The sequence below is a fragment of the Streptomyces sp. NPDC104226 genome, from assembly GCF_055584085.1.
The window spans coordinates 848,991-964,333 of sequence record NZ_JBVJMS010000002.1; the positions used below are offsets into that span (position 1 = coordinate 848,991).

97 protein-coding genes and 1 pseudogene (2 of these 98 cut by a window edge) are annotated in these 115,343 nt (G+C 72.3%); 62 read left to right on the forward strand and 36 right to left on the reverse strand.

What is annotated here, in order from left to right:
• The 4 genes in view from ACZ60J_RS09145 to ACZ60J_RS09160 are tightly spaced (at most 2 nt apart) and all read right to left on the reverse strand, a layout consistent with a single transcriptional unit that may run on beyond the window.
• Window positions 1-767 carry the 5' portion of an ABC transporter permease gene (locus ACZ60J_RS09145; protein WP_469680016.1) on the reverse strand. Its footprint begins 433 nt before the window's first position, so the window shows 767 of its 1,200 coding nt (coding positions 1-767); the start codon lies at window positions 765-767; its stop codon lies off the left edge, out of view.
• On the reverse strand, window positions 764-1,501 hold the full coding sequence (locus ACZ60J_RS09150; RefSeq protein WP_469680018.1) for an ABC transporter ATP-binding protein: 738 nt from the start codon (window positions 1,499-1,501) through the stop codon (window positions 764-766). The genes ACZ60J_RS09145 and ACZ60J_RS09150 overlap by 4 nt, the downstream gene beginning before the upstream one ends.
• Entirely contained in the window at window positions 1,498-2,640 is a 1,143-nt protein-coding gene (locus tag ACZ60J_RS09155) for a peptidoglycan-binding protein (protein ID WP_469680020.1), read from the reverse strand. The genes ACZ60J_RS09150 and ACZ60J_RS09155 overlap by 4 nt, the downstream gene beginning before the upstream one ends.
• 2 nt (window positions 2,641-2,642) lie before the next feature.
• Window positions 2,643-3,170 (reverse strand): hypothetical protein, encoded by a 528-nt coding sequence (locus ACZ60J_RS09160; RefSeq protein WP_469680022.1) that lies wholly within the window; start codon window positions 3,168-3,170, stop codon window positions 2,643-2,645.
• Window positions 3,171-3,340: 170 nt separating this feature from the next.
• Here ACZ60J_RS09160 and ACZ60J_RS09165 point away from each other — a divergent pair, with 170 nt between their 5' ends.
• Window positions 3,341-3,997, forward strand: a complete 657-nt coding sequence (locus ACZ60J_RS09165; RefSeq protein ID WP_469680024.1) for a response regulator transcription factor — start codon at window positions 3,341-3,343, stop codon at window positions 3,995-3,997.
• An 85-nt stretch (window positions 3,998-4,082) separates the two neighbouring features.
• Here ACZ60J_RS09165 and ACZ60J_RS09170 read toward each other — a convergent pair whose 3' ends face one another.
• Window positions 4,083-4,661, reverse strand: a complete 579-nt coding sequence (locus ACZ60J_RS09170) for a TetR/AcrR family transcriptional regulator (RefSeq protein ID WP_469680026.1) — start codon at window positions 4,659-4,661, stop codon at window positions 4,083-4,085.
• Between the two features lie 229 nt (window positions 4,662-4,890).
• Between ACZ60J_RS09170 and ACZ60J_RS09175 the strand changes: the two genes are divergently transcribed.
• Genes ACZ60J_RS09175 through ACZ60J_RS09185 form a run of 3 tightly spaced genes read left to right on the forward strand, consistent with a single transcriptional unit; the run spans window position 4,891 to window position 7,057 of the window.
• On the forward strand, window positions 4,891-5,988 hold the full coding sequence (locus ACZ60J_RS09175; RefSeq protein ID WP_469680028.1) for a 7TM domain-containing protein: 1,098 nt from the start codon (window positions 4,891-4,893) through the stop codon (window positions 5,986-5,988).
• Window positions 5,985-6,848: a sugar-transfer associated ATP-grasp domain-containing protein gene (locus tag ACZ60J_RS09180; RefSeq protein WP_469680030.1), complete on the forward strand. Its 864-nt coding sequence runs from the start codon at window positions 5,985-5,987 to the stop codon at window positions 6,846-6,848. Before ACZ60J_RS09175 ends, ACZ60J_RS09180 begins: the two co-directional genes overlap by 4 nt.
• Window positions 6,848-7,057, forward strand: coding sequence for a hypothetical protein (locus ACZ60J_RS09185; protein WP_469680032.1), 210 nt, complete (start codon window positions 6,848-6,850; stop codon window positions 7,055-7,057). The genes ACZ60J_RS09180 and ACZ60J_RS09185 overlap by 1 nt, the downstream gene beginning before the upstream one ends.
• Window positions 7,058-7,074: 17 nt before the next feature.
• On the opposite strand, the gene ACZ60J_RS09190 is transcribed toward ACZ60J_RS09185, so the two are convergent.
• The 4 genes from ACZ60J_RS09190 to ACZ60J_RS09205 form a co-directional block, all read right to left on the reverse strand.
• Complete coding sequence (locus tag ACZ60J_RS09190) at window positions 7,075-7,740, reverse strand: response regulator (RefSeq protein WP_469680034.1); 666 nt, start codon at window positions 7,738-7,740, stop codon at window positions 7,075-7,077.
• Window positions 7,737-9,209, reverse strand: a complete 1,473-nt coding sequence (locus tag ACZ60J_RS09195) for a sensor histidine kinase (RefSeq protein WP_469680036.1) — start codon at window positions 9,207-9,209, stop codon at window positions 7,737-7,739. The genes ACZ60J_RS09190 and ACZ60J_RS09195 overlap by 4 nt, the downstream gene beginning before the upstream one ends.
• Before the next feature lie 77 nt (window positions 9,210-9,286).
• Window positions 9,287-10,447 carry an agmatine deiminase family protein gene (locus ACZ60J_RS09200; RefSeq protein WP_469680038.1) on the reverse strand — a complete coding sequence of 387 codons (1,161 nt, stop codon included), beginning with the start codon at window positions 10,445-10,447 and terminating at the stop codon, window positions 9,287-9,289.
• A gap of 115 nt (window positions 10,448-10,562) precedes the next feature.
• Window positions 10,563-12,131, reverse strand: coding sequence for a protein kinase domain-containing protein (locus ACZ60J_RS09205; protein ID WP_469680040.1), 1,569 nt, complete (start codon window positions 12,129-12,131; stop codon window positions 10,563-10,565).
• 138 nt (window positions 12,132-12,269) lie between these two features.
• On the opposite strand from ACZ60J_RS09205, the gene ACZ60J_RS09210 reads away from it, so the two are divergent.
• The 3 genes from ACZ60J_RS09210 to ACZ60J_RS09220 all read left to right on the forward strand — a co-directional run bounded on the left by ACZ60J_RS09210 (window position 12,270) and on the right by ACZ60J_RS09220 (window position 16,197).
• The gene (locus ACZ60J_RS09210) at window positions 12,270-12,851 is read left to right on the forward strand and encodes a TetR/AcrR family transcriptional regulator (RefSeq protein ID WP_469680042.1); all 582 of its coding nucleotides are present in this window, start codon (window positions 12,270-12,272) and stop codon (window positions 12,849-12,851) included.
• 129 nt (window positions 12,852-12,980) lie between these two features.
• Window positions 12,981-14,156, forward strand: coding sequence for an agmatine deiminase family protein (locus tag ACZ60J_RS09215; RefSeq protein ID WP_469680044.1), 1,176 nt, complete (start codon window positions 12,981-12,983; stop codon window positions 14,154-14,156).
• Window positions 14,157-14,670: 514 nt separating this feature from the next.
• Window positions 14,671-16,197: a peptide MFS transporter gene (locus ACZ60J_RS09220; RefSeq protein WP_469680046.1), complete on the forward strand. Its 1,527-nt coding sequence runs from the start codon at window positions 14,671-14,673 to the stop codon at window positions 16,195-16,197.
• A 32-nt stretch (window positions 16,198-16,229) separates the two neighbouring features.
• On the opposite strand, the gene ACZ60J_RS09225 is transcribed toward ACZ60J_RS09220, so the two are convergent.
• From ACZ60J_RS09225 to ACZ60J_RS09240, 4 genes are all read right to left on the reverse strand, one after another.
• Entirely contained in the window at window positions 16,230-17,441 is a 1,212-nt protein-coding gene (locus ACZ60J_RS09225) for a PucR-like N-terminal domain-containing protein (RefSeq protein ID WP_469680048.1), read from the reverse strand.
• 215 nt (window positions 17,442-17,656) lie between these two features.
• Window positions 17,657-18,604, reverse strand: coding sequence for a hypothetical protein (locus ACZ60J_RS09230; RefSeq protein ID WP_469680050.1), 948 nt, complete (start codon window positions 18,602-18,604; stop codon window positions 17,657-17,659).
• Window positions 18,605-18,694: 90 nt separating this feature from the next.
• Window positions 18,695-20,341: a DUF6801 domain-containing protein gene (locus tag ACZ60J_RS09235; protein ID WP_469680052.1), complete on the reverse strand. Its 1,647-nt coding sequence runs from the start codon at window positions 20,339-20,341 to the stop codon at window positions 18,695-18,697.
• 172 nt (window positions 20,342-20,513) lie between these two features.
• Window positions 20,514-21,149 (reverse strand): hypothetical protein, encoded by a 636-nt coding sequence (locus ACZ60J_RS09240; RefSeq protein ID WP_469680054.1) that lies wholly within the window; start codon window positions 21,147-21,149, stop codon window positions 20,514-20,516.
• A 642-nt stretch (window positions 21,150-21,791) separates the two neighbouring features.
• Between ACZ60J_RS09240 and ACZ60J_RS09245 the strand changes: the two genes are divergently transcribed.
• The 20 genes from ACZ60J_RS09245 (at window position 21,792) to ACZ60J_RS09340 (ending at window position 40,052) form a co-directional block, all read left to right on the forward strand.
• Window positions 21,792-22,799 (forward strand): ABC transporter ATP-binding protein, encoded by a 1,008-nt coding sequence (locus ACZ60J_RS09245; RefSeq protein WP_469680056.1) that lies wholly within the window; start codon window positions 21,792-21,794, stop codon window positions 22,797-22,799.
• Window positions 22,796-23,560, forward strand: a complete 765-nt coding sequence (locus ACZ60J_RS09250) for an MlaE family ABC transporter permease (protein WP_469680058.1) — start codon at window positions 22,796-22,798, stop codon at window positions 23,558-23,560. The genes ACZ60J_RS09245 and ACZ60J_RS09250 overlap by 4 nt, the downstream gene beginning before the upstream one ends.
• A 5-nt stretch (window positions 23,561-23,565) precedes the next feature.
• Window positions 23,566-24,372, forward strand: coding sequence for an MlaE family ABC transporter permease (locus tag ACZ60J_RS09255; RefSeq protein WP_469680060.1), 807 nt, complete (start codon window positions 23,566-23,568; stop codon window positions 24,370-24,372).
• Window position 24,373: 1 nt separating this feature from the next.
• Window positions 24,374-25,627, forward strand: a complete 1,254-nt coding sequence (locus ACZ60J_RS09260; protein WP_469680061.1) for an MCE family protein — start codon at window positions 24,374-24,376, stop codon at window positions 25,625-25,627.
• Complete coding sequence (locus tag ACZ60J_RS09265; RefSeq protein ID WP_469680063.1) at window positions 25,624-26,679, forward strand: MCE family protein; 1,056 nt, start codon at window positions 25,624-25,626, stop codon at window positions 26,677-26,679. The genes ACZ60J_RS09260 and ACZ60J_RS09265 overlap by 4 nt, the downstream gene beginning before the upstream one ends.
• Window positions 26,676-27,728, forward strand: a complete 1,053-nt coding sequence (locus tag ACZ60J_RS09270; protein WP_469680065.1) for an MCE family protein — start codon at window positions 26,676-26,678, stop codon at window positions 27,726-27,728. Before ACZ60J_RS09265 ends, ACZ60J_RS09270 begins: the two co-directional genes overlap by 4 nt.
• Window positions 27,725-28,759, forward strand: a complete 1,035-nt coding sequence (locus ACZ60J_RS09275) for an MCE family protein (protein WP_469680066.1) — start codon at window positions 27,725-27,727, stop codon at window positions 28,757-28,759. Before ACZ60J_RS09270 ends, ACZ60J_RS09275 begins: the two co-directional genes overlap by 4 nt.
• The gene (locus ACZ60J_RS09280) at window positions 28,756-29,940 is read left to right on the forward strand and encodes an MCE family protein (RefSeq protein WP_469680068.1); all 1,185 of its coding nucleotides are present in this window, start codon (window positions 28,756-28,758) and stop codon (window positions 29,938-29,940) included. The genes ACZ60J_RS09275 and ACZ60J_RS09280 overlap by 4 nt, the downstream gene beginning before the upstream one ends.
• Window positions 29,937-31,229, forward strand: a complete 1,293-nt coding sequence (locus tag ACZ60J_RS09285) for an MCE family protein (RefSeq protein WP_469680070.1) — start codon at window positions 29,937-29,939, stop codon at window positions 31,227-31,229. The genes ACZ60J_RS09280 and ACZ60J_RS09285 overlap by 4 nt, the downstream gene beginning before the upstream one ends.
• Window positions 31,226-31,768 carry a hypothetical protein gene (locus tag ACZ60J_RS09290; RefSeq protein ID WP_469680072.1) on the forward strand — a complete coding sequence of 181 codons (543 nt, stop codon included), beginning with the start codon at window positions 31,226-31,228 and terminating at the stop codon, window positions 31,766-31,768. Before ACZ60J_RS09285 ends, ACZ60J_RS09290 begins: the two co-directional genes overlap by 4 nt.
• Complete coding sequence (locus ACZ60J_RS09295; protein ID WP_469680074.1) at window positions 31,765-32,499, forward strand: hypothetical protein; 735 nt, start codon at window positions 31,765-31,767, stop codon at window positions 32,497-32,499. The genes ACZ60J_RS09290 and ACZ60J_RS09295 overlap by 4 nt, the downstream gene beginning before the upstream one ends.
• Window positions 32,500-32,526: 27 nt before the next feature.
• Window positions 32,527-33,069 (forward strand): hypothetical protein, encoded by a 543-nt coding sequence (locus ACZ60J_RS09300; RefSeq protein ID WP_469680076.1) that lies wholly within the window; start codon window positions 32,527-32,529, stop codon window positions 33,067-33,069.
• A 66-nt stretch (window positions 33,070-33,135) separates the two neighbouring features.
• Entirely contained in the window at window positions 33,136-33,894 is a 759-nt protein-coding gene (locus ACZ60J_RS09305) for a hypothetical protein (RefSeq protein ID WP_469680078.1), read from the forward strand.
• 130 nt (window positions 33,895-34,024) lie between these two features.
• A complete protein-coding gene (locus ACZ60J_RS09310; RefSeq protein ID WP_469680080.1) occupies window positions 34,025-34,699 on the forward strand; it encodes a hypothetical protein in 675 nt (224 codons plus the stop codon).
• A gap of 461 nt (window positions 34,700-35,160) precedes the next feature.
• Window positions 35,161-35,598 carry a DsbA family protein gene (locus ACZ60J_RS09315; RefSeq protein WP_469680082.1) on the forward strand — a complete coding sequence of 146 codons (438 nt, stop codon included), beginning with the start codon at window positions 35,161-35,163 and terminating at the stop codon, window positions 35,596-35,598.
• 89 nt (window positions 35,599-35,687) lie between these two features.
• Window positions 35,688-36,530 carry an alpha/beta fold hydrolase gene (locus tag ACZ60J_RS09320; RefSeq protein ID WP_469680084.1) on the forward strand — a complete coding sequence of 281 codons (843 nt, stop codon included), beginning with the start codon at window positions 35,688-35,690 and terminating at the stop codon, window positions 36,528-36,530.
• A gap of 312 nt (window positions 36,531-36,842) precedes the next feature.
• A complete protein-coding gene (locus ACZ60J_RS09325) occupies window positions 36,843-37,196 on the forward strand; it encodes a hypothetical protein (protein ID WP_469680086.1) in 354 nt (117 codons plus the stop codon).
• Between the two features lie 144 nt (window positions 37,197-37,340).
• On the forward strand, window positions 37,341-38,504 hold the full coding sequence (locus tag ACZ60J_RS09330; protein WP_469680088.1) for a PLP-dependent cysteine synthase family protein: 1,164 nt from the start codon (window positions 37,341-37,343) through the stop codon (window positions 38,502-38,504).
• On the forward strand, window positions 38,501-39,775 hold the full coding sequence (locus tag ACZ60J_RS09335) for an MFS transporter (RefSeq protein ID WP_469680090.1): 1,275 nt from the start codon (window positions 38,501-38,503) through the stop codon (window positions 39,773-39,775). The genes ACZ60J_RS09330 and ACZ60J_RS09335 overlap by 4 nt, the downstream gene beginning before the upstream one ends.
• A gap of 37 nt (window positions 39,776-39,812) precedes the next feature.
• Window positions 39,813-40,052, forward strand: coding sequence for a hypothetical protein (locus tag ACZ60J_RS09340; RefSeq protein WP_469680092.1), 240 nt, complete (start codon window positions 39,813-39,815; stop codon window positions 40,050-40,052).
• 85 nt (window positions 40,053-40,137) lie between these two features.
• On the opposite strand, the gene ACZ60J_RS09345 is transcribed toward ACZ60J_RS09340, so the two are convergent.
• Window positions 40,138-40,962 carry a CbtA family protein gene (locus ACZ60J_RS09345; protein ID WP_469680094.1) on the reverse strand — a complete coding sequence of 275 codons (825 nt, stop codon included), beginning with the start codon at window positions 40,960-40,962 and terminating at the stop codon, window positions 40,138-40,140.
• Between the two features lie 14 nt (window positions 40,963-40,976).
• Window positions 40,977-41,204, reverse strand: coding sequence for a CbtB domain-containing protein (locus tag ACZ60J_RS09350; RefSeq protein ID WP_469680095.1), 228 nt, complete (start codon window positions 41,202-41,204; stop codon window positions 40,977-40,979).
• A 431-nt stretch (window positions 41,205-41,635) separates the two neighbouring features.
• On the opposite strand from ACZ60J_RS09350, the gene ACZ60J_RS09355 reads away from it, so the two are divergent.
• The 3 genes from ACZ60J_RS09355 to ACZ60J_RS09365 all read left to right on the forward strand — a co-directional run bounded on the left by ACZ60J_RS09355 (window position 41,636) and on the right by ACZ60J_RS09365 (window position 44,439).
• Window positions 41,636-42,580: a 5'-nucleotidase gene (locus tag ACZ60J_RS09355; RefSeq protein WP_469680097.1), complete on the forward strand. Its 945-nt coding sequence runs from the start codon at window positions 41,636-41,638 to the stop codon at window positions 42,578-42,580.
• Window positions 42,581-42,841: 261 nt separating this feature from the next.
• A complete protein-coding gene (locus ACZ60J_RS09360) occupies window positions 42,842-44,140 on the forward strand; it encodes an ArsB/NhaD family transporter (protein WP_469680099.1) in 1,299 nt (432 codons plus the stop codon).
• A 23-nt stretch (window positions 44,141-44,163) separates the two neighbouring features.
• Window positions 44,164-44,439: a DUF3040 domain-containing protein gene (locus tag ACZ60J_RS09365; protein WP_469680101.1), complete on the forward strand. Its 276-nt coding sequence runs from the start codon at window positions 44,164-44,166 to the stop codon at window positions 44,437-44,439.
• Window positions 44,440-44,649: 210 nt separating this feature from the next.
• On the opposite strand, the gene ACZ60J_RS09370 is transcribed toward ACZ60J_RS09365, so the two are convergent.
• Both ACZ60J_RS09370 and ACZ60J_RS09375 read right to left on the reverse strand, forming a co-directional pair.
• On the reverse strand, window positions 44,650-45,903 hold the full coding sequence (locus tag ACZ60J_RS09370) for a cation:proton antiporter (protein WP_469680103.1): 1,254 nt from the start codon (window positions 45,901-45,903) through the stop codon (window positions 44,650-44,652).
• Between the two features lie 5 nt (window positions 45,904-45,908).
• Complete coding sequence (locus ACZ60J_RS09375; RefSeq protein WP_469680105.1) at window positions 45,909-46,379, reverse strand: cation:proton antiporter regulatory subunit; 471 nt, start codon at window positions 46,377-46,379, stop codon at window positions 45,909-45,911.
• 310 nt (window positions 46,380-46,689) lie between these two features.
• Between ACZ60J_RS09375 and ACZ60J_RS09380 the strand changes: the two genes are divergently transcribed.
• The 5 genes from ACZ60J_RS09380 to ACZ60J_RS09400 all read left to right on the forward strand — a co-directional run bounded on the left by ACZ60J_RS09380 (window position 46,690) and on the right by ACZ60J_RS09400 (window position 50,702).
• Complete coding sequence (locus tag ACZ60J_RS09380) at window positions 46,690-47,643, forward strand: sensor histidine kinase (RefSeq protein WP_469680107.1); 954 nt, start codon at window positions 46,690-46,692, stop codon at window positions 47,641-47,643.
• Window positions 47,640-48,305: a response regulator gene (locus ACZ60J_RS09385; RefSeq protein ID WP_469680109.1), complete on the forward strand. Its 666-nt coding sequence runs from the start codon at window positions 47,640-47,642 to the stop codon at window positions 48,303-48,305. Before ACZ60J_RS09380 ends, ACZ60J_RS09385 begins: the two co-directional genes overlap by 4 nt.
• 116 nt (window positions 48,306-48,421) lie before the next feature.
• Window positions 48,422-48,679: a hypothetical protein gene (locus tag ACZ60J_RS09390; RefSeq protein WP_469680111.1), complete on the forward strand. Its 258-nt coding sequence runs from the start codon at window positions 48,422-48,424 to the stop codon at window positions 48,677-48,679.
• A gap of 26 nt (window positions 48,680-48,705) precedes the next feature.
• Window positions 48,706-48,891, forward strand: coding sequence for a hypothetical protein (locus ACZ60J_RS09395; RefSeq protein ID WP_469680113.1), 186 nt, complete (start codon window positions 48,706-48,708; stop codon window positions 48,889-48,891).
• A gap of 26 nt (window positions 48,892-48,917) precedes the next feature.
• Complete coding sequence (locus ACZ60J_RS09400) at window positions 48,918-50,702, forward strand: NAD-binding protein (RefSeq protein WP_469680274.1); 1,785 nt, start codon at window positions 48,918-48,920, stop codon at window positions 50,700-50,702.
• Window positions 50,703-50,713: 11 nt separating this feature from the next.
• Here the strand turns inward: ACZ60J_RS09400 and ACZ60J_RS09405 are convergent, their stop codons facing one another.
• Window positions 50,714-51,046: a nuclear transport factor 2-like protein gene (locus tag ACZ60J_RS09405; RefSeq protein ID WP_469680115.1), complete on the reverse strand. Its 333-nt coding sequence runs from the start codon at window positions 51,044-51,046 to the stop codon at window positions 50,714-50,716.
• Window positions 51,047-51,340: 294 nt separating this feature from the next.
• On the opposite strand from ACZ60J_RS09405, the gene ACZ60J_RS09410 reads away from it, so the two are divergent.
• Window positions 51,341-54,535, forward strand: coding sequence for an AfsR/SARP family transcriptional regulator (locus ACZ60J_RS09410; RefSeq protein WP_469680116.1), 3,195 nt, complete (start codon window positions 51,341-51,343; stop codon window positions 54,533-54,535).
• Between the two features lie 219 nt (window positions 54,536-54,754).
• On the opposite strand, the gene ACZ60J_RS09415 is transcribed toward ACZ60J_RS09410, so the two are convergent.
• Window positions 54,755-54,937, reverse strand: coding sequence for a hypothetical protein (locus ACZ60J_RS09415; protein ID WP_469680118.1), 183 nt, complete (start codon window positions 54,935-54,937; stop codon window positions 54,755-54,757).
• Window positions 54,938-55,224: 287 nt separating this feature from the next.
• On the opposite strand from ACZ60J_RS09415, the gene ACZ60J_RS09420 reads away from it, so the two are divergent.
• The 16 genes from ACZ60J_RS09420 to ACZ60J_RS09495 all read left to right on the forward strand — a co-directional run bounded on the left by ACZ60J_RS09420 (window position 55,225) and on the right by ACZ60J_RS09495 (window position 87,262).
• Window positions 55,225-56,643, forward strand: a complete 1,419-nt coding sequence (locus ACZ60J_RS09420; RefSeq protein ID WP_469680119.1) for a helix-turn-helix domain-containing protein — start codon at window positions 55,225-55,227, stop codon at window positions 56,641-56,643.
• A gap of 148 nt (window positions 56,644-56,791) precedes the next feature.
• Window positions 56,792-63,193 carry an amino acid adenylation domain-containing protein gene (locus ACZ60J_RS09425; RefSeq protein ID WP_469680121.1) on the forward strand — a complete coding sequence of 2,134 codons (6,402 nt, stop codon included), beginning with the start codon at window positions 56,792-56,794 and terminating at the stop codon, window positions 63,191-63,193.
• Window positions 63,190-64,023 carry a thioesterase II family protein gene (locus ACZ60J_RS09430; RefSeq protein ID WP_469680122.1) on the forward strand — a complete coding sequence of 278 codons (834 nt, stop codon included), beginning with the start codon at window positions 63,190-63,192 and terminating at the stop codon, window positions 64,021-64,023. Before ACZ60J_RS09425 ends, ACZ60J_RS09430 begins: the two co-directional genes overlap by 4 nt.
• A gap of 50 nt (window positions 64,024-64,073) precedes the next feature.
• Entirely contained in the window at window positions 64,074-65,114 is a 1,041-nt protein-coding gene (locus tag ACZ60J_RS09435; RefSeq protein ID WP_469680124.1) for a TauD/TfdA family dioxygenase, read from the forward strand.
• Between the two features lie 5 nt (window positions 65,115-65,119).
• Window positions 65,120-67,015, forward strand: coding sequence for a non-ribosomal peptide synthetase (locus ACZ60J_RS09440; protein WP_469680125.1), 1,896 nt, complete (start codon window positions 65,120-65,122; stop codon window positions 67,013-67,015).
• Window positions 67,016-67,027: 12 nt separating this feature from the next.
• The gene (locus ACZ60J_RS09445; RefSeq protein WP_469680127.1) at window positions 67,028-72,448 is read left to right on the forward strand and encodes a condensation domain-containing protein; all 5,421 of its coding nucleotides are present in this window, start codon (window positions 67,028-67,030) and stop codon (window positions 72,446-72,448) included.
• Window positions 72,449-72,844: 396 nt separating this feature from the next.
• On the forward strand, window positions 72,845-80,002 hold the full coding sequence (locus tag ACZ60J_RS09450; protein WP_469680129.1) for an amino acid adenylation domain-containing protein: 7,158 nt from the start codon (window positions 72,845-72,847) through the stop codon (window positions 80,000-80,002).
• Entirely contained in the window at window positions 79,999-80,205 is a 207-nt protein-coding gene (locus tag ACZ60J_RS09455) for an MbtH family protein (protein WP_469680131.1), read from the forward strand. Before ACZ60J_RS09450 ends, ACZ60J_RS09455 begins: the two co-directional genes overlap by 4 nt.
• A 155-nt stretch (window positions 80,206-80,360) precedes the next feature.
• Window positions 80,361-80,786: a cobalamin B12-binding domain-containing protein gene (locus ACZ60J_RS09460; protein WP_469680133.1), complete on the forward strand. Its 426-nt coding sequence runs from the start codon at window positions 80,361-80,363 to the stop codon at window positions 80,784-80,786.
• Window positions 80,783-82,222: a methylaspartate mutase gene (locus ACZ60J_RS09465; protein ID WP_469680135.1), complete on the forward strand. Its 1,440-nt coding sequence runs from the start codon at window positions 80,783-80,785 to the stop codon at window positions 82,220-82,222. Before ACZ60J_RS09460 ends, ACZ60J_RS09465 begins: the two co-directional genes overlap by 4 nt.
• A gap of 35 nt (window positions 82,223-82,257) precedes the next feature.
• Window positions 82,258-82,380 carry a hypothetical protein gene (locus tag ACZ60J_RS09470; protein WP_469680137.1) on the forward strand — a complete coding sequence of 41 codons (123 nt, stop codon included), beginning with the start codon at window positions 82,258-82,260 and terminating at the stop codon, window positions 82,378-82,380.
• Window positions 82,377-83,360: an asparagine synthetase A gene (locus ACZ60J_RS09475; RefSeq protein WP_469680139.1), complete on the forward strand. Its 984-nt coding sequence runs from the start codon at window positions 82,377-82,379 to the stop codon at window positions 83,358-83,360. Before ACZ60J_RS09470 ends, ACZ60J_RS09475 begins: the two co-directional genes overlap by 4 nt.
• A complete protein-coding gene (locus ACZ60J_RS09480) occupies window positions 83,357-84,718 on the forward strand; it encodes a glutamate synthase-related protein (protein WP_469680141.1) in 1,362 nt (453 codons plus the stop codon). Before ACZ60J_RS09475 ends, ACZ60J_RS09480 begins: the two co-directional genes overlap by 4 nt.
• Window positions 84,719-84,885: 167 nt before the next feature.
• A complete protein-coding gene (locus ACZ60J_RS09485) occupies window positions 84,886-85,206 on the forward strand; it encodes a hypothetical protein (protein ID WP_469680143.1) in 321 nt (106 codons plus the stop codon).
• A 65-nt stretch (window positions 85,207-85,271) separates the two neighbouring features.
• On the forward strand, window positions 85,272-86,540 hold the full coding sequence (locus ACZ60J_RS09490; RefSeq protein ID WP_469680145.1) for an MFS transporter: 1,269 nt from the start codon (window positions 85,272-85,274) through the stop codon (window positions 86,538-86,540).
• A gap of 11 nt (window positions 86,541-86,551) precedes the next feature.
• Window positions 86,552-87,262, forward strand: coding sequence for a 4'-phosphopantetheinyl transferase family protein (locus ACZ60J_RS09495; protein ID WP_469680147.1), 711 nt, complete (start codon window positions 86,552-86,554; stop codon window positions 87,260-87,262).
• 135 nt (window positions 87,263-87,397) lie between these two features.
• Here the strand turns inward: ACZ60J_RS09495 and ACZ60J_RS09500 are convergent, their stop codons facing one another.
• The gene (locus ACZ60J_RS09500; RefSeq protein ID WP_469680149.1) at window positions 87,398-88,228 is read right to left on the reverse strand and encodes a DUF1206 domain-containing protein; all 831 of its coding nucleotides are present in this window, start codon (window positions 88,226-88,228) and stop codon (window positions 87,398-87,400) included.
• A 115-nt stretch (window positions 88,229-88,343) separates the two neighbouring features.
• Between ACZ60J_RS09500 and ACZ60J_RS09505 the strand changes: the two genes are divergently transcribed.
• Entirely contained in the window at window positions 88,344-89,453 is a 1,110-nt protein-coding gene (locus tag ACZ60J_RS09505; protein WP_469680150.1) for an AI-2E family transporter, read from the forward strand.
• Between the two features lie 107 nt (window positions 89,454-89,560).
• On the opposite strand, the gene ACZ60J_RS09510 is transcribed toward ACZ60J_RS09505, so the two are convergent.
• Window positions 89,561-89,911, reverse strand: a complete 351-nt coding sequence (locus ACZ60J_RS09510) for a PRC-barrel domain-containing protein (RefSeq protein ID WP_469680151.1) — start codon at window positions 89,909-89,911, stop codon at window positions 89,561-89,563.
• A 481-nt stretch (window positions 89,912-90,392) separates the two neighbouring features.
• Between ACZ60J_RS09510 and ACZ60J_RS09515 the strand changes: the two genes are divergently transcribed.
• On the forward strand, window positions 90,393-91,382 hold the full coding sequence (locus tag ACZ60J_RS09515; protein ID WP_469680153.1) for a PI-PLC domain-containing protein: 990 nt from the start codon (window positions 90,393-90,395) through the stop codon (window positions 91,380-91,382).
• A 135-nt stretch (window positions 91,383-91,517) separates the two neighbouring features.
• Entirely contained in the window at window positions 91,518-92,348 is an 831-nt protein-coding gene (locus ACZ60J_RS09520; RefSeq protein WP_469680155.1) for a peptidoglycan recognition protein family protein, read from the forward strand.
• A 667-nt stretch (window positions 92,349-93,015) separates the two neighbouring features.
• Here the strand turns inward: ACZ60J_RS09520 and ACZ60J_RS09525 are convergent.
• The 4 genes and pseudogenes from ACZ60J_RS09525 to ACZ60J_RS09540 form a co-directional block, all read right to left on the reverse strand.
• Window positions 93,016-94,218 (reverse strand): beta-propeller fold lactonase family protein, encoded by a 1,203-nt coding sequence (locus ACZ60J_RS09525; protein ID WP_469680157.1) that lies wholly within the window; start codon window positions 94,216-94,218, stop codon window positions 93,016-93,018.
• 174 nt (window positions 94,219-94,392) lie between these two features.
• Window positions 94,393-94,579: pseudogene (locus ACZ60J_RS09530) on the reverse strand (amino acid transporter); the annotation flags it as partial.
• 36 nt (window positions 94,580-94,615) lie between these two features.
• The gene (locus tag ACZ60J_RS09535) at window positions 94,616-95,302 is read right to left on the reverse strand and encodes a response regulator (RefSeq protein ID WP_469680159.1); all 687 of its coding nucleotides are present in this window, start codon (window positions 95,300-95,302) and stop codon (window positions 94,616-94,618) included.
• 263 nt (window positions 95,303-95,565) lie between these two features.
• Entirely contained in the window at window positions 95,566-97,443 is a 1,878-nt protein-coding gene (locus ACZ60J_RS09540; RefSeq protein ID WP_469680161.1) for an APC family permease, read from the reverse strand.
• Window positions 97,444-97,725: 282 nt separating this feature from the next.
• Between ACZ60J_RS09540 and ACZ60J_RS09545 the strand changes: the two genes are divergently transcribed.
• From ACZ60J_RS09545 to ACZ60J_RS09575, 7 genes are all read left to right on the forward strand, one after another.
• A complete protein-coding gene (locus ACZ60J_RS09545) occupies window positions 97,726-98,484 on the forward strand; it encodes a DUF4118 domain-containing protein (protein ID WP_469680163.1) in 759 nt (252 codons plus the stop codon).
• Between the two features lie 238 nt (window positions 98,485-98,722).
• Complete coding sequence (kdpF, locus tag ACZ60J_RS09550) at window positions 98,723-98,812, forward strand: K(+)-transporting ATPase subunit F (RefSeq protein ID WP_469680164.1); 90 nt, start codon at window positions 98,723-98,725, stop codon at window positions 98,810-98,812.
• A 6-nt stretch (window positions 98,813-98,818) separates the two neighbouring features.
• On the forward strand, window positions 98,819-100,483 hold the full coding sequence (gene kdpA / locus ACZ60J_RS09555; RefSeq protein WP_469680166.1) for a potassium-transporting ATPase subunit KdpA: 1,665 nt from the start codon (window positions 98,819-98,821) through the stop codon (window positions 100,481-100,483).
• Window positions 100,480-102,585, forward strand: coding sequence for a potassium-transporting ATPase subunit KdpB (kdpB, locus tag ACZ60J_RS09560; protein ID WP_469680168.1), 2,106 nt, complete (start codon window positions 100,480-100,482; stop codon window positions 102,583-102,585). Before kdpA ends, kdpB begins: the two co-directional genes overlap by 4 nt.
• Window positions 102,586-102,589: 4 nt before the next feature.
• The gene (locus ACZ60J_RS09565) at window positions 102,590-103,306 is read left to right on the forward strand and encodes a potassium-transporting ATPase subunit C (RefSeq protein WP_469680170.1); all 717 of its coding nucleotides are present in this window, start codon (window positions 102,590-102,592) and stop codon (window positions 103,304-103,306) included.
• A 121-nt stretch (window positions 103,307-103,427) separates the two neighbouring features.
• Window positions 103,428-104,111, forward strand: coding sequence for a response regulator (locus ACZ60J_RS09570; protein WP_469680171.1), 684 nt, complete (start codon window positions 103,428-103,430; stop codon window positions 104,109-104,111).
• A gap of 10 nt (window positions 104,112-104,121) precedes the next feature.
• Entirely contained in the window at window positions 104,122-106,665 is a 2,544-nt protein-coding gene (locus ACZ60J_RS09575) for an ATP-binding protein (protein ID WP_469680172.1), read from the forward strand.
• Between the two features lie 96 nt (window positions 106,666-106,761).
• On the opposite strand, the gene tsaD is transcribed toward ACZ60J_RS09575, so the two are convergent.
• From tsaD to ACZ60J_RS09630, 11 genes are all read right to left on the reverse strand, one after another.
• A complete protein-coding gene (tsaD, locus tag ACZ60J_RS09580; protein ID WP_469680276.1) occupies window positions 106,762-107,820 on the reverse strand; it encodes a tRNA (adenosine(37)-N6)-threonylcarbamoyltransferase complex transferase subunit TsaD in 1,059 nt (352 codons plus the stop codon).
• Between the two features lie 212 nt (window positions 107,821-108,032).
• Window positions 108,033-108,518 (reverse strand): peptidylprolyl isomerase, encoded by a 486-nt coding sequence (locus ACZ60J_RS09585; RefSeq protein ID WP_469680174.1) that lies wholly within the window; start codon window positions 108,516-108,518, stop codon window positions 108,033-108,035.
• Window positions 108,519-108,818: 300 nt separating this feature from the next.
• Complete coding sequence (locus tag ACZ60J_RS09590; protein WP_469680176.1) at window positions 108,819-109,139, reverse strand: hypothetical protein; 321 nt, start codon at window positions 109,137-109,139, stop codon at window positions 108,819-108,821.
• A gap of 40 nt (window positions 109,140-109,179) precedes the next feature.
• On the reverse strand, window positions 109,180-109,923 hold the full coding sequence (locus ACZ60J_RS09595) for a metallophosphoesterase family protein (RefSeq protein ID WP_469680178.1): 744 nt from the start codon (window positions 109,921-109,923) through the stop codon (window positions 109,180-109,182).
• The gene (locus tag ACZ60J_RS09600; protein WP_469680180.1) at window positions 109,920-110,180 is read right to left on the reverse strand and encodes a hypothetical protein; all 261 of its coding nucleotides are present in this window, start codon (window positions 110,178-110,180) and stop codon (window positions 109,920-109,922) included. The genes ACZ60J_RS09595 and ACZ60J_RS09600 overlap by 4 nt, the downstream gene beginning before the upstream one ends.
• Window positions 110,128-110,769 carry a hypothetical protein gene (locus ACZ60J_RS09605; RefSeq protein ID WP_469680182.1) on the reverse strand — a complete coding sequence of 214 codons (642 nt, stop codon included), beginning with the start codon at window positions 110,767-110,769 and terminating at the stop codon, window positions 110,128-110,130. Before ACZ60J_RS09605 ends, ACZ60J_RS09600 begins: the two co-directional genes overlap by 53 nt.
• On the reverse strand, window positions 110,766-111,812 hold the full coding sequence (locus ACZ60J_RS09610; protein WP_469680183.1) for an NAD-dependent epimerase/dehydratase family protein: 1,047 nt from the start codon (window positions 111,810-111,812) through the stop codon (window positions 110,766-110,768). The genes ACZ60J_RS09605 and ACZ60J_RS09610 overlap by 4 nt, the downstream gene beginning before the upstream one ends.
• Before the next feature lie 256 nt (window positions 111,813-112,068).
• Window positions 112,069-113,439: an NAD(P)/FAD-dependent oxidoreductase gene (locus ACZ60J_RS09615; protein WP_469680185.1), complete on the reverse strand. Its 1,371-nt coding sequence runs from the start codon at window positions 113,437-113,439 to the stop codon at window positions 112,069-112,071.
• A gap of 196 nt (window positions 113,440-113,635) precedes the next feature.
• Window positions 113,636-114,052: an SsgA family sporulation/cell division regulator gene (locus tag ACZ60J_RS09620; RefSeq protein ID WP_469680187.1), complete on the reverse strand. Its 417-nt coding sequence runs from the start codon at window positions 114,050-114,052 to the stop codon at window positions 113,636-113,638.
• An 87-nt stretch (window positions 114,053-114,139) separates the two neighbouring features.
• Window positions 114,140-114,589 (reverse strand): SRPBCC family protein, encoded by a 450-nt coding sequence (locus ACZ60J_RS09625; protein ID WP_469680189.1) that lies wholly within the window; start codon window positions 114,587-114,589, stop codon window positions 114,140-114,142.
• 88 nt (window positions 114,590-114,677) lie between these two features.
• On the reverse strand, window positions 114,678-115,343 hold the 3' portion of the coding sequence (locus ACZ60J_RS09630) for a cation diffusion facilitator family transporter (protein ID WP_469680191.1). The gene runs 369 nt beyond the window's last position; only the last 666 of its 1,035 coding nucleotides appear in the window; its start codon lies beyond the right edge, outside the window; the stop codon is at window positions 114,678-114,680.

The window sequence follows — 115,343 nt, forward strand, 5'->3', positions numbered from 1 at the left end:
ACGGCGACCTGGCTCGGGTTGCCCGGGTTCGCGGTGGCGCCGGCGACGGCCTGGACGTCGGGGACGCGTTCGGGGTGGGAGCGCAGGTAGACGGTGACGGCGGTGCCGTCCGCGCCGAGGCGGGCCGTGGCCTGGGGCCAGCCGACCAGGGCTGCCGTGGCGAGTTCGGGGGCCAGCTCGTTCGGTGCGAGGACTCCCGCGACGGCGTACCACTGTCCGCCGAGCCAGACCCGCTCGCCCGGCGCGGTCACGCCGAGGCGCTGCGCGGCCTGGTCTCCGAGCACGGTCACGGGGAGGTTCTCGCTCGCCCCGTCCAGCCACTTACCGCTCCGCAGGGTGGCGTGCAGGACGTCCATCAGGTTCAGCCGGGCGGCCAGCACGGTGATGCTGCCCGTCTGTTCCTTCGGCACCAGGTCGTTGCGGTAGACCTCGGCCTCGGTGGCGCCGGTCGCGGTGACCTGCTGTACCGGGGCGACGTCGGCCAGCATCTTCTCGGCGGTGGGCGGCAGCGGTACGGGCTGCTGGTCGCTGCCCTTGCCCGGGGCGACGGTGATCAGGTTGGAGCCGAGCTGGTCCAGGCGGGCCAGCAGGTGCGCCTGGTTGGAGGAGGAGATCCCGGTCACGGCGATGACGGCGGCGATGCCCAGGGAGATGCCGAGGGCGGACAGGGCGGTGCGCATCTTGCGCGTGCGCGGTCCGATCAATCCCAGGCGCAGCAGGTCCGCCGGACGCAGCCGGGTCCGGCGCAGGGGGGACGGGGACGTCATCGGTCGGCTCCTGCGGGGTGCGGGCGGCGGCGTTCGTCGAAGTCGATGCGGCCGTCGTGCATGCCGATGCGCCGGGGGAAGGAAGCGGCGAGCTCGCGGTCGTGGGTGATGACGACGAGGGTGGTGCCGTTGTCGTTGAGGGCGCGCAGGAGATCGACGACGGCCGCGCCGGAGGCGCTGTCCAGCGCCCCGGTGGGCTCGTCCGCGAGCAGGAGCGCGGGCCGTCCCACGAGGGCGCGGGCGATGGCGACGCGCTGTTTCTCCCCGCCGGAGAGCTGGTCGGGGTGGTGATCGAGGCGGTGCCCGAGGCCGACCTCGCGCAGGGCTTCGACGGCCGCTTCGCGCCGTCGTGCGTCGCGGGTGCCGTTGTAGAGGATGCCCGTGGCGACGTTCTCGACGGTGGTGAGTCCGGGGAGGAGGAAGAACTGCTGGAACACGAAGCCGATCCGCTGCGCGCGCAGGGCGGCCAGTTCGTGGTCGGTGAGGCCGGACAGGTCGCGGCCTTCGAACCGCAGCTGCCCGGCGGTGGGCCGGTCGAGGGAGCCGAGGAGGGCGAGGAGGGTGGACTTGCCGGAGCCCGAGGGGCCGACGACGGCGAGGAGTTCACCGGCTTCGACGGTGAGGTCGATGCCGTGCAGGATGCGCAGCGGGGGTGATCCCGGAACCGGATACTCCTTGACGATGCCGGTCAGCTCCAGCACGGGTACCTGGCCCTGCTGTGGAGGCGTGGTCACTTGGGGATCACCACCTGGTCGCCGCTGTCCACGTCACCGGTGATCTGCGCCTTGGCATCGGCGACCAGTCCCAGCTGGACCCTGACCAGCCGGCTGGTCGCGCCGTCGACGACCTTGACGCCGTAGCCGCCGCCGTCCAGGGCGAGCAGCGCGGTGACCGGGACGACGAGGGCGTCGGCGGCTGTCTCCCCGACCACGTTGACGGTCACCGAGGAGGGTCCGGCCGCCTGGGCCTTGTCCTGGCCGTCCAGGACGATGGTGACGGAGGTCTTCTGCTGTCCGCCCCCACCGCCGCCCGCCCCGCCCTCGGCTCCGCCGGCGTCGCCGCCGCGGATCAGGGAGCGGATGCGCCCCTCGACGGTGCCCCCGCCGGAGAGCTTGACCACCACCTTGCCGTTGGGCTTGAACTGGGACAGCTGGTTCTCGGCCGGCTGTACGACCGCGACGAGGTCGGTGCCGCTCACGGTCATCACGGACCCCGCCCCGAGGGCGGAGCCGAGCTGTGCTCCGAGCTTCTGCACCTGCACCGCCGCCAGCGGCAGCATGACGACGCCGCCGGGCGGGAGCGTTCCCGTCTCCTTGACTCCCAGGGCCTTCTGCCACCGCTTGACGGCGGCGGCGGTGCCCTCGGTGAACTTCTCGTCGACGGCCAGGCCGAGGCCGCCCGCGTGGCCGAGCTTGATCAGGTTGCTCTTGAGCTGCTTGACATCGGGGCCGTCGGCCACGCCTGGGCCCAGCTCGCGCCACATCGGCCGGTCCCCCGTCATGAGGACGACCGGGCGCCCGTCGACCTCGTAGAGCTTGCCGCCCGCCTTGACGACGGAGCCGACGGCGGGCAGAGCGGTGATCGTTCCCTGGCCGGAGCCGACGACGGGCGTCGGCGCGTCGTGGCTGAGGGCCCCGGCGACCTGGATGCTGCTGGACAGCAGTCCCTTCTCCACCACCACGGTCCCGTGGTCGGCGGACGGCTGCTCTGCGGCGGAGCCCTCGTCCTCCCACGGGCGGGTCGCGCCCCACGCGGCGGTCCCCGCGAGCGCGGCTATGAGGACGAGCGGGACGACGGTCCGGCGGCGCTTCCTGCGCCCGGCGCCGCGCGCATCGGGAACGACCGGGGCGGCGGACTCGGCGCTCTCGGACATGCTCACTCGCCGATCCGGTAACCGGGCATGGGCAGCTTGCTGCACGCGGGCTGGACGGCGTCCCACTTGGCCGCGTCGAACGACGTCGCGGTGAACACGAGGATGCCGTCCTTCGGGTCGGGGTCGGGCATGTCCGGGTAGCCGTTCTTCCGGCCGCACGCGACGAAGGCACGTGCCATGTCGACGAACTTCTGGTTGTCCTTCGCCTTGGCCTGGTGGATGCCGGGAACCTTCTCGTCGCAGACCTTGGCCGCGGCCTCGTATCCGGCGACGTCGGCGTCGCCGCCGGTGCCGGAGGCGGGGATGGAGATGTTGCCGTCCTTCTCCTGCTGGACCTCGTTGCGGCCCTGCCCGTGCATGCAGGTCACCCAGGCCCGCCGGACCTCGTTGTCGTCCTGCGGCTTGCTCCTGCCCGATCCGTCGCCGCCGGCGACCTTGGGCGCGGCGTCCTGTGAGGAACAACCGCTCAGCACCAGTGCCGCGCTCACGGCGGCGGCCGCCATGAGGACCCGCCCGGTTCGACTGCGCATGATCGTGCTCCCGCTCTCTGTCGAGGATGTCTCCCGGAAGTTCTACGGGGCGTCCGGTGAGCCGTCGGTGAGCTGCGCCTAACCGCTGGCTCACCCCGCCCGGGGGATCCTTGACCAGCGGGTTCACACACAGGACGGCGCACGGCGCAGGCGAGTGGAGGAGGGACGACATGCGAGTGCTCATCGTCGAGGACGAGGTGGAGCTGGCCGGGATGCTGGCCGAAGGCCTGCGGGGGGAGGGCATGGTCTGCGATGTCGCGCACGACGGTGCCCGCGCGTTGGAGATGACCGCCGCCACCACGTACGACGTACTGGTCCTGGACCGGGATCTGCCCCATCTGAGCGGGGACTCCGTCTGCCGGGCCCTGAACACGGCCGGTTACCCGGCCAGGATCCTGATGCTCACCGCCGCCGGAGGCCTCTCCGACCTCCTCGACGGCCTCGGCCAGGGCGCCGACGACTACATGGCCAAACCCTTCTCCTACCTGGAACTGGTCGCCCGGCTGCGGGCTCTCGGCCGACGCGCCTCCCACGGCAGCGCCGCCACCGTGCTGAGCCGGCACGGGATCAGCCTGGACACCGTCCGCAGGGTCGCCGAACGCGACGGGCGCCCGCTCAAGCTGACGCCCAGGGAACTCGGCGTACTGGAGCTGCTGTTGCGGGCGGACGGTGCACCCGTCGACACCGACGAGCTGCGGGACAGACTGTGGGACGCGGCACTGGACCCCGCCACCACCGCCGTACGGGTCACCGTGCACGCCCTGCGCCGCAAGCTCGGCGAACCACCGCTCATCCACCACGATCCCGGCTTCGGCTACCGACTGTGAACCACGGCCCCCAGGCTCCGGCAACGGGCAGGGGAAGAACGGCGGGGTGGCGCAGTCGCGTGCGTAAAGGCGGCGGGACGCGTACTCAGCGCCCCAGGCATTCGAGCTCGGCATCGATGGCGCCGGTCAGCAGGGTCCGGGCGTGGGGCAGCTGGAGCGTGCCGCTGAGCCAGCGCATGCTCAGGCCCTCCAGGAGAGCGGTGAGCCGTTCCGCGGCCGCCGCGAGCGCGACGGCCGGGGCCATCGGCCGGACCTGGCCCAGCAGGGCCGCTACCTCCTGGATCCAGACCAGGGTGGCTCGCGCCAAGTCTTCGCGCAGGACCTCGTCGAAGACGGCGCTGGCCCGCAGCTCTCCCCAGGCACTGCTGTTCTCCCTGACCTCGGGTGTGTCCTGGAGTTCCAGCAGCAGCGTCCGGTCCAGTTCCTCTCGCGGGGTGAGGGGTTCGGCGTCCGCGTCGCGGTAGGTCGTGTAGCGCTCGGCACGGTCGTTGATGAACTCCAGCGTCTGGCGCAGGATTCCGGTCCGGTCCTTGAAGTGGTAGTAGATCAGAGCGGTGGACACGCCCGCCTCGGCGGCCAACTCCTCCACGCGCAGGCCGCGTACACCGCGCCGGGCGATCACCCGGGCGGCGGCTTCGAGGATCTGAGTGCTGCGAGACGCCATGGTCAGCACCCTACCGGGCCCTTTCCCGCCGTCGTGAGGGGGAGGTCGCGCATCCCTGTGCACAGGCAACTTTCGTTGCCCCTCCGTGGCCGATCGGTACTACTGGACTCCCGGTCCGCTGATCAAGGCTGTCCCCATGCATGACCTCTTGAAGAGTGAAACGAGTTCGGACAGCGGACGGCGGGCGACCGGCGGCCATCGGGGTGGGCGCGGGAGGGCGCCGGTCTTCGTGAAGGTGCTCGCGGCCGTAGCCTGTCTGGGCGTCCTCCTGCTCGGCGTGCTCGGCTCCCCGGACCGGTCCCTTGGGCGGTCGCCCGAGGTCATCGGTGAGCGGGAGATGGTGCGGATCAGCGGGCCGAACGGCAAGACGGCCGAGGTGCTCGCACTGATCGACACGGGTGCGTCGGCGTCCTCGTTGGACACGGCCCTGGCGAAGGACCTCGGGTTCGATCTGGCCGCGGCGCCGAGGATCACCGTCGGTTCGGCGCTCGGCCGGGAGAAGCGCCCCGTCGTCGACACCACGGTGCGTCTGGCCGGCCGGTCGTTCGTCGCCAAGGTCAGCGTCAACAACCGCTCCAAGCGCGAAACCCCCGTACTGCTCGGACGCCAGGAGGTGCAGGGGCTTCAGGTGGCCGTGGGGAAGCGGCTCCTCACCCAGCCCGAGTCCACCGCCGCGCCCTCCGCCCTGAGGATCCTGTTCGCCAAGGCGCCGGCGATCGACCCCGTGTCGATGATGGCCCTGCTGCCGCTGGCCGCCCTGCTGATCGTGGTGCTACGGGTCGTCGTCGGGCTGAACACGCTGGGCACGTTCAGCCCGGTACTCCTGGCCCTGGCGTACGCGCAAGCCGGCCTGCCCCTGGGGGTTCCGCTCACGCTGGTGATGTTCGTACTCGGCTTCACGCTGCAGCCCGTGCTGCGCCGCCTGCACCTGCCGCGCGTCGCGCGCCTCGGCGTTCTGATCGCGGTGGTCACCTCGGGCCTGATCGCCGCCCAGCTCGGCCTGGGCGGTTTCGGGCTCTCCGACTCCTGGGGCATGTCCCTGCCGGTCGTCGTCACGGCGATCATCACCGAACGCCTGTGGGACGCATGGGACCTCGACGGCATCCGGGCCGCCGTCGTGGGAGCCGCCCTGACCATGGGCACGGCCGTCCTGGTGGCGCTGCTCCTGCTCACGCCGTACGTACGCCACCTCGCCGAGGCGGTGCCCCTGCAGCTCGCGCTCGCGTGCGGGGTGTGGACGGCGATCGCCGGAACGTACCGCGGGCTGCGGCTGAGCGAGCTCTCGCGGTTCGCGCCCGCGGCGAAGGCGCAGGGGGCCGCGTCGTGATCCGGCTCCGCGGCTGGGACCCCGTCATGGGCATGAACCTGCGCAACGCCCGGATCTCCCGGCAGAACCCCTCGGCCGCCATCCGGCTCGTCAACGACAAGTACGCCACGAAGGAAGCCCTGACCTCGGTCGGCGCCCCGACCTCCCCCACCCTGGCCCTGCTGCGCTCCCGCCGGGAGATCGCGACCCTGCGCTGGGACGCACTGCCCGACTGCTGGGCGCTCAAGCCGAACCAGAGCCTCGGCGGCAACGGCATCCTGCTGGCCTTCGGCCGGCGCCGAGGGCACTGGACCTCCTCCTCCGGCAAGCGGATCGCCCGAGCCCTGGTCGCCGACCAGCTGCGCCGCATCCTGGACGGCGAGTTCTCCCCCCGCCCGAGCGACTGGGCCATGTTCGAACCGCTGATCCGGGCGCACCCGGCTCTGGCACGGCTCTCCCACCAAGGGCTGCCGGACATCCGGGTGATCTGCGACGGGGACCGGCCGCGGCTCGCCATGCTGCGTCTGCCCACCCGGTTCAGCGGCGGGCGGGCCAACCTGCACCAGCGGGCCATCGGCGCCGCCGTCGATCTGCCCACCGGCCGGATCACCCATGCCCTCGTCGGGAAGGAGCCGACCGAGAGGCACCCCGACACCGGTGAACTCCTCATCGGAGCGACCGTCCCGCACTGGCCCGAGGTGCTCGACGCGGCCCGCCGGTGCGCGGCCGCGACGGGGCTCCGCTACCTGGGCGCGGACATCGTCGTCGACGCCGACCGCGGTCCGCTGATCCTCGAGGTCAACGCCCGGCCGGGTCTCCAGATCCAGAACGTCACCGGTCACGGCCTGATGGCCGCGGTCACCCACCCGAGGAGGCCCTGATGCGCTGGACCGCGCTGGTGTCCAAGACCGTCATCGCCGGGGCGGCCGGGGCCTTCCTGGCGGTCGGCGTCGCCGGAGCGCAGCCTCCACGGCAGGCGACCGACATCGATCCCGCCCGGGAAGCACCCGTGGGCAGGCAGAGCGCGACGCCGGCGCCCGGGCAGGGCACCGCCACCCCTCCCCCTTCCCCGGGTTCCCCGGGGAACTGACCCGGGGCCCTTCCGTCTCAGGTCGCCTCCGGAGGGGTGCGCACCCGGGCGTCGCGGGCCAGGAGGGCCGCCTGGACCCGGTTGGTACAGCTGAGCTTGGTCAGCATCCGGCTCACGTACGCCTTGACCGTCCCTTCTCCCAGGTGCAGCCTCTTGCCGATCTCCGCGTTGGAGGCCCCGGTGCCCACCATCGCCAGCACCTCGCGTTCGCGCAGGGTGAGGGCGGCGATGCGGTCGAGGCGCGGGTCGGCCGTCACCTCGTCGCTGCTGAGGTACCGGTCGATGAGGTGCTGCGTGACCTGGGGGGACACGACCGGTGAGCCGGACGCGATCGTGCGGACGGCCTGGATGAGCTCCTGCGGGGTGCTGTCCTTCAGCAGGAATCCTGCCGCTCCCGCCCTCAGCGCACGGGCCACGTAGGCGTGTTCACCGAAGGTGGTGAGCATGGCCACGCGTACCGAGGGGGCCCGCTCGGCGATCCGTTCCGCCGCGCAGAGTCCGTCGGTGCCCGGCATCTGGATGTCCAGCATCGCCACGTCGACCTGGTGGAGGACGGCGAGGTGCGCCGCCTCGCGCCCGTCCGATGCCTCGGCCACCACGTCGATGTCCTCGGCGTGCTTGAGGACGAGCCTGATGCCGGCGCGGACGAGTTCCTGGTCGTCGGCCAGCAGAACACGGATCACAGCGAAAACCTCACAGTCCGGGATGTTTCTCGGTCGCGGTCGCGGACCCGTGGCCCGACGGGATCACCCTGCCGAGCGGTCGCTTCGGCCGGGACGACGACCTCGCCGGGCACCGGCGGCTCGTCCTCCCCCGGGTAGGGAACGAAGGCGAGGGTGACGAACTGCAAGGCCACCGCGCTCAGCACGCCGAGCACGGTGGCCGCTGCCGTCGCCACCCGGTTCCGCCGGGTTCGTGGCGCTGCCAGGGCCTCGTGTCCGGCCGGGACGGACGTACCCGCCACCACGGGGCCGGAGCACAGGGGGATGTGCGCGACCACGGTGTGACCGCCGTCGTCAGTGGGTCCGGCGCGCAGCGTGCCGCCGAGCAGGCGAACCCGCTCGTGGAGACCGACGAGTCCGAGGTCGGTGCCCGGAAGCCGTGGCGAACGGCCCGCCGTCTCGGGCCCGTTGCGCACTTCGATCCGAACGCGCCGGGCGTCCCCCCGCACGGATACCGTCACGTACGCCCCGGCTGCGTGCTTGTGCACATTGGTCAGTGCCTCGCGGATCACCCTGTCCACCGCGCGCCGGGCGGTGGGGCTCGCACCGGTCAGCTCCTCGCCGGTCCAGTCCAGGGCCACGGCGATGCCGGCCGCGCGGGACTGGGCGACCAGGACGGTGACATCGGAGCGGGTTCCCGTGTCCGGGGTCAACTCCTGCGAGGCGTCCTCCCCGGCCGGCTCCCCGGCTCGCAGCACGCCCAGTACGCCGCGCAGCTCCTCCATCGCCTGCCGACCCGTACGGTGCACCAGCAGCGCACTGCGATGGACCTCCGGATCGCCCTTCTCGGTGGCCATCGCGAGCCCGCCGGAATGCAGGGCGATGAGGCTCAGTCGGTGACCGAGCAGATCGTGCATCTCCCCCGCGATCCGGGCACGCTCGCGCGACCTGGCCTGCTCCTCCGCCGAGCGATGTGCGTGCTCGAGGAAGGCATTGCGCTCCCGGAGGGCCCGGACCAGCCGCTCGCGCTGGCCCGCCAGCGCGCCGGCCAGACCGGGCAGGGCACCGCAGACGATGCCCGTGACGAGCACGACCATGAGCTCGTACCCGAGCACGGGCGGCGGTTCCCCGGCCGTGTTCGCCAGGGTGATCGCGAGAGGGACCGCGGCACACAGGGCCAGCAGGAGGACACGGCTCCGCAGCCGGGCCCACCGCAGACCCGCCGCGTGCGCAACGGCCGCCAAGACCCCGCCCGTCAGCGGCTCCACCGCCACGAGCACGGCAGCGGCCGCCAGCGCGACCGAGGGGAACTGACGCCGGATCAGCACCGCCACCATCGCGCAACCGGCCACGAGGACCTGGCCGGCCGGTCCGTGCGGCACGCCGCCGGTGCTCCAGCCGCCGGACCACTCCGAGAGTGCCGACACGGCCAGCCCTATGACGGCGATCAGAACGAGATCACTGACCGCCTGGAACAGACCGTGCCGCATGCCCTTGCCTCCCCTCGTGCCTTGCCCTGCCCTGCCTTGCCTTGCCCTGTCGTGGCGCGTCGTCCGGTGTCCCCGGGTCAGGCCGCCGGCGGAACGGCCGGCTGCGACTGGGTGGCGCAGTGGATGCCACCGCCGCCACTGGCGATGTTGTCGATCCTGACCTGGGCGACGGTCCGGCCGGGGTACGCGGCCCGCAGGATGCCGTAGGCCGCGTCGTCGGCGTAGCTGTCGCCGAACTGGGGCACGAGGACCGCGCCGTTCACGGTGTAGTAGTTCGTGTAGCTGGACAGGAAGTCGGTGCCCCTCCCCCGGATGTAGCGCCGGTCGGGTCCGGGGAGCTCGGTGATGGTGAGCCGGCGCCCCTGGGCGTCGGTGGCGCTCTCCAGCACCTTCTTGGTCTCGTTGTAGACCGCGACCCACTTGCTGTCGGTACGGGGGCCGGGCTGGTCGAGGATGACCTGCCCGGGCGAGACGAACCTCGCCAGGCAGTCGATGTGGCAGTCGGTGATGTCCTGTCCGGCCAGGCCCGGGACCCAGATGACCTTGTCCGCGCCGAGGGACGACTTGAGCGCCTGCTCCACCTGGTCCTGGGTCATGCCGGGGTTGCGGTTGCCGTTCACCAGCGAGCTGACCGTGGCGAGCAGGGTGCCCTGGCCGTCCGTCTCCAGCGATCCGCCCTCGCCCACGAAGGGAGCCCGGATCCGGTCGACTCCGTACTGGGTGAGGAGGGTTGCTGCGGCGGCGGCGTCGTTGGAGAAGGGCTGGTAGTACGAAGTACCGGTCTTTCCCCAGCCGTTGAAGTTGGTGTCCACTCCGGCCACGGCGCCGGGGGCGACCACGAAGGTGGGGCCGAAGTCCCGGATCCACAGGTCGTCGTTGTCGATCTCGACGACCTCGATGCTGTGGTACGCCCCGCCTCCGCAGGCGTACCGGGCAGCGGCGGCCTGCTCGGGCCGGGCCAGCATCACGACCGGCTCGTACCGGGAGATCACGTCGGCCACCCGTGCGATGTCGTTGCGGACCCCCGCGAGCTGGGTGGACCAGACCGACGAGAGCGCGGGCCAGGACATGAAGGTCCGCACGTGGCGGTCGGTCTCCGCGGGCATCCGCAGCGTCTCGCCCGAAGGGCTGGTGGCGGCACGGGCCACCGTGGGCAGTACCGAGCCGAGGGCCGCGAGCGGCAGAGCTGCCGCGCCGAGCTGGAGCAGCCGGCGTCGGGACGTGGCAGACGTGTTCATGGGACTCCCTAGGTGCGGGAACGGAGAGGGGGATTCCGCACATGCTCGCCCGGACTGAATATTCAGTCAATGGCTCCGACGCAAAAAATGCCCCTCCCCTCGCCGGAACGACCGGCTACCGGTTCCGGCGATGGAGATCGATGGTCACCGTGACGGGCCCGCCATCGGGCTGCGCCGCGATCAGTCGGACGATGGCGATGTCCTGCCCGTCGGAGCTTCGGACGCAGAAGGGGCGCTCGTCGGCCAGGTCGGCGAAGGCGAGCGCCGTGACCGGCTGCGTGTCGATGCCGCGAACGCAGTCCTCGGGGCCGAGTTCGTCCCCGGCGGCGATGAAGGCGTCGCCGTCCTCGGGGAGGACGAAACCCTTCTGGTCGCGTGCCAGGTACCAGGCGGCGGTATCCGCGGGGACGACCTTCCCCGCCTTCAGGTCGAACTCGTACGTGGCATCGGGCGAGGTCAGCTCGACGCTCTTGCCGCCGGGCACGTAGGCGGCCGCGGGGGACGGAGCGGCGGAGGTGCCGGGAGCCTCGGCCGAGTCCTCCGCCGAGCCCTCCCCCGGCGGGACGGAGTCGAGGTAGAAGAAGGCGGCGCCGGCCAGCACCAGGGCGGCGACCGCGGCCAGAGCGGCGAGGGCCGGGCGGCGCTTCCTGCCCGCGCGGGCACGGTGCGCGGAGGTGGCGAGGCGGGTCTCGGTCCTCGGGTGCAGAACGGGAACGGGAACGGGAACGGCCGGGGCCGCGAGGGTGGGCTGCACGTGGACCGGCGCCGCCTGCCCGGCGTGTCCCGCGAGCTCGCTGCCGACGGTCCGCGGCAGCCAGCCCTCGGAGAACTCCGGACGGGGCCCCACCAGGGGGTGGGCGTGAACGGCGGCGATCAGGTCCACCGTCGCGGGGCGGTCCTCCGGCCGCTTGGCAAGGCACCACGACACCAGATCCCGCAGCTCGTGCGGGACCCGGGCGAGGTCGGGCTGCTCGTGCACCACCCGGTACAGCGCGGACGACTCCGGCCCCGGCCCGAAGGGGGCTTCGCCGCCCGCCACGTACGCGACGAGCGCGCCGAGGGCGAAGACGTCGGTGGCCGGTGACACCGGCAGGCCCAGCGCCTGCTCGGGAGCCATGAAGGCGGCGGTGCCGACCCGCAGGCCCATGCCGGTCAGCGCGACGGCGTCGGCCGCACGGGCGATGCCGAAGTCGATCACGCGGGGGCCGTCTTCGGCGATCAGCACGTTGGCGGGCTTGAGGTCGCGGTGGACGACGCCGGCTCCGTGGATCGCCTGCAGGGCCTCGGCGATGCCGGCCACGAGGAGCAGGACCGTGCGCACCGGGAGCGGACCGTGCCGCTGGACCACCTGGTGCAGGGAGGGGCCGGGAACGTAGGCGGTGGCGAGCCACGGGGTCGGAGCGTCGACACCGGAGGCGACCACCTGCGCGGTGAACAGGCCGTGGATGCGCTCGGCACTGGCCACCTCCTGGGCGAAGCGTTGGCGGAACTCGGGGTCGCCCGCGAACTCCTCCCGTACCGCCTTCAGCGCGATGGGGCGGCCACCGGGGGTGTGGGCCAGGTACACCACGCCCATGCCTCCGGAGCCCAGCCGCGCGTGCAGGCGGTAGCCGCCTATCTCCCCCGGGTCGTCGGCCGACAAGGCCTGGTGAGCGGGCTGCGCACCAGGAAGCTGAGCGGACATGCGGTGGCTCTTTCGGCGAAACGGACGAACCTGACCCGCGCATCGTGCCTCTAACTAAACATTCAGTCAATATGAGACACTGATGGACGCAGACTTCCAGGAGGGGATCACGTGGCGACGGACCGTCGAGGGGCAATCATGAAGGGCGCCGCGCGGGTCATAGCCCGTCGGGGGGTCCGCGGGCTGCGCGTGGAGGAGCTGGCAGCCGAGGCCGGGGTGTCCACCGCGCTGATCTACTACCACTTCAAGGACCGGGCCGGCGTCCTGCGCCACACCCTGGAGTTCATCAGCGACCGGGCCGAGCGGTACACGTCCGAAGCGGACGGCGACGCCGGACCGTACGACGCCCGGCAGGAGCTGGAGCAGTCCCTGCTGCTGGAGTTCCAGGATCTCGCCGAAGTCCGCGAGAACAGCACGGTGTGGGGCGAGCTGCGGGCCAGCGCGATCTTCGACCCCGCGCTCCGCGAGGACCTGGCCAGAGCCAGCCTGAGCTGGACCCACGACGTCGCGAGCCTCCTGGGAGGGATCCGGCCGACAGCGCCCGCGCCCGCCCTCGCGACGTCCGCCGAGCGGCTGACCGCCCTCCTGGAGGGGCTCAGCATGCGCTGGCTGAGCGGCGCCCTGCCCCTGGCTCACGCGCGCGAGCTGATGCGGGACGCGGTCTCCGTGGAGGTCGAGCGGCTGGGCCGCGCGACCGAGCGGCAGACGCACGGCGCGTAGGGCTCGGACAGGGCTCGGACAGGAACCCGGCAGGTGACGCACGATCGCGAAATTGACTAACTTTTCAGTCAGTGTCAGGGTGACGACACGAAGGGCCTCCCCCTCCCCCGCCCTACGATCGGAGCCCCCATGTCCGGACCCTCCCCCTCCCGCCGCACCGCTCTACGTGCGCTCGCCGGAGTCGGCGTACTCGCCCTCGGCGCTTCGGCCTGCGCACTCGACGACCCCGGCCAACCGGATGCTTCCCCCAGTACCTCCCCCACCACCGGCCAGGCCGGCGGCGCCAAGGCCGAGGGCCTGCGACTGGGGGCCGAGTGGGAGAGCCACGCCCGCACCTTCATGTCCTGGCCCGCGCTGGAGTCGGTCTGGGCGGAGGACCTTCCCCGCGTGCGGGAGGACATCGCACGCGTGGCACGGGCCGTCGCGGAGTACGAACCCGTCGTCCTCATGGCCCGGCCCGATCAGCAGGACGCCGCTCAGGCGGCGTGCGGCTCGAAGGTGGAGGTCATCCCGCTGGCCGTCGACGACCTGTGGGCCCGCGACTCCGTCCCCGTGTTCGTCGAGCAGTCCGGCAAGGTCCTCGGAGTCGACTTCAACTTCAACGGCTGGGGCAACAAGCAGGAGCACCGCAACGACGCCCAGATCGGGCGCACCCTGCTCCAGAAGTACGAGATCCCCCGCACTCAGGCCCCCTTGGTCGCCGAAGGCGGCTCCTTCGAAACCGACGGCGAAGGGACCCTGCTGATCACCGAAAGCTCGATCGTCAACGACAACCGCAACCGCGGGAAGACCCGCGACCAGATCGAAGCCGAACTGGTGAAGCTCCTCGGCGTCGAGAAGGTGATCTGGCTCAAGGGCGTACGCGGCGAGGACATCACCGACGCCCACGTCGACAGCCTCGTACGGTTCACCGCGCCCGGAGTGATCCTCCTGGACCGGGCGTTCCCCGGAACCCCCGCCGACTCCTGGTCCCGCTCCTCCGACCAGGCCAAGTCCGTCCTCGGCAAGGCGACCGACGCACGAGGCCGCAGCTTCGAGGTCATCGACCTCCCCCAGCCCAACCCCGACCGGATCACCGGCTACAGCAACGACTTCCTGTCCACCTACGCCAACTTCTACATCGCCAACGACGCCGTGATCATGCCCCAGTTCGGCGACAAGCAAGCCGACGACCGCGCACGCGGAATCCTCCAGGAGCACTTCCCCAAGCGGGACATCGTGCCCGTCAAGATCGACACCATCGCCACCGGAGGGGGCGGCATCCACTGCGCCACCCACGACCAGCCCGGCAAACCGGCCGCCTGAAGGGTGCTGCAGGCCTGCATGCGCCGCCGTTCCCGAGCGGCGAGAGGCCGGCCGAGCCCGGCTCGGCTCCTCGTCGACCCGGCAGCCGGTGCTGCCGCCGCGCGAAGGCCTTCGACCGTAAGGGACACGTCCGCGCAGCGGTCTGCCTGTCCACGTTCCGAGACACTTCGGGAGGGTCCGTCCGGTGGTCTCGTCCTTCCGGCCCGTGGCCGGGCCGACCTGCGCGGACCGCTGCACACCGGCGTGCTCGCACCGCGCCCGGTGCGGGGCGTCCGGCCGATCGGCCGATCCGGCCTCGCAGCGGACCGTCCTTCGGGACGAGGCGTGGTCCCGGGAGCACCCGCCGGTGGGCCCGCCGCATCCGGGACCGACAGCCCTGCTCCGTACCGAACGGGCACGTACAGGATGAAGAGATCCAGTCGTCACACACCGGCCCGCACGCGGCCGACCGGGACGGATCCCGCTCCGCGAACGCCCCGCCGTGTGTGACCCCGAGCTTGTGAGGTCCCCTCCCATGGCGCCCACCGCGGTCCGTCCGGCCGGCACCCTTCCGCCCGCCCCGAAGCCGAAGACCTTCTTCGGCCACCCCCGTGGTCTGGCCACGCTCTTCCTCACGGAGATGTGGGAGCGGTTCAGCTTCTACGGCATGCGGGCCCTGCTGCCCCTGTACCTGATCGCGGGCGGACCGGCCGCGGCGGGCGGCACCCAAGGCGGAGGCCTCGCCCTCGACGCGCCCACGGCGCTCGCGATCACCTCGCTCTATCTCGCCATGGTCTACCTGCCCTGTGTGGTGGGCGGCTGGCTCGGCGACCGGGTCTGGGGCCCGCGCCGCACCGTCACGATCGCGGCCTGCACGATGATCGCCGGCCACGTGCTCCTCGCCCTGCCCGGCACCCCGAACTTCTTCGCCGGGCTCGTCCTCGTCGCCCTCGGCTCGGGCCTGCTCAAGGCCAACATCTCCACGATGGTCGGCCACCTCTACGAAGGCCCCGAGGACCCGCGCCGCGACGGTGGCTTCACCGTCTTCTACATGGGCATCAACCTCGGCGGCATGCTCGCACCCCTGGCCATCGGCACCGTCGGCCAGCAGGTCTCCTGGCACCTGGGCTTCGCCCTGGCCGCCATCGGCATGGCCGTGGGCCTGGGCCTGTTCCTCCTCGGCACCCGTCACCTCGCCGAGCGGTCCTCCCTGGTCCCCGAGCCCCTCGCCCCGGGCGAACTGACCCGGGCCGTACGCCGCTTCCTGCTCGGCGGCGCCGTGCTGGCCGCCTGCTACGCCGCCCTGGGTGTGTCCGGACACCTCACGCTGACCTGGGGACTGGTCCCCCTGGCCGTGGCCGGACTCACCATCCCCTTCATCGTCCTGTTCCGCATCCGCCGTGACCCGGAACTCGACCGGGGGGAACGCTCCCGGGTCGGCGCGTACCTGCGCCTCTTCACCGCCGCCGTGGTCTTCTGGATGATCTACGACCAGGGTGCGTCCACCATGGCCATCTTCGGCGCGAGCCACACGACCGGCAGCCTCCTCGGTTTCTCCTTCCCCAGCTCCTGGCTCCAGTCCGCGAACAGCATGTGGGTCCTTCTCATGGCCCCCGTCTTCGCCGCGATCTGGCCCCTCCTGGCCCGGCGCCGCAGGGAACCGAGCATGGTCACGAAGTTCGCCATCGGCCTCGCCCTGATCGGAGTCTCGTTCTTCGTCTTCTCGATCCCCATGGCGTCGGCCGACGGCGGCACCAAGGTCAGCCCCCTGTGGCTGATCGCCATCTACCTCGTCCAGTGCCTCGGTGAGCTCTGCCTCTCCCCCGTCGGCCTCTCGATGACCTCCCGGATCGCCCCCGCCAAGTACGCCAGCCTCCTCATGGGCGTGTGGTTCCTCGCCGTCACCGCCGGCGACTGCGCCGCCTCCCTGCTCGTCCAGGCCGGCGCCCACCTCGACACCACCCCGGTCGTCCTCACCGAAGCGGTCCTGGCGGTGCTGGTCGCGCTCCTCGTGTACACCGGCCGCGGCCGCATCCTCACCCTGATGGGCCACGCCCGCTGACACACCGCCGCGTCACGCGGCGGCGTGCCGGGTCATTCCGCGTAGTCGTTGCCCTGGAGGTGGAGCGAGCGCAGGGCCGCCTCCAGGGTGAAGCGGTGGTCCGGGTCCGTGATCCGGTCTCCCATGCGGGAGTCCAGGTTGCGTAAGCGGTAACGGACGGTCTGCGCGTGGACGCCCAGTACCTCGCCGACCTGATCGGCGGGGGCACGCGTGGAGATGTGCACGCGGAGCGTCTCGACCAGGCGCCCGCGCCGGGAGCCGGTGAGCCCGCTGAGCGGGGCCAGTTCGCGGGCGGCGATGTGGGTGACGAGGGCCGGATCGGACAGGAGCCACAACGTTGTCAGATGGTCCTCGCAGTGCACGACCGGCCGGTTGGGCACGATCCCGTCGTCGATGAGCTGCAGCACCCGCCTGGCCCAGCGGATGGAATCGGCGGCCTGGGGTGGCGGCACGGTCAGGCCGATGACAGCCGAGACTCCCTCCAGGGCGGTTTCGAGCATCGCCGTGCGCTCCGGGGTGAGCGGGCCGGGGATCAGCAGGTGCGGCTGCGGGATGCCGAGGTCGGCGAGGACGTCCCGGTCGAGGCAGGTCCGTACGTGGTCGGGGATCGGAGCCCGTAAGGCCACCAGGGTGCACTGGTCGGGGAGTTCCCACGCGGCCTGCTCGCACAGTTCGGCGATGCTCGCCTGCGGCAGGGGTGAGCCGACGAGGATGAGGTGGAGCAGCTGCCTGCGTAACGCCGACACCTCGGAGGCGGCACGCGCCCGCACCTCGGCGTACCCCTCGCGGGCGAGCGCCTCCAGTTCGTCGACGTACGCGAACAGCGCGTCGGCGAAGGCGAGGATCAGCGAGGGAGACAGCTTGTACCGGCGTCCGAGGGTCTTGGCCCGGCGCAGCGCGATGCGTGCGCCGAGCCGGTAGGCGCCGTGGAGGGTGTCGAGGTCGCGGCCCTCGTAGGCCTCCACCCGGCCGAACTTGCGCAGGAGTTCGTCGCGCAGGACCGAGCTCGCGCCGGGGTCGGCGACGCGGTCCACGAACGTGCCCAGCGCCTGTTCCACGCCCTGGCGGATGGCGTCCGCGTTGGGGCCGTTGAGGAGCCGGGTGTACACCGGATAGGCGCGCTGCACTTCGGCCCTGATCTCCTTGATGAGGCCCGGGACCTCGGGCCTCATCAAGGCTGCGAACTCTCTGGGGAGCGGGTCGAGCGGTTCACCGATGTCCGGTGTCTGTGCGATTGAGGGCATGACCGGTCCCTTGCTCTCCTGCGCGCCCGACGGCGAGCGGCGTGGCAGCCCCCGGAGCGAGCCCGAGGGCGTGGGCGCGGCCCGTCAGGTCCGTACCTGTTTGTGGTGCTGACGCTAAATCAGATTGCTTGTGCTGTACACCACATGAGCACGAGTGTCGGAGGAGGAAGCGGCGCAGCCGGTGAGATCGGCCGGGAATCGGCCCTCGCTGGCGATTACTTGACTGCGGAGTGCCAGTTGAGGGAGAGCTGCTTGCCCGCGTCGGGGGCCACGATCCCCGGGGCGAAGAGACCGCCGAGGTAGGTCTGGGTGTTGTTGAGGCTGAGGCTGTTCTTGCCGGCCGCCGACGGCAGGCCGGTCTTGAGGTTGACCGCCGCGTCGATCAGGCCGAAGATCCCCAGCCCGCAGCCGCTCGCCCCGGGGACCGCGAAGGACGTGTCGTACTGGGTGGAGCCGAGGAGGTTGAGGCGGCTCATCTCGCCTTCCTCGTTCGCGCTGCCGTCACCGTTGAAGCGATCCACGCCGAATTCGGGGTAGTTGAGGTTCTTCGGCTTCAGGACGATCGGGTTGGCCTTGGTGCCGATGTAGCAGTTGCTGCCCAGGAACGGGTTCTCCAGGTGGATGCGGACGGGGATGCTCACGATCGGCTGGTCGGTGACGACGCCAGCGATCTGGTCGAAGTTCGAGGGGGTGCCCACCGACTCCAGGGTGGCGGTGATCTTGTTGAGCTTGCCGTCCGTGAGCTGCTGGCAAATCGACGTGATGCCCGGGACGTTGCTCGGACACATCAGCCCGAGGAGCCCGCCCGGCACCGTCGCGGAGTCGGCGATGATCGCCCCGGAGGCGGGCGCGACGACGGTGCTGGTGCCGTCGGCGTTCTGCACGACCCCCATCTGGAGGTTGCTGTTGCCGGTGACGACCGTCGTGTTGCCGAGTTTGATGGACCCGCTGGTGGAGTAGGAGACGACGCACTGGGGCGCCTTGTCCAGACCGTCCGCTCCGAGCATCGTCGGCGCGTCGACGGGGCAGCGGGTGAACGGAACCCATCCGCCGTTGAGCACCGGCGTGCCGGCGGCCGTCGCCGTGGCGAGGGAGGCGAAAGCGCCGAACGCGGTCAGCGCCGAGAGGGTGGCGAGCCGGGTTCGTGTGGAGGCGAGGGGCATGGAGGTGCCTTTCGGTGACGGGGGACGGTCGGGTCGGCTTTGGTGCGGGGTGCGGGGTGCGGGTGCGGGGTGCGGGGTCGGCGGTACGGATCAGCGCTCGGGCGAGGGGACCACGTACGGCTGGCGGTCCTCGGTGCACTGGCCCTCGGTCGGTACCTCGACCGCCACCGCGCACGTCTGGCCCTGGTTCTGCTTGAGGTAGTTGCCCGAGCCGGAGATGGAGGCGGTCAGCAGCCGGTCCAGGTCCTCGCCACCCGTGCCGCAGCCGGTGAAGGCGGGGATGGTCACCTCGCCGGTGAGCGGTCCGCCGGAGGTCAGGACGTAACCGGTGGCGTCCGTGCCGTTGATGAGCTGGCCCTTCCCCAGCATCACCAGGTGCGGCCCCGGGTACGAGGCCGGATCGGGCTCGGGGGAACTGAGCGGGGTCTGCGTGCGGCACGACGGACCGACGTCCAGACGGGTGCCGTTGACCTCCACGTCCAGGACGCGCAGGACCAGCGGGGCGCGCACGTACGTCTCCGCGATGTTGTCGGGGAAGACGAGCAGGACGTCGGACGCGACGGTCATGGGCCCCGCCTGCTCCAGGATCATCGTCGCCGTCGTCGGGGCGAACCCGAAGGTCAGAAAGGTCGACTTGAACGGCGGGGTCTGCTTGCGGCCCTGGTAGTCGAGACGAGCGGCGGACTTCTGGAGCAGGTGAATGCTCCCGTCGGGCGGGAACGAGATGTCCGGGTCGCCCTGCTCGATCTGCACGCACGACACCGGGATCAGGGAGGCGCCGCCGAGCTTGCGGACGTTCGAGTAGCCCGTGATGTACGCGGTGAGCGACTTGTCGGTGGGGTTCTTGTTGATGCAGGGCGGCGCCGGCGGCCGGGCGGCCGAGGAGCCGGAGCGGGACGCGCCGATCCTCGGCGCCTTGCCCGTGCCCTTGTCCTGGTCCCCGGCCGGACTCCCCGGCCGGGTCGAGCCCGTCGGGGCGCCGGGTCCTGCCGGGGACGTGGAGCCCGTGGGGGACGAGGACGCGGAACCCGTGGGAGGAGCGGGGGCCGTGGGCCGCCCGGACGCCGGGGCCGACTTGGAGGGCGAAGGGGACGGGGTGGAGGTGGCCGGGCCGACCGGCACGGTGGCCAGCAGGCCGTGGCCGGCCGCGTCCTTCGCGAGGGTGCACTCGATGGACAGGGACGGCGGTACGGCCGGCGTCCCGTCGGCCGTACCGAGGGCGAGGTCGACTCCGAGGTCCGTGGCCGTCAGGGTGAGGTCGCCGTCGGCGGCGGCCGTCACGGTCGGGACGTCACCGGTGGTGGTGAGGGTCAACGGGCCCTTGGCGGGAAGGGCGGCAGGCCGCGCGGCACCGGTGCCGCGCCAGAGGGCCTCGGCCCGCGCCCCGCGCTGGGCGACGTCGAGGGAGAGCCTGGTCTCGGGCACCACCGTGGCGGCCTTCAGGGCCGCCAGGTCGGCGACGGCCGCGGCCGGGAGCTCGACCGCCGTGGTGACCGCGGTGGGCCGGATCGCCTCACCGGTGGTGGCCCGGCCGGGGAAGGTGGCCTTGACCCGTACCGCGACGCGCTGCTCTCCCGAGGGCAGCGTGCAGTCGTAGGGCAGTGTCGCGGTGACCTCCCGCGACCCCACCGCGGCGGCAGCCGAGGAGATCAGGGGGGCGAGCGCCACGAAGGCGGCGATCGCCGCGCCGCGTGCGCGCACGCGCGGCGTCCGCAGGGCGGGACGGTGGCCTCTCATCACTTGCTCCGCTCGGAGATCGTCCGGGGCACGCCGGTCGGCGGGGCCGGTCGGGGTGCCTGGTCGCAGTGCTGGTCCGCAGTGCCGGGTCGGTGTGGGTGGGGCAACGCCCGGCCGGTCCTGCCGGCCGGGCGTACTCACCCCGTGGGAGTGCCGAAGCACTCCCACGTGCCTACGGGTTGGTTCCGACGATGGTGGGGATGATCGCGGTCCCGGTCTTCTTGACCAGGTAGGCGCCGGTGAAGATCGGCTTGGCGCCGACCGGTACGGCGCTGCCGCAGTTGGTGGAGGAGACGACGTTGAGCTGACCGGAGGTGCTGGCCACCGCGAGCTTGCCCGTCGAGTTGGTGTACGTGCCGGACGCCTTGCCCGTCACGCGGAAGACGCAGGCACCGACGGTGACCTTGGCGTCGACGTTGCCGATGTAGCCCTTGGTGACGCCGGTCGCGGCGGTGTAGTCCTGTGCCACCACGGTCCAGGGGGTGGTGGCGACGGTCGTGACGTTGCCCAGAACGCTGGTGCAGGGCGAGCCGCTGGCACCGAAGTTGATGGCGTTGATCGAGGCGACGGTGGCCGGGTTGCCGGTGGCGCTGGCCATCGTGCCGGACGCGCCGGAGGTCGTACACGTCATGGCGATGCCGTTGACGCTGAGGACGATGTTCCCGCTGTTCGTCGCCGTGAAGGCCGCGGGGGACGGGTTGACGGTCCAGGTGGTGGACGGGACGGCCGACGCCGGACCCGCGGTCAGGGCGAGCGCGGCGGCAGCGGCGCCGGTGACGACGGCGAGGTTTCTGAGGGTGCTCTTCATGGCTGTGGGACTCCTTGGGGATTGACCGGCAGAGGTGGGCCGCAGCTGTGCGGTGGGGGAGACAGAAACGGCCTGCGGCTCGGTGTTCCTCGGCCGCGACGTTGACGTTACTTGCGGGAAACTTAGCTGAACAATGGCGTAGTTCATGATTCTTTGAAGAGCCCGCATTAACTGTTCACGAGGTGAGCGGTCCTCCGTGACGCATTAGCCGCCGGGTGCGCAAAATCGATAATTCCGGTCGAGCGGACGCCGCTGCGGCCTCCCTTTCCCGCCACGCCGGACGCATACATCCCGACCGGAAGTACGGAATGCTCTCCGTCGTGACAAACGGCGGCGCGCATGTGTGACCCGCATGACAAAGAGAACGGGACTCGGGCGATCTCGCGAAAAACTCGGAACCCGCTTATTGCCGCCGGATGTTACTCGACCGTAGCGTTCCGGGTGCGACCCGCGATCTCACGTCGGAGGCCCCTGAACACGGGACTTCTGTCGGGGGAGACAAGTCGCGCACCCGAATGTGTTCGCGCGGTGACAAGTTCCGATGCGCCGCGCCGAATCGGTGTCACACCTATTGTCCGGTGATCGCGAACGACCTAACGTGCGGCCCGCGGCGCACCGTGACACACGACTGCTGGAGGTGAAGTGGGAATCGAAGTGGCCGTCGAAGGCCTGACCATGTCCTTCGGCAAGCAGAACATCTGGCAGGACGTGACCCTGACGCTGCCCGCAGGGGAAGTGAGCGTCATGCTCGGCCCCTCCGGAACCGGTAAGACCGTCTTCCTCAAATCACTCATCGGCCTGCTGAAGCCGGAACGGGGACGCGTCCTCGTGGCCGGCGTCGATATGGTCAACAGCCCCGAGCGGGACATTTACGAGGCACGCAAACTCTTCGGCCTCATGTTCCAGGACGGCGCCCTCTTCGGGTCCATGTCCCTCTTCGACAACATCGCCTTCCCGCTGCGCGAGCACACGCGGAAGAAGGAGTCGGAGATCCGCCGGATCGTCATGGAGCGCATCGACGTCGTCGGGCTCGTCGGCTCGGAGGGCAAGCTCCCCGGCGAGATCAGCGGCGGCATGCGCAAGCGGGCGGGACTGGCCCGCGCCCTCGTGCTCGACCCGCAGATCGTGCTGTGCGACGAGCCGGACTCGGGTCTCGACCCCGTCCGCACCGCCAACCTCTCGCAGCTGCTGATCGACCTCAACGCGCAGATCGACGCGACGATGCTCATCGTCACCCACAACCTCGACATCGCCGCGACCGTCCCCGACAACATGGGCATGCTGTTCCGGCGCAACCTGGTCACCTTCGGCCCGCGCGAACTGCTGCTCACCAGCGACGAGCCGGTCGTGGCCCAGTTCCTCGCGGGGCGCCGCGAGGGCCCCATCGGGATGTCGGAGGAGAAGGACGCGGCCACCCTCGCCGCCGAGGCTTCCGTGCCCGTCGTACCGGTCGGGCCCCGGGTCATCGTCCCGCAACTGGAGCCCTCGCCCGGACTCCCGCCGCGCCAGGCCGCCATCAGGCGCCGCGAGCGGGTCCTCGCCATGCTCGACACGCTGCCGTTCGCCGCCCGCGCCGCCATCGAGGACACCTACGCGCGCGGGGCGCAGCCGCCCACCCTGCGGCTTCCGGCCACCGGGAGCGGCTCGTGATCACGGGGGCGCTGCGGCAGACCGGCCGGCTCTTCGCCCTCGCGGCCGAGGTGGGCCGTTCCATCTTCCGACGTCCCTTCCAGTTCCGGGAGTTCGTCGAGCAGTTCTGGTTCATCGCCAGTATCACGATCCTGCCCGCCGCGCTCGTCTCCATCCCCTTCGGCGCGGTGATCGCCCTCCAGGTCGGCTCGCTCACCCAGCAGTTGGGTGCCCAGTCGTTCACGGGAGGCGCCAGCGTCCTCGCCGTCATCCAGCAGGCGAGCCCGCTCATCGTCGCCCTGCTCATCTCCGGCGCCGGCGGCTCCGCCATCTGCGCCGACCTCGGCTCCCGCAAGATCCGCGAGGAGCTCGACGCGATGGAGGTCATGGGCGTCTCCCCGGTCCAACGCCTGGTCGTGCCGAGGGTGCTGGCGACGATGGGCGTGGCCGTGCTCCTCAACGGCCTGGTCTCCGTCGTCGGTACGCTCGGCGGCTACTTCTTCAACGTGATCCTCCAGGGCGGCACCCCGGGCGCCTACCTGTCGAGCTTCTCCGCACTGGCCCAGCTGCCCGACCTGTACATCAGTGAACTCAAGGCCCTGATCTTCGGGTTCATCGCGGGCATCGTCGCCGCCTACCGCGGCCTCAACCCGCGCGGCGGCCCCAAAGGGGTCGGCGACGCCGTCAACCAGTCCGTCGTCATCACCTTCATGCTGCTGTTCTTCGTGAACATGGTGCTGACGGCCATCTACCTGCAGATCGTCCCGCCGAAGGGAGGCTGAGGCCAATGGCCTCCCCGTTCGTCTGGCTCGACCGGTCCGGCGACCAGTTCCTGTTCTACGTCAAGGCGCTGGCCTGGATCCCGCGCACCCTGCGCCGCTACCTCAAAGAGGTGCAACGGCTCCTCGCCGAGGTGGCCTTCGGCTCCGGCGGGCTCGGTGTCATCGGCGGCACCATCGGCGTGATGATCGCGATGACCCTGTTCACCGGCACCGTCGTCGGACTCCAGGGGTACGCGGCCCTCGACCAGATCGGCACCGCCGCGTTCACCGGCTTCGTCTCCGCGTACTTCAACACCCGCGAGATCGCGCCCCTGGTCGCCGGGCTCGCGCTCTCCGCGACCGTCGGCGCGGGCTTCACCGCCCAGCTCGGCGCGATGCGGATCAACGAGGAGGTCGACGCCCTCGAAGGCATGGGCATCCGCTCCATCCCGTACCTCGTCACCACCCGCATCATCGCGGGCGTCGCGGCGATCATCCCGCTCTACGCGATCGGCCTCCTCTCCTCGTACCTCGCCTCCCGGTACGTGACCGTCCTGTTCAACGGCCAGTCCAGGGGAACGTACGACCACTACTTCAACCTGTTCCTCTCCCCCACGGACGTCGTGCTGTCGGTCCTCAAGGTGCTGATCTTCAGCGTCATGGTGATCCTCGCCCACTGCTACTACGGGTTCCGCGCCTCCGGCGGCCCCGCCGGGGTGGGCGTCGCCGTCGGCCGGTCCGTGCGCAACGCGATCGTGCTCATCAGCGTCACCGACTTCTTCCTGTCGCTGGCCCTGTGGGGCGCGACCACGACCGTGAAGGTGGCGGGGTGACATGAGCAGCTCACGCACGGGGACCCTGGGCCACCGGTCCGCCGGCCTCGCCTTCCTCCTCGTCCCGGCCCTCCTGGTCTGGCTGGCGATCGCCGTCTACGACAAGGAGTTCACCGACAGCGCCCCGATCACCATCGAGACGAGCAGCGTCGGCAACGAGATGCACCCGGGTGCCGAGGTGAAGCTGCGCGGCGTCGTCATCGGCGAGGTCCGCTCCATAGCCGCCACCGCGACGGGAGCCCGGCTCACCCTCGCGATGGATCCCGACACCCTCCACGCGGTCCCCGCCGACGTGCGTGCCCAGATGCTGCCGACGACCCTCTTCGGCGAACGGTTCGTGGCGCTCGTACCGCCCGCGGCGCCCTCCTCCGAACCGATCGGGGCCGGAGCCGTCATCCCCGAGGACCGCTCCAGCAGCGCCGTGGAACTCCAGCAGGTGCTGGACAACGTGCTGCCCATGCTCACCGCCGTCCAGCCGCAGAAGCTCTCCGCCACCCTGTCCGCCGTGTCCCGGGCGCTCGAAGGACGTGGCGGAAAGCTCGGCGACACCCTCGCCCAACTGGACGACCACCTGGCCAAGTTCAACCCCGAGCTGCCCGCGCTCAACCGGGACCTCCACCAACTCGTCAAGGTGAGCAACGTGTACGCGGACGCGGCCCCGGACATCGTCACGGCCCTCACCGACTTCACCACCACCAGCGGCACGCTCGCCGAGAAGGAGACCGAACTGGCCGCCACCTTCGGGGCCACCACCCGCACCGCCCAGGACGTCACCACCTTCCTGCGCCAGAACAAGGACAACATCATCCGGCTCGCCGACACGAGCAGGCCCACCCTGGAGCTGCTCTCCGAGTACTCCTCGTCGTTCCCGTGCACCCTGCGCACCCTCGCCGAATTCGTTCCGGCCATGGACAAGGCGCTCGGCAAGGGCACCGACCGGCCCGGGCTGCACGTCAACGTGGTCACCGTGCCCTCGCGCGGAGCCTACGCACCCGGCCGCGACGCCCCCGCGTACACCGCGGGCGGCGGCCCGCACTGCTATCCCGTTCCCTACCTCGGCGTCCCGGCGGCGCCCGCCGCACGGGCCGCGGCTGCGGCCGACCAGAACCTGGGGCCCGCCAACTCGGCCCAGGAGAACGACCTCCTGAACGAACTCCTCGCACCCTCCGCCGGCAAGCCGCCCGGCGAGCTGCCCGACTGGAGCGGCCTGCTGGCCGGACCCGCGTACCGCGGAGCGGAGGTGGTCCTCAAGTGAAGGACGACCTCGCCCACACCCGGCGGCGCCCGCTGACCGGACCGCTGGTCAAGTCCCTGGTCTTCGTCCTGGTCACGGCCCTGGCCACGACCGTGCTCGCGCTCAGCATCGCCAACACCGGGGTGGACTCGGGTACGCGCTCGTACAAAGCGCTGTTCACCGACGTCACCGGGCTCGTCGACGGGGACAGCGTCCGGATCTCGGGCGTGAAGGTCGGAGAGGTGACGGACGTCCGCGTCGTCGACCGGCGCACCGCCCAGGTCACCTTCCGCATCCGCGACGACCGCACGCTCCCCGCCTCGGCGACCGCCGCGGTGAAGTACCTCAACATGGTCGGGCAGCGCTACGTCTCCCTCGACCGGGGCAGCGGCGACGTGGGCTCCGCCCTGCCGCCCGACTCCACCATCCCGCTGGACCGCACGACGCCCGCGCTCGACATGACCCTCCTGTTCAACGGGTTCAAGCCGCTCTTCGAGGGCCTGTCGCCGAGTGACGTCAACGACCTCGCTGGCTCGCTCGTCCAGGTCCTCCAGGGCGAGGGCGGCACCGTCGACAGCCTCCTGCGGCACATCGGCTCGCTCACCCGGACCGTCGCGGCCAAGGACCAGGTGATCGGCCAGGTGGTCACGAACCTCAACACGGTCCTGGACACGCTCAACACCCGCGAGGCCGCCTTCAACGATCTGGTGGTCACGCTCCAGAAGCTCGTCACGGGCTTCAACGACGACCGCAAGCCGCTCGGCGAGGCCGTCCAGGCGATGGGCGACCTCACGACCGTGACGGCGGGACTCCTCCAGGAGGGCCGGGCCCCGCTCAAGCAGAGCATCGGCGAACTGGGCCGCCTCTCGAACACCCTCGGCGACCACACGCCGCAGATCGAGGACTTCCTCACCAGGACACCGGCCAAGATGGCCGCCCTGGCCCGGCTGTCCTCGTACGGGTCCTGGTTCAACCTCTACCTCTGCGAGGCCCGCGTGAGCGGCGTGAGCACCTCCGACGGCTCCAAGCCGCCGACCGGCATCATCGTGACCGAACCGAGGTGCCGCGGATGAGCCGCCCGCCCAGGTTCACCCCCGTCAAGGACCGCAATCCCGTCGCGGTGGCCGTCGTCGGCCTCGTCGTGCTCGCCATGATGGCCGTCCTCGCCTACAACGTGGACCGCCTGCCGTTCTCCGGCGGGGGCCCGACCTACAGCGCCGACTTCACCGAGGCCGCCGGACTCACCACCGGCGACGAGGTGCGCATCGCGGGAGTCAAGGTCGGCTCGGTCACCGGGGTCGCCCTCGACGGGCCCAAGGTGAAGGTGACCTTCGGGGTCGGCGACGCCTGGGTCGGCGACCGCTCCACCGCCGCCATCGCGATCAAGACCCTGCTCGGCGAGAAGTACCTGGCCCTCGACCCGCTGGGCGCGGGACGCCAAGACCCCGGCCAGCGCATCCCGTTGGCGCGCACCACGTCCCCGTACGACGTCACCCAGGCGTTCCAGGACCTGAGCGGCACCGTCGACGCCATCGACACGAAGAAGCTCGCCGAGAGCTTCCAGACGATCTCGGAGACCTTCAAGAACTCGCCACCCGGCGTGCGCAGCGCGGCCACCGGCCTGTCCGAGCTGTCCAAGTCCGTCTCCAGCCGTGATGCCCAGCTGTCCCAACTGCTCCAGGGGAGCCGTACGTTCACCAAGACCCTGGAGGGCAGGAAGTCCAGCTTCGAGACCCTCATCGAGGACGGCGGTTCGCTGCTCGGCGAGTTGAAGGACCGGCGCGACGCCATCCGGGCCCTGCTGGTGGGCAGCCGCGAGCTGGGCAAGCAGCTCAGCGGCATCGTCACCGACAACGACCGCCAGCTCGGCCCCACCCTCACGGCCCTCAGCCGTGTCACCGCGGTCCTGGAGAAGAACAGCGGTCAGCTCGACAAGACCCTCGCCCTGGTGGGCCCGTACTACCGGCTCGTCGGCAACACCCTGGGCAACGGTCACTGGTTCGACAGCTACCTGTGCGGAGTCGTACCCCGCAACTACCTGCCCGAGGCGTCACAGCCGAAGACCGGATGCCTGCCTCCGCAGCAGACGCCGGCGGCATCGAAGGGAGGCGGTGCCCGATGACGGAACCCAGAAGGATCGCGAGGCCCCTCGTCATCGGGGTCGCCATGGCGGTGCTCGCGGCCTGCGGCCTCGTCACCGTACGCGCCCTCGACTCCGACGGCACCCGGGTCACGGCCTATTTCGACCGCGCCGTCGGCATCTACGCCGGCTCGGACCTGCGGATCCTCGGGGTGCGGGTCGGAGAGGTCGAATCCGTGGAGCCCCAGGGGACCCGGGTACGGGTCCGGCTCCGCGTCGACGACGGCGTGCGCGTCGCGGCCGACGCACGGGCCGTCATCGTCGCCCCCAGCATCGTCGCGGACCGGTACGTCCAGCTCACCCCGGCCTACGCCTCCGGCCCCGCCCTCGCCGACGGAGCCCAGCTCGCCGCGGACCGCAACCGGACCCCCGTCGAGATCGACCAGCTGTACGCCTCGATCACCGACCTCGCCAAGGCCCTCGGCCCCGACGGGGCCAATGCGGGCGGAGCCCTGTCCGGTCTGATCGAAACCGGCGCCAAGAACCTGGAGGGCAACGGTGACGCGATCGGCACGTCCATCCGGGAGTTCGGCAAGGCGGCCAAGACCCTCGACGGCAGCAGCGACGACCTGTTCGCCACGCTCGGCCAGCTCCAGACGTTCACGACCATGCTCAAGGACAAGGACGGCGACGTCCGCACCGCGCAGGAACGCCTCGACGACGTGGTGACCTTCTTCGCCGACAACAAGGACGACCTCGCAGGCGCCCTCACCGAACTCGGCAAGGCCCTCGCCCAGGTCAAGACCTTCATCCAGAACAACCGGGGCGAACTGAAACAGAACGTCGACCGGCTCGTCCCCCTCACCCAGGCCCTCGTCGACCAGCGGGCCTCCCTCGCCGAAGCCCTCGACGTGGCCCCGCTCGCGGCCTCCAACGTGGTGGGCGCGTACAACAAGGACACCCGCACCATCGACGGCCGGGCCAACCTCAACGAGATCAGCATGGGCGGCCCCCTGCTCCCGCTGCCCGTGACGGGCGGCTCCTCGGCGGGCAACGGGAAGGGGGACCGGTGAAGCGCCGCGGACCCCTCACCGGCAGGGCCACCGGGGCCGGCCTCGCCGCGTTCGTCGCCCTGGGCGCGGCCGTGGTCCTCACCGTGACCCTGCTCCCCTCGGAACTGCCCCGCTTCGACGGCATCGAGGACCTGCCGCTGCCCGGCGGGGCGGACCTCGGCTCCCACCCGTACACGGTCACCGCCGAGCTCGCCGACGTCCTCAGCCTCGTCCCGCAGTCCGCCGTCAAGGTCAACGACGTCGCCGTCGGCCGCGTCACCGGGATCCGGCTCGGGAGCGGCGACTGGACGGCGCGCGTCACCATGAAGATCAACGGAGACGTCCGGCTGCCCGCCGACGCGGGCGCCCGGCTCCAGCAGTCCAGCCTGCTCGGCGAGAAGTTCATCGAGATCACCGCCCCCGCCAAGGACGCGGGAGGCGCGCGCCTCGCCGACGGCAGTACGATCCCGCTCGCCCGCACCAGCCGCAACACCGAGGTCGAGGAGGTCTTCGGCGCCCTGTCCCTGCTGCTCAACGGCGGCGGGGTCAACCAGCTGAAGACCATCACCAAGGAGCTGAACTCCGCGCTGGGCGGACGCGAGCCCGAGGTCCGCTCCATGCTGGAGCGGGTCAACACCCTGGTGAGCGAACTCGACGCGCACCGCGACGACATCACCCAGGCCCTCGACGGGGTCAACCGGCTCTCCGCCACGCTGGCCGGGCGCAAGGAGGACGTCGGGAAGGTCCTCACCGGCCTCTCCCCCGGCCTCAAGACCCTGGAGAACCAGCGGGGTTCGCTCCTGACGATGCTGCGCGCCCTGGACACGCTGTCCGGCGTCGCCGTCTCCACCATCAACGCCGGCAAGGACGACATGGTCGCCGACCTCAAGGCCCTGGCACCGACCCTGAAGGCACTCGCCGACGCCGGCGCGGACCTGCCCGACTCGCTCCAGGCGCTGCTGACGTACCCCTTCACCGACGAGGTGATGCGGGGCATCAAGGGCGACTACCTGAACACCTACCTGCACATCGCCGCCGAGCCGGGCACGCAGGTCATCCCGCCGCTCGTCCCGCAATCCACGCCCAGTCCGACGCCCACCCCGCCCGCCGAGCCGGGCAGTGCCGCCCGCGGATCCACGAGCCCTACCTCACCGCTGCCGCTGCCGCCCGTCGGAGCACGGAACGGGGGGAAGACCCGGTGATCACCCTCGCCGTACGGCTGAAGAACCTCGCGTTCCTCGTCATCTCCGTCCTCGTCCTCGGTGTCCTCGGCATCCGCTACGCCGATCTCGGCCGCTACGTCGGCGTCGCCGACTACTACACCGTCAACGTCCACCTCGCGCGGACCGGCGGCCTGTTCCCGCACTCGGACGTCACCTACCGGGGTGTCTCCGTAGGACGCGTCGGCGCCATCGACCTCACCGCGGACGGAGTCGTGGCCCGGCTGCACATCAAGAAGTCGGCCGCCCGCGTCCCGGCCGACGCCAAGGCAGTCGTCGCGGGCCTGTCCGCCGTCGGAGAGCAGTACATCGACCTGCGGCCCCGCGGCGACCGGGGCCCGTACCTCAGGGAGGGGGCCCGCATCGACCAGGCGGACACCGAGGTCCCCGCACCCGTCACCGACCTCCTGGCCGGCATGAACGATCTCACCACGTCGGTGCCGCTCGACTCGCTGCGCACGGTCGTCGACGAGCTGGGCAAGGCGTTCGAGGGTCACGGCGAGGACCTCCAGACCCTGCTCGACAGCGGCAGCGCGTTCGTCCAGGCCGCCGACCGCTCCCTGCCCGCGACCACCCGTCTCATCACCGACGGCGAGACCGTCCTGCGCACCCAGGCCGACGAAGCCCGGGCCATCAGGGACTTCGCCACCGGCGCACGGGAACTCGCCGTCACCCTCAAGGGCTCCGACAGCGACGTCCGCCGCCTGCTCGCCGTCACGCCGGACGCGGCCACCCAGATCAGCGGCCTCCTGCGCGACCTCGACCCCAGCCTCGGCGTGGTCCTCGCCAACCTGCTCACCACCTCGGAGATCGCCGTCACCCGGCAGCGCGGACTGGAGGAACTGCTCGTGAAGTTCCCCATGGCCGTCTCCGCGGGCGCCACCACCGTCGACGGAGGACGGATGAACCTCGGCATGGCCGTCACCTTCTTCAAGCCCCTTCCCTGCACCTCCGGTTACGGCGGCACGCGCTACCGCAACGGCCTGGACCTCGGCACCGCGCCCGCCCTCAACACCGGCGCCTCCTGTACGAGTCCGCCCTCGTCCGGGCAGAACGTGCGCGGCTCCGCGAACGCCCCCAAGGGCGGCCCCGTCCCCGACCCGGCCCGACCCGGCTCCCTGCCCTCGGGAAGCCTGCCCCCGGGAAGCACCGGCCCCGCCACCGCACCGGCCGCGCAGCCCCTGCCCGGCGCACTCGCCCTGCCGGGCCAGGCCGGTGGCCCGACCGACCTGGCCGGGCTGCTCGGCCTCGGCGCCGGGAGCGGCCGATGAGCCGGGCACGCGTCCTCGCGGGCGCGGCCCTGACCGTGGCGCTCGCCTTCTGCGGGACCGGCGCCTGGACCTACGCACAGGCCCGCACCGACGACGCCCTCGCCTTCGGCCGCCAGCGGGACGCCGTCCTCGCCCAGGGCCGCGACCACCTCACGGTGCTCAACACGCTGGACGCGTCCACGCGCGAGCACGCGGAGGCCGGCATCGAGGCGTGGCGCGACGCCTCCACCGGGCCGCTGCGCACCGAACTGGGCGCCACCCGGGCCGTGACGGGCGCCTCGGCCCGTGCCACCGTCACCGAGGCGGCGGTGACCGCGCTGGACGCCCGGGCGGGTACGGCGAAGCTGATCGCGACGGTCCGCGTCGACGTCACGCCCCAGGGCACCTCGAAGGCGACGAGCGACCGCAAGCGCCTCGAAGCCGTCCTGGAGCGCACGGGCGGTGACACCTGGAAGGTCAAGGCACTGAGCGCCGTACCGGTCGCGGGCGCGGGCGCCGCCCCTTCCGCAACGCCCGGCGCGGGAAGCGAGGCGCGGTGACCCTGCTGGGGCGGAACACGAGCAACGCGGCCGCGGAGATCGAGCCGCCGGCCGCGGCCGGCACGACGGGCGGACCCGAGGCAGGACCGGAGGCCGGACCTGAGGCCGGACCCGGGGGCGGACCGGCCGTGGCCGATCTGGGCGACGCTGCGGGACCCTCCGATGGCGAAGGCGAACCGGACGCCCCGGGCGTCCGCGTCCGCGTCCGCGTCCGCGCCCTCTCCCGCCTCGCCGGCCGGTGGCGTACCCAGGCCGTCGCGGCGGCGGTCGTCCTGCTCCTCCTGGGCGGGAGCGCCTTCTTCTACGGTGCGCACCGACTGCGCGCCACCCCGTCCGCCCAGAACCGCGCCCTCACCGACACCGCGGCCACGGAGCGGGTGAGCGGCGAGGTCGGTGACGGCCTTGCCAGGATCTTCTCGTACACCCCGGTCGGCGCCGACGCCACCGAGCGATCGGCTCGGACGGTGCTCGGGGGGAAGGCGGCGCGGCAGTACGGCGACCTGTTCGCCCAGCTCCGCACCAACCTGGAGACGCAGAAGATCACCCTGAACACGCGGGCCGTCCGTACCGGGGTGATCGAACTCGACGGGGACACCGCGCGCCTCCTGGTCCTCCTCGACCAGACCTCACGGCGGGACGAGGGCGCCACGACCTCGGCCGCGGCGCAGCTGACCGTCACTGCCCGGTTCCAGGAGGACCGCTGGCAGATCGTCGACCTCAAGACCCGCTGAGCGATGAGCGGGAGACGGGAACACCCCATGACACTCGCGGTCCGGGCCCTCGCGGGCACCCGGCAGATCCTGGCGTTCGCCCTCGCGCTCACCCTGGCCGCGGGCGGCTTCGCCGCGTGGGCGGCCCAGGACTGGTACGGGGCGAGCCACGACGAGTCCGCCGCGTACGCCGTGCAGCGCGACCGGGCGCTCGCGGCGGCGGAGCAGGCCGTGCAGAACCTCAACACCCTCGACCACGCCAAGGTGGATCAGGGTCTGGATCTGTGGGAGTCGTCCACGACCGGGGACCTGCACGAGCAACTCGCGGCAGGAAGAACCGAGTTCGCCCAGCAGGTCAAGGCGGCGAAGACGGTGACCACGGCCCGGGTGCTGTCCGGCGCCGTCACCGAGCTGGACGACCGGGCGGGGCGGGCCAAGGTACTGGTCGCCCTGCGGATCACGGTGAAGGCCGCCGACGACAAGAGCAGCGAGAAGGACAGCCGCATGCTCGGTGAACTGACCCGCACCGGAAGCCAGTGGAAGCTCAGCGCGCTGGGCCAGGCACCCGTGGGCGGCACGTCGACCGGCTGACCGGCAGCCGTACCGCGAGAGCCAGCCGCATCCGAGAGCCGCACGCACCCGAGAAGGACAGGCACGATGTCGACGACCCGCCACCTCATCAACCGCCAGCGCCGCCGCCAGGCCGTCGGCAACCAGAGCGGCCCCACCACGCGCCCGGCCGACGAGACCGTCGTACAGGAGTTCCCGGCCGAGGAGACCGAGGAAGCCGCGGAGACCGGGGAAGCCCGGGAGGTCGAGGAGACCAGGGAAGACCGGGAGGCCGAGGAGACCGGGGAAGCCGGCCGGACGGACAAGGAGGGACGCAAGCACCTCGTCCCCCTCCTCGTCCTCTGCGCCCTCACCGTCCTCCTCGGTTCCGGCGCCGGATACGCCCAGAGCCGGGCCGCGGCGCTGCGGAACGACCCGGTACGGGCGAACACCGCGCTCACCGACCTCGCCCGTACCAGCGAGATCAAGGGCCAGACCGCCAAGGCCGTGGCCTCCCTCTTCTCCTACGACCACGCGCGGCCCGCCGCCTTCGAGAGCGCGTCGAAGACCCTGCTCACCGGCAAGGCCGTCACCGAGCACCGGGCGCTCTTCGGCGAGGTCCTCGCCCAGGCGGAGAAGCAGAAGACGGTGATCACGACGACGGTCACCGACAGCGCCGTCGAGCGGATCGACGGCGACCGGGCGCGCGTCCTGGTCTACGCCGACCAGAGCAGCGTCAGCACGGCGGGAGGCGAGAAGCAGGGCTCCGACGACCAGGGCGTCTACGCGGGAGCGATGTTCGCCGTCGACCTGGTGGACCGCGACGGGAAGTGGCTCGTGGAGGGAATCGACACCTTCGGCCGCTGACGCCCGCCGACGGCGGATCAGAAGGGTCCTGGTGCGGGGCCGCTCGAGGCGCCGGGATACGCTGCCTGGTGCCCCGGGCCCTGTGCGGCCCGTAGGGCGCCCGTACCGAACCTCTGAAAGTGCACCGGCCATGTCCGCCACCGCTTCGTCCCGGCCGTCTTCGCCGACGCACGGAGTGCTGCGCGGGGTGCCGGCCGGGGTGCTCGCCGCACTGTGCGTACTGCTGCCGCTGGCGGGTCACCTGCTGTCGCAGGGGCACACGCCCCGCTGGGCGGTGCTGCTGGGGATGGCCGCGGTCGCGGTACCCGCCGCGGTGTTCCTGACGCGGCGCCGGCTCTCGGACACCCAGCTCATAGCAGCCCTCGTCGGCGCCCAGTTCTCCTATCACGCGGCGTACGCGCTGCCGGGTGCCTGCGCGGCGACCGGATCGGGCGGCGGCCCGACCGCCTTGGTCGAACACGCTTCGGCGGCCGGCATCCCGCCCGAGGTCTTGCTCTCCGGGCACGTCATCATGCTGGTCGTCGCGGCGCAGTTGTTCGGGCTGACCGAGATGCTCCTGTGGCGCGGCAGGCCGGTGCTGGAGGTCTTGGGCCTGCTGCTGCTGTTCGTCTGGCCCCGGCTGAGCGCCGGTACCGGGCCGGAGGCGGATCTTCGCGCGCTGGAGAGCGAGGCCATGCCGCCGTCCGCTCTGGTGGCCCGGGCGAACGCGGGCCGGGCACCGCCGCGGTCCCGGCGCGCCCCGCTGTGGCGCGCCCCTCTCGCGATGACCGGGCCGACGCCCGGCGGAGTTCTCTGCCTGCCCTGACGACAGGGTGAGGGGGGCGGCCGCTGACGTCGGCATCCCTGCCCCGGCTGGTCCGGGGAGCACAGAGAGACCCCGCACACCCATGCGTTCCTTCCCCCTGCGTGCCGCCCGAGTGGCGGCCCGCCTCCTGGTCGTACCCCTGAGCTGCGCCTTCCCGTGGGCGGCGGCTCCCGCCGCCTGCGCGCACACCGATCTGACCTCCAGCACGCTGGCCGAAACAGAGGCAGAGGGATCATGACGAAGACCAAGAAGAACGTGATCGTGCTGGCCGCCATCCTGGCCGCGTTCACCGCCGCGTTCGGCACCTTCCTGCTCATGCGGCCGGAGAACGCCTCCCCGCCCCCAACGCCCCTGCCCGCAGCGGGCGAAGCGCAGGCCGTCCGCCCGGACAGCCACCGGCTCAGCAGTCCGCAGCAGAGTCGGCTGACCGTCGTGGAGTTCCTCGACTTCGAGTGCGAGGCGTGCGGTGCAGTACATCCGACGGTGGAGAAACTCCGCCAGGAGAGTACGGCGACCGCGTCACGTTCGTCGCCCGCTACTTCCCCATGCCCGGCCACCGCAACAGCCGCACCGCCGCGGTGGCCGTCGAGGCCGCGGCCCGTCAAGGACGGTTCGAGGACATGTACCGCAAGATGTTCACCACACAGAAGGAGTGGGGGGAGTTGCAGAACTCCCAGGCCGAAACCTTCCGTTCCTACGCCGAGCAGCTCGGCCTCGACCTGGCCCGCTACGACGCGGCGGTCAAGGACCCGGCCACCGAGGACCGGGTACGGGCGGACCAGCGCGACGGCATGGGACTGAACGTCCAGGGCACGCCCACGTTCTTGATCGACGGTCAGCGCATCCGGACTCCGCGTACGTACGAGGAGTTCAAGGCCCTCATCGACGAGCAACTGTGACCGCCGCGGGACGCGGCCGTCGGCCTTCCGCCCTTGGCTCCCGTGGTGATGATGGAGAGCACGTTCGGGCGATCACGGGGAGGCAGTCGATGGACTCGGTGCTGGTGGGTGGTGGCGTACGGATCGCGTACGAGCGGACCGGTGACGGACCGGCGGTCGTCCTGGCAGGCGGTACGGGGATGCCGCCGGTCGCCTGGGAGTTGTGCGGGGTGCGTGACGCGCTGGTCCGGGCCGGGTACGAGGTGGTCACCTACGCGGCGCGCGGGGTCGCGCCCTCGGACGCGCCGCCCGCCCCGTACTCGATGGAGGACCTGGCGGGAGACCTGGCGGGCCTGCTCGACGCCCTCGGTGTCCGGCAGGCCGCGGTGGTGGGGTACTCCCTGGGCAGCTTCACCGCCGAACTGCTCGCCCGTACCCGGCCCGACCTCGTGCGCTCCCTGGTGCTGATGGCCGGCGCGGGGCCGACGACCGGGGTGGTCGAAGCCGTGCTCGCCGCCGAGAGCGAACTGATCGCGGCGACCGGCGGCCTGCCCCCGGCCTTCATGCGCCTGCAGACCCTCCTCAGCTCCCTCCCGGCCCCGGTCCTGCGCGACGACGAGGAGCAGGTGCGCTCCTGGATCGAACTGCTCGGCGCGCAGGAGGGCGTGTGGACGTCCCCCGAGGGAGCGGCCGGCCAGTCCGCGGCGTCCGACGCCTGGCTCCGCGACCCGGACCGCATGGCGGCCCTGGCGGAGGTCCGCGTACCCGTGCTGGTCCTGGCCTTCGAACACGACCTGTACTTCCCTCCGCGCACCGGCCGCGCGGCGGTCGAGGCCCTCCCCCACGGAGAGTTGGCCGTCCTCCCGGGTGCGGCGCACGGCGGGCTCCTCACACATCCGGCCGAGACGACCGCAGCCGTCCTCGCCTTCCTCGCCCCGCTCGGCAAGGAGTAGGGAGTAAGGAGTAAGGAGTCAAGGAGTCCTGAAGGAACTGCCTTCGCCGGCCGCCGACACGCCGGACGGCAGTCCGGAGGGTTGGATTCACTCCAACCGGTGAAACCCCTTCTCCGTCGGCCACCGCTGTTCACGGCTGTCCTGGCGGCCCGCCAGCCGTGGCTCCCGGGGGGTCGAGGGCCGCCGACCGGCCGGACATGCACACCGCCACCGAGCTCGACCGACAAGCACCCTTCCCGTGCGCACGGTAGCGTCCTGATCACTGTGCGAAATCTGCTGTGGTCTCGTGACCGCCGCCGAACCGGTGGCTGGGTGGCCGTCCTCGTGACGGCGGCCCTGGTCGCGCTGTTCTTCAGCGTGTGCGACAGCGGAGGCCATCACCGGGCGCCCGTTCCCGCCGCCGCGGCCTCGGCCGTGACCACCGCTTCGGTTCTGGACTCCGCCGGCGCCTGTCCTGACGGCGACCGGCCCTGCGTGCACGCCGACGAGCACACCGCGGTCCAGCTGCAGGAGCGCCGGGCTTCCGACGAGACGCCCGTCCTCCAGCCTGCACGGGTTCAGCCCGTCGCCTCCGGTCCGGACCGGGCTGCGGCCGACCGTTCGGCTTCCCCCCTCATGGAGTCCGGCCGCCACGTCTTGTGCAAGGCCTGCGTCAGCCGGACCTGAGCGGGCCCGGACGTCCCCGCGGCTGCCGTAGCGCCGCGTACGGGGACGTCTCCGCGCCCCTCCACCCCCGCACGGCCCGACGCCCGTACGCCTTCACCTGGCCCCCGCCGGCCGCGCCGCCGTGCCGCACGAAGGACGACTCCCATGACCGAACTGTCCCTGTCCGCATCCACGCCCCTGTCCACCTCCGCCTCCCTGTCCGCATCCGTGGCGACGGCCTCGTCCTCGGCGTCCGCGCCCCGCAGCGTGCTCCAGGCCGTCGGCAACACGCCCGTGCTCTTCATCGACGAGCCCTTCGCGTCCGCCCCGCGCGGCTTCTGGGCCAAGCTCGAAGGCTTCAACCCCGGCGGCATCAAGGACCGCGCCGCCCTCCACATGGTCGGCAAGGCCCGCGAGCGCGGCACGCTCCGACCCGGAGCCCCCGTCATCGAGTCCACCTCCGGCACCCTCGGCCTCGGCCTCGCCCTGGCCGGCGTTCTCCACGGGCACCCCGTGCACCTGGTCACCGACCCCGGTATGGAGCCGATCATGGAGCGGATGCTCGCCGCGCACGGCGCCCGGCTGCACGTCGTCGGACGACCCCACCCGGTGGGCGGCTGGCAGGAGGCCCGTCGGCTCAAGGTCGCCGAACTCCTCACCGAGTACCCGGGCTCCTGGTGCCCCGACCAGTACAACAACCCCGACAACGTGGCCGCGTACCGCCCTCTCGCCGACGAACTCACCGGCCAGCTGGGGCAGATCGACATCCTCGTGTGCGCCGTCGGCACCGGCGGCCACTCCGCCGGCATCGCCCGCGCCCTGCGCGACTCCCACCCCGCCCTGCGCCTCGTCGGCGTCGACACGATCGGCTCGACCATCTTCGGCCAGCCCGCCCGACCCCGCCTCATGCGCGGGCTCGGCTCCTCCATCTACCCCCGCAACGTGGACTACCCCGCCTTCTCCGAGGTCCACTGGGTCGCCCCTGCCGAAGCCGTCTGGGCCGCCCGCCGGCTCGCGGAGCGGCAGTTCGCCACCGGCGGCTGGAGCGTCGGCGCCGTCGCCCTCGTCGCCGGCTGGCTCGCCCGCACCCAGCCCGAGGGCACCCGCATCGCGGCCGTCTTCCCCGACGGGCCCCATCGCTACTTCGACACCGTCTTCAACGACGACTACTGCCGCGCCAACCAACTCCTGGGCACCACACCGCCCGACGGGCCCGACACCACCGACTCGCCCCTGAACGGCGAGATCACCACGTGGACCCGCTGCCCCCACGTCATCGACCCGATGCCCGCCCTCCTCGACGGGCCTTCCACCGGAGCGACCCGATGACGCGGACCTGGAAGCAGTACCGGTCCTTCGACGGCACCGTGCAGTTGCTGCTCGTGAACCAGCTGACCATCAACCTCGGCTTCTACATGCTCATGCCCTACCTCGCCGCCCACCTCTCCGGCAGTCTGGCACTGGCCACCTGGGCGATCGGCCTGGTTCTGGGCGTACGCAACCTCTCCCAGCAGGGCATGTTCCTCCTCGGGGGCATGCTCGCCGACCGCCTCGGCTTCAAGCCCCTCATCGTCGCCGGATGCACCCTGCGCACCGTGGGCTTCGCCGCCCTGGCCTTCGCCGACACCCTCCCGGCCCTGGTCGCCGCATCGGCCGCCACCGGGCTGGCCGGCGCCCTCTTCAACCCCGCGGTCCGCGCCTACCTGGCCGAGGAAGCGGGCGAACGCCGGGTCGACGCCTTCGCGCTCTTCAACGTCTTCTACCAGGGCGGAATCCTCCTCGGCCCCCTCGTCGGCCTCGCACTCACCGCTGTGTCCTTCCCGCTGACCTGTGCGGTCGCCTCGGCCGTCTTCGCCGGGCTGACCCTCCTGCAACTGCGCCGCCTGCCGCGGAACGCGGCCGCGGAGCGTGCGGAGCGGCCCGCCGTGCGCGAGCAGGCCGGAGCCGTCCTGCGCAACCGGCCGTTCTGGCTCTTCGCCACCGCCATGAGCGGCTCGTACGTCCTGTCCTTCCAGATCTACCTGGCCCTGCCCCTCGAAGTGGAACGGGTCGCGGGCAGGACCACCTTCGGCACGGTGGCGACCAGCGCCCTGTTCGTCGTCTCCGGCGCCGTCGCCCTGCTCGGACAGCTGCGCATCACCGCCTGGTGCAAGCGCACCTGGAGCCCGCAGCGGTGCCTCACCGCGGGAACGGCCCTCATGGGCGCGGCCTTCCTCCCGCCCCTGCTGACCTCGATGAGTTCGTCGAACGGCCCGAGTTGGGCCGCGGCCGCCGCGATCCTGCCTCTCCTCGCGTGCGCGGCTCTCCTCTCCGTCGCCACCGCGGTCCTCTACCCCTTCGAGATGGACACCATCGTCGCCCTCGCCGGCAACCGCTGGGTGGCCACCCACTACGGCCTCTACAACACCGTCTGCGGAATCGGGATCACCCTCGGGAACCTGGCCACCGGCGCCCTCCTCGACATGGCCCGCACCACCGGACACCCGGCCCTCCCCTGGATCACCCTGGCGCTGGTCGGCGCCGTATGCGCGGCGGCCCTCGTACGGCTCACGCGCACCGGCATGCTGTCCAGGCCGGACCCGACTCCGGCACTGGTATAGCCCCCGGCCGACTGCGGGCGGACCATCAGGAAGAGCAATGGCTCATTTGTCGGTCCGCACGACGAGGCTCTGCCACTCGGTGGTGCGTCGGGGGCCTCCTGCCGTGCACGCGGAGGTCTCGGCCTCCCCCGCTCCCGCCCCATCCCCGAGCGCCGCCTCTACGGAGGACGAAAACACGGGCAGCAACACCGGAGCGGTCATCGGCGTGGTCTCGGCCGTCGTGGTGATCGGCGCCGGCGCCTTCTGGTGGCTGCGCCGCAACCGCAGCCGGGCCTGACCCGACGGCTGAGGCGCTACGGACAGAGCCCTGCCGCCCCGGATGTCCGGGGCGGCAGGGCTCTGTACGTGATGCGGTGTGCCGGTCAGCCGATGGCCGAGGCCGGCTGGGGCGCGGCGGCCGTCGTGCCCGCGGGGTCGGTGCGGTGGGCCAGGAGCCGCTGGGCGAGTACGCCGAAGGCGACGGCGAACACGGTCCACAACACCAGCTGTACGGCGATGGACGCGACCCGGAAGTCCCACAGCAGGACGGCGGGGAACTCCGGCTTGACGGCATCGGTGTTGTCCGGAAGGACCAGGAAGGCCAGCCCGATGGCGACGACGAACCCCGCCCCGCCGCTCAGGGTGGCGTTCCAGTTGCCCAGACGCGGCGCCAGCCGCCGGCCCAGGATGATCGCGCCGACGCCGAGCAGCACGCTCAGCAGGATCATCAGGAAGAACAGCGTGGTGCGCTGCCCGATGGTGTCCGGGTTGCCGACCGCCGGCGGGGTGGCCGGGTACTTCAGGAACGGCACCAGGTAGACGAGCGTGAACGCGCCCGCCGCCGTGAGCGCCGCCGTGCCCCGGGGGCCGAAGCGGCCGGCACGGCCGAGAGCGAAGGAGAACGCGAGGGCGGCGATGCCGCCGAGCGCGACCCCGTAGACCAGGACCCCGGTGGCGAGGCCGAGGGTGGACTGGACGGGCCGGCTGACCAGCTCTTCCTCCTCCTCGGCGGGAGCCGCGGCGGCGTCGTGACCGGCGTGACCGGACACCGGGGCGGCTTCCTTGGCGGCCGCGGCCTCCTCGACGGCGATGGAACCCCGTACCGAGGGCTCACCGGCCACGTAGGCGACGGCGAAGGCGAACAGTCCGGCGATCAGGCCCGCGAGCATGCCGCGGACCAGGAGACCTCTGACAGTGGAGGCGTACATGGTGCGTGCGCCTTTCAGTGGCAGGGGAAACCGAGCAGGTGACGACCGTCGTGCACCCACTCGTGCACGCCGGCGCCGGAGAACACGGAGGTGGCTCCCTGCTCCGCGCCGACGAAGTACAGGGCCACGAGCATCAGCAGCCCGACGAAGACCGCCCAGGGCAGGACCTCTCGCACGGGCAGCGGAGCCGACGGCGAAATGGCAGAAGTGGGTACGGCAGCGGAAGCGACGGCCTCGGCCATGGTGGAACCTCCTCGGGGAACACGCGTCCCATACGGTGGTGCAGGACGACGGTCCTCGGGTCTGACTCGCCGCGGCACGCCCCCTGGAGGGGATGTCACCGCAGCACACAGTGGCGCGACCATGCCGGATTCACACCGGACTTCCGTCTCGCCGTCGTCGCTATGTCTTTATGTCGCGTTGACGCTACCGCGTGGCAGGCACTCCGCCAAGACCGTGAGTCCCTGATCACAGGTGGTGCCCGAGGCGCAAGACGCTGCGGCACTTGAGCCGAACCCCGTTCGGCGAGGGTGGTTTCGAAGGGTGCAGCGTGCCCAGGCGGTGGCAGACGGTCTCGAAGCCGAGCCTCACTCGCGCGGCCGCCCCCGGTTTCGGCATATGTGAAGGGGTGATAACCCCTTGGACGACGGCGCACGCACCAGCTGGGGGCGAGATGGAGTACGACCTGTCCGACCGTCTCGTCGTAGGTATCGCCTCCAGCGCGCTGTTCGACCTCACCGACGGCGACGCGGTGTTCCGGGAGCAGGGTGAAGACGCCTACCGGGCCCACCAAAGGGCCCACGTGGACGACGTCCTGGACAAAGGGGTGGCCTTCCCCTTCATCCAGCGCCTGCTGTCGCTGAACGGCCTCGCGGATCCGGTCGATCCGCTGGTCGAGGTCATCATCCTGTCACGCAACGACCCGGACACCGGGCTCCGCGTCATGCGCTCCATTGCCGCGCACGGCCTGCACATCAGCCGGGCCGTCTTCCAACAGGGCCGGTCGGCACACCGGTTCATGCCCGCGCTGAACATGTCCTTGTTCCTGTCCGCCAACGGTTCCGACGTCCGCGCAGCGGTGGCCGACGGACTGCCGGCCGGGCACGTGCTCAGGACGGAACGAGTCGACGACGACGCCGACCAGGAACTCCGCATCGCCTTCGACTTCGATGGCGTCCTGGCGGGCGACGCCTCCGAGCGGATCTTCCAGAGCGTGGGCATCGACGGGTTCCGCGCGCACGAGGTCCGCAACGCGGCCACGGCCCACGACCCCGGCCCCTTGCGGGACTTCCTCGCCGGCATCAACCGCATCCAGCGCCTCGAGGAAGAAGCGCACCTCACGGATCCCGCCTACCGGCCCCGCCTCAGAGTGGCCCTGGTCACCGCCCGGGACGCCCCCACACACGAACGCGCGATGAGGAGCCTCGATCAGTGGGGGCTGCGCGTCAACGACGCGTTCTTCCTCGGTGGCGTCGACAAGGCCTCCGTCATGCGCGCGCTCGATCCGCACATCTTCTTCGACGACCAGGTCGCCCACCTCAACGGCACGGCACCGACCACCCCGAGCGTCCACGTACCGTTCGGGGTCGTCAATGCACCTCCCGCCCCGCCTGGATGACGCGGGGCGCGGGCGCACAGGCCCCGCCGTCGTAGCCGGGGCATGTTCCGAACCGGCTGCCCCGCCTCTGCCGAAGATGGGTGCTGACCCCGATGCGCCGGGCTGTGGCGCCAGGTGATGGTGGGGATCCGGAGCGCCTTCTGTTCGGGGTGGCCCTCGTGGGGCGCGGGTGCTCGCGGCAGCACCCGTGAACGGAGCCGAGCCGATGACGACCCCGATCCCCTCCCCACGTGAGCCCCGCATCGGGTGGGCGGGCTCACCGTGAACGTCACCGCGTGGCTGGCCGTGGCGGTGTTCGCGGCCGTCTACGTGCTGATCGCCACCGAGAAGGTCCACCGGGTCGCCGCGGCCCTGGGCGGCGCTGTCGTGATGCTGCTGATCGGGGCGACGAGCCCGGAGCACGCGTTCTTCTCCGATGTGGCCGGCATCGACTGGAACGTCATCCTCCTGCTGCTGGGCATGATGCTGATCGTCTCCGTCCTCAAGCGCACCGGACTGTTCGAGTTCGTCGCGATCTGGGCCGCCAAACGCTCGCGCGGTCGTCCGTACCGGCTGATGGTTCTGCTGATCTTCGCGACCGCGTTCCTGTCGGCGTGGCTGGACAACGTCACCACCGTCATGCTGATCGCCCCGGTGACCATCGCGGTCTGCACGAAGCTCGGCGTGCCGGTGGTGCCGTATCTGATCGCCGAGGTGATGGCCTGCAACATCGGCGGCGCCGCCACCCTGATCGGCGATCCGCCGAACATCATGATCGGCTCTCGCGCCGGACTGTCCTTCAACGACTTCCTGTTCCACATGGCACCCGTCACCACGGTGCTGATCGTGGTGTTCGCGCTGATGGCCCGGTGGATGTTCCGCGGCGCGTTCTCCTACGACCCGAAGCGGGCCGCGCACGTCATGGCCCTGCGCGAGCGGGACGCCATCACCGACGGCCGGCTCCTGGCCGTCAGCGGCATCGTCGTCACGCTGGTCATGGCCTGCTTCGTCCTGCACACCACCTTGCACCTGGAACCCTCGGTCGTGGCGATCTCCGGCGGCCTGATCCTCCTCGCCGTCTCCCGGCTCGGCGCGCGCAAGGTCGCGGCCGACGTCGAATGGGAGACCCTGGCGTTCTTCGCCGGCCTGTTCGTGATGGTCGGCGCCCTGGTCCAGACGGGAATCCTCACCGACCTCGGCCAAGCCGCGGCCAGCGCCCTGGACGGCAACCTGCTCGGCGCGTCCATGGCCCTGCTGTTCGGCTCGATCCCCCCGTCCGCGGTCATCGACAACATCCCCTTCGTCGCCTCGACCAGCCCGATCGTCTCCGAGATCGTCGAAGCCTCCGGAGGAACCGAGCAGGCCCAGGTGCTGTGGTGGTCGTTCGCCCTCGGTGCGGACCTGGCCGGCAACGCCACGGTCATCGCCTCCTCCGCCAACGTCGTCACCGTCGGCATCGCCGACCGCGCCGGGCACCACATCTCCTTCTGGCAGTTCAGCCGGTACGGACTGGTCGTCACCGCGGTCACCACCGTGCTGGCCGGTCTGTACGTATGGCTGCGCTACTTCGCACTCGCGTGACCAGTGGAAAGGAATGAACGAGCATGACGGACTCGGATGACGAGAGGATCGCCGAGCTCGAAGCCGTGCTGTGGCACGACGATCCCCGCTTCGCCCGCGCCCTCGGCGCAGGGCGTCCGCGGCGGCCCCGCGAGTACCGCAACGGGCGGGCCTGGCTGGCCATGGCCTGCGCCCTGGCCATGATGGTCACGGGGGCCGCGGCCCGGTTGGGGACCCTGCTGGCGGTCGGCCTCGCCGTGGCCGCGCTCGCGGCGCACCTCTTCGAGACCGCCCGCCGGCGTGGTCCGCACCGGCCCTAGGCCGTCTCTTTCGGATCTTGTCGGCCGAGCTCGCGGTGTCTGGTGCCGTGCCTGGGCGTGCTGTCGGGGCGCTCGCGTACTGGGCGTACGTGGTCGCCTCGGCAGTGCGGCCAGGCGCGGTGCCGGGCGCCGCGGGCCCGGCAAGATCCGAAAGAGACCGCCTACGCCTGCCGTCTCACGCGCCGCGTCGCCCGGAGGGCGGCCTCCCGCTCACGCGCGGCCGGCCGGGTCCTGGGCCTGTTCCTTGAGTTCCTCCGAGGATCCCGGCTGCTGGGGCACCGCGTGCAGGGTGACCGGCTCCGGCGGGGTGCGGCGGGCGCTGATCCAGGCGGCCACGGGTTCGGTGTAGCGGGCGGTCAGCGGGCCGATCACCACGAGGATGAGCACGTACGCGGTGGCGAGCGGGCCCATGGCGGGTTCGATACCGGCGGTGACGGCGAGGCCGGCGATGACGATGGAGAACTCGCCCCGGGCCACCAGCGTGCCGCCGGCCCGCCAGCGCCCCTTGACCCCGACGCCGGCGCGCTTCGCGGCCCAGTACCCGGTGGTGATCTTCGTGCCCGCCGTGACCACGGCGAGCGCCAGCGCGGGCAGCAGCACCGGCGGGATGCTGGCCGGGTCGGTGTGGAGCCCGAAGAACACGAAGAACACCGCGGCGAACAGGTCACGCAGGGGGCTCAGCAGCGTGTGCGTACCCTCGGCGACCTCGCCGGACAGGGCGATACCGACCAGGAACGCGCCGACCGCGGCGGAGACTTGGAGCTGCTGCGCGATGCCCGCGACCAGCAGGGTCAGGCCGAGGACGACGAGGAGGAGCTTCTCGGGGTCGTCGCTGGAGACGAAGCGGGAGATGTGGCGCCCGAAGCGCACGGCGATGAACAGGACCGCTCCGGCGACACCGAGGGCGATGGCCAGGGTCGCGCTGCCCGCGGCGAGGCTGACCCCGGCGAGGAGGGCGGTGATGATCGGCAGGTAGACCGCCATCGCGAGGTCCTCGAGGACCAGGATGGACAGGATGACCGGGGTCTCGCGGTTGCCGACCCGCCCCAGGTCGCCCATGACCTTGGCGATGACTCCGGAGGACGAGATCCAGGTGACCCCGGCCAGGACCACGGCTGCCACCGGACCCCAGCCCATCAGCAGCGCGGCGACCGCGCCCGGTACGGCGTTGAGGCCGAAGTCGACCAGTCCGGCCGGGTACTGGGTCTTGAGGTTGGACACCAGGTCCGAGGCGGTGTACTCCAGGCCGAGCATGAGCAGGAGGAGGATCACGCCGATCTCGGCGCCGATCGCGACGAACTCCTCGCTCGCGCCCATGGGCAGCAGCCCGCCGGTGCCGAAGGCCAGTCCGGCCAGCAGGTAGAGGGGGATGGGGGAGAACTTCAGGCGCCCCGCGACGCGGCCGAGCAGGCCCAGCCCCAGGATGATCGCGCCGAACTCGATGAGGAAGACAGCGGAATGCACCGGCCTCACTCCCGTCCGAGTATGGAGGCGGCGGCATCGACGCCCTCGCGGGTGCCGATGACGATGAGCGTGTCCCCGCCCGCCAGGCGGAAATCGGGCGCGGGCGAGGGGCGGGCCTCCGCGCGGCGCAGTACGGCCACGATCGAGACGCCCGTCTCGGTCCGCATCCGGGTCTCGCCCAGCACCCGCCCGTTCCAGTGCGAGTGTGCGGACAGCTCGATCCGCTCGGCGACCAGGCCGAGGTCGGTGGTGTGCAGGACGTTGGGGCTGTGGTGGGCGGGCATCAGGGCGTCGATCAGTGAGGCCGTCTCCGCGCCCGTCAGGTGCAGGGACTGCGCGCAGGCGTCCGGGTCGTCGGCCCGGTACAGGTTCACGGTCCGCGTGCCGTCGCGGTGCGCGACCACGGACAGGTGGCGGCGCTCGCGGGTGGTGAGGTCGTACTGGACCCCGATGCCGGGCAGTGGTGTGGTGCTCATCCGTGGAGCAGGCACAGCTGTCCCCCCTCGTGTTCGCTGTGTTCTGTCTTCTGTGTTCTGTATTCGCTTTTCGTACGTGGTGCCGTGACGGCCGGGGCTCGATCTCGGGCAGGAGAGGCCGTTCGGCGGGCCCATCGTGCCACTTTCCGCGTACCGGAAATATGGGTGCCGGCACGGATGGACACCACCCTCCCCCCGGCGTGAGGATGGGGGCGGGGAAGTGGGCTCCGCCGCAGTTCAGAGCAGTTGGAGACGGGTGGGCGGCGAGCCGTGGCGGATGCTGGGGGACCGGCTGGAAGGATATGTGGCCGTGTCGTTGTACTGGCGGATCTTCCTCCTGAACGCAGGCGTTCTGGCTGTCGCGGTGGCCCTGCTGCTCGGCCCGGTCACGGTCTCCACGCCGGTGCTGTTCGGCGAGGCCCTCGTCCTGCTCGGCGGGCTGGCCGCGATGCTGATCATCAACGCGGCCCTCTTCAGGATCGCCCTGGCCCCGCTCGCCCGGCTGAACCGGGCCATGGCCACCGCCGACCTCCTCCACCCCGGCACCCGCCCGGCCGTCACCGGAACCGGAGAGATCGCCGCGCTGACGCTCACCTTCAATGCGATGCTCGACCGCCTCGAGGCCGAGCGGGCCACCAGCAGCGGTCGGGTGCTCACCGCGCTGGAGGCCGAACGCAAACGCATCGCCCAGGAACTCCACGACGAGGTCGGCCAGACCCTGACCGCCGTCCTCCTCCAGATCAAGCACGCCGCCGACCGCGCGCCCGAACCCCTGCGCAGCGATCTGCACCAGGCCCAGGAGACCACCCGCGCCGGCGTGGACGAGATCCGCCGCATCGCCCGCCGCCTGCGCCCCGGGGTCCTGGAGGAACTGGGCCTGCACAGCGCGCTGCGTTCCCTGGCCGCCGAGTTCACCACTCCGCGCCTGGGCGCCACCGCCCACATCACGCCCGGCCTGCCCCATCTGGACCCGGCCGTCGAGCTCGTCGTCTACCGCGTGGCCCAGGAAGGCCTGACCAACGCGGCCCGCCACTCGGGGGCCACCCGCGTCGAGGTCCACCTGCGGCCCCTGCCCGACGGCGGTGTGGGACTGCTGGTCCGCGACAACGGGCGCGGCCTCGGGGAGGCACCCGAGGGCGCGGGCATCCAGGGGATGCACGAGCGTGCCCTGCTCATCGGTGCCGAGCTCCTCGTGGGCGCCGGCCCGCACGGCGGGACCCAGGTCCGACTCGAAATCCACGACACCACGGGGGCAACAGCATGAGTCGGCCGGAAACCGGGCCCGCGCGCATCCTGCTCGCCGACGACCACTCCCTCGTCCGGCGGGGCGTACGACTGATCCTCGACGCCGAACCCGACCTGACCGTGGTCGCCGAGGCCGCGGACGGCGCGGAAGCCGTCGCCCAGGCCCGCAGCCTCGACATCGACCTCGCCGTCCTCGACATCGCCATGCCCCGCCAGACCGGCCTGCAGGCCGCCCGCGAGCTCGCCCGCCTCCGCCCCGGCCTGCGCATCCTCATGCTCACCATGTACGACAACGAGCAGTACTTCTTCGAAGCCCTGCGCGCCGGAGCCTCCGGGTACGTCCTCAAGTCCGTCGCCGACCGCGACCTCGTCGAAGCCTGCCGCTCCGCGCTGCGCGACGAACCCTTCATCTACCCCGGCGCCGAAACCACTCTCATCCGCACCTACCTCGACCGCGCCCGCAACGGCGGCCCGATCCCGGAGCGGGCCATCACCGAGCGCGAGGAGGAGATCCTCAAGCTCGTCGCCGAAGGCCACAGCTCCAAGGAGATCGGCGACCTCCTCGTCATCAGCCCCAAGACCGTGGAGCGCCACCGCGCCAACCTGCTCCAGAAACTCGGCCTGCGCGACCGCCTCGAACTCACCCGGTACGCGATCCGCGTCGGCCTCATCGAACCGTAGCCGTCCCCGACACACACCGGGGACGGGCCGTACTCGGCAAGCCGTCCGGCCGCCGAAGCCCGCGCTGCGCGCCTGTGACGGCGCCGTCCACGCACGTTCGAACCGGAGGACAGCCTGTGCATCACGAAGACGAGCCGGTCTTCAAGAGGAGCAAGTGGGGCACCAGCCGCTACACCTACAACCCGCGCAACCCCGTCGGCCTCGCCCTCATCATCGTCAGCCTCCTCTTCGCCGGAACGATGATGATCCTCATGGCCAACCGCGCCGGGCCGTTCGCACCACCGCCCGCCCCAGAACCGTGGAACCCGCCGCCGTACGAAGGCACCTGGCCGTCCCCCACCCCGACGGGCACCCCGGGGGGCGGTGCCCCGTGAGCGGGATACGGAACTGGCGGCGCCCGGTGGCAGCTCTTCTGGCGTGGTGGACGATCCTGACGCTCGTGCTGGTGCTGTCGGGCGCCGCCCTGGGCCGGCCCGTGAGCGTTGCCGGGTGCGGGGCGTCCGCGGTGCTCCTGATGGCGGTCGGCGAAGCGGGCAACGCGCTGAGACAGCGCCTGCGGCACAGAACCACCAGGAGGGCAGAGTGACCCGTCAGGACTCGGTACCCGCGCCGATGATCGTCTGCGGTGACGATGCGCTCGCCGTACGGCTGGCGGGCGAGCTCCACGACATCTACCGTCAGCCCGTCACGCTCCTGCTGCCCGACGCCGACAGGATCGGCCCCGAACCCCCGGCCAGCACACGCGTCGTGGAATCCGATGCCCCGGACGCGTCGGCGCTGCGCGAGGCGGGCATCGCACAGGCCGCCGCGCTCGCCCTCGTCCACGAGGACGACGAAGCCAACATCCGTGCCGCGCTGACGGCCCACCGCATCAACCCGCGGGTCCGGCTGGTCATCCGCCTCTACAACCGCAAGCTCGGCCGCTACCTCGCCGAACTCCTCGACCAGGCGGCTGTGGTGGCCGGCGGTCCAGCGGGCGAATCGGCGATCACGGTCCTCTCGGACGCCGACACCGCCGCCCCCGCACTCGCGGCTGCCGTCGTCGCCGGGACCAGCAAGGTCGTCCAGGCCGACGGACTGCTGTTCCGCGCGATCGAACGCACCCCGCAGCAGCGGCGCGAAGCCGTGAAACCGGCCCTGTGCACCCTGGCCCTGCTCTCCTCCACCACCGAGGATCCCGCCGGCACCGAGGGAACGGACGCCAGCGGGCCGGCCGGCCCCCGGCTCCTGCCCGCCTCGATGGAGATCGCGGAGTCGGCGCAGCGCGGCGACGTCGTCCTCGAAGCCGTATCGCACGCCACTCCCTCCCCGCCGCCCGGCAGGCTCGGTACCGCCCGCCTCCCGCTGATGGAGCTGTTCTCGCGCCGGGTGCGCTGGTCACTGGCCGGCTCCACCGCAGCCGTCGTCGCCATCGCCCTCATCTCCTGGATCACCACCGGAGACCCCCTCGCCCACTCCGCCTACATCACCCTCCTCGACCTCTTCTCCATCAACGACCCCGCCGTCGAGGACACCGTCGAACGCCAGCTCCTCCAGCTGTTCACCGGCCTCGTCGGCCTGCTCCTCCTCCCCGTCCTGGTCGCCGCCGTACTGGAGGCGTCCGGTTCCTTCCGCTCGGCCTCCGCCCTGCGCCGGCCCCCGCGCGGCACCGCCGAGCACATCGTCCTGCTCGGCCTCGGCAAGATCGGCACCCGCGTCCTAGCCCGCCTGCGCGAACTCGACATCCCCGTCGTCTGCGTGGAGGAAGACCCCGAGGCCCGCGGCATCCCCTTGGCGCGGAGCCTTCGGGTGCCCGTCGTCCTCGGCGACGTCACCCAGGACGGGATCCTCGAAGCCGCCCGCATCCACCGCGCCCACGCGCTCCTCGCCCTGACCAGCTCCGACACCACCAACCTCGAAGCGATCCTCTGCGCCCGCACCACCACCCCGGACCTGCGTGTGGCACTGCGGCTGTACGACGACGAGTTCGCCACCGCCGTCCACCGCACCCTGCGCAGCGCCCACCCGTACGCGGTGACCCGCAGCCGCAGCGTCACCTCCCTGGCCGCGCCCGCGTTCGCCGCCGCCATGATGGGCCGCCAGATCCTCGGAGCCCTGCCCGTCGAACGCCGGGTACTCCTCTTCGCCGCCCTCGACGTGGCGGGCGTACCCCACCTCGACGGCCGGACCGTCGCGGACACGACCAGGCCCGGCCACTGGCGCGTCCTCGCCCTGGACACGACCGACCCGTCCGACCGGCGCCCGGACCTGCGGGGCACCCGCCTCGACGGCCAGGCCCACGTCAGCGGCCTCCTCTTCGACCTCCACCCCGGCCACGTCCTCGGACCCGACGACCGAGTGGTCATCGCCGCCACCCGGCAGGGACTCGCCGAACTCCTCGGCACCACCGGTCGCTGACACAGGGCCGGTCAGCGCGGGCGGGTCGCGTAGTAGCGCCGGCAGGCGCTGAGCATCCCCTCGTCGGAGAGGGTGAAGACGTCCACGAAGTCGCGCTGCCCCGGGGCGATGCGGCCCATCGCCACCACGCAGTCCCCCTCGGCGACGATCCGGGTGATGTGGTGCCGGCTGCCGTCGCCCCGGGGGGCCTCCAGGTCCGATCCGAGGCTGCCCGCATGCAGGAGGGACCCGTAGCCGTCGGTGTCCCCGCTGTCGAGGTAGTGGTACGCGAGGCGGACGTGGTCGACCCCGGAGTCGGTGATGACGGGGCTGGGCGGGATCCGCCTCGGGTGCCGGCTGCTCATGAGGGTCCTTTCGTACGACCGCCCCCCTTTCCGGGGGTGGCGGGTCCACCGTCCTCCAGGCGCGCAACTCGGGGCTATCCCCGCCCTATCACCGGGAGTCGTGCGCGACGGCGGCGCCCGACGGCAGTGGCCTGAACTGCACGATCCCGTTCATCGCCACGAAACCTCCACACCATGGACAACCGCTGAGGTGTTCGGAAAGACTGACCCCCGCTCCACTCGTGTTCCCTCCCGGCTCGACCGCATCGTGCATGCGCTGCGAGCGGGATCAGGCATGCCCCAGCTGGGAGTCTCATGACCGTTTCACCCGGCGGGGTTCCGCCAACCCCCGACTCGGCAGTGTTCCGGATCCTCGGGCCCTTACAGGTGCACGGCCCCGACGGCCCGGTGCGCGTACCTCCCGGCCGCCAGGAGGTCATCCTGGCGGCGCTGCTGCTCGAGACCAACAGGGTGGTGAGCACCGACTATCTCGTCGACCTGATCTGGGACGACGAGCCCCCGGACACGGCCCGCACCCAGGTGCAGATCTGCGTGTCGCGGCTGCGCAAGCTGTTCAGCACGGCGGCGATCCCGGCCGCGATCACCACCCGGCCGCCCGGGTACGTCCTCAAGACGGAGGGCGATCTGGTCGACGCCGTGCTGTTCGCCCGGGCGGTCGCCGAGGCGCGCGCGCTGGCCAAGCAGGGAGCACTGGGCAGCGCTGCCGAACTGCTGCGCAGAAGCGGTGAGTTGTGGCAGGGCCACTGCCTCAGCGGGGTGTCCAGCGAGACCCTCCGCAGCAAGGCCCTGCAGTTGGACGAGGAACGCCTCACGGTGACCGAGACCCGGATCGGGCTGGAGCTGGACCTGGGACGCCACCACGGGCTCGTCGGTGAGATCCAGCTGCTCGTACGGGTCCACCCGCTGCGGGAGCGGCTGCGCGGGCAGCTGATGCTCGCGCTGTACCGCTCGGGGCGGCAGGCGGAGGCCCTGGAGAGCTACCGGGTCGGGCGCGAGCTCCTGGTGGAGGAGCTCGGCCTGGAGCCCGGTGCCGAGCTGCGGGCACTGGAATCAGCCATTCTCGCCGGCGAGGTCGCCCCGCCATCCGCGCCCGGGGCCGATGGCTACGGCGCAGGGGGGCCCGGCTCCGGCGCGGGTACGGGAGCCGCTCCGGCGGCCATCACCCCTCCCGCCACGGCGCCGGCACAGGCGCCGGTCCACACGGTCGGCGAGCCCCCCGTCCCGCAGCCGCCCGCACCCGCTTCCGCACCCGGGGCCGCCGCACACCGCGAGGAGATACCGCGCCAACTTCCGGCGGACACAGCCGATTTCGTCGGCGACGAGGCGCAGATCTGCCGGATCGAGCGGACGCTGCTCGGGGAGGGCGGACGGGCGGTGGGGCTCGCCGTGATCGTCGGCAAGCCCGGCACCGGCAAGTCCACACTGGCGACACACATCGGACACCGGCTGAGCGAAGAGGCTTTTCCAGACGGCCAGTTGTACTGCGACCTGCGCGGCACCGGCACTCCCGCGACCTCCTGCGAGGTACTCGGCCGGTTCCTGCGCGCACTCGGCATCCCCGGCGCCGTGATCCCCGAGTCACAGGACGAACGCGCCGAGATGTACCGCACGCTGATGGCGTCGCGGCGGGTGCTGGTGGTGCTCGACGACGCCGCGTCGGAGAGCCAGATCCGGCCGTTGCTGCCCGGCAGCCGCAACTGCGCCGTTCTGGTCACCAGCCGGGTCCGGCTCACCGGCCTGCCGGGCTCGCACCGCGTGGAGCTCGACGTGATGAGCGACGAACACGCGCTGGAGCTGCTCGTACGGGTCATCGGTGAGGACCGTGTGACGCGCGAAGGGGTGGCCGCCGAGGCGCTGATCCGCACGGTGGGCGGACTTCCGCTGGCCCTGCGGATCGTCGCGGCCCGGCTCGCGGCCCGACCGCACTGGACCCTGGCCTCGATGGTGCACCGACTCGCCAACGAACGGCACCGCCTCGACGAGCTGACCCACGGCGAGATGACGATGCGGGCGAGCCTCTCGCTCACGCACGACGGACTGGCAGCGGCGGACCGCCGACTGCTGCGCCTGCTGAGCCTCGCGAAGGGCCCCACCCTCCCCGGCTGGCTGGCCGGAGCACTGCTGGACGACGCCCGCCCCTTCCCCTCCGACCTCCTCGAACCGCTCGTCGACGTACAGATGCTGGACGTCGTGGGGGTCGAGTCCACCGGCGGCTTCCGCTACCGCTTCCACGAGATCATCCGGGTGTTCGCACGGGAGCAGTTGGCCGCGCACGACGAGCCGGCCTCGCAGAGGGAGGCACTCGAACGGATGCTGGGCGGCTGGCTGTCCTTGGCCGAGCAGGCCCACCGGCGCATCTACGGCGGGGACTTCACGGTGCTCCACGGCACCGCGCCCCGCTGGGCGCCGCCCGAACCGTGCGTGGAGGAACTGCTCGTCGATCCGCTGGAGTGGCTCGAGAGCGAACACGCGAACCTGGTCCAGGCCGTCGAGCACGCAGCGGCGGCGCAGATGCACGAGCTGTGCTGGGACCTGGCGACGACGCTGACGACCCTCTTCGAGGGGCGGGGCTATTTCGACGACTGGGAACGCACGCACCAGCTCGCGCTGGAGGCCGTCCGGGCGGCGGACAACAAGCGCGGCACGGCCGCCCTGCTCAGCTCTCTGGGCGTGCTCTACCTCGGCCGCAGCCAGCAGGAGGAGTCCCGGACCGCGCTGACCTCAGCGCTCGGACTGTTCCAGGAGCTGGGCGATGCCCACGGGCTGGCGCTGTGCCACCGCGATCTGGCCCTGCTGGAACGGATGCGGGGCAACGAGGACCGCGCGCTCACGCTGTACGACCGGGCGCTGCGGGATTTCGACCGAGTCGGTGACGTGGTGGGCCGGGCCATCGTCCTGACGCAGAGCGCGCAGATCTGGATGGTGCGCGGGCAGCTCGCGGCCGCGCAGGACCGGCTGGACGAGGCCCTCGGCATCTACCGTGCGGTGGGCTACACGGGCGGGCAGGCGAGGACGTTGCGCAGGGCGGGCCAGCTGTCGCAGGCCCGCGGCGAACACGGCCTGGCGGTGCGCACGTTCACCGAAGTGCTGGAGTTGTGCCGGGACACCGGGGACGTGATCGGCGAGGGGCACCTCTTGCGGGACCTGGGGCACGCGAACGCCGAGCTCGGCCGGGGTGAGGCCGCGCGGGGGTTCTACGCCCAGGCGCTGTCGGTCCGCGAACAGATCCTGGACCAGGGCGGGGCGGCGCTGGTGCGGCTGGATCTGGCGAGGCTGCTGATGGGGAGCGGGGGCGCCGGTGAGCGCTCGAGGTCGCGGGAGCTGCTGGAGAGTTCGGTACGGGTCTTCCGCGATCGGCGGATGGACTCCGAACTCGCCGAGGCGATGCGGCTGCTCGGCTCCACCGGGCTGCCGGCCCGGCCGGCCGTGACGCAGGCGGGGGCGGGGGTCGGTCCATCGGTGGCGCCGCTCATGCGGGCGCTGCCGTAGGAGCGGTTCGAGGGGCGGGCGAGGGGCCTCACGCACCGGCTGGCGGGACGGCTGCCAGGGCCTGACGGCCGAGGCCGGCGGTCGCGGCGGGTGCGGGGCTGACGCCGAGCGGGTGCGATGCCGCCGCCGAGTCATGGCCGGGGGCTCGCGCCGGGGTTTGGTGCGGGGCTGTGATTCGTGGTCGGGGACTCGCGCCGAGTCCTGGTGCGGCGGGGGTGTTCAGTCCCACGGGTTGGTCTTCGTGGTGGTGCTCGGCGACGGGGTGGCCTGCGGGGCCGGGTTGCCGGCGGTGGTGGCGGGGGCGACCGGGCCGTCGGCCTGGGCGACCTGGGCTCCGAACACTGCGGCGCCGGCGATGGCGACGGTGACGAGGGCGGCGCGGAAGGCGGTGGCGAGCTTCATTTCGAGGTCCTTTCGTCGGTGCGCTCCGGTTTTCCGGGGCGCTTCCTTCGTTCTGGGACAGACATTAGGAACCGCCGGAATCCCCGCACCGTCCCTCGTCCTATCCCCGCGCTATCACGGGTTCCTCCGCACGGTGAAAGCGCTCCGGGGCGGCGATAGGACGCGGCAGCGGAGGCGGTTCGTCCGGCGATGCCGGGGCGATAGCGCGCTGCCGACGATGGGAAGCAGGAACCGGGCCGGTTCACCCCAGGCCCCGTCGTTCCCCACCACCACCGCCGGGAGCGCACATGCACAGCACGGCCGTCGCCGCCGCAGTCCCCCTCGTACAGGAGGCCACCCGACTGGGTGTCCTGATCCGGGCCCACCGGCTGAGGATCGGGCTCACCCAGCAGGAACTCGCCGACCTGTCCACCATCAGCGTCCGCGCCATCCGCGATCTGGAGCAGGGCAAAGCGAGACGGCCCCGCCCCGAAACCCTGCGCCTGATGGCCGACGCCCTCCGGCTCGGCCCGCGGGCCAGGGCCTCGCTCGATGCGGCCGTCCAGCGGGGACGCGCGACCGGCGCGGGCTGGGAGCAGCCTCCCGCTCCGCCGACGGCTCTGCACCCCATGGTGGGCAGGGAAGCGGAACTCGCGGGGCTGGAGCGGGAGCTCTCCTCGGGCGCGGAGCGGCTGGTCCACCTGGTGGGGCTGGCAGGGGTGGGCAAGACGCGGCTGGCGCTCGCGGTGGCCGAGCGGCTGCACGCGGCGGGGATGCCGGTGCTCTGGCACGCCTTCCCCGGTGCGGCGGCCGATCACCTGGGCTGCGCGGACGGCGAGCCCGCGCTCCGGGTCGCGGCGGCGGTCGACGAGCTGCTCGCGCCGGTGAACGCAGTACGGCGGCCGGGCAGCGGTCCGGGCGCCGGCACCGCAGCCGCGGCCTCCGGCGCTCAGGGGACTCCGAGCGCGGTCGAATCGCTTGCCGAACTGCTGGGCGAGCAGCACGTGTTGCTGGTGCTCGACGGCGTCCCGACGGGTGCGGACCGCTGCGACCGGCTGATGGGCCTGCTGCGCGCCTGCCCGGGGCTGCGGCTGCTGGTGACCTCGGACCAGCCGTGGGAGGTGCCCGGTGAGCGGATCTTCCTGCTGGCACCTCTGGAGGTGCCAGCCGCCGGGACGGCGGACCCTTCGGCGCCTGCGGTGAGGGTGTTCCTCGACCGGGTCCGCCGCGTGCGACCGACGTTCGAGCCGACGGCGGCCGACGATGAGCGGGTGGCATGGGTCTGCCGACGCCTGGACGGGCATCCGGGGGCTCTGGCCGCGGCCGCGTCCTGGCTCGTCGTATGTGATCTGCCCGCCCTGTGCGACAGCCTCGACGAGGACCCGGTGGCCCTGCTCGACCACCTGGGCGGCCGGTCGGGGACGGACGGCTTCCGCGGTGTGCTGCACCACCGGCTGGACCGGCTCTCCCCCTCCGCGCGGGACCTGCTGGACGCTCTGTGCGGCCTCGCCGAGGAGGAGTTCGAGCTCCCGGGGATCACCGCGCTCACCGGCGGAGGCCTCGCGGAGACCGGCCGTCTGCTGCGCGAGCTGCTGCTCTGCGGTGTGGTCCGGGCCGCGCACGAGGGCGGCCCCTCCCGCTTCCGGGTCCTGGGCCTGGTCCGGGCCGCGTGCCGGGCCGCCGCCGCGACCGCGAAGCCCCGTACCGCTGCCGCCACTGCCGTCTGAACTGCTGGCCGAGTGCCGGAGCAACTGCCGCAGGCCCCGGGGGCCCGCCGGTTGGATGGCGTACGGCCGGACCGCACGGCAGAACCCGGACCAGCGTCCGGACCCCGCTCGACCGCCCGCCACGGAGACCAATTTGAGGAGCACCGGCATGTCCCCCAAGCTCGCTGAACCGAGCAGCACCGCGCACGGTCCGGTCGCTGCGCGCCTGCCGTTGTCGGCGGCGCAGCGCGACATCTGGATGGCCCACGGACTGGACGCCTCCCGCTGCCGCTACAACATCGGGGAGTACCGCGAGATCCTGGGCGACCTCGATCCCCAGCTCCTCGCCCGGGCCTGGTACCAACTGGCCCGCGAGGCGGACGCGCTGCGCATCCACGGCACCGGTGCGGACGAGGACGGCGCTCTGTGGCAGCTGGTGCGGGCCGAACCGGGGGACCGCCGTCTGGAGTTGCTGGACCTGAGCGGTGCGGCGGACCCCGTGGGTGCGGCCCGGGAGCGGATGGACGCGGAGCTTGCCCGGCCCTTCGATCTGGCGGACGGCTGGCTGACCCGGCACCTCCTGATCGACGCGGGCACCGCGCCCGGGGGCGAACGGCGCTGGTTCTACTTCCACGCCTTCCACCACCTGGCCGTCGACGGCCTGGGCGTCGCCCTGATGGACCAGCGGCTGGTGGAGCTGTACGAGCGGGCCGCGGCCGGCGAGCCCTGGGGGCCGAGCCCGTTCGGAACCCTGGAGGCCCTGTACGCCGAGGACGCGCTCTACCGGACGTCGCCCGAGGCGGCGGCCGACCGGGCGCACTGGGCGGAGCACCTCACGGGAGTGCCGCAGACCCCTCGGATCGGCGAAGGCCGCAGCGGCGGTCCGGCTCCGGACGCGCTGCCCTTCGTCCGGCGCACCGTGGTGCTGCCGCCGGACCGGGCGGAGCGGCTGCGGGCGGTGGCGCGGACGCGGCGGGCCCCGTGGTCGATGCTGGTGATCGCACTGGTCGCGGCGTACGTGCACCGGGTGAGCGGGAGCGCCGAGCCGGTGCTCGGGCTCCCGGTGACGGGGCGGCGTACGGAACTGGCCCGGCGGACACCGGGGATGATGTCCAACGTGGTGCCGCTGCGGGTACCGGTGGCTCCCGACGGGACGCTGACCGAGCTGCTGGCGGCCGTGGTCGTGGAGACCCGGGAGGGCCTGGCCCACCAGCGCACCCGGTACGAGGACATGTGCCGGGACCTGGGTGTCGGCGAGTCGGAGCGACGGATCACGGCGCCGCTGGTCAACATCATGGCCTTCACCCCGGGGATGCGGTTCTGCGGCTTCCCGACGACGCAGCACAACCTGAGCAACGGTCCCGTGGAGGACCTGGCGGTCGGCGTCTACGACCTGGGGCCGGAGAGCGGACTGCGGATCGACTTCGACGCGGCTCCGGAGGTCTGCGACCTCGCCGCGGTGGCCGGGCACCAGGACAGGTTCCTGCGGTTCGTGACGGACGCACTGGATTCGGAGCTCGAAGTACCCCTCTCCGCAATTGAGTTGCTGGACGGTGCCGAGCGGCGTCAGGTGCTGGAGGAGTGGACCGGCCGGCGTGCCGAGATCGGGGAGGAGACCCTCGTCGGCCGGTTCGAGGAGCAGGCCCGCACCCGTCCCACGGCCCGCGCCCTGGTCTTCGGCGACGAGGAACTCACCTACGGCGAACTCGACGCCCGCGCCAACCGCCTCGCCCACCACCTCGCCGAACACGGCCTGACACGAGGCGACTTGGCAGGCATCCTGCTCGACCGCGGTACCGACTTCGCCACGGCCCTCCTCGCCGTCCTCAAGACCGGCGCCGGATACGCCCTCCTCGACCCCGAGTTCCCCGACGAACGACTCGCGGGAACGGCCGTCCAGGCCGGCCTGCGGGTGCTGGTGAGCGACGGTCCGCACCACGGCAGGGTGGGCGACGGGCCCTGGACGACCGTACGGGTGGACGCGGAGTCCGCGGTCGTCGACGGACGGCCGTCCGGTCCTCTCGGCGTCGCGCTGACCTCCGACGACGTGGCGTGCGTGATGTTCACCTCCGGCTCGACGGGACGCCCCAAGGGCATCCTCTCCTCCCACCGCAACCTCGTCTCCACCCTCACCGCCCAGACCTACGCACACTTCGGCCCCGACCAGGTCTTCCTCCAGTGCTCCCCCGTTTCGTGGGACGCCTTCAGCCTCGAGTTCTGGGGCGCACTCCTGCACGGCGGCACCACCGTCCTCCAACCCGGGCAACGCCCCGAGCCCGCGCTCATCGCCGCGCTCGCCCCGCACCGGGGCGTCACGATGCTCCAGCTCTCCTCAAGCCTCTTCAACTTCCTGACCGACGAGCACCCCGAGGCGTTCGCCACCACCCGGATCGTCTACACGGGCGGCGAGCCCGCCTCCCCCACCCACGTCCACCGGCTCCACGCCCGATACCCCGAGCTCACCATCACCAACGGCTACGGCCCCGCCGAATCCATGGGCTTCACCACCACCCACCCGATCCCCGTCACCGACGAGCCGGCGGGCACCGTGTCCATCGGCCGACCGCTGACCAACAAGCACGCCTATGTCCTGGACACCCGTCTGCGGCCCACCCCGCCGGGCACCATCGGCGAGCTCTACCTCAGTGGCGACGGTCTCGCCCACGGCTACCTCGCCCAGCCCACCACCACCGCGACGAGCTTCATCCCCAACCCCTACGGCCCCCCGGGAACCCGCCTCTACCGCACCGGCGACCAAGCCCACTGGGACACCCACGGCAACCTCCACTACACCGGACGCACCGACACCCAGATCAAGATCCGCGGCTTCCGCGTCGAACCCACCGAGATCGAAACCGTCCTCACCAGCCACCCGCAGATCACCCAGGCCACCCTGGTGCACACCACTCATCTGACGGCCTACGTCACCCTCGTGCCCGGCGCGGAGCCCAGCCCGGGCGAGCTGAAGGGCTGGCTGCGCGAGCGGCTGCCGGAGCACATGGTGCCGGCGCAGTTCGCGGTGCTGGACCGGCTGCCGCTCACCGCGAACGGGAAGATCGACAAGCGGGCGCTGCCGGCGGTCGAGCTGCCGCTGACCACGGGCGGGCGTCAGCCGCGCACCGAGCTGGAGGAGATCGTCCGGACGCTCGTGAGCGAGGTGCTCGGCGCTCCCGTGCCGCTCTCCGTCGACGACGGCTTCTTCGACCACGGCGGTCACTCGCTGCTCGCCGCCCGGCTGGTCAACCGGATCGGGGCCGTCCTCGGCGTCACCCTCACCCTCCGCGACGTCTTCCAGCACCCCACCGCGGCAGGACTGGCCCGCCAGGTCTCGGCCGCCTCGGGCCGGCCCGTGCCGCCGCCGCTGACCCGGACCGCCGTACGGCCGGAGCGGCTGCCGCTGTCCTTCGCGCAGCAGCGCCTCTGGCTGGTGTCGCAGCTGCAGGAGCAGGGGACCTCGTACAACGTGCCGATGGCGGTCCGGCTGGATGGCGCCGTCGACGTGGCGGCGCTGCGGGCAGCCTTCGGTGACCTCGTCGGCCGGCACGAGCCGCTGCGGACCCGGTTCACCGCCGTGGACGGCGATCCCCGACAGGTGGTCGATCCGGCCGGGCCGGCCGCCTTCGAGGTCCGTGCCGTGTCCCCGCAGGATCTGGATGCCGAACTGCTGGCGGCCGCCCGGTACTCCTTCGACCTGGCCGCCGAGCATCCGCTGCGCGTGACGCTCCTGCAGACCGGCGGGGCCGAGTCGACCCTGCTCGTGCTGCTGCACCACATCGCCACCGACGGCCAGTCGCTGCGCCCGCTCTTCGACGACCTGTCGGCCGCGTACGCGGCCCGGCTGGAGGACCGCGCGCCCGGCTGGGCACCGCTGCCCGTGGACTACGCCGACTACGCGCTCCGGCAGCGCTCCGAGGAGGCGGACGGCGAGGCACTGGAGAAGCAACTGGCTTACTGGAAGTCGGCGTTGACCGGGCTTCCGGAGGAGCTCGGGCTGGTCACCGACCGGCCCCGGCCCGCGGTGGCGGGGCAGCTCGGCGGTGCGGTGCGCATCGACTTCGGGCGCCGGCTGCACAAGCGGATCGTCGAGCTGGCGCGTGCCGAGCGGTGCACTCCGTTCATGGTGGTGCAGGCCGCACTGGCCGCGCTGCTGACCCGGATGGGCGCGGGGACGGACATCCCCGTCGGTTCACCGGTCGCGGGGCGTACGGACGAGGCCCTGTCGGACCTGGTGGGGTTCTTCGTCAACACCCTGGTGCTGCGCACCGACACCTCGGGCGATCCCGCCTTCCGGGAGCTCCTGTCCCGGGTGCGCACCGCCGACCTGGACGCCTTCGCCCACCAGGACGCCCCCTTCGACCTGGTGCTGGAAGCCGTCAATCCGACGCGTACGCCGGCCAGGCACCCGCTGTTCCAGGTCTGTCTGGCACTGGAGTCGGGGCCGGCGGCGACCGTGGATCTGCCGGGCTTGCGGGCCGGTGCCGCGGAGCCGCTGGCGACGGGGGCGGTCAAGTTCGACCTGGAGTTCCTGCTGCGGGCCGAGCCGGACGGTCCGCTGACGGGCGCCGTCCTGTACAGCTCCGACCTGTACGAGCAGGAGACCGTGGAGCGGTTCGCGCGGATGCTGCGCCGGACTCTGGAACACGTCGTGAGCGCACCCGAAGCGGTCCTTTCAGAGTTGGAGTTGCTGGACGGTGCCGAGCGGCGTCAGGTGCTGGAGGAGTGGACCGGCCAACGTGCCGAGATCGGGGAGGAGACCCTCGTCGGCCGGTTCGAGGAACAGGCCCGCACCCGTCCCGCGGCCCGCGCCCTGGTCTTCGGCGACGAGGAACTCACCTACGGCGAACTCGACGCCCGCGCCAACCGCCTCGCCCACCACCTCGCCGAACACGGCCTGACACGAGGTGACTTGGCAGGCATCCTGCTCGACCGCGGTACCGACTTCGCCACGGCCCTCCTCGCCGTCCTCAAGACCGGCGCCGGATACGCCCTCCTCGACCCCGAGTTCCCCGACGAACGACTCGCGGGAACGGCTCGCGATGCGGCGGTGGGCGTCCTCGTCACCGACTCCCGGCACGCCGCCCGGGTGACCGGTCCGTGGACTTCCGTGCTGGTGGACACCGAGGCCGGGGCCATCGGACGGCGGCCGGCCACCGCCCCGGGTGTCACCCTGACGCCCTCCGACGTGGCGTGCGTGATGTTCACCTCCGGCTCGACGGGACGCCCCAAGGGCATCCTCTCCTCCCACCGCAACCTCGTCTCCACCCTCACCGCCCAGACCTACGCACACTTCGGCCCCGACGAAACCTTCCTCCAGTGCTCCCCCGTCTCCTGGGACGCCTTCAGCCTCGAATTCTGGGGTGCACTCCTGCACGGCGGCACCACCGTCCTCCAACCCGGACAACGCCCCGAACCCGCACTCATCGCCGCGCTGTCGCAGCGTCACGCCGTGACCATGCTCCAGCTGTCCTCCAGCCTCTTCAACTACCTCACCGACGAACACCCGGACACCTTCACCAGTGCCCGGATCGTCTACACGGGCGGCGAGCCCGCCTCCCCCACCCACGTCCACCGGCTCCACGCCCGATACCCCGAGCTCACCATCACCAACGGCTACGGCCCCGCCGAATCCATGGGCTTCACCACCACCCACCCGATCCCCCTCACGGACCGTCCGACGCCCACCGTGTCCATCGGCCGGCCGCTCACCAACAAGCACGCCTACGTCCTGGACACCCGCCTGCGGCCCACCCCGCCCGGCGTCACCGGCGAGCTCTACCTCACCGGCGACGGCATCGCCCACGGCTACCTCGCCCAGCCCACGACCACCGCGACGAGCTTCGTCCCCAACCCCTACGGTCCGCCCGGCTCCCGCCTCTACCGCACCGGCGACCAAGCCCACTGGGACACCCACGGCAACCTCCACTACACCGGACGCACCGACACCCAGATCAAGATCCGCGGCTTCCGCGTCGAACCCACCGAGATCGAAACCGTCCTCACCAACCACCCGCAGATCACCCAGGCCACCCTGTCCACCCACCCCGACCACCACGGCACGCCCCAGCTGACGGCCTATCTCGTCACGACCACGCCCGATCTCTCGGGCCAGGACGTCCGGCTCTGGTTGCGCACGCTGCTGCCGGACCACATGGTCCCGGCCTTCGTGGTCCTGCTGGACCGGCTGCCGCTGACACCGAACGGGAAGATCGACAAGCGGGCCCTGCCGGTCCCGGAGGCGGCCGCCACGGTCGGCGGGCGCGCTCCGCGCACCGAGCTGGAGGCTTCGGTCCTGGGGCACTTCGCCGAAGCCCTGGGCACGACGGCCGCGCTCTCCATCGACGACGACTTCTTCGACCACGGCGGTCACTCCCTGCTGGCCGCCCGCCTCACCCACCGGATGGGCGCCGAGTTCGGCGTCACCCTGACCCTCCGGGACGTCTTCCAGAACCCGACGCCGGACACCCTCGCGCAGCGCGTCGAACGCCTGCGCCGGTCCGCCCCGGCGGCGCCCCGCCGGGCCCGTCCGGCGCTGCGCCGCCGCACCCCCGACCAGGAACGGAGTTCCTCATGAGCAACGACACGTACCCGGACTTCACGCCCGCGCCCGACGACGTGGTGTGGGACCTGCCGGGCGAGGGCCCGCAGCGGACCTCGCTGCTGGTCCTGCCGCACGCCGGCGGCAACGCCCACGCCTACGCCGAATGGCGCCAGTACCTCCCCGCCGACGTCCGGCTGCTGATCGGCCAGTACCCGGGCCGGGGGGCCCGCTTCGCCGAGGACCTGCCCCGTACCGTCGCCGACCTGGCCGGTCCCGTCGTGGCCTCGCTGCCGCCGGGAACCACCGACGACCTGGTGGTCCTCGGGCACAGCATGGGTTCGCTCGTCGCCTTCGAGGTGGTACGGGCCCTGCAGGCGGCGGGCCGGACCCCGCGGGCCATGGTCGCCTCGGCCTGCCGCGCCCCCTTCCTCGCCAATCCGTGCGCCGTGCACCCGGAGCTCCTGGACGACGACGAGCTGGTGGCCGCCATCAAGGAGCGCGGAGGCACCGACGACGGCATCCTCGACGAGCCGGAGCTGCGGGAGATCATCATCCCGTCCATCCGTGCCGACTTCGCGATCGACGACGTCTACCGCTGCGAGGAGTCCGAGGCGCGCGTGGACTGCCCGCTGACGGTGATCGGCGGGGACGCCGACCCGGTCGCTCCGGCCGCCTCGCTGGACCGCTGGGCGCAGCTCACCGATCACCCCTTCGCCTCGTTCGTCCTGCCCGGCGGCCACTTCTACTTCCAGCAGCAGCTGCCCGCGTTCTTCGCCGTCCTCGAGCCCGTCCTCGGCTCGGCCGTCGGCTCCGCGGCCGGCTCGCTCGTCGGCGGTCGCGCCACGGCCGGCTCCGCCGCCTGACCGACCGCTCCCCTTTCCTTCTCCACTCCGCACCGCACTAAGGACTTTTCATGACCACGTTCGCAGACGCCCCCGCCGAGACCGGCATCCACCCGATCCGCGAGGCCGGCAAGCCCGTCGTCGTCCAGACCCCGCCCGGCGCCGACCTGGAATCGGCCGTCGCCTGGCTGAACGCCCATCGCGCCGACATCCAGGGCGAGTTGCACCGCTCGGGTGCGGTCCTGCTGCGCGGGCTGCCCGTCACGGACGCGGCGAGCTTCGCCGCCGCCCGGGACGCGCTGATCCAGCAGCGCGCCGGATACAAGGAGAAGGCGACGCCGCGCACCGACTTCGGCGAGGGCGTCTTCTCCTCCACCGACCTGCCGGCCGTGCAGCCGATCCGGCTGCACAACGAGAACAGCTACACCCTCGACTTCCCCGGCGTGCTGCTGTTCGGCTGCGTGATCGCCCCGGAGGAGGGCGGCGCGACCACGGTCGGCGACATGCGCGAGGCCCTGCGCCTGCTGCCGCCGGAGCTGGTGGAGCGCTTCGCCCGGGCCGGCTGGCTGCTCGTGCGCAACTACTCCGAACTCGCGGGCCTGCCCTGGTACAAGACGTTCGCGACCGAGGACAAGGCCGTCGCGGAGGCCTACTGCGAGGAGAACACCGTCGGCTACGAGTGGGTCGAGGAGGACGACTCGATGATCACCCGGCAGCGCCGGTCGGCGATCGTGACCCACCCCGCCACGGGCGAGGAGACGTGGTTCAACCACTTCGCCTTCTGGAACAGCCGGACCCTGGACCCCGACATCCGCGAGGTGCTCGTGGAGACGTACGGCGAGGACGGTCTCCCCTTCAACACCTACCTGGGCGACGGGACCCGCCTGACCGACGCCGAGGTCGACGCGATCAACGACGTGTACGACCGGGTCACGGTCCGCGAGACCTGGCAGCAGGGGGACCTGATGCTCGTCGACAACATCCTCTGCGCCCACGGCCGCGAGGCCTACAAGGGCGACCGGAAGATCCTGGTCGCCATGGGAGAGCCCGTCGCACTGGCCGACTGCGCGCCCGCCACCCAGCCGTCCACCACCGTCTTCGCCGGGGAGTGACCACCATGACCGCCGTACTTCCCGAGCGTTCCCGTACCGCCGAGACCCGCCCCGAGGAGGCCGCGTACGACGCCCCGCGCTCCGTGGCGGACCTGCTGGACCGGTTCGCGCTGGTCCCCGCCGCGCGGACCGCCGTGGTCGCGGCGGACCGCGAGCTGACCTTCGGCGCCCTGCGCGCCGAGGCCATGCGGATCGCCTCCCGCCTCACGGCCCGCGGCATCGGTCCCGAGAGCGTGGTCGCCCTGGCCCTGCCGCGCGGCGCCGACCTCGTGGCCGCACTGCTCGGCACCCTCACCGCGGGCGCCGCCTACCTCCCGGTCGACCCGAAGCTGCCCGCCGATCGGCGCCGCTACCTGGTCGAGGACTCCGGCGCCGACCTCGTCGTGACGGCCGGCCCGGACACCGAGCCGCTCGCCGCCGGCACCGCGCACGTGTCCCTGGCCGAACTGGCCGGACCGGCCGGATCGGAGGCAGAGCACGGGGCTTCGGACAGCCCGTACGCCCCGGTGGCCGTGTCCGCCGACACGCTCGCCTACGTGATCTACACCTCCGGTTCGACCGGCCGCCCCAAGGGCGTGGAGATCAGCCGGGCCGCCGCCTCCGCGCTCCTCGCCGAGCTGGAGGGCGCCGCCATCGCGGTCACCGACGGCGGCCGGGTCGGCTGGAACGCCTCGCCGTCCTTCGACGCCTCCGTGCAGCAGTGGGTGCGGATCTGCCGCGGCGACACCCTGGTGATGATCGACGAGGAGACGCGCGCCGACCCGGCGCTGCTGGCCCGCTTCGTCGACGAGCAGGCCCTGACCGACCTGGACATCACCCCGTCGCACGCCGAGCCGCTGCTGGACCTGCTCAGCGCCGACGGCGGTCCCCGGCCGCTGACGCTCCTCATCGGCGGCGAGGCCGTCGGCCCCGAGCTGTGGCGGCGCCTCGCACAGAAGGGAGCCGAAGGCGTCCTGCGCACGGTGAACCTGTACGGGCCCACCGAGTGCACGGTGGACTCCACGGCCGGCTGGATCGACGGCGCCGACGAGCCGCACATCGGCAGCGTGCTGCCCGGGCTGCGCATGCGGGTCCTCGACGAGAAGCTGAACCCGGTCCCCGAGGGCAGCAGCGGGGAGCTGTACCTGGCCGGCCCCCGCGTGGGCCGCGGCTACCGGCGCCGGCCCGCCCTGACGTCGGAGCGGTTCACCGCCGACTCGGGCACGGACGCCTCGTACGGCGGGCGGATGTACCGCACCGGTGACCTGGTGCGGCTGCTGCCGGGCGGTCGGCTCGGCTACCTGGGCCGGGCCGACGGACAGGTCAAGCTGCGCGGGCACCGCATTGAGCTGCCGGAGATCGAGGCCGCGCTGACGGCGGTCGACGGGGTCGCGGAGGCTGCCGTCCTGCTCCTCGACGAGGTGCACGGGGCGCCCGGGCTGGTGGCGTACTACCGCACCACCCGCGACGGCATCACCGAGGGAGCGCTGCGCGAGCACCTGGGGCTGGCCCTGCCCGCCTACATGCTCCCGGCGGCCTTCGTCGCCCTGGACCGCTTCCCGACCACCACGAACGGCAAGCTCGACCGGGCGGCACTGCCCGCCCCGGCCGCCGCCTCCGCGGACCCGGAACCGGTCACCGAGGGGCTGACCCGGTCGCAGGAACTGATCGCGGGTGTGTGGGCGGCGGTGCTCGGCGCCCCCCGGATCGGTCCCGACGACAACTTCTTCAAGCTGGGCGGGCATTCGCTCCTCGCGATCAAGCTGGTGTCGCGGGTCCGGGCCGAGCTGGGCGTCGCCCTGCCGGTCAAGGCGGTCTACGCCAACCCCCGCCTGCGCGACCTCGCCTCCCACCTCGACACGCTCGTCGCTGCGACCGCCGGGGCCACCGCCGACGGCGACGCCGCCCGCCAGGACAGTTAGGACAGTCAGGACATGACCGAGATCCCGTTGTCGTTCGCCCAGCGCCGGCTGTGGTTCCTGGGCCGGCTGCACGGACCGTCCGCCGCCTACAACGCCCCCGTGGTCGTGCACCTGGACGCCGTGCCGGACACCGCGGCCCTCGGCGCCGCGCTGGTCGACGTGGTGGAGCGCCACGAGGTCCTGCGGACCGTACTGTCGGCCGGAACCGATGCGGAGCCGTACCAGAGGGTGCTGGAGGCGGCCGCCGTACCCGGGCTGACCACCGTGGACTGCCCGGACGGCGGACTGGACGCGGCCGTCGCCGCGTTCACCCGGCAGACGATCGACATCACCGCGGAACCTCCCCTGCGCGCCCGGCTGTTGCTGCCGGGCGACGGGACCTCGGTACTCGTCCTGCTCATCCACCACGTGGCCACCGACGGATGGTCCGTACGCCCCCTGCTGCGCGACCTGTCCGAGGCCTACGGGGCCCGCCTCGCGGGCCGGGCACCGGACCGGGAGCCACTGCCGGTCCAGTACACGGACTACAGCCAGTGGCAGCACGAGCTGCTCGGCGACCCGGCCGACCCGGACGCGCTCGCCCACGAGCAGGTGGAGCACTGGCGGGCGGTCCTCGACGGGGCCCCGCAGGTCATCGCCCTGCCCGCCGACCGGCCGCGCCCGGCGGAGCCGTCGGGCCGGGGTGCCACCGTGACGTCCCGGCTGGACGCGGCCGGCCACCGCGGGCTGCTCGCCCTGGCCCGCGGCCACCGGGCGAGCCTGACGATGGCGGCGCGCGCCGCACTGGCGGCGGCGCTGGCGGCCACCGGGGCGGGCGAGGACGTGGTGATCGGGGCGCCCGTGGCGGGCCGGCCCGACGAGGACCTGTACGACCTGGTCGGATTCTTCGTCAACTCCCTTGCCCTGCGCACGGATCTCTCGGGCGACCCCTCGGTCGGCGAACTCCTGGGCCGGGTGCGGGATGCGGACCTCGCGGCCTACGAGAACCAGGAGCTGCCCTTCGACCTGCTGGTGGAGCAGCTCGCGCCCGAACGGGCCCTGGGCCACCATCCGTTCTTCCAGGTGATGCTGACGGTCGACTCGGGCTCCGGACCGGCCGGGGCGGTGGAGCTGGCCGGCGGGATCGGCGGCCGGCTGCAGGACGTCGGGCTGGACGCGGCCAAGTTCGACCTGACGTGGTACTGCGCGGAGCGGCACACCGGGGACGGCTCCCCCGACGGGATCGAGATCGCCCTGCAGTACGCGACGGACCTCTTCGACGCCGACACGGCGCGCCTGCTGCTGGAGGTGTACGTACGGGCCCTCGCCGCGTTCGCCGCCTCGGCGCAGGACCCGGGCCGGCTCCTCGGCGGGCTGGACCTGGTGACGGCCGGTGAGGCCCGGGCGCTGGCCGCCCGGCACGCCGCGGCCGCCCCGACCGCGTCCGACCCGGCGCCGGCCGGGCCCGTGCGCCGTGACGTGCTGTCTCCGCGGGAGGAGATCCTGTGCGGACTGTTCGCGGAGACACTGGGCCGCCAGGCGCTGGACGCCGACGCCAACTTCTTCAAATCGGGCGGGCATTCGCTCCTGGCGAGCAAGCTGGTCAACCGGATCAGGGGCGCGCTCGGCCTGGAGCTCGGCATCCGCGACCTGTTCCTGGCTCCGACCCCGACGGCGCTGCACCGCCGGCTCGCCGAATCCGACGGCGCGGGCACGAGCAGGCCGCCGCTGACGGCCGCGGCCGACCGGCCCGAGCGGCTGCCGCTGTCGGCGGCGCAGCGGGCGCTGTGGCTGCTGGACCGGATCGAAGGACCGTCCGCGACGTACAACGCGCCGCTGGTCCTGCGACTGGAAGAGGTCCCGGACCGGACCGCCCTGACCGCCGCGCTGGGTGACGTGGTGGGGCGGCACGAGGTGCTGCGCACCGTGTACGGCTCCGAGGGCGGCGAGCCCTACCAGCGGGTGCTGGAAACGGACGGGGCCGGAGCGGGGACGGCGGCCCTGGAGGTGACGCCGTGCGCCTCGGAGAATCTGGAGGGGCTGGTCGCCGGCTTCGGCCGCGAGCCCTTCGACCTGGCGCTGCGGCCGCCGCTGCGGGCCCGGCTGTTCCTTCCCGGGGACGGCACCGCGGTGCTGGTGCTGCTGGTGCACCACATCGCCACCGACGGCTGGTCGATCGCCCCGCTGCTGCGGGACCTGGGCGAGGCCTACGGGGCACGGCGCACCGGCCGGGCCCCCGCGTGGCGGACCCTTCCGGTGCAGTACGCCGACTACGCCCTGTGGCAGCGCGAGCTGCTGGCCGACCCTGCGGCGCTCCTCGGCTTCTGGAAGACGGCGCTGGACGGTGTCCCGGCCCGGACCGTGCTGCCCGTGGACCGGCCCCGGCCGGCCGAGCCCTCGGGACGGGCGGTGACGGTGTCGGCCGGGCTCGACGCCGCCGCGCACCGGGCGCTGCTCTCCCTGGCCCGGGACCGCCGGGCCAGCCTGTTCATGGTGGCCCGTGCTGCACTGGCGGCGGCGCTGTCCGCGACGGGGGCCGGCGAGGACCTGACGATCGGCACCCCGGTGGCGGGCCGCCCCGACCAGGACCTGCACGATCTGGTGGGCTGCTTCGTCAACTCCCTGGTCCTGCGCACCGATCTGTCGGGAGACCCGGAGGTCGGGGCGTTCGTCGAGCGGGTGCGGGACGCCGACCTGGCCGCCTTCGACCACCAGGACCTGCCCTTCGACCTGCTGGTGGAGCACCTGGCGGAGCGGGGCCGGTCGCTGGGCGAACACCCCTTCTTCCAGGTGATGCTGACCGTGCAGGAGGCGGCGGACGAGGGGATCCTGCTCGGCGGGGTCCGGGGGCGGGCGACGAGCACCGACCTGGGCGCCGCGAAGTTCGACCTCTCCTTCCACTGCGCCGCCCGGCGGGGACCGGACGGTACGGCGGACGGGCTGGACGTGCACGTGCAGTACGCCGAGGACCTCTTCGACGGGGAGACGGCGCGCCTGCTGCTGGAGGTGTACGTCCGGGCCCTGCACGCGTTCGCGGCCTCCGCACGGACCCGGCTGGGCGCGCTGGAGCTGGTGACGGCGCAGGAGCGGACGGGTCTCGTGCGGCGGCGCGAGCGCCTCGCCGCGGCGACCGCGGCCGCGGTCGCGGTCGAGGAGCGGGCCGCCGCGCCCGCGCCGACGGCGCTCTCGCCCCGGGAGGAGATCCTCTGCGGGCTGTTCGCCGAGGTGCTGGGGCGCGAGCGGATCGCCCCCGACGCCAACTTCTTCAAGTCCGGCGGGCATTCACTGCTGGCCAGCAAGCTCGTCAACCGGATCCGGGCGGTGCTCGGGGTGGAGGCGGGCATCCGGGACCTGTTCCTGGCCCCCACGGCGACGAGCCTGCACCGGCGGCTGGCCGCGGCGGGAGCCGTGGGCACCCGGCCCGCACTGGCACCCGCACAGCCGCGGCCGGAGCGGCTGCCCCTGTCGTACGCGCAGCGCCGGCTCTGGTTCGTCGACCAGCTGGAGGGCCCGTCGCCGACCTACAACATCGCCCTGGTGCGGCGGCTGGACCGGCCGCTGGACCCGGCGGCGCTCGCCGACGCCCTGGCCGACGTGGTGGCGCGGCACGAGGTCCTGCGCACGGTGTACGGGGCCGAGGGCGGCGAGCCGTACCAGCGGGTGCTGGACCGGGCCCGGCCGCAGCTGGAACTGGCCCGGCCCGAGGACGTCGGCGCCGCCGTGGACGAGGCGGCGGCGCACGTCTTCGACCTGACGCGCGATCTGCCGCTGCGGGCCTGGCTGTTCCTCCCGCACGGAGAGGGCCCGCAGACGCTGGTGCTGCTGCTCCACCACATCGCGGCCGACGGCTGGTCCACGGGGCCGCTGCTCGCGGATCTGGCCGCGGCGTACGAGGCGCGGCTCGGCGGGCGGGCCCCGGCCGTGGAGCCGCTGCCGGTGCAGTACGCCGACCACACGCTCTGGCAGCGGGAGCTGCTCGCCGACTGCCGGCCCGAACTGGACCACTGGGAGCGGGCCTTGACGGGCCTGCCGCCGCTGATCGACCTGCCGACCGACCGGCACCGGCCGGCCGAGCCCTCCGGGCAGGGGGCGCTCACCGCCTTCGCGGTGTCCGAGGAGACCCACAAGCGCCTGACCGCTCTCGCCCACGGCCAGGGCGCCACGCTCTTCATGGTCGTGCAGGCGGCGCTCGCCGCGGCCCTGACCCGGCTCGGTGCGGGCACGGACCTCGCCCTCGGCACGACGGTCGCGGGGCGCGGCGACGACGCCCTGTCGGGGCTGGTCGGGTTCTTCGTGAACACCCTGGTCCTGCGCACCGACACGAGCGGCGATCCGACCTTCGCGGAGCTGCTGGGGCGGGTCCGGGAGGCGGGTCTGGCGGCGTACGCACACCAGGAACTCCCCTTCGACCTGCTGGTGGAGCACCTGAACCCGCTCCGGTCCGCGGCGCACGCCCCGTTGGTGCAGGTGATGCTCCAGGTCAACCGGGCGGACGGAAGTGCGGACGCCGCCGCCGGGGGCCCGCTGGCGGGCGTGGAGCTGCCGTACGGTTCGGCGACCGCCAAGTCCGACCTGACGTTCGCCCTGACGGAGCGCACGGACGGCGGCCTGTCGGGGGTGCTGGAGTACGCCACCGACCTGTACGGGGAGGCGGGCGCCCGACGCCTGGCCGACCTGCTGGTGGCAGCGCTGGAGCTGTTCGGCGCCGACCCCGGCCGCCGCGTCGGCGACCTTCCGGCGCCGGCCGACCGGCGGGGGGCGCGGCCGGTGGCCGGCGGCTACCGGATCGACGTGGAACACGTGGCGGCGGTGCTCGCGGAGCACCCGGCGGTGGCCGGGGCGCGCGTCGGCGTGGCGGAGGACCGGCTGGTCGCGGAGGTCCTGGACCGGGAGACCGCGGCGGGCCCGCTGACGGAGGCGGCCCTGCAGGAGTGGGCTGCGGACCGGCTGCCGGAGTACGCGGTCCCCTCCACGGTCCACCTGCTGTCGGCGGCGGCTCCGGATCCGGGCCCGGCGGGCCCGCCACCCGCGGCCGCGGCACGGCCCTCCACCTCGGCCAGGGCCTCGGCCGGCGGCTCTGCGCAGGGCTCGGCCGGTGGCCCCGCCCAGGCCTCGGCCGGAACCGCAGGGCGGAGCCCCGCCGACGGGGGCGGCCACGGAGACGACCGGCTGGCTCCGGCGATGCTGCGCCTCTTCGCGGAGGTGCTGGAGCGGGGGCAGCTCGGCCCGGACGACAACTTCTTCAAGTCCGGCGGGCATTCCCTGCTCGCGGTCCGGCTGGTCAACCGGATCAAGGCGGAGCTGGGCAGGGAGCTCACCCTGCGCGAGGTGTTCCGGAACCCGACACCGGCCCGCCTGGCGGCGCTCCTCGCGTCGGCGCCCCCGGTCCCTCCGACCCCGCCACCGGCCCTCCGCCGCCGCACCCGAGCGGGCTCCCGGGTCCGCCAGCCCTAGGCCGTCTCTTTCGGATCTTGCCGGGCCCGCGGCGCCCGGCACCGCGCCCGGCCGCACTGCCGAGGCGACCACGTACGCCCAGTACGCGAACGCCCCGACAGCACGCCCAGGCACGGCACCAGACACCGCAGGCTCGGCCGACAAGATCCGAAAGAGACGGCCCAGGTCTGCCCCGCAATCCCCCAAGAGGCCCTCCGCTCCCCGACGTCCGGTCGGGGAGCGGAGGGCCTCTTCGGCGTACGGGCCGGGGACCCGCCCCGGGCGACCGGCAGTCCGGAGCGGCAGAACGGCATCCGGGGAGCTGCCGCGGTGACTGCCCGGTGGAGTGGGGAGCGGTGCCTAGGTTGGGGGCACGGACTCCGCTCCGCATCCCATCCCCCGCCTGGAGGCTCCGCGATGCCCTCGACCGCCCCCACCGCCTCCGCCGTCCTGGACGGCGGCCCGGCGATCACCCCGGCGCCCCGCGTGCTCGACCGGATCGACGCCCGGGTCGCCGACGGCGCCGAGCGGCTCGCCCTGGTGCACGGCGCACGCCGGATGACGTACGGGCAGCTCGCCCTCGCCGTGGCGTTCCGCGCCGAGGAGCTGGCCGCCGAGGGTGCCGGGCCCGGCCGGCTGGTGGCCGTGAACCGGCCGCGCGGGATCGACGCGATCGTGGGGCTGCTCGCCGCCCTGCGGACCGGCGCCGCCTACCTGCCGCTGGACCCCGGTGCCCCGGCCGCCCGGACGGCCGCCATCCTCGCGGACTGCTCCGGGCAGGAAGTGCACCCCGTGGAGGGCGAGTTCGTCCTCCCCGGTCCCGGTGTCCCCGAGGACGCCGCCTACGTGATCTACACCTCCGGATCGACCGGAACCCCCAACGGGGTGGTGGTCGGGCAGGACGCCCTGGCCCACTTCACGGCCGGGGCGACCGTCCGCTACGGCATCACCGCCGAGGACCGGGTCCTGCAGTTCGCGCCGCTGCACTTCGACGCGAGCGTCGAGGAGGTGTTCCTGGCCCTGGGGGCCGGCGCCGCCCTCGTGCTGCGCGACGAGGAGATGCTGGACGTCCCCGGGCTGCTCGCGGGGTGCGCGGCGCACGGCGTGAGCGTACTGGACCTCCCCACGGCCTACTGGCACGAGTTGACCCACGCCCTCTCTGCGGGGATTGCTGATCTGCCCGACTCCGTACGCACGGTGGTCATCGGCGGGGAGGCCGCGCTGCCCGAACGGGTGGCCCAGTGGTGCGCGGCCGTGGACCCGGACCGGGTGCGGCTGCTGAACACCTACGGTCCGACCGAGGCCACCGTCGTCGCCACCGTCGCCGACCTCTCCCGGCACCCGGGCGGCCCGGTGCCGATCGGGGAGCCGCTGCCGGGGGTGCGCGCGGCCGTCGTGGACGGGGAGCTGTGGCTGCTCGGCGGCGGGCTGGCCCTCGGCTACCTGGGGCGTCCCGAGCTGACCGGGCGGCGCTTCACCTTCCTGGGCACCGAGCGCGCCTACCGGACCGGTGACGTGGTGTTCGTACGGGAGGACGGACAGCTGGGCTTCCGGGGCCGGGCCGACGACGAGGTCAAGATCAACGGTCACCGGGTGGACCCGGCGTCCGTGGAATCGGTGCTCACCGCCCACCCGGGGGTCCGCGAGGCCGCCGTGGTGCCGCAGGAGACCGCGGACGGAGTGAAGCGGCTGGCCGCCTTCGTCGTCGCGGACCCGGGGGTGGACGCCGACGCGCTGCGCGCCCGGGCGCGCGCCCACCTGCCCGCCGCCGCCGTCCCGTCGGTCCTGGCGCTGGTCGAGGCCCTGCCCCGCACCTCCTCCGGAAAGATCGACCGGAAGCTGCTGCGCACGGCGACCGCCCCTGAACGGCTCTCCCTCCAAACGGTGTTCGACGGGCAGGTGCTGCCCGCCGAGGAGCGGATCCCGCTGTCCTTCGCCCAGCGCCGGCTGTGGTTCCTGGCCGGGCTGGAGGGCCCCTCGACGACCTACAACCTGCCGCTGGTCCTGCGGCTGGACGCCCTCCCCGACCGGGACGCGCTCGCCGCGGCCCTCGGCGACGTCGTGGAACGCCACGAGGTACTGCGCACGGTGTACCCGGCGGTCGATTCCGAGCCGTACCAGCACGTCCTGGACCCGCTCCCGATCCCGCTCACGGTGCGGGAGTGCGCGCCCGGCGAACTCGACGCCCTGGTCGAGCGATTCGTCTCCGGCACCTTCGACCTGTCCTGCGAACTCCCGATCAGGGCGCAGCTGTTCACCACGACCGACGGCGGGGCCACGCTCGCCCTGCTGACCCATCACATCGCCACCGACGGCTGGTCGGTGGGCCCGCTGCTCGGAGACCTCGGCCGGGCGTACGGGGCGAGACTGGCCGGCGGCGCACCCGACTGGGAGCCGCTGCCGGTGCAGTACGCCGACTACACCCTGTGGCAGCACGAGCTGCTGGAGGACCCTGCCGGGCTGCTGGAGCACTGGCGTGCGGCCTTGGACGGGATGCCGACCGTGCTGGACCTGCCCACCGACCGGCCGCGGCCGGCGGAGCCGAGCGGGCGGGGCGGGAGCCTGATCGCGCGGCTCGACGCCGAGGCGTTCGGTCGGCTCACCGCGCTCGGCGAGCAACGGGGCGCCAGCCTCCTGATGCTCCTGCAACCGGCGCTGGCACAGGCGTTGGCGGCGGTCGGCGCGGGCGAGGACATCGCGATCGGGACCCCGGTCGCGGGCCGCGGCGACGAGGCGCTCGACGGCCTCGTGGGCTTCTTCGTGAACACCCTGGTGCTGCGCACCGACGTGTCGGGCGACGCCCCGTACGCCGAGCTGGTGGACCGGGCCCGGGACGCCGATCTGGCCGCCTACGCGCACCAGGAGCTGCCCTTCGACCTGCTGGTGGAGCACCTCGCCCCGGACCGCGCGCTCGCCGTCAACCCGTTCTTCCAGGTGATGCTGACCGCCCAGGGGCAGGACGCGGAGAGCCAGGAGCCGGTCGGCCCGCTCGGCGGCCGGTTCGTGGAACCGGGCCTGGAGGCCGCCAAGTTCGACCTCAGTGCCGCCTGCGTCGCCGCGCCCGACGGGACGCTGGAGGTGTGGTGGCAGTACGCCGCGGACCTCTTCGACGAGGAGACGGCCCGGCTGCTGCTGGACGTGTTCGTACGGGCCCTGGCCCGGGCGGCGGCCGACCCCGACGCGCCGCCCTCCGCGAGCCCGCTGCTGGACGGGGCGGAGCTGCTCGGCCTCGCCGAGCGCCGGGACCGCGTCGCGCTCGCCCGGGCCGCCGAGGCCGAGGCCCGGGCGCTGCGGGCGGAACAGGACCGGTCCGCCGGGGGCTCCGCCGCCGAGGGTGTGCTCCGCGTCCTGTTCGCCGAGGTGATCGGCATCGAGCAGGTGGGTCCGGACGACAACTTCTTCTCCGTCGGCGGCCATTCCATGATGGGCGTGCGGCTGGTGAACCGGATCCGTGCCGTGCTCGGCCTCGAAGCCCGGATCCGCGACCTCTTCCTCGCCCCGACGCCTGCCGGGCTCGCCCTGCGCCTCACCCGGGACGGCGCGGGCACCGGCCGGGCGCCCTTGGTCCCGGTGGCGGACGCCGACCGGCCGGAGTTGATGCCGCTGTCGTACGCACAGCGCCGGCTGTGGTTCGTCGACCAGTTGGAGGGTCCGAGCCGCTCGTACACCATCCCGTTCGCCCTGCGCCTGGACCGGCCGCTCGACGCGGCCGTGCTGGCCGACGCCCTGGCGGACGTGGCCGGGCGGCACGAGGTGCTGCGCACGGTGTACCCGGCGGTGGACGGGCAGCCGTACCAGCGCGTGCTGGACGCGGCGCGGCCGGTGCTGGAGCAGGTGTCGGCGATGCCCGGCGCTCTGGAGGCGGCCGTCGACACGGCGGCCGGGCACGTCTTCGACCTCTCGGCCGACCTTCCCTTCCGCGCCACGCTGATCACCCCCGCGGATGCGGACCACGACGGCGACCAGGACGCCACCCCGGACGCGAACGGCCAGGTGCTGGTGCTGCTCGTGCACCACATCGCCGCCGACGGCTGGTCGACGGGCCCGCTGCTGGCCGACCTGTCCACCGCCTACGCGGCCCGGCAGGAGGGCCGTGCGCCCGGCTGGACACCGCTCCCCGTGCAGTACACCGACTACACCCTGTGGGAGCGGGACGCCCTCGGCGGCGAGGCCGCCGCCGGGCACATCGCGCACTGGAAGGAGGCCCTGGCCGGCGCACCCCCCGTGCTGGAGCTGACGGCGGCCCGTACCCGGCCCGCGGAGGCCACCCACCGCGGTGCGGCGACCCCGCTCGCCCTGGACCCCGCCACGCACGCCCGGCTGGAGGGCCTCGCCCTGGCCCACGGCGCCTCCGTGTTCATGGTGGTCCAGGCGGCCTTGGCGGCGACGCTGACCCGGCACGGCGCGGGCACCGACCTGCCGCTGGGCACGGTCGTGGCGGGCCGCGACGACGAGGCGCTGAACGACCTGGTCGGGTTCTTCGTCAACACGCTGGTGCTGCGCTGCGACACCTCCGGCGACCCCCGGTTCACGGACCTCCTGGAGAGGGTGAAGGAGACCGACCTCACCGCCTACGCCCACCAGGACCTCCCCTTCGACCTGGTGGTGGAGCAGCTCAACCCGGTCCGCTCCACCGCCCACCACCCCCTGGTGCAGGTCGTGGTGCAGGTGCATCCCGCGGAGGGGGCGACCCCGGCCGACTCGGCACTGGCCGGGACCCCGCTGGGGACCGCTTCCGGCTTCACCAAGTTCGACCTGACCGTCTCGCTGCGCGAGACGCGGGCGTCGGACGGGACCCCGGGCGGCCTGGAGGGCGTACTGGAGTACGCGACGGACCTCTACGACGAGGGGACGGCGGCCCAGCTGGCCGCCCACCTGGCCCGCACGCTGCGGGCGGTCGCCGAGGACCCCGGCCTGCGCATCGGGGACGTCCCCCTGCTCTCCGCGGAGGAGGAGTTCCGCCTGGTCACCGAGTACAACGACACCGCGACGCCGCGGGAGGCCTGCGGGCTGGTGCACGAGCGGTTCGCCGCCCAGGCCCGCCGCACCCCGGACCGGATCGCGGTCTCGTACGAGGAGGAGACCCTCACCTACGCGGCCCTCGACGCCCGCGCCAACGCCCTCGCGCACCGGCTGCTCGCGGCCGGGGTGGCCCGGGACGGGGCCGTCGGCGTCCTGATGGACCGTACGCCGGACCTGCTGGTGGCGGCGCTCGCCGTCCTCAAGTGCGGTGCCGCCTACGTGCCGTTGGACCCGCGGCTGCCCGACGTACGGGTGCGCATGGTCATGGAGGACGTGGCGGGGCGGGTGCTCCTGACGCAGGAGTCCCACCTCGGCCGGCCGGCCGTGGTCCAGGAGGCTGCTGCCGGGGTCACGGTGCTGACCGCGGACCTGGTGCCGGACGGGGCCGAAGGCACCGGCACCGGCACCGGCACCGAGCCGGCCGTGGACCACACCGCCCCGGCCGTCGCCGTCGGCGAGGACGCCCTGATGTACGTGATGTTCACCTCCGGCTCGACCGGCCGCCCCAAGGGGGTCGGCGTCACCCACCGCAACGTGGTGGAACTGGTCACCGACCGCTGCTGGAACCTCGCCAACCACCGCCGGATGCTGGTCCATTCGGCGATCGGCTTCGACGCCTCCACCTACGAGCTGTGGGTACCGCTGCTGAACGGCGGCCAGTTGGTCATCGCCCCCGGCGACGGTACGGACGTCGCCGAGCTCGACCACACGGTCCGCACCTACGGCGTGACCGCAGCCTACTTCACCATGGGCCTCTTCCACATCATGGCCGACGAGGGCCTGGACACCCTCAAGCTCCTCGACGAGGTCTGGACCGGCGGCGACGTGGCCTCCCCGAGCGCCCTCCAGCGGGTCCTGGACCACTGCCCCGACACCGTCCTCGTCCACTCCTACGGCCCCACCGAGACCACCTTCGCCTCGCACCAGCAGCGCATCCCCGCGGGACGGCGCACGCTCCCGGGCGTGTTCCTGGGCGCGGCCCTGGACAACACCCGGGTGCACGTCCTCGACGAGCGGCTGCGCCCGGTGCCCATCGGGGTGGCCGGCGAGATGTACATCGCCGGCACCCAGGTGGCCCGCGGCTACCTCGGCCGGCCGGGCCTGACGGCGGAGCGGTTCGTCGCCGACCCGTTCGGCGCCGACGGCGGCCGGATGTACCGCACGGGCGACCTCGTGCACTGGACGCCCGAGGGCGAACTGCGCTTCGTGGGGCGGGCCGACGGCCAGATCAAGCTGCGCGGCTTCCGGATCGAACCCGGGGAGATCGAGGCGACCCTGGCCCGCCACCCCGGTGTCGGCCAGGTCGCGGTGGTCGTCTTCGAGGACGGACCCGGCGGCAAGCGGCTCGTCGCGTACGCCGTGCCGCGCGCCGGCCACGGTCTGACGGACGAGGCGCTGCTCCGCTGGGCCGCGGACGAACTCCCCGAGCACATGGTCCCGTCGGCGGCGGTGCTGCTCGACTCGATCCCGCTCACCGTCAACGGCAAGCCGGACCGCAGGGCCCTGCCGGCGCCCGCCCTCGCCGCGCGCCCCGCCGGGCGGCCCCCGCGCAACCCGCGCGAGGAGGTCCTGTGCGGCCTGTTCGCCGAGGTGCTGGGCGTCGAGGGGGTCGGCATCGACGACAACTTCTTCGGCCTGGGCGGGCATTCGCTGCTCGGCGTGCGCCTGGTGAGCCGGATGCGCACCGTGCTCGGGCTGGAGCGCGGGGTCCGGGACCTGTTCCGCACCCCGACGGTGGCGGGGCTGCTGGGCGACGAGCCCACCGGCTTCGACCCGATGGGTGTGGTGCTCCCGCTGAGCACCCGCGGGACGCGTCCGCCGCTGTTCTGCATCCACCCGGGAACCGGGGTCGGCTGGCCGTACGCCGGACTGGCCCAGCACCTGGGACCGGACCAGCCGCTGTACGCGATCCAGGCGCGGGCACTGAGCGAACTGGGCCACTCCCCCGCCTCGGTGGAGGAGATGGTGGCGGACTACCTCCCGCTGATCCGCGAGGTCCAGCCGCAGGGCCCGTACCGCTTCCTGGGCTGGTCCTTCGGCGGTACGGTCGCCCACGCCCTCGCCGTGCGCCTGTCCGAACTCGGGGAGCGCACCGAGCTGCTGGCGATGATGGACGTCCACCTGCTGCCCACCGAACCGGTGCGGCGCCGGATGACCCCCGCGCAGAAGCGGGACATGCTGGTCGGCGACGCCTCGGACGAGCCCGCCGACGCGCCGTTCGACGTGGACGCGCTGATCGGCCTGGTACGGCTGAAGGATCCGGTCCTCGGGGCCTTCTCGGACGGGGAGATCCGCTCCGTGATCGGAGCCTCCATCAACCACGCCGAAATCATGAACCTGTACGCCCCGCGCCCGGTCGCCACCGACATGGTGTTCCTGGCGGCCATCGAGGACGGGGAAACGGAAAACACTCTCGCGCAGCACTGGATTCCCTACGTGGAAGGCAGCGTCGAGAATCACGTCATCGGGGTCCCGCACACCAGAATGGGTGAACCCGAACCGCTTGCCCTGATCGGCCGTATTCTTTCCGACAAATTGAGGAGCCTGTCATGACCAATCCTTTCGACGACACCGAGGGTACGTTCCACGTCGTGGCCAACGCCGAGGGGCAGCACGCCCTGTGGCCCGTCTTCGCCGAGGTTCCCGCAGGCTGGGACGTGGTCTGGGGCGCCGGCGCGCGGGCTGACGCCCTCGCGTACGTCGAGGCCAACTGGACGGACATCCGACCCAAGAGCCTGGTCGCCCAGTACGCCTGATTCCTTTCCGATCAATCCAGGAAGACCGTGTCCCGCATTGCGCGGGGCGCGGTTTTCCGCTTTTCCCGGAAGCATCCGGAGGGGCATTTCCGGTGCCGCCATACTGCCGGTCCAACTTCCCCTCGACGGCCCCGCTCCTTTCTATATTCGTCCGTATGCGACGACGGAACATAAAAATCCTTCTCACGGGTACGGCCTCGGATTCCCACACGTGGAACCTGGTCTATCTGCAGCTGCTCCTGGAGGAGCTCGGGCACCCGGTCCGCAATCTGGGCCCCTGTGTGACGGACGAGCTGCTGACCGAGGCATGCGCGGCCGAAGAGCCCGGCCTCGTGGTCATCAGCAGCGTCAACGGGCACGGCTACCGGGACGGGCTGAGCGCGGTGCACGCCCTGCGCCGGAGCGGCCTGGCCCTTCCCGTCGTCATCGGCGGCAAGCTCGGCGTGGCCGGCACGGCCGACCCGGAGCAGCGCGCCCGGCTCCTCGACGCGGGCTGCGACGCCGTCTTCGACGACGGCGACCTCGACGCACTGAAGTCCTTCATCGCCTCCCTCGGGGCGGCATCACTGGCCGTCGCATGACTGCCGCCACGCTCGCCGCACCCGACGTGGCCGCCGCGGGCAGGGACGCCGGCGGCGCGGCCCCGGTTCAGGGGACCACCGGGGACACGACCGCCCCGCCGGCCCCCTCGTCTTCCTTCGGCGCCTTTGTCGCGGGCGCCGCCGCCTCCGGGCAGCTGGTCGTCCAGCCGCGGATGGGGTTCGGCGATCCGCGGCGGATGCGGGCCGGCCTGGAACGCACGAAGGCCGCCGTGGCCACCACCGTCGGCACGCTCACCATCGACAGCTACACCAGGGTCGGCGACCACGCCGCGGCACGCGACGCCCTCGCCGAGGGCGCCCCGCTCAACGGCTACCCGATCACCGCTCATTCCACCGAGCTGACCCGCAGCCTCCTCGCCGGCGTGCTCGACGCGGGCTTCCCCGTCCAAGTGCGGCACGGCTCGTCCCGGCCGGAGGCGATCGTCCGGGCCCTGGGCGCCGCCGGGCTGGACGCCACGGAGGGGGGACCGGTCTCGTACTGCCTGCCCTACGGGCGCACCCCGCTCGCCGAGTCCGTGGAGAACTGGGCGCACTGCTGCGAACTGCTCGCCTCGCTCGTCCGGGCCCCTCGGGTGGCGCACGTGGAGAGCTTCGGCGGCTGCATGCTCGGCCAGCTCTGCCCGCCCGGGCTGCTGGTCGCCATCAGCCTGCTGGAGGGCCTGTTCTTCGTCCGGCACGGCATCCGCAGCGTGTCCCTGAGCTACGCGCAGCAGACCGACCCGGCGCAGGACACGGAGGCGGTGCGGGCACTGCACCGGCTGGCCGCGGAGTTCCTGCCCGCGGAGGTGGACCGGCACGTCGTCCTCTACACGTACATGGGCGTCTTCCCGCACACCGAGCGCGGTGCCACACGGCTGCTGGAGGCCTCCGCACGGCTGGCCGTGGAGGCGGGCGCACAGCGGCTGATCGTCAAGACGGCCGCCGAGGCGCACCGGATCCCCAGCGTGCTGGAGAACGTCCGCGCCCTGGAGACGGCCGCGGCGACGGCGGCGCTGGCCGGGCCGCCGGCCGGGGCACCGCAGTCGGCGGACAGCGAGGTGTACCTGGAGGCCCGGACCTTCGTGGAGGCCGTCCTGGAGCTCGGTGACGACCTCGGGAGGGCGCTGCGGACCGCGTTCGCACGGGGAGTCCTGGACGTCCCGTACTGCCTGCACCCCGACAACGCCGGGCGCTCGCGCAGCTTCATCGACGCGGGCGGGCGGCTGCGCTGGTCCCGGACGGGCTCGATGCCGGTGGCCCCCCACCGCACGACGGGCAGTCATCTGCGTTCGTCGGCGCGGTCGATGACCTCGGACGGGCTGCTGGCGGCGCTGGGCCGGGTGGCCTCGCGGTACGACCGCCCCGCGACAAGCCCCGGGGGCGAGGGCGCCGGAGGAGTTCGGGCCGGGGCCGGAACGGCCCGGGCGCCGGTGTGAACCACGCGGACACCGGCGCGCCCGGGAGCGGTCCCTTGGCGCACCCACCCGGACAGCACGAACGAGACGACAACAACCCCGACAAGCACGACGACCGCGACACCCACGACAGCCACGACAGCCACGACAGCCACGAACAGGAGCAGGATCCGACATGAGCATCTCAACCCCTCCCCCTCTCGGTGAGCACCTGCGCTCGCCGCAGCTCCGGTCCGCGATGATCGTCCAGCAGGAAGTCCTTCACGCGGCACGGCAGTTCCTGCGCGGCGAGGGCTTCGTGGAGCTGCTGCCGCCCCTGGTGGGACCGGTCACCGACCCGGGTGGACGCGGCGCGAAGGCGCTGGACGTCGACTACTACGGGCAGCCGTACAAGCTGATGACGAGCGCGATCCTCTACAAGCAGGCTTCCCTGAAGGGCTTTCCGCGCCTCTTCTACATCGCCCCGAACGTCCGGGTGGAGCCCCCCGAGACCGCGGGCACGGGCCGCCACCTGGTGGAGTTCCACCAGATCGACGTGGAGATGGCCGGCGGCACCCGGGCCGAGGCCCAGGAGATCGCGGCCGGCCTGCTGACCAGCGTGGTCGACCACGTGTGGACGGCCGTCCCGGAGGTTCTTCGCGAACTGGGCCGGGACGAGCTGGACTTCGCCGAACTGCGGTCCGGGAAGTTCGACTCCTGCACGCACGAGGAGGCGGTGGCGAGGCTGATCGGCCGGGGCCACCCGCAGAGTCCGGACGCGGAGATCGACTGGGAGGGCGAGAAGGTGCTCTCCCTGGAGGCCGACCGGCCCTTCTTCATCGACGACTACCCGAAGGGGTCGCGCGGCTTCTACGACCGCGAGGACCCCGAACGCCCGGGCGTGCTGCGCAACTTCGACCTGATCGCGCACGGCGGCTTCGGTGAGCTGGTCAGCGGCAGCGAGCGGGAGTCGGGATATGCGGCGATCGTGACCCGGATGCGGGAGAGCGGGGAGAACCCGGCCAAGTACGCCTGGTACCTGGAGCTGGCCCGCGAGGGCATCGAGCCCAGCGCCGGCTTCGGCATGGGGTTGCAGCGCCTGGTGCGGTTCCTGACCGGGCTCGACGCCCTCTGGCAGGTCAGCGCCTACCCGAAGCTGCCGGGGGTGATCGCGCCGTGAGCGCCCTGGGTGCGCCGGGCTTCCCGGAGCGGGCGGTACGGGCCAGGGCCCGCGCGGGCACGGCCGAGGTTTTCCCGGCGGCGGACGCCTACGGGGCGGAACTCTTCGGGTCGGTGGACGGCGGGTTCGGGGCCGATGCGTACGGGGCCGATGCGTTCGGAGCCGGGGCCCGGGGAACCGGCCCCGGCGCGTCGGACGCGCTGGACGCGCTGGACGCGCTGCGGATCGTACCGCCGGTGTTCATGCCGCGGCGGCTGGAGAAGCTGATCGACCTGGGGCGCGAGCCCTCGTACGAGGACGTGGAGCTGGACACCTCCATCGGCGGCTTCACCGCCCGACTGCCTCTCTACCTCTCGGCGTTCGGCTCCACCCGGGCCGGCAGCGGCGATCTCGGGGTGGCGGCGGGCCGGCAGGCGGCTCGGCTCGGGATCCCCATGGTGATCGGCGAGAACATGGTGCCGGTGCACGGCTACGCACGGGGCGGCGGCGAGGGCGGCGCCACCCGCTCGGCCCTGCTGGAACGGGTCGCCGCCTACGCGGAGTCCCTCCCGGACGGAGTCGGCGGAGTCGTCGTGCAGCAGTCCACCGAGGACGCGGACTCCGAGGTCTGGAACCTGCTCTACAGCGACCCGGGGACCCGGGCGCTGCGCGACTCGGGCCGGCTCGGCTTCGAGCTCAAGGTGGGCCAGGGTGCCAAGCCCGGACTCGGCGGAATGACCGTGGTGGGTGCCGCCGAAGCCGAGCGGCTGGCCGGGCAGTTCACCGTACGGGACCTCCTGGGCGGGGCCGACGGCAGGCGGCTGCGGTGTGCGACGCCCGGCACCTTCACCGAGGAGATCGTCCGCCAGCAACTGCGGTTCATGCGGAACAACTTCCCGCTGGCCCGCACCTGGGTGAAGTTCCACCCGGGCCGGGACGTCGCGGCGGCCGCCGCCACGGCCTGGGCCGCGGGCGCCGACGCGGTGACGGTGGACGGCGCCGAAGGCGGAACCGGCTGGGCACCGAACGTCTTCCTGGGGCAGGTGGGGCTGCCGCTCGGGGAGTGCCTGCGCCGGATCGGCCCTCCTGGCGGAGACCTGCTCGCGACGGGCCGTATCTGGGAGGGCGGCCGGGCGACCCGGGCCCTGGCCCTCGGCGCGACCGCGGTGGGCCTGGGCCGGGCGGCGCTGCTGGCCGTGGACGAGGACCCCGAGGCGGGGCTGATACGGCTGGTCGAGGCCTTGGCGCTGGAGTTGCAGCTGCTGGTCAGCGCCCTCGGGAAGTACCGCGTCACCGATCTGGACCGGGCGGACCTGTGGTCCCCCGGCGACCCGGCGCCGGGCGCCGTGGCGGCCGTCGCCCTCGGGATCCCCTCATGAGGGCGGCCGGCCCGGCCCGCCCCGCCGTAGGGGCGCCCGCCTCTTCGGCCTCTGCTCCGCCCTCCGGGCGGGCCGCCCTGCGGCCGGTGCCGGGTGGCCGGGTCGCGGGTCCACGCGGGCGCAGGCGACGGGCGGCGTGCGTCCGGGGCCGGCTGCGGCTCTCGGAGGTGCCGGGCGTCAGCGCCGCCGTCGTCCCCCCGGCGGGCCCGGCCGCCACCGCAGCCGCGGCCACGGCCGCGTACAGGGCGCTCGCTGCGGCGGGCCTCGGACACCTCGGCGGCCGTCTGGAGCTGCGTACGTACGGCGGCGTCGCGCGGAGCACCGACCTGGCGAACGCCGCACGGCGCGCCGTGGCCGCGGCGGTCGCCCTGAGCGGCCGGCGGCAGCACGGAGATCCCTACGCCGTCGGGTCCGACGACCAGCCCACCGACCGGCACGGCGACCAGTACGGCGATCTGTACGGCGATCTGTACGGCGATCGCCGATGAGCCACCCCACCCCTCCCTCCCCGGCACACCACTCCCCTCCCACTCCCACAGAGAACAGGTGCACCATGGACACCCCTTCGCAGCAGGCTCCGCAGCCCGGCCAACCGGTCCAGTGGGGCCGGGTGGGTTCCCTCGTCGGCGGCCAGGCCTCGGTGCAGCTCGGCAGCTTCGCCCTGCTCATCGCCATGAACTGGACCGCCGTCGAGCTGGGCGGGACCCGTGCCGTCACCCTGCTGATGCTCGCCGCCACCGTGCCCCGCGCCCTGATGCTGATCTTCGGCGGGGCCGTGGCCGACACGCTCGGGCCGCGCTTCATCCTGCTGCGCACCACGGCGGCCCGCGTCGTCCTGCTCGCTGCCGGCGCCATGGTCACCGCCACCACGCACACCTTGTGGCCGCTGGTGGCGATCGCGCTGGTCGAGGGGATCCTCCTGGGCCTCGCCGGACCGGCCTCCGGCGTACTGCTCCCGATGTTCGCCCGCGGCGACCAGCTGGCCCGCGCGAACTCCCTGTACTCGATGGTGCTGCGCGTCGCCCCGATCCTCGGTTCGCCGGCCGGAGCGTTCCTGATCAGCGTCGGGGAGCTGTGGCTGGCCATGCTCGTCGGCGCCGTCACCGGGGCGATCTGGCTCGGCTGCCTGCTCCACGTCACCCACGGCTTCGCCCGCCCGAAGCCGGAGCCCGGTGTCTCGCTGGTCAAGCGCTCCGGCGACGGCTTCCGGCTGCTCGCCGCCCACCCCCGGCTGCGCTGGATGTTCGTCGCCGCCCTCTGCCTCGACCTGGCGTTCAGCTGGCCGGCCGAGGTGGCGCTGCCGCTGCTGGTCTCCGAACGCGGCTGGGGCGTGAGCGCGGTCGGCGTGGTCCTGGCGGCCTTCAGCGTCGGCGCGCTGGGCTCCAGTGCGGTGGGCGCCGCGATGGCGCACCGCATCCCGATGTTCGTACGTCTCGTCGTCACCGGGGCCGGACTCGCCGCGGGAATCCTCGTGATGGCCCTGATGCCGTCCGTGGTCTCGCTCACCGCCGTCGCCGCCGGAGTGGGCCTGCTGTCCGGTCTCAACGGCCCCGCGATCGTCACCCTCTACCAGCAGTCGGCCCCCGAGGACCGGATGGGCGCGGCGATGTCCACCCTCGCCCTGGCCGGGATCGGCACCGCCCCCCTGTCCATCGCCGTCTTCAGCTCGCTCTCCCTCGTCCTCGGCATCCAGACCACGTGGCTGCTGTGCGGTGCGATCGCCTTCGTCTCCCCGGTGGCGGCGGTCCTGGCCCTGCGCCACCCCGCACGGGCCGAGGAGCCGGCGCCCGTGGAAGAGCTCCCCGTCCCCGCGGCCGTCTGAGGAGGCTCCCGATGTCCGTACTGACCCGGCAACTCCTGCTCCCGGAAAGGCTCTCGGACCCCGGTCCGGCGCGGGCCGCCCTCGTGGCCGCGAGCCCGCAGCTGTGGCTCGTGGACACCACGGAGTACCGCGTGCACGCCGCCCGGCACGCCCCCGGCACCCTGGACGCCCAGGAGTTGTCGCGTGCGGCCGAGTTCGTCCAGGAAGCCGACCGCGACGCGTACGTCTGCGCGCACGTGGCACTGCGGCGGCTGCTCGGCGCGTACCTGGGCATCGTCCCGCGCGAGGTCATCGTCGAGCGGGCTCCGTGCGCACACTGCGACGAGCCGCACGGGCGCCCCGTACTCCCGGGCGGGGCCCTGCACTTCTCGCTCTCGCACTGCACCGGCATCAGCCTGCTGGCCTTCGCTACGGCCCCGGTCGGGGTGGACGTGGAGGAGCTGGTGGCGCCCCGCACCATCCCGGAACTGGCCGACGTACTGCACCCGCGGGAGGCCGCCGAACTGGCGGCCCTCTCCCCCGGTGACCGCTCGGCGGCCTTCACCCGGGTCTGGACCCGCAAGGAGGCCTACCTCAAGGGCCTGGGGGTCGGCCTCTCGGAGAATCCGGCCGCGGACTACGTCGGGTCCGGCCCCGTACCGGCCCTCCTTCCGGGGTGGACCCTGAGCGACGTCCTGGTCCCCGCCGGCCACTGCGCGGCCCTGGCCCTGCACACACCGTGAAGGGGCCGCCCGGCCACCCCTGCGAGGCCTCGTCAGATGCTGCCGAGGTCGGTCGCACGGGTGGCACGGTGCCGGCGTCCGCCACCGACGGGGCCTACGGGGCCGACAGGGCCGACAGGGCCGACAGCCGAAGCCTCAGACCCGGCGCCAACAGGCCATGGCCCAGGAGAACAGGCCGAACAGCACGAGCCCGGCGGCGATCACCACGAGGAGCCACGGGCCCGCGGGGGTCTGGGTGAACGCCCGGAGGGTGTCGTCGACCCCCTTCGCCTTCGCCGGGTCGTAGCTCACGGCGGCGTATACGGCGAAGGCTCCGGCCGCGGCGAAGACGGCGCCGCGCGCCACTCCGCCCCCGACCCCCGTGAACTCGACGGCCTTGCGGACCCCCTCGGGCTGCCCGCCCATCGCCAGGTGCTTGCGGAAGGTGCGCCGCGCCGCCTGTACGGCGATCACGACACCGCCGATGGCTATCCCCGCGCCAACGGCCCCCACCCACCACGGACCACCGGGTACGTCGAGCGCCCGGGCCGTCACGTCCCGGGACTGCTCGTCGCCGGACCGCCCGCCGCCGGTGCCGGCGGCGAAGGAGAGCACGGAGTACGCGCCGGCCCCGTAGAACACGGCACGGGCCGCCGCCGCCAGGCGCTTGCCGGGCTTGTCCCCGTCGGGGCCCGCCGCACCCAGAGCCGCTTCCGAGAGCCGCCACAGGGCCATGCAGACCAGGCCGATCCCGACGGCCCATACGAGCACACCGCCGAAGGGCTTCTCCGCGAGTTCCTGCACGGCGCCCGTCCGGTCCGCTTCCTCGCCACCGCCATCGGCGAAGGCGACGCGCACGGCGAGTACGCCGATGAGCAGGTACAGCAATCCGCGCGTCGCCAGGCCGCAGCGGGCCAGCACCCCCCGCGCCTTGCCACCGCTCGCCGCGGTTTCCACACCCTCACGTACTGCTCCACCCACTGTCATGCCCGGCGGGTACCCGGCATTCCCCGCTCCATGCCCGGCCGTCGCGGGCGGGCCGCGGGCACGGTGCGCCGTACCACCGGCACCGTGTGCGGGGGACGTTCCCTAGGGTGACCCCATGTCTGACACGCTGAGTTCGAGAAGGACCGCGTCCGCGCTGCGGTCGTCCGCGCGGGTTTCTGCCGAGTTGCTCCTGGTCTTCGTGATGGCCGCCGCGACCTTGTGGCTCCTGGGGCGGATGTGGTCGGTGATCTGGCCACTGGTCGTCGCCCTGCTGCTGACCACGCTGACGTGGCCCCTGGTCGCCTTCCTGCGCAGGCGCGGGTGGCCTCCGGCCGTGGCCGCGTCCCTGGTGACCGTACTGTTCCTCGTGGTCGCCGCAGGTGTGGTCGCGCTCATCGCCGTACCGGTGGCGTCGCAGGCCGGTGAGCTGGGCGACGGCGTGGTCAAGGGCATCCAGCAGCTGCGCGGCTGGGCTGCCGGACCGCCGCTGAACATCGGGGACGCCCAGATCAATGCGGCGTTCGACAGCGCCGTCGACCGGGTCCAGCACAGCGTGGGCACCACGGTCTCCACCGTCGTCACCGGGGTGAGCACCGTCTTCAGCGGTCTGGTGACGGCCGTCCTGGCGCTCTTCCTGATGTTCTTCTTCCTCAAGGACGGGCCGCGGTTCCTGCCGTGGCTCACCCGGCAGCTGCCCGGCCGCCTCGCCACCGACGTCCCCGTGGTGGCCGAGCGCGGCTGGGAGACCCTCGGTTCCTTCGTGCGCTCGCAGGCGTTCGTCGGCCTGCTCGACGCGGTCTTCATCGGGCTGGGGTTGTGGATCGTCGGTGTTCCCCTGGTGCTGCCCCTGGCCGTGCTGACCTTCGTGTCCGCGTTCGTGCCGATCGTGGGCGCCCTGTTCGCCGGTTTGGTGGCGGTGCTCATCGCGCTGGTCTCGAACGGTCTGACGGACGCGCTGATCGTGCTGCTGATCATCGTCGTGGTGCAGCAGCTGGAGGGCAACGTCTTCCAGCCGATGATCCAGAGCCGCGGTCTCGGACTCCACGCCGCGGTGGTCCTGTTGGCGGTGACCCTGGGGGGCAGCCTGGCCGGAGTGGTCGGCAGCCTGCTGGCGGTCCCGGCCGCGGCGCTGATCGCGGTGGTGTGGAGGTACCTGCGCGAGCAGCTCGTCGAGCCCCCGGCCGATCCGCAGACCGGCCCGGAGCCCACCGCCGCGAACGGGTGACCGCCCGGTGCAGGGGTCTCAGCCCACAGCTCGTCGAGCCCCCGGCCGATCCGCAGACCGGCCCGGAGCCCACCGCCGCGAACGGGTGACCGCCCGGTGCAGGGGTCTCAGCCCATGAAGCCGCCGTAGTAGCCGCCGATGCGGCTGTAGTAGTCCGTGTCACCGATGTGCTTCTCGCTGAAGAACTCGGGTGCCGCCTTGATCTGGTCCTTGGTCCGGTCGACGTGGATCTTCTCGCCCTCCACGTCGACATGGGTGACCGTGCCCGCCGGGAGGAGCACCTCCCGGCCGAAGATCCAGGGCCCGGTGTCGACCACCAGGTAGGAGGAGCCGACCTCGTCGGAGTGCTTGCTCACCTTGCCGATGCTTCCGTCGGCGGCCTCGACCTTGAACCCGGTCAGGTCGATCGCCTCCAGACGGCCCGAAGTCTCGCGGTAGTTCCACACGTTCACGTTCACGGATGTCTCCTTCGTCTCTGCGCTCGCGGCGCCTGCGGCGTTCTCGGCTTCCGTGCACCCGCTCCCCCGTGCCGCGACGGTTGGGCGGGTGCCTCGGCCGGGCGCCTGCCCCGAGACCGGCGGCTCACACTCCGGATCTGCACGGGCCCCCTGAGGCTGGCAGGAACTGGGCCTGGCAGCGGCCTCCGCTCGACACCCTCAGCGGCATGGACCTCGGAACGGCATCCGCCGGCGCCGCAGCCTCTCGTCGGCCGGTCTCACCCGATCGACCCGATCCCGAAACGCGCAGGTCAGCGCAGCCTGCGCTCGCGTGCCGTGCGGGCCCCGGCGGCTGGATTCGGCCGATGCCGTCCGAGGGGCGGCACGCCCTCGCCGGGCACGGTACCCTCCCGCCATGTTTGACATGCACGCGACACGCAAGAGTGGTGCGCCCCTCCGGCGTCCCGGCACCCCATCGGCGCGAAGAGGGCTCCGCCTCCTGGTGTGCCTCTTCCTTCTGGCCCTCCTCTGCGCACCGGGCGCCACCGCCGCCACGGCCCCTCCACCCCCCTCCCCCACCACCCAGCAGGCGGCGGACCAGGCCGCCGCCCGCTGGGGCGACCGCCGCCTCGACGAGGCCGCCTTCCTCACCACCCACAACTCCTTCACCAACTACGAGGACTCCCGCTGGAGTTCGGTGAACCAGTCCGAGTCGGTGCGCGCGCAACTCGACGGCGGGGTCCGCGCCCTGAGCCTGGACACGCACTGGTACGAGCGCAGCACCTGGTTGTGCGTCATCAGCTTCGGCAGCGACTGCTACCCGAGCGACGTCTACCTGTGCCACGGCGACTGCAAGACCTTCGCCGGAGCCACGTACGCGCTCCCGCGGCAGTCCTTCCACGGCACCATGCAGACGGTGGTCGACTTCCTGGCCTCCCATCCGCAGGAGGTGGTGACCGTCTTCCTCGAGGACTACGTCAGCGCCGGGCAACTCCGGCAGTCACTCGGCAAGGTCCGCGGGTTCGACCCGCTGCTGTTCCGGCCGGACGAGTGGGGCGTACGGGAGCACGGCTGGCCGAAGGTGGCCGACCTCGTCACCGCCGGCAAGCGTCTGATCGTCTTCTCGGACCGGTCCGACCGCGAAGACTTCGGCGTCATGTTCGACAGGTCCTGGACCGTGAGCAACTACTGGAGCCTCGGCGACCTGGGCAACGACCTCGCGTGCGTCACCCGCTGGCCCGACGTGCCCCTGGACCGCCAGGAACCGGGATTCCGGCGGCTGTTCACGATGAGCCACCACCGCAACGTGCCCACGGTCCTCACCGCGTCCCTGGACAACGGGGCCAAGCTCAGGGACCGCATCGCGACGCAGTGCCGGACCGCCAGCGGGGGCCGTACTCCGAACTACGTCTCCGTCGACTTCCACCGTCTGTCCGACGGCAGCGGGCACACACCCGCCTCGATCGTCGCGGAACTCAACAAGGGCCCCTGAGGAGCCGGCGGCGACCGGACGGCCGAGTCGCCGTCCTCCCAAAGGACCAACGGACGGCGTCCCCGGAGCGCCTGTGCGCCCCCGGGGGCCCCGCCCCGTTCCATGGGAGGTCTCCCCCACCGGAACGGCTGCTCCATGACATTCACACCGCACTCCCCGCTCACGCGCAGGGCCCTGGTATCCGCCGCGCTCGCGGTCGGAGCCGGCTCCCTCCTGCCCACCGCCGCCGCCTCCCCGGCCAGGGCCTCCACCGGCCCCCGGGCATTCGGGCGCCGCGACGGCAACCCGGTACCCGAGATCACCGACTGCGCCGGCTGGGGCGCCCGCGAGGCGTCCGAACCCGTCGTACTGCTCGCCTCCCGGCCCGAGAAGATCATCATCCACCACACGGCCACGGCCAACGTCACGGACTACTCGATGACGCGGGCCCTCAGCCTCGCCCGCGCGATCCAGACGTACCACATGGACATGCAGGGCTGGATCGACACCGGCCAGCACTTCACGGTCAGCAGGGGCGCCTTCGTCCTCGAGGGGCGCCACCGCAGCCTCGCCGCGCTGGACGCCGGGGCCCGGATGGTACGGGGCGCCCACTGCGTCGGCCAGAACAACGTGGCCATCGGCATCGAGAACGAGGGCACCTACATGACGGTGCAGCCTCCGGCGGCGCAGTTCTCCGCCCTCGCCGACCTGTGCGCCCGCGTGTGCCGCCAGTACGACGTGCCGGCCTCCGAGATCTACGGGCACCGGGACTTCAACAGCACCGCATGTCCCGGTGACATGCTCTACGCGCTGCTGCCGAAGCTGCGCGAGGACGTCGCCCGGCGGCTCGGAAGCGCCGAGCCCGTGCCGCCGCCGCGCCGGTCCCGACACCTTCCTCTCGACCGGCTCACCGACCCTGCGGCGGTGGCCGCAGCCCACGCGGAGTACCTCCCGGAAGGCCTGCTGGAGTCCCTGCGCCACGGCTGACGCGAAGGCGCCCACGTACGGCCGGCAGCACGCGGTCGTGCCGGCCGTACGGTGCTGCGGCCCGCGCGGGGCCCGGTGCCGCTACGGGGCCGCGGGGATCAGGACGGGCTGGCCCGTGACGACGAGGGTGGAAACGCGTCCCGGGGGACCAGCGGGGCCCGCAGGTCCGGCCACTCCCTGGGGTCCGGCGGGCCCGGCTGATCCCGGCGCGCCGGCCGGGCCGGGGACCCCCGGCGCGCCCTGGGCTCCCGGAGGGCCGGGGGCTCCGGCCGGTCCGGGAGGTCCAGCCGGTCCGGGGGGCCCGGGGGGTCCGGGAGGAAACGGAGGCCCACCGGGGTGGGGCTCGCACTCGGCCCACGTCCGCTCCTGCGCCCACGGCGGCCCCTCGGCGCATTCGTCGTGCTGCGGAGGCGGATTCACCGTCAGGTACTGCACGTCCGACGGGTCCTGCGGGGTGGCGGCGGCTGCGGGCACCGCGAAACCGGCACCCGTGAGGGCGAGCGAGACAACGGCTCCGGCGATCCATCCGGTCCGGCGCGGCGGACCGCTCCGCCGCGTTGCTGCTGTGTTTTCAGACGGCATGCATCTGCTCCTGATCATCGTCCGCTGGAAGTGGATCCGGGGCCCGGGAGGGGGCGGCGGCTGCCTTCGGGTCCTCGCGAGGCCGTCATGGCGTGGCACAGACGGCGTACGGGGTGAGGGTGACGTCGTCCCGCGTCCTGTTCTGCCCGTTCACCTCCCAGTCGTTGGTGCCGGGTACCGGCCTGCTGACGAGCTGATCCGATGCAGGACCGGTGGATCCGAAGCCGCCGCCCGTCAGCACGCTGCCGGCCGGGCAGGACACCTTCGAGGTCCCCGGCACCGAGCCCAGGTCGATTCCGATGAGCGCCCCTTCGGGACTGTCGACGGTCGCGGAGACGGAGTTGGTGGCGAGGTCGATGACGGACACCGCGTGCGCGCCGTTGGGGTGGCTGACGTACAGCCGGGCTCCGGTGGGGGAAACCGCCATCTCGGCGGGATCCCCGGAGGTGGGGATCGACGTGACGACGCTGTTCGTGGCGGCATCGATGACCGCCACCCGGGCGTTGTTCCGGTCGGCGACGTAGACGCGCTTTCCGTCCCGTGAGACCTCCACGCCGTCCAGTCCCTGGTTGACGGGGATCGGCACCACGACCGTGTTGGTGGCGGTGTCGATGACCGATACCTCGCCCGAGGTGTTCTCGGTGACGTAGACACGTGCGCCACTCGGCGAGATGGCCACCTTTCGCGGTGCGCTCGGTCCGACGTCCACCGTCGTGATGAGCGTCATGGTGGCGGCGTCGATCACCGCCACCACACCGGCGCCCCGGTAGGCGACGTAGAGCCGCTTCCCGTCCGGGGAGACCGCCAGCCCGTTCGGGAGCGTGTCCACCCCCGCGTCCAGGGTGCCCACGACGGCGTTGGTGGCGGTGTTGATCGCCACCACGCGGTTGGCCGGTCCGTTCCCCTCCACGGTGACGTAGGCGCGACTGTCGTCCGGCGAGATGGCCACGCTCTCCGGAGTGCCGCTCCCCGTGGGGATTTCGGCCACCACGGTGTTGGTGAGGGCGTCGATCGCCGACACGGCACCCGAGTCCCGCTCCGTCACGTAGACCTTCTTGCCGTTACGGGAAGCGGCGACCTGCAGGGGCCCGCTGAACGCTCCGGTGCCGATGCTCGTCACGAGGGCGTTCGTGGCGGTGTCGAACACCTGGACCTTGTCCTGGCCCGTGTTGGCGACGTATGCGTACGTGCCGGGTGGGGCAGGAGCCGCCAGGGCGACGGACGGCGACAGAACGGCTGCGGCAGCGAGTACCGTGCACGATGCCTTCCGAACGGCGAAGTGCTGCATGGATCCTCCTCGAACGACCCGATCAGGGAGTGTCCCTGTTCGAGCTGCGAGGAACGTTCTATGCGTAGTTATATATGATTATCAATCACGACATGTCCCTGATGCTCCAAATGTCGCAATCCGACCTACCTTCGAGGCCACCGCCGGTCGGCGGCGCGGTGCGACCGCGATCCGTCAGCCGACGTGGACGTGCGGACGGCGGGTCCGGTCCGGTTCTGCCTCGCGGATGACCTCGCGGGTCGCGTACGTGGAGGAGGAAGGCCGCCAGGGCGTTGGGGATGCTGGAGCTCTCCAGGGGCAGGACGCGATAGCGGTCGTGGAGCACTTCGCCGCGCACCCGCATGCCGGATTCGTACTCGGACGCGGCACCCGTACGGTGGCCGCCGCCTCGACGCGCTCACGCATCGAAGCGGTACCCCATTCCGGGGGCGGTGATCAGGTGGCGCGGGTGTGCGGGGTCCGCTTCGAGCTTCCGTCGGAGGTGGGCCATGTACACGCGCAGGTAGTTGGTCTGCGTTCCGTAGGAGGAGCCCCAGACCTCCTGGAGCAGGCGCCGTTGGCTGACGAGCCGGCCCTTGTTGCGGATCAGGACTTCCAGCAGGTGCCATTCCGTCGGCGTGAGCCTGATGGTGTTCCCTCCGCGCCGGGCCTTCTTCGCGATCAGATCGACGGTGAACTCCTCGGTCTCGACGACCGAATCGCTCGCGGTGACCGGGGTCCGCGCGGACGCTCGGCGGACGACCGATCCGAGCCGGGCCATCAGTTCGTCCATGCCGAAGGGCTTGGTGATGTAGTCGTCGGCGCCCGCGTCCAGGGCCCGGACCTTCTCCTCGGAGCCGTGGCGGGCGGAGACCACCAGGACGGGCACCCGCGACCACATCCGCAGCCGCTTGATCACGTCGATCCCGTCCATGTCCGGCAGTCCGAGATCGAGCAGGACCGCATCGGGGCGCCGGCTCGCCACGGCGTCCAGGGCCGTGCCTCCGTCGGACGCGCAGTCCACGTCGTACTTCCGCGCCTTCAGATTGATGACCATCAATCGCGCGAGCTGCGGTTCGTCGTCCACCACCAGCACCCGGGGCATCGGCGTGCCGCCTTCCTCTCGTACGTCATGCGCAGTCCGGAACGTTCCACCGGATGGAACCCGTCCAGCCGATGTAACAACCCTTTCCCACCGCCCGGGCAGGCCTTGACGGCGTCCATACGGCGAGGAGCGCGAGCTTGACGACCTCCATACGGCGCCGCCCAAGGCGCCACGGGCCGCCGTCGCCGGCACCCCCGTCCCGACCTCGCCGCCTCCCTCCGGGGCGGCACGCTGCGGCCCGTCCAGCCGCCGTCAAGGGCGTGTCAGCGTGCGCCGTCGGTGATCCGGAAACGCAGTCGGCAGATGGCCGCGTCGGTGTCGCGGCGGACGGCGTGGGCGACGACGGAGCCGCGCTGGTTCTGGAGCATCCGCTGCCACAGGCGGGCCGGCTCGGTCTCCGGGATCAGTACGGTCACCTGGGCGTCCGGGTGCGTCCGCGCGAGCTCCCGCACGTAGCCGGACAGCGGCCGGCCCAGCGACCGGGTGTCGGAGGAGAGCTCGGTCAGTTCGACGCCGGGCTTCCACAACTCCCAGTCCCGGCGGAGCGCTTCGGCCGCCTCCCGGTCTTCGGGGGCCGGGTGGGTGACGGTCACGGCGTGGACTTCGTCGCCGAGGGAGCGGGCTGCGGTGAGGGCCTGGCAGGTCAGCTTCGAGAGCCCGGAGACGGGGACCACGACGAGCGAGCGGGCCCGGTGCGGCGGTTGCGGGACGCGGCCGAGTTCGAGGCGTGCGCCGATCTCGGCGTAGGCGCCGTGGACCTTCTCGAAGCCGAGGACGATCAAGGGGAGGGCGAGGACGATCAGCCAGGCGCCCTCGGTGAATTTGGTGGCGGTGACGACGACCGCCGCGGCACCGGTCAGGAGTGCGCCGAAGCCGTTGAGGACGGCCTTGCCCCGCCAGCCCCGCGGACGCTCGCCGCGCCAGTGCAGGACCATGCCGACCTGGCAGAGGGTGAAGCCGACGAACACGCCGATGGCGAAGAGCGGGACGAGGGTGTTGGTGTCGCCGCCCGAGAGGACGAGCAGGACGGCCGAGACGAGGGCCAGCCAGACCACGCCGTGGCGGTGCACCTGGCGGTCGGCCTTGAGGGCGAAGAAGTGCGGCAGGTGGTTGTCGCGGGCCAGCAGGCTCATCAGCACCGGCAGGCCGCCGAAGGAGGTGTTCGCGGCGAGCGCGAGCAGCACCATGGTGGCGAACTGGACCACGTAGAAGGCCGCGTTGTGCCCGAAGGAGGCGTCCGCGAGCTGGGCGAGGACGGTCACCCCCTCGACGGGCTGGAGGTGGAAGCGGCCGATGAGGATCGACAGGCCGATCAGCATCACACCGAGGAGCACGCCCAGCGCCACCTCCGTGCGCTGGGCCCGCCGGGCGGCCGGGGCACGGAAGGACGGCACGGCGTTGGCGACGGCCTCGACGCCGGTCAGGGCCGAGCAGCCGGCGGCGAAGGCCTTCAGGAGCAGGAGTACGCCCACGGTCGTGGCACCCTCGCCGAGCGCGGAGGGGTGTCCGGCGGCGGAAGCGGTGCTGACCGGGCCGTCGCGGAGGAGCCCGACGGCGATCATCGCCAGGATCGACCCGACGAAGAGCGCGGTCGGCACGAGGAAGGCCTTGGCGGAGTCGACGACCCCGCGCAGGTTCACGGCGGTGACCAGCACCAGGACACCGAGGCAGATCCAGACCCGCTCGCCGTGCAGGCCCGGGAACGCGGACGTCAGGGCGGCCGCACCGGCGGTGACGGACACCGCGACGTTGAGCACGTAGTCCAGGATCAGCGAGGCCGCGGCGACCAGGCTCGTACGCCGGCCCAGGTGCTTCTTCGCCACGGCGTACGAGCCTCCCCCGTCGGGGAACGCGGCGATCACCTGCCGGTACGAGGCCACCAGGACGGCGAGCAGCGCGGCGATGGCCAGGGTGACGGGGAGGGTGAAACCGAGCCCGTACGCACCGGCCGCGGCCAGCACCAGCACGATCGACTCGGGCCCGTAGGCGACCGACGCCATCGCGTCGAGCGACAGGGCGGCGAGGCCTTGGAGGGCGGTCAGCTTGTGCCGGTCCCCCGCACCGCCCGCGCCCGTATCAGGGGGCTCCTCCTGGCCCGGCCCCTGAACAGCCGCGGTCGGTTTCCCCATGTGTATGGCCATGTCGCCGTTCCCTCCGAATGTGCAAAGTGAGGACAGCGTGGGAGGCCTGCCGGACCGCCGCCAGCACTCTTGGTGCTATCCATACGCCTCCCCAGCCGCTCTTCACGTGTTCCATACGCGCAGGTGGCACGCAGGTCGCGGCGGCGTATGAAGGCCGTCAAAAGGGCGCAGCCACACGTTGCCCCGGCTCCCCGGAGGGGCACGCTGGAGGAGGTGGCGACACCTGCCCCGCCACACCACCCGAGGAGAACAAGAGCGGCGGGTCCGGACGGGAGGCATCGCATGTCCGGCTTCTGGTACCGGTTCCGCGACCGCATCGCGCTGGTCGCGGGCCTCGTGGTACCCCTTCTCGTGGCGCTCGCGCTCGCGCCCTTCCGTACGGACCTGTCGGCGACGAACGCGGCGCTGGTCCTCGTCGTCGCCGTGGTCGCGGTGGCCGCCCTGGGCAGCCGGCCGGCGGGAGCGCTGGCCGCGCTCTCGGCGGCCGCGTGGTTCGACTTCTTCCTCACCCGGCCCTACCAGCGGTTCGCCGTCGCCGACCGCGCCGACGTCGAGACGTCCGTCCTGCTGCTCTGCGTCGGCCTGGTCGTCTCCCAACTCGCCGTGCGCGCACGCCGGCTCCAAGCCGTCGTGGTCGCCGACGCCGCACGCCTGTCGAGCCTCCGGGGCACCGCGCGCCTGGCCGAGGACGGCGGCTCGCCCGAGGCGGTGGTCGAGTACGTGCGCCGCGAACTCGTCGGCCTCCTGGGCCTGCGCGGCTGCCGCTTCGAGTACGGAACCCTGATGGGGAACCTGCCGCGCCTGGAGCACGGCGGCGGCCTGTGGCTCCGCCGCGGGAACCGGATCACCGAGTACGCCGACTGGCCGGACGGAGAGACCGAGCTGCGGGCCACCGGCGGCGGCCACTACTACGGCCGCTTCCTCCTCGACCCCCTCCCGGGCCGTCCCCTGCCCTCCGAGGAAGCCCGCCTCGTCGCCGTCGCGCTGGCCGCGCAGGCCGGCTCCGCGCTGGACACGGCGGGCGTGCCCCACCGGGGCTGACCCCCTCCGAGCGGCCTTCCCCGTAGGGACGGCGTTAAGGGTTCCCGTCCTCCCGTAAGGACCACGTCAAGGCGTATTAACACCCGGGTGAAGACACGGTTGTCTCGTCATCGGCCGGCTGGCCGATCCACTTCTTCCTCTTCACTCAGGAGCTCACGATGGCCGATCTGGCCTTCGTCGTCACCACGATCGCGGTGTTCGCGCTGGTGGCTCTCGTCGCCCGGGGGGTGACCAAGCTGTGACTGCCGAAAACATCGTCGGCCTCGCCGTGGCCGTCTCCCTGCTCGGCTACCTCATCCTCGCCCTCGTGTACCCGGAGAGGTTCTAGCCACCGATGAGTCCCGTTCTCGCTGGTGTGCTCCAGCTCCTCGCACTGATCGCCGCGCTGGCGCTGGCCCACCGCCCCCTCGGCGACTACATGGCCAAGGTCTACTCCTCCGAAAAGCACTACAAGCCGGAGAAGTGGATCTACCAGGCCATCGGCGCCAACCCGTCGGCCGAGATGCGGTGGCCCGCATACCTGCGCGGTGTCCTCGCCTTCTCGGCGGTCTCCGTCCTCTTCCTCTACGGCCTCCAGCGCGCCCAGGGCATCCTGCCCGGCTCGCTCGGCTTCTCCGCGATCGACCCGGACCAGGCCTTCAACACGGCCGCCTCCTTCGTCGCGAACACCAACTGGCAGTCGTACTACGGCGAACAGGCCATGGGCCACGTCGTGCAGACCGGCGGCCTGGCGGTGCAGAACTTCGTCTCGGCGGCGGTCGGCATGGCCGTCGCGGTGGCCCTCGTACGGGGCTTCGCGCGCTCCCGCACCGGGGAACTCGGCAACTTCTGGGCCGACATGGTGCGCGGCGTGGTCCGGATCCTGCTGCCGATCTCCGTCGTCGGAGCGCTCGTCCTCGTCGCCTGCGGCGCCATCCAGAACTTCTCCGGCATCCACGAAGTCGGCCAGTTCATGGGCGGTTCGCAGCAGTGGAACGGCGGGGCGGTGGCCTCGCAGGAGGTCATCAAGGAACTGGGTACGAACGGCGGCGGCTACTTCAACGCCAACTCCGCCCACCCCTTCGAGAACCCCAACCCGTTCTCGAACCTCTTCGAGATCTTCCTGATCCTGGTCATCCCCTTCTCCCTGACCCGCACCTTCGGCAAGCTCGTCGGCTCGGTCAAGCAGGGCTACGCGATCCTCGCCACGATGGCCACCATCTGGATCGGCTTCACCGCCCTGATGATGTGGACCGAGTTCGCCCACCACGGTCCGGCGCTCCAGGCGGCCGGCGGGGCGATGGAGGGCAAGGAGACCCGGTACGGCATCGCCGCCTCCGCCATCTTCTCCGTGGCGACGACCCTGACCTCCACGGGCGCGGTCAACTCCTTCCACTCCTCCTACACGGGACTGGGCGGCGGCATCCAGCTGCTGGGCATGCAGCTCGGCGAGATCGCACCCGGCGGCGTCGGCTCCGGCCTCTACGGCATGCTGATCATGGCGATCATCGCGGTGTTCATCGCCGGCCTGATGGTCGGCCGCACCCCCGAGTACCTGGGCAAGAAGATCGGCACCCGCGAGATCAAGTTCGCGGCGCTCTACATCCTGATCACCCCGGCGCTGGTGCTGTGCTTCACCGCCGCGGCGATGGCGCTGCCCACCCCGGCCGCGTCGATGACCAACAGCGGCGCACACGGGTTCTCCGAGATCCTCTACGCCTACACCTCGGGCGCCAACAACAACGGCTCGGCCTTCGCAGGTCTGAACGCCGACACCCAGTGGTTCAACAGCACCATCGGCATCGCCATGCTGCTGGGTCGTTTCCTGCCCATGGTGTTCGTGCTGGCGCTGGCCGGCTCGCTCGCCGAGCAGAAGCCCGTACCCGAGACGGCGGGCACGCTCCGTACCGACAAGCCGCTCTACACGGGCCTGCTCGCCGGCACCATCCTCATCGTCACCGGCCTCACCTACTTCCCCGCTCTCGCGCTGGGACCGCTCGCCGAAGGGCTCGCATCATGAGCACCGCCACACCTACGAGGGCTCCGCACCAGGACGTGCCCACCGGCCACAAGCCGGACTCCGGACGCGTGGGCGGCGGCCTCTTCGACCCCAAGCAGCTGCTGAAGTCCTTCCCGGACGCCGTCCGCAAGCTCGACCCCCGGGTAATGATCAAGTCCCCGGTCATGTTCGTGGTGCTGATCGGCTCGGTGGTCACCACTGTGCTGGCGGTCAAGAACCCGGAGGACTGGTTCGGTTGGGCGATCACCGCCTGGCTGTGGCTGACCACGATCTTCGCCAACCTCGCGGAGGCCGTGGCCGAGGGCCGAGGGAAGGCCCAGGCCGACACGCTGCGCAAGGCCAAGACCGACTCCGTCGCCCGCCGCCTGACCAAAGACGGTACGGGTGAGGAGCAGGTCCCCGGCACCGAGCTGAAGATCGGCGACCTCGTCGTCTGCGAGGCCGGGGACATCATCCCCGGTGACGGCGACGTCGTCGAAGGCGTGGCCTCCGTGGACGAGTCCGCCATCACCGGCGAGTCCGCCCCGGTCATCCGCGAGTCGGGCGGCGACCGCAGCGCCGTCACGGGCGGTACGAAGGTGCTCTCCGACCGGGTCGTCATCAAGATCACGACGAAGCCCGGCGAGACCTTCATCGACCGCATGATCGCGTTGGTCGAGGGAGCGGCCCGGCAGAAGACGCCGAACGAGATCGCGCTGAACATCCTGCTGGCCTCGCTGACCATCGTCTTCCTGCTGGCCGTGGTCACCTTGCAGCCGTTCGCGATCTACGCGGGCGCCGAGCAGTCGATGATCGTGCTCACGGCGCTGCTGGTCTGCCTGATCCCGACCACCATCGGCGCACTCCTCTCCGCGATCGGCATCGCCGGTATGGACCGGCTCGTGCAGCGCAACGTCCTGGCCATGTCCGGCCGCGCGGTCGAGGCCGCCGGCGATGTGTCCACGCTGCTGCTGGACAAGACCGGCACCATCACCCTCGGCAACCGCCAGGCCTCCGAGTTCGTCCCGGTCAAGGGCACGACGGAGGCCGAGCTCGCGGATGTCGCCCAGCTCTCGTCCCTCGCGGACGAGACCCCCGAGGGCCGCTCGATCGTGGTCCTCGCGAAGGAGAAGTACGGCCTGCGCGAACGCCACCAGGGCGAACTGACCGGCGCCGAATGGATCCCCTTCACCGCACAGACCCGCATGTCGGGCGTGGACGTCGACGGCAGGCAGACCCGCAAGGGCGCGGCCGGTTCGGTCATCACCTGGGTCAAGGAACAGGGCGGCCAGGTCTCCGACGACGCCGACCTCCTCGCCAACCGCATCTCCGAGGCCGGTGGCACTCCGCTCCTCGTCGCCGTCAAGGACGGGAAGGGCGCCCGGGTGCTGGGCGTCATCCACCTCAAGGACGTGGTCAAGGAGGGCATGCGCGAACGCTTCGACGAGCTGCGCCGCATGGGCATCAAGACCATCATGATCACCGGCGACAACCCGCTCACCGCCAAGGCCATCGCCGAAGAGGCGGGCGTGGACGACTTCCTCGCCGAGGCCACCCCCGAGGACAAGATGGCCCTCATCAAGCGGGAACAGGCCGGCGGCAAACTCGTCGCCATGACGGGCGACGGTACGAACGACGCCCCGGCCCTCGCCCAGGCCGACGTCGGCGTCGCGATGAACACCGGCACCTCGGCCGCCAAAGAGGCCGGGAACATGGTGGACCTGGACTCCAACCCCACCAAGCTCATCGAAATCGTCGAGATCGGCAAGCAGTTGCTGATCACCCGAGGCGCCCTCACGACGTTCTCCATCGCCAACGACGTCGCCAAGTACTTCGCGATCATCCCGGCCATGTTCGCCGTGGTCTACCCCGGCCTCGACAAGCTCAACATCATGGGCCTGCACTCCCCCGAGTCGGCCATCCTCTCCGCCGTCATCTTCAACGCACTGATCATCATCGCGCTCGTCCCGCTCGCCCTGAAGGGCGTCCAGTACCGGCCCACCAGCGCCGACAAGATGCTCCGCCGGAACATCGGGATCTACGGACTCGGCGGCCTCATCGCCCCGTTCATCGGCATCAAGCTCATCGACCTTCTCATCTCCCTCATCCCCGGAATCGGCTAAGGCTATGAACAACTCTGTAGGCAACACAGCACGGTTGATCGGCGCCGGCCTGCGGGCCCTGCTCGTCCTCACGGTCATCTGCGGGGTCATCTACCCGCTCGCCGTGACGGGGATCGCTCAGGCCCTGTTCAACGACAAGGCCAACGGCTCCGAGATCAAGGACAAGGACGGCCAGGTCGTCGGCTCCTCCCTCATCGGACAGACCTACGACCTCCCCAAGCAGGACCCGAACGACGCCGAGGAGGCCGTCAGGCCGGACCTCAAGTGGTTCCAGCCGCGCCCCTCCAACGGCCTCGGCGCCAACAGCGTCAACACCCGGTACTCGCTGATCCTCTCCGGCGCCACCAACCGCTCCGCCGACAACGGCGCCGTCAACGGCAAGTGCACCGACCAGGCGGAGGAAGGCACCCTCTGCGCCCAGGTCCTCGCCGCCAAGGACGCCGTCGTCGCGGACAACTCCACCGCCGGCCACCAGGTCAGGCCGGAGGACGTCCCGGCCGACGCCGTCACCTCCTCCGGTTCCGGCCTCGACCCCGACATCTCCCCCGAGTACGCCAAGCTCCAGGTCCACCGCGTCGCCGAGCAGAACAAGCTCGACGTGAAGCGGGTCGAGAAGCTCGTCGCCGACCACACCACCGGCCGCACCCTCGGCTTCATGGGCGAACCGCGCGTCAACGTCCTCGAACTCAACACCGCCCTCAGGGCGCTGGCCAAGCGCTGACGTTCCGCACGGCAAGTGTGCGGAGCCGGCGGGACGCCGTGCCCCCGGCGATCGCTGGGAGTGCCCCCGGCCTCCCGCCGGCTCCGACCCGTATCCACTGGAAGAGGAAGGCCCCACACCGATGATCAAGGTGCTGGTGGTGGAAGACGACGCCCAGCTCGTCCGTGCGCTCCGGATCAACCTGGAGGCACGGAAGTTCGAGGTGGAGACCGCTTCCGACGGAAAGACCGCCCTGAGGCTCGCGGCCACCCGCAAGCCGGACGCCATCCTGCTGGACCTCGGCCTGCCGGACATGGACGGCATCGACGTGATCAAGGACGTACGGGAGACCAGCGGCGTACCGATCCTCGTGCTCTCCGCCCGGCACACCTCGGAGGAGAAGATCCGTGCCCTGGACGCGGGGGCCGACGACTACGTCACCAAGCCGTTCAGCATGGACGAACTCCTCGCCCGCCTGCGGGCCGCCGTACGCCGCCGGGAGGTTGCGGCGCCCGCCCACGAGGTCGCCGTGGTCACGACGGAGGAGTTCACCGTCGACCTGATCGCGAAGAAGGTGGTCCGCAACCACCGCAGCGTGCGGCTGACGCCCACCGAATGGCACCTCCTGGAGATCCTCATCACCCACCCGGGGCGTTTGATCAGCCAGCGCAAGCTCCTGCTCGACGTGTGGGGACCGACGTACTCCGAGCACACGAACTACCTGCGGGTCTACATGGCCCAGTTGCGCCGCAAGTTGGAAGCGGACCCCTCGCACCCCAGATACCTGATCACCGAGCCCGGCATGGGCTACCGCTTCGAGGAATGACGTAACCACCATGGGACGCGGCACGTTTCGTATCTACCTGGGCTCGGCCCCCGGCGTCGGCAAGACGTACGCGATGCTCTCGGAGGGTCACCGCCGGGTGGAGCGCGGCACCGATGTCATCGTCGCGTTCGTGGAGCACCACCACCGTCCGCGCACCGAGGTGATGCTGCACGGGCTGGAGCAGACTCCCCGGCGCGAGCTGGAGTACCGGGATTCCTCCTTCACCGAGATGGACGTGGACGCGATCCTGGCCCGGCGCCCCGCCGTCGCGCTCGTGGACGAGCTCGCCCACACCAACGTTCCGGGCTCGCGCAACGCCAAGCGCTGGCAGGACGTGGAGGAACTCCTCAAGGCCGGCATCGACGTCGTCTCCACCGTCAACATCCAGCACCTCGAATCGCTGGGCGACGTCGTCGAGACGATCACCGGTGTGCGGCAGCGGGAGACGGTCCCGGACGAGTTCGTACGACGCGCCGACCAGATCGAGCTCGTCGACATGTCCCCGCAGGCCCTGCGCCGCCGGATGGCCCACGGCAACATCTACAAGGCCGACAAGGTCGACGCGGCCCTGTCCAACTACTTCCGCCCCGGCAACCTCACCGCCCTGCGCGAGCTCGCGCTGCTGTGGGTCGCGGACCGTGTGGACGAGTACCTCCAGGAGTACCGGGGCGAGCACGACATCCGCTCCACCTGGCAGGCGCGCGAACGCATCGTCGTCGGCCTCACCGGCGGCCCGGAAGGCCGTACGCTCATCCGCCGGGCCGCCCGCCTCGCCGAGAAGGGCTCCGGCGGCGAGGTGCTCGCCGTCTACGTCGCGCGCAGCGACGGACTGACGGCCGCCTCCCCCAAGGAACTCGCCGTCCAGCGGACCCTGGTCGGAGACCTCGGAGGCACCTTCCACCACGTCATCGGCGACAACGTCCCCGACGCGCTCCTGGAGTTCGCCCGCGGGTGCAACGCCACCCAGATCGTGCTCGGTGTCAGCCGCCGCCGCTCCTGGCAGTCCGTGTTCCGCCCCGGGGTCAGCGCCACCGTGGCCCGCGAATCGGGGCCCGACCTCGACGTCCACATCGTCACCCACGACGAGGCCGCCAAGGGCCGCACCCTGCCCGTCGCCCGCAGCGGCCGGCTCGGCCGCTCCCGCATCATCCGGGGCTGGATCGCCGGTGTGGCCGGCCCGGCGCTGCTCGCGTTGCTGCTGAACCAGGTCGTCCCCGACCTCGGGCTCGCCAACGACATGCTGCTCTTCCTCACCTTCACGGTGGCGGCGGCCCTGCTCGGCGGGCTGCTCCCGGCCCTGGCCTCGGCAGCCTTCGGCTCCCTCCTCCTGAACTACTACTTCACTCCGCCGCTGCACGAGTTCACCGTCTCCGACCCCAAGAACATCGTCGCCATCGCGATCTTCGTCGGTGTGGCCGTGTCCGTGGCCTCCGTCGTCGACCTGGCCGCCCGCCGCACCCACCAAGCCGCCCGACTGCGCGCCGAATCCGAGATCCTCTCCTTCCTCGCCGGCAGCGTCCTACGCGGCGAAACGGCCTTGGACGCCCTGCTGGAGCGGGTGCGCGAGACCTTCGCCATGGAATCCGTGGCGCTGCTGGAACGCATCAGCGACGTGGACCCGTGGACCTGCGCGGGCAGCACCGGACGCAACCCGGTCACCCGCCCCGAAGACGCCGCCGTCGACATGCCCATCGGCGAGAACATGGCTCTGGCCCTCACCGGCCGGGTCCTGCCGGCCGAAGACCGGCGCGTCCTCGGCGCGTTCGCCGCCCAGGCGGCCGTCGTGCTCGACCGCCAGCGCCTGGTCGACGAGGCCGAGGAGGCCCGCCGCCTCGTCGAGGGCAACCAGATCCGTACGGCCCTGCTCGCCGCGGTCAGCCACGACCTCCGTACGCCGCTCGCGTCGATCAAGGTCTCCGTCACCTCGCTGCGCTCCACCGACGTGGACTGGTCCGACGAGGACCGGGCAGACCTCCTGGAAGGCATCGAGGACGGAGCCGACCGCCTCGACCACCTGATCGGCAACCTCCTCGACATGTCCCGCCTCCAGACCGGCACCGTGGTCCCGCTCATCCGGGAGACCGACCTCGACGAGGTCGTCCCGATGGGCCTGGCCGGCGTACCCGACGACAGCGTGGACCTCGACATCCCCGAGACCCTGCCCATGGTCGCCGTCGACCGCGGCCTGTTGGAGCGGGCCGTCGCCAACATCGTGGAGAACGCCGTCAAGTACAGCCCGCCCGGTCGGACCGTCCTCGTCGCCGCCAGCGCCCTCGCCGACCGCCTCGAACTACGCGTCGTCGACAGCGGCCCCGGCGTCCCCGACGAGGCCAAGGACCGGATATTCGAACCCTTCCAGCGATACGGAGACGCACCCGCCGGCTCGGGCGTCGGCCTCGGCCTGGCCGTCGCCAGAGGCTTCCTGGAGGCGATGAACGGCACCCTCACCGCCGAGGACACCCCCGGCGGCGGCCTCACCATGGTGATCACCCTGCCCATCAGGGAGGGCACCCCGCCGTCCCGCCCCGACCTTCCTACGGACGCGACGACGTAGCGTGACGGCTTGCTCTTCGCCCCCTCGTACGCCCGGCCCACGGCCTCCCGCAGCCCGAGTACGCCTCCCCCGCCGCCTCGAGGACGGTGGCCTCGTTCACGCGGCCCTCGCCGCCGCGCGGGTCACGGGATGCAGGGCGGCGTACTCCAGCGGCGCCGACGGGTCGATCGACACGTCCAACTGCGCGGGAGCCGAACCCGCACGCACCAGCAGGTCGCCCACGGCGGCGATCATCGCCCCGTTGTCCGTGCACAGCGTCAGCGGCGGCACCCGCAGCTCCACCCCGGCCGCCGCGCAGCGTTCTTCGGCCAGCGCCCGCACCCGCGAGTTCGCCGCGACGCCGCCCACCACCACGAGGGTGCGCACCTCGTACTCCTTGCAGGCGGCCAGCGCCTTGCGCGTGAGCACGTCGGCGACGGCCTCCTGGAGGGAGGCGGCGCCGTCGGCGAGCGGGATCTCCTCGCCGCGGATGCGGTGCTGTTCGGCCCAGCGCGCGGCCGCGGTCTTCAGCCCGGAGAAGGAGAAGGCGTACGGGTGCTCCTTCGAGCCCAGGAGCGGCCGCGGGAACGCGACGGCGCAGCGATTGCCGTTGCGGGCGGCGCGGTCGACGGCCGGGCCGCCCGGGTAGGGCAGTCCGAAGACGCGGGCGACCTTGTCGAAGCACTCCCCGGCGGCGTCGTCGATGGTGTCGCCGAGGTGGAGGATGGGATCGCGGACGAGGTCGCGTACGAACAGGAGCGAGGTGTGGCCGCCCGAGACGATCAGCACCATGCACGGGTTGGGCAGCGGCCCGTGTTCCAGGGTGTCGGCGGCGACGTGCCCCGCCAGGTGGTGCACCCCGTACAGCGGCACACCGGCCGCGTACGCCAGGGTCTTCGCCCCCGCCAGCCCCACCTGCAGCGCACCCGACAGCCCCGGCCCGGTCGTCACCGCGACCGCGTCGATGTCCTTGACCCGCAGCCCGGCCTGGTCCAGCGCCTCCCGGACGACCGGGTTGAAGGCCTGCAGGTGCGCACGGGCGGCGATCTCCGGCACCACCCCGCCGAACCGCGCGTGCTCGTCCATGCTCGACGCCACCACGTGCGCCAACAGCCGCCCGCCGGACACGATGCCGGCCCCCGTCTCATCGCACGACGACTCGATGCCGAGCACCACAGGAGAGCCCACGACGGCTCCTCTCGCACTGGAAATGCAGTTGCAACTTACTCGCAATAAGGTACGCCGCCGATGGGTGGGCCGCGCAAGCGAGCGCACGGGAGACGCACTGGCGTTGCACAGGGCCCTGCCGCCCCGGACGTCCGGGGCGGCAGGGCCCTGTAGGTGGCGCAAACACACGGCCGCGTCGCGGTGCGGTGCGCTGCGGTGCCTCAGTGCCGGCAGGACGGCCGGACGCGCAGCAGCTCGGTGCGCAGCACGGGGGTGCCGTCGACGGGTGCCGGGTCCTCCGCGGTCGGAGCGATGCCTCCGGCAGCGACCTTGTCGAGGGTCGCCAGACCATCGGCGTCGACGGTGCCGAACACCGTGTAGTTCGGCCTCAGCGCGGAGTCGCCGTAGACGACGAAGAACTGTGAACCGTTCGTGTTCGGACCGGCGTTGGCCATCGCCAGCAGGCCGCGCCCGTAGAGGCGGCGCGCGCCGGTCGGATCGGTCGGCGCCGGCGGGAGGTCCACCGGCAGCTCGTCCTTGTACTTGTACCCGGGCCCGCCCTCACCGGTGCCCGTCGGGTCGCCGCACTGCAGGACCTTGAGCGTCGGATACGCCGTCAGACGGTGGCACACCGTCCGGTCGTAGAACCCGTGCCCTGCCAGGTGCAGGAAGCTCTGGACCGTGCACGGCGCCTTGGCCCGGTCCAAGTGCAGCGGGAGCGGACCCTGGCTGGTCGAAACAGCCGTGCCGACCGTTCCCCGACTCGGCGTACGCCGCGGGTCGGGCGGCAGCGGAACACGGCGCGCCGGCGGCTCGTCCGGGGTCTGCGTGTACTGACACGGTCCATGCGTGGTGCGCGGCGGAACACCGCCTGAAGCACTGGCGACACTCCCCCCGGATACGACTAACGCCACTGCGGCGAATGCGCTGATCAGTGCTCGTTTCATCTCGCCTGTCTCCCGATGATCGCCGGATTCGGAGCGGTCGCAGTCTAGAACGAGGGGTGGTCAGCGGAAATGAAACTTCCAGCCGTTAACCCCGGCCTCAGCCCAATGCAGGGCCAGCGCTACGGCCCCGGGCGTCGCATTGCCGTAGGCAAGACGAACCGGCCTTCCCCGCAGCCATCGAACCGTGACGGCGGTCGGCTGGTCGCCGTCGCCGTGCCGCGTGGACCTCACCGCTTCGGTGGACGCTGCGCACAAACCTCGAACCCCGGACCTGATCCGGCGATGCCTGTCGCGTTCGCCCTCGCGGACCTCGGCCTGCACGTTGCCCTGCTCCTCGAGCTCACAGACATCCGGGCCGTCTTCGACGTCCGCCCCGAACACCACCGTAGGCGGCCGGCCCGAGGCTGCGCCCGCGGCCGCGTCAGGCCGGGTCGGCTGCCGGGCGGGTGGCGAGGTGGTAGACGGCGTACGCGCGGTCGATGACGGGCATGGCCACGTTGCGGACCAGCACCCCGCCGGCCGTGATGCCGTGTTCGGTGCCCAGGTGGGCGTGGCCGTGGACGGCGAGGTCCGCGCCGATCTCGTCGATGGCCTCGGCGAGGAGGTAGCTGCCGAGGAACGGGTGGATCTCGGGCGGCTCACCGGCCAGGGTGTCCGGGACCGGTGAGTAGTGGGTCAGAGCGATCCTCACGTCGACGTCCGCTTCCGCGAGTTCCGTGAGCGCGCGGCGCAGTCCGTCCGCGCAGGTGCGGGAGTACCGCATGAAGGCCTTCATCTCGGGTTCGCCGAAGTCGCTGCCGCACCGGCCGGCGTATCCGCCACCGAACCCCTTGGCTCCCGCCACTCCCACCACGGTTCCGTGGATGTCGAAGACGGCGGTCCCGCCTTCCAGGACGGTGACCCCGGCCGCCGTGAGGACGCCGACGACCTCCTGCGGCCGGTCCGCGTGGTGGTCGTGGTTGCCGAGTACGGCCACGACGGGCACGGGCAGGCCGGCGACCTCGCCGGCGACCACCGCAGCCTCCTCGGGGGTGCCGTGGCGGGTCAGGTCGCCGGCCAGGAGCAGGAGGTCGGCGTGGTCGCCGAGCCCGTCGAGGGCCGGCCGGAGCGATCCCTCGCTGCCCGGTGCCAGGTGGATGTCTCCCACCGCTGCCACGCGGATCACGTCAGATCCTCCTCGCGGTCGGGCGGGCGGGCACGGACGACGGTCAGGTCGTGGTGCCACGCCAGCGGCTCCAGGGCTTCCGCGGCCATGCGCAGGACCGTGTCGCGGCAGCCCGGGCTGGACACCGGTCCCCAGACGGCGACCGTGTGGCCGCGCAGTTCGACGCGGACCCCGAGTTCGGCAATGTCCTCGCTCGCGAGCAGGTCACGCAGGTGCTGGGCCCGGTACTCGGCCGGCAGGGGGTTGGGTGTGGTCATCGCGGGCCTCCTTGCGGGGCTCGATCACCTCCAGGCGTTCGAGGAGGTAGAGGAAGGCGTCGGGCAGGGCCTGGTCACGGTGCTGGCGGTCGAGGAGCTGCCAGTCGATGCGTTCGCGGAGCATCCGTGCCATGGGGAGCAGGTCGGCGAAGTCGCAGTAGTGCTCGCACAGTGCGGTCAGGCGGCTGTCCATGAGGTCGGTCGGGGCCAGTACGGGCATGCGTACGGAGTCGACGGCCCGCACGTCCGCCCGGTCGAGGAGTTCCCGGTCCACGGGTCTGCCGGCGAGGTCGAGGATGAGGTCGATGTCCTCTTCGCCGTCGCGGCCCTTGATGAGCCAGTCCTCTGGAGCGTCGACGATGCTGATGCCTCCGGCGCCGAGCGCCGCCACGGCGGCTGCGGCGTCCTCGCGGCGGAGGCAGAAGTCCGTGTCGTGCCGGAAGCGGGCAGGAAGGCCGTGCGCGAAGGCAGCAACGCTCCCGGCGAGCGCGAAGGGCACGTCCGCTTCCTTGAGGAGCGCGCCCACGCGTTTGGTCGACTCCAGGATGGCCTGGGTGTGGTCGCGGGGAAGGCCTTCGGATTCGCTCACGGCATGCCTCCGACCGCGGGAACCTTCTCGGCGCCCGTACGGGACCCGGCCAGGGGCGGAGTGTCGGCGCCGCGACCCCGCCGCAGGCCCGAGAGGAACTCGGCGACGGCTTGCGTGGCGGTGGCCGACGGTTCCCAGCCCAGCTCCTCGCGGGCCCGTCCCGCATCGAGCAGCGGCAGCCGCAGGACCGCGTCCAGCAGGCCGGGTGCGGCCGGGACGAGGTGCATCCTCCAAGCTGCGGAGAGCGCCGCACGCGCGGCGGCCGCCGGGAGCGGAACCGTGCGGGCGTGCAGGAGCGCGGCGATGGCGGCGGTGTCCAGGACGGGGTCGGCCACCAGGTTGAACGCCCCGTGGACCGGCCGTACGACCGCTGCCCGGTAGGCCTGGGCGGCGTCGTCGGTATGCAGGGCCTGGAAGCGCAGGCCGGAGATGGCGGGCACGGCGGGCAGCAGGCCCGGACGGATCAGCCGCCATGGCAGGAGCGGGCCGGCGAAGATGCGGCGCTGTTCGCTCGCCGCTTCTTCCTTGAAGAGGAAAGCCGGTCGCATCCGCACCAGTCGGATGCCGGAGTGCGAGGCCTGGAATCCGTCGAGATAGCGCTCCAGGTAGGCCTTCTCGCGCGTGTACGCGGCGCCCGGCCAGCCGTGGGTGGGCCAGGACTCGTCGACGGGGCGCCCGTCGGCGGGGCCCGGCGAGTACGCGCCCACCGACGAGGCGTGGACCAGTGCGCCCACCCGGGCCCTGGCGCAGGCCTCGAAGACGCGGATGCTGCCCAGCACGTTGGTGCGCCACGTGGCGACCGGGTCGTGGGTGGGCTGGAACTTCCAGGCGAGGTGGACCACGGCATCCGCACCCGCGAAGAGGTCCGCCAGCCCGGCCCCGCCGGGGTCGATGTCCGCTGTCGCCCAGCGCACGCCCGGGATGTGCAGGTCGGGCTGCCGACGGGCGACTCCGAGTACCTCTCCGACCGTCGGGTCGGCGGCCAGAGCACGCACCACGCTGGTGCCGGCGTTGCCGGTGGCACCGGTCACGACGACCCTCATGACGCCCACCCGGCTCTTGCGTGCTGCTGCTCCGGGGGCTGAGGACGGGGCGCTGTGCTGGGGAGTCGGATGTTCATGGCCCTTCCGATCACTCGGCTGCTTCGGCTGCTTCGGCTGCTCGGCCCTGGAACCCGCACGATGGGCGCGTGCCCCCGCTGATCGGGCACAAACCCGCCCTCGCCGCCGACGGCCTCGCCTGGCACGGCGCGGACCGGTCCGTGGCTGGGCGCCCGCCGCCCAGGCCTCGACCGGGGCTTCAGCCGTTGTTCTCTTCGGCTGCCGTACGGGCCCGTACTTCTTCGGGGGTGAGGTAGTGGTCCGCGTACTCGGAGTCGCGCAGCGTCCCCGGCCTGTGGGTCTGGAACCCCGTCCGTACGAAGTCGTCGCCGGCCACGGCGTTGAGGAGCCAGTTCGTCATCACCCTCGTCTTGGCCGCCCCGGTGCGCAGCGCGGCCCAGTGGTAGCCGCGGGCCACTGCCTGCGCGGGCATTCCGCGCAGGTCGATGCCGAGCGGGCGGGAGACCCCGTCGCGGCCGCCGAGGTCCACGACCAGTCCGAGGTCCTTGTGGACGTAGCGGCGCGACGGCGTACCCCGCAGCGCGGCGACGACGTTGTCGGCGGCGACCTTGCCCTGCCGCTCTGCGTGCTGCGCAGTCGGTGGGCACACCGCCCCGTCGCCTCCCCCGGCGAGGTCGGGCACGGCTGCCGCGTCACCGAGGGCGAACACACCGTCAGGTCCCGGAACCCGCAGGTCCGCACCGACGACGAGCCGGCCGCTCTTCGCGGTCTCGGCGCCCAACGTGGCGATCAGCGGGCTGGCTGCGACTCCGGCCGTCCAGATGAGGGTGCGGCAGGGCAGCACGCGGCCATCGGTCAGGGTGACGTCCTCGGGGCCCGCCTTGGCGACGGAGACGCCAAGGGCGACTTCGATGCCGCGGTGGCGCAGTACGTCGAGGGCCGCGCGGCCCAGCCGGTCGCCGAGTTCGGGCATCAGCCTCGGTGCCAGGTCGACGAGGTGCCAGCTGATCTCACGCCGGTCCAGTCGCGGGTAGCGGCCGACGGCGTTCGTGGTGAGCCGCTCCAGGGAGGCTGCCGTCTCGGTGCCGGCGTAGCCTCCGCCGACCACGACGAAGCCGAGCCGGGAAGCGCGTTCCTCCGAGCCCGGTGGGGAGGCATCGGCCAGGTCGAGCTGGGCGATCACGTGGTCGCGCAGGTGGGCGGCTTCTGCCAGCGTCTTCATGCCCCGGCCGTGCTCCAGCAGGCCGGGGATGTCGAAGGTGCGCGTCACGCTGCCCGGGGCGAGCACCAGGTGGTCGTACGGCTGGTCCACCAGCTCCCCGGTGACCTTCCGGATGACGCAGACCTTGGCCCGGGTATCGACGCCCACGGCCGCGCCGGGCACGATCCGGGTCCGGTGACGGCGGCTGCGGCGCAGTGACACCGCCACCGACTGGGGGGTGAGCACCCCGGAGGCCACCTGCGGCAGCAGGGGCAGGTAGAGCTGGTACGAGGACGGGGTGACGAGCAGGATCTCCGCTTCCCCCGGTGACAGCGTCCGCTCCAGGCGGCGTACGCACGCGACGCCGGCGAACCCGGCGCCGACGACCACGATCCTCGGTCGCATCATGATGTCCGTCCCTTCTCAGGTGTACGGGGCACACGGTCCGGAAGCTCGGGCTCGGGCGGGGTGTTGTGCATGGGAGCGCCTCCTTGGTGGCTGTGGCCGTACGGGGCGGCCGGTGGAACCCCGACGGGTCGGACCACGCCCGCCGACCGGCCGTCGGAGGCCGGTCGAGCTCGATGCCGACTGCTCACCCGTCCCTCTACCGGGCCAGCAACTCATCGAGGAGCGCGTCGACGTCGAGGGACTCCTCCCCCGCCCCGACGGCCGCGTAGGTCTGCTCCAGGAAGGCCCTGAGCGGGGGAGCGTCCAGTAAGAGGACAGCTGCGCCCTCTCCCTCGGCGCCCGGGCTCCGCAGATCGATCCTGAGTTCGTCGGCGCCCGCGGCCGTGTGAGGCCGGAACGCCACGTCGCCCTCCCCCACCGGACCGTTCAGTCCCTCGGCCAGCATCTGCCGGTCGAAGTGCCAGCACGCCAGGGCGCCGGTGTCGGTGTCGTCCATGAACTCGGCCCGTACGACGTACGGGTCGCCGCCGTCGTAGGACAGGCGGACGAGAAGGGCCGCGCGGCCGGGGGCCGCGTCTATGCGCGCGGGGATCGGATCGGACTCGTAGAGCATCGAAGGTCCTCCTGGGTCGGGGTGTACGGCTGCAGTCGTCTGCCCCGCCTCGCAGTGTCTTCGGGGCTCGGGCCTCGGGCCTCGCGATCAGACCTGGCCGCGCCAGGCGCCGGTCTCTTGACCGCGTGCCTCGATGAAGGTCTTGAACCGGCCCAGGTCTCCGCTGATCCGCCGCTTCACGAAGCCGAGCTTGTCGCCGACGTTCTCCGCGAAGCCCTCCGGGTCGTAGTCGAGCTGCAGCATCACCTTGCACGTCGTGTCGTCCAAGCGGTGGAAGGTCACCACCCCGGCCTGCTTGGCCTCGCCGGCGAGCGTGGTCCACGCGACACGTTCGTCGGGGATCTGCTCGGTGATCTCGGCCTCGAACTCCTTGGTGACGCCGCCGACCTTCGTCACCCAGTGCGTCATGGTGTCGGTGCGCTGGTCGACCCGCTCCACTCCCTCCATGAAGTGGGGGAACGAATCGAACTGGGTCCACTGGTTGTAGGCGGTGCGGACCGGAACCTGTACCTCGACGGACTCTTCGACCTTCGACATCTGGCAGCCTTCCTCATCACCGACCAGCGGTACCGGCCGTTCGGGGAACCCTTTCCCCTACCGACGCGCCTGCCCCGGCAGCCCGTGTTCACGCGGGCGCGGCCGGTCCGGGATGCCGCCCGGTGGCGGCGGCCTCCCGGCGGGCCGCCGCGGCGTCCGTGACGTCGAGGAACAGCTGGTCGAGCTCGGGCCAGCGGTCGCGGACCGCGCGCCGGATCCGGACCATCGCGTCCTCCACGGTCTCGCTGTCGTAGCCGGGCGTCAGGTCGATGCGGGCGGCCGCCATGACCGAGTCCGGCCCCATGCGCATGGTGAGCAGCTCGGTGACGCTGTCGATTTCCGGCTGCTCGAGGAGGAAGCTGCGCACCGCCTGCTGGACGGCCGGATCGGCTGCTTCGCCGACCAGTTGGGCACGGGCCGCCCGGCCGAGCGTGTAGGCGACGTAGACGAGCAGGATCCCGATCAGGATGGAGGCGCAGGCCTCGTACGCGATTTCGCCGGTCACCATGTGCAGGGCGATGCCGGCGATCGCGAGGACGACGCCCGCGCACGCGGTGCTGTCCTCGGCGAGCACCGTCCGCAGGGCGGGATCGTGGCCGGACCTGATCTCGGCGGCCATTCCCCTGCCCGTTTCCCGGGCGGCGCGGCGCACCTGGAGCAGGGCCCGGCCGAGGGAGGCTCCCTCGGCCGCCAGGGCCAGTACGAGGACGACGAGGCCGGTGACGTAGCCCTGGCGGGTCTCGTTGCCGCCGGA

Bases quoted from the DNA above. Each gene is read 5' to 3' on its own strand.
- ACZ60J_RS09300 (WP_469680076.1), top strand. From the start codon at position 32,527: ATGACACTCGCGGTCCGGGCCCTCGCGGGCACCCGGCAGATCCTGGCG.
- ACZ60J_RS09260 (WP_469680061.1), top strand. From the start codon at position 24,374: ATGAGCAGCTCACGCACGGGGACCCTGGGCCACCGGTCCGCCGGCCTC.
- ACZ60J_RS09215 (WP_469680044.1), top strand. From the start codon at position 12,981: ATGTCCGGACCCTCCCCCTCCCGCCGCACCGCTCTACGTGCGCTCGCC.
- ACZ60J_RS09505 (WP_469680150.1), top strand. From the start codon at position 88,344: ATGTCTGACACGCTGAGTTCGAGAAGGACCGCGTCCGCGCTGCGGTCG.
- ACZ60J_RS09345 (WP_469680094.1), bottom strand. From the start codon at position 40,962: ATGTACGCCTCCACTGTCAGAGGTCTCCTGGTCCGCGGCATGCTCGCG.
- ACZ60J_RS09320 (WP_469680084.1), top strand. From the start codon at position 35,688: ATGGACTCGGTGCTGGTGGGTGGTGGCGTACGGATCGCGTACGAGCGG.
- ACZ60J_RS09275 (WP_469680066.1), top strand. From the start codon at position 27,725: ATGACGGAACCCAGAAGGATCGCGAGGCCCCTCGTCATCGGGGTCGCC.
- ACZ60J_RS09185 (WP_469680032.1), top strand. From the start codon at position 6,848: ATGCGCTGGACCGCGCTGGTGTCCAAGACCGTCATCGCCGGGGCGGCC.
- ACZ60J_RS09290 (WP_469680072.1), top strand. From the start codon at position 31,226: ATGAGCCGGGCACGCGTCCTCGCGGGCGCGGCCCTGACCGTGGCGCTC.
- ACZ60J_RS09565 (WP_469680170.1), top strand. From the start codon at position 102,590: ATGAACAACTCTGTAGGCAACACAGCACGGTTGATCGGCGCCGGCCTG.
- ACZ60J_RS09610 (WP_469680183.1), bottom strand. From the start codon at position 111,812: ATGAGGGTCGTCGTGACCGGTGCCACCGGCAACGCCGGCACCAGCGTG.
- kdpB (WP_469680168.1), top strand. From the start codon at position 100,480: ATGAGCACCGCCACACCTACGAGGGCTCCGCACCAGGACGTGCCCACC.
- kdpA (WP_469680166.1), top strand. From the start codon at position 98,819: ATGAGTCCCGTTCTCGCTGGTGTGCTCCAGCTCCTCGCACTGATCGCC.
- ACZ60J_RS09205 (WP_469680040.1), bottom strand. From the start codon at position 12,131: ATGTCCGCTCAGCTTCCTGGTGCGCAGCCCGCTCACCAGGCCTTGTCG.
- ACZ60J_RS09425 (WP_469680121.1), top strand. From the start codon at position 56,792: ATGTCCCCCAAGCTCGCTGAACCGAGCAGCACCGCGCACGGTCCGGTC.
- ACZ60J_RS09525 (WP_469680157.1), bottom strand. From the start codon at position 94,218: ATGCAGCACTTCGCCGTTCGGAAGGCATCGTGCACGGTACTCGCTGCC.
- ACZ60J_RS09230 (WP_469680050.1), bottom strand. From the start codon at position 18,604: ATGCCCCTCGCCTCCACACGAACCCGGCTCGCCACCCTCTCGGCGCTG.
- ACZ60J_RS09535 (WP_469680159.1), bottom strand. From the start codon at position 95,302: ATGCCCCGGGTGCTGGTGGTGGACGACGAACCGCAGCTCGCGCGATTG.
- ACZ60J_RS09340 (WP_469680092.1), top strand. From the start codon at position 39,813: ATGGCTCATTTGTCGGTCCGCACGACGAGGCTCTGCCACTCGGTGGTG.
- ACZ60J_RS09220 (WP_469680046.1), top strand. From the start codon at position 14,671: ATGGCGCCCACCGCGGTCCGTCCGGCCGGCACCCTTCCGCCCGCCCCG.
- ACZ60J_RS09420 (WP_469680119.1), top strand. From the start codon at position 55,225: ATGCACAGCACGGCCGTCGCCGCCGCAGTCCCCCTCGTACAGGAGGCC.
- ACZ60J_RS09455 (WP_469680131.1), top strand. From the start codon at position 79,999: ATGACCAATCCTTTCGACGACACCGAGGGTACGTTCCACGTCGTGGCC.
- ACZ60J_RS09165 (WP_469680024.1), top strand. From the start codon at position 3,341: ATGCGAGTGCTCATCGTCGAGGACGAGGTGGAGCTGGCCGGGATGCTG.
- ACZ60J_RS09415 (WP_469680118.1), bottom strand. From the start codon at position 54,937: ATGAAGCTCGCCACCGCCTTCCGCGCCGCCCTCGTCACCGTCGCCATC.
- ACZ60J_RS09270 (WP_469680065.1), top strand. From the start codon at position 26,676: ATGAGCCGCCCGCCCAGGTTCACCCCCGTCAAGGACCGCAATCCCGTC.
- ACZ60J_RS09255 (WP_469680060.1), top strand. From the start codon at position 23,566: ATGGCCTCCCCGTTCGTCTGGCTCGACCGGTCCGGCGACCAGTTCCTG.
- ACZ60J_RS09575 (WP_469680172.1), top strand. From the start codon at position 104,122: ATGGGACGCGGCACGTTTCGTATCTACCTGGGCTCGGCCCCCGGCGTC.
- ACZ60J_RS09170 (WP_469680026.1), bottom strand. From the start codon at position 4,661: ATGGCGTCTCGCAGCACTCAGATCCTCGAAGCCGCCGCCCGGGTGATC.
- ACZ60J_RS09450 (WP_469680129.1), top strand. From the start codon at position 72,845: ATGCCCTCGACCGCCCCCACCGCCTCCGCCGTCCTGGACGGCGGCCCG.
- ACZ60J_RS09350 (WP_469680095.1), bottom strand. From the start codon at position 41,204: ATGGCCGAGGCCGTCGCTTCCGCTGCCGTACCCACTTCTGCCATTTCG.
- ACZ60J_RS09570 (WP_469680171.1), top strand. From the start codon at position 103,428: ATGATCAAGGTGCTGGTGGTGGAAGACGACGCCCAGCTCGTCCGTGCG.
- ACZ60J_RS09405 (WP_469680115.1), bottom strand. From the start codon at position 51,046: ATGAGCAGCCGGCACCCGAGGCGGATCCCGCCCAGCCCCGTCATCACC.
- ACZ60J_RS09235 (WP_469680052.1), bottom strand. From the start codon at position 20,341: ATGAGAGGCCACCGTCCCGCCCTGCGGACGCCGCGCGTGCGCGCACGC.
- ACZ60J_RS09495 (WP_469680147.1), top strand. From the start codon at position 86,552: ATGTCCGTACTGACCCGGCAACTCCTGCTCCCGGAAAGGCTCTCGGAC.
- ACZ60J_RS09335 (WP_469680090.1), top strand. From the start codon at position 38,501: ATGACGCGGACCTGGAAGCAGTACCGGTCCTTCGACGGCACCGTGCAG.
- ACZ60J_RS09365 (WP_469680101.1), top strand. From the start codon at position 44,164: ATGACGGACTCGGATGACGAGAGGATCGCCGAGCTCGAAGCCGTGCTG.
- ACZ60J_RS09330 (WP_469680088.1), top strand. From the start codon at position 37,341: ATGACCGAACTGTCCCTGTCCGCATCCACGCCCCTGTCCACCTCCGCC.
- ACZ60J_RS09240 (WP_469680054.1), bottom strand. From the start codon at position 21,149: ATGAAGAGCACCCTCAGAAACCTCGCCGTCGTCACCGGCGCCGCTGCC.
- ACZ60J_RS09500 (WP_469680149.1), bottom strand. From the start codon at position 88,228: ATGACAGTGGGTGGAGCAGTACGTGAGGGTGTGGAAACCGCGGCGAGC.
- ACZ60J_RS09410 (WP_469680116.1), top strand. From the start codon at position 51,341: ATGACCGTTTCACCCGGCGGGGTTCCGCCAACCCCCGACTCGGCAGTG.
- ACZ60J_RS09195 (WP_469680036.1), bottom strand. From the start codon at position 9,209: ATGCGGCACGGTCTGTTCCAGGCGGTCAGTGATCTCGTTCTGATCGCC.
- ACZ60J_RS09520 (WP_469680155.1), top strand. From the start codon at position 91,518: ATGACATTCACACCGCACTCCCCGCTCACGCGCAGGGCCCTGGTATCC.
- ACZ60J_RS09460 (WP_469680133.1), top strand. From the start codon at position 80,361: ATGCGACGACGGAACATAAAAATCCTTCTCACGGGTACGGCCTCGGAT.
- ACZ60J_RS09375 (WP_469680105.1), bottom strand. From the start codon at position 46,379: ATGAGCACCACACCACTGCCCGGCATCGGGGTCCAGTACGACCTCACC.
- ACZ60J_RS09385 (WP_469680109.1), top strand. From the start codon at position 47,640: ATGAGTCGGCCGGAAACCGGGCCCGCGCGCATCCTGCTCGCCGACGAC.
- ACZ60J_RS09445 (WP_469680127.1), top strand. From the start codon at position 67,028: ATGACCGAGATCCCGTTGTCGTTCGCCCAGCGCCGGCTGTGGTTCCTG.
- ACZ60J_RS09435 (WP_469680124.1), top strand. From the start codon at position 64,074: ATGACCACGTTCGCAGACGCCCCCGCCGAGACCGGCATCCACCCGATC.
- ACZ60J_RS09310 (WP_469680080.1), top strand. From the start codon at position 34,025: ATGTCCGCCACCGCTTCGTCCCGGCCGTCTTCGCCGACGCACGGAGTG.
- ACZ60J_RS09430 (WP_469680122.1), top strand. From the start codon at position 63,190: ATGAGCAACGACACGTACCCGGACTTCACGCCCGCGCCCGACGACGTG.
- ACZ60J_RS09475 (WP_469680139.1), top strand. From the start codon at position 82,377: ATGAGCATCTCAACCCCTCCCCCTCTCGGTGAGCACCTGCGCTCGCCG.
- ACZ60J_RS09210 (WP_469680042.1), top strand. From the start codon at position 12,270: ATGAAGGGCGCCGCGCGGGTCATAGCCCGTCGGGGGGTCCGCGGGCTG.
- ACZ60J_RS09545 (WP_469680163.1), top strand. From the start codon at position 97,726: ATGTCCGGCTTCTGGTACCGGTTCCGCGACCGCATCGCGCTGGTCGCG.
- ACZ60J_RS09305 (WP_469680078.1), top strand. From the start codon at position 33,136: ATGTCGACGACCCGCCACCTCATCAACCGCCAGCGCCGCCGCCAGGCC.
- ACZ60J_RS09160 (WP_469680022.1), bottom strand. From the start codon at position 3,170: ATGCGCAGTCGAACCGGGCGGGTCCTCATGGCGGCCGCCGCCGTGAGC.
- ACZ60J_RS09400 (WP_469680274.1), top strand. From the start codon at position 48,918: ATGATCGTCTGCGGTGACGATGCGCTCGCCGTACGGCTGGCGGGCGAG.
- ACZ60J_RS09490 (WP_469680145.1), top strand. From the start codon at position 85,272: ATGGACACCCCTTCGCAGCAGGCTCCGCAGCCCGGCCAACCGGTCCAG.
- ACZ60J_RS09200 (WP_469680038.1), bottom strand. From the start codon at position 10,447: ATGAACACGTCTGCCACGTCCCGACGCCGGCTGCTCCAGCTCGGCGCG.
- ACZ60J_RS09465 (WP_469680135.1), top strand. From the start codon at position 80,783: ATGACTGCCGCCACGCTCGCCGCACCCGACGTGGCCGCCGCGGGCAGG.
- ACZ60J_RS09225 (WP_469680048.1), bottom strand. From the start codon at position 17,441: ATGCCCTCAATCGCACAGACACCGGACATCGGTGAACCGCTCGACCCG.
- ACZ60J_RS09355 (WP_469680097.1), top strand. From the start codon at position 41,636: ATGGAGTACGACCTGTCCGACCGTCTCGTCGTAGGTATCGCCTCCAGC.
- ACZ60J_RS09620 (WP_469680187.1), bottom strand. From the start codon at position 114,052: ATGCTCTACGAGTCCGATCCGATCCCCGCGCGCATAGACGCGGCCCCC.
- ACZ60J_RS09540 (WP_469680161.1), bottom strand. From the start codon at position 97,443: ATGGCCATACACATGGGGAAACCGACCGCGGCTGTTCAGGGGCCGGGC.
- ACZ60J_RS09155 (WP_469680020.1), bottom strand. From the start codon at position 2,640: ATGTCCGAGAGCGCCGAGTCCGCCGCCCCGGTCGTTCCCGATGCGCGC.
- ACZ60J_RS09625 (WP_469680189.1), bottom strand. From the start codon at position 114,589: ATGTCGAAGGTCGAAGAGTCCGTCGAGGTACAGGTTCCGGTCCGCACC.
- ACZ60J_RS09600 (WP_469680180.1), bottom strand. From the start codon at position 110,180: ATGACCACACCCAACCCCCTGCCGGCCGAGTACCGGGCCCAGCACCTG.
- ACZ60J_RS09440 (WP_469680125.1), top strand. From the start codon at position 65,120: ATGACCGCCGTACTTCCCGAGCGTTCCCGTACCGCCGAGACCCGCCCC.
- ACZ60J_RS09615 (WP_469680185.1), bottom strand. From the start codon at position 113,439: ATGATGCGACCGAGGATCGTGGTCGTCGGCGCCGGGTTCGCCGGCGTC.